Origin of the sequence: Brucella sp. IR068 (assembly GCF_049065885.1) — a bacterium.
Classification (GTDB): domain Bacteria; phylum Pseudomonadota; class Alphaproteobacteria; order Rhizobiales; family Rhizobiaceae; genus Brucella; species Brucella intermedia.
On the sequence record NZ_JBAKHE010000009.1, the window covers coordinates 57,672 to 171,377 of the forward strand.

Below are 113,706 nucleotides of genomic sequence, written 5' to 3' on the forward strand. Positions count from 1 at the left end.
TTGCCGGACGCCCGTCACCGTCCAAGCATGTCAAATCATGCAAAGCCTCCTGGGTCGTCGTCCCCAAGAAAGTTCAGCCTAAAGCTGCCCACATTCCGCAGCGGAAGATCAAGACCCCCGCCAGGCCGATCACCAAATCCGTCGCCACGGTTACATTACCGGTCTATGAAACGCCCGCTCCCGTCAAAGCCGAGGAAGTGAACTACAAGCCCTCCCCGATAACGCAAACGTCAAACGCACCGACCTATGTTGCGCCAGTCACATCCACCCCGCCTGCTGAGCGCGCCTATACCGCAAACACAAAAGTCAGGGTCGTCGGCTCAGAGTTCTTTCCGGACCAATCAGCACTAGCAAGTCAGCCAACTCCGGACCATGCGCCTGCCCCGTGAGTGCCAGGCGTAGCGGCATGAAAAGATTCTTGCCCTTGCGACCCGTTGCTCCCTTCACGGAATCAGCCCAGATTTTCCAGGTTTGATGATCCCAGGGCGCTGGCGGCAGGAGAGTGAAAGCCTCTCTGAGGAAAGCGCAATCGTCTTCCGAGAAATCCGGCGTTTCTGGCAACTCGCCATCAACGATAGACCACCAATGAGCCGCATCCTTGAAGCGGTCGAGATTCCCCCGTACCGCGAGCCAGAAGGGTTCGGCCTTGTCGCCGGAAATACCCAATGCCGCCAAGCGCAACTTGGCTTCTGAAAACGGCATCTCGTGCAGCAGGGCGCGATTGAGTGTATCGAGTTCGGCGGGGTCAAATTTCGCCGACGACTTCGATATCGAAGCCAGATCGAATCGCTCAGCCAGGCTTTCCATATTTGCGGAAGCCGAGACACTTTCCGATGTGCCTATCAGAACAGCAAGCGAAGCTACGGCCATAGGCTCGAATCCAGCTTCGCGCAACGATCCTACCGATAGAGCCCCGGTTCTCTTTGAAAGCCCCTCGCCTGAAATCGTTGTCAGCAGATTGTGATGACCAAAAACGGGCGCTTTGGCACCAAGAGCTTCGAAAATCGCGATCTGCACACCCGTATTGGTCACGTGGTCATCACCACGAATAATGTGGGTGATGCCGAGATCTATGTCATCGACTACAGACGGCAGCGTATAGAGGTAGGTGCCATCCTCGCGCACCAGTACCGGATCGGACATCGAGGCAAGATCCACCGTCTGCGGGCCGCGGACCAGATCGTCCCAATGCACCTCAGTACGCTTGGTGTTAAAAGGATCGGCATCGAAATTTGGCAGCAGGAAACGCCAATGCGGCTTGCGCCCCTCGGCTTGGAAGGCTGCTTTCTCTTCGTCCGTGAGCTTCAAGCCCTCGCGGCCATAAACGGGTGGCAAGCGACGCGCGAGGCGAAGCTTACGACGACGCTCCAGCTCATCCGCCGTTTCGTAGCAGGCATAAAGCAACCCGGCCTGTTTCAGCTTTTCGACCGCCCTGCCATAAACATCGAAACGTTTCGACTGATATTCCACGCGATCCGGTTTGACGCCCAGCCAATCAAGATCGACTGCAATTGCCTGCGCATACTCGTCCCTGGAGCGTTCAACATCAGTGTCGTCATAGCGCAGAATGAACTTGCCGCCATTCTTCTGCGCAAAAAGCCAGTTTGACAGCGCTGTACGCGTATTGCCAATATGAATATAGCCCGTTGGCGACGGAGCAAAACGAACGGTCACAGTCATTCTATTGTCTTTCAGCGGTCGCGGAAGCGGTTCGTTATAGGGTAGCGGCGATCGCGTCCGAAATTCTTCTTGGTAATTTTTACACCAGGTGCCGACTGACGGCGCTTGTATTCAGCCAGATAGAGCAGATGTTCAATCCGTTGGACTGTTTCGAGCGGATGCCCTCGTGCAGCGATCTCGGTGTTGCTCATTTCGTTTTCGACAAGGCATTCAAGGATGTCGTCCAGAACCGGGTAAGGCGGCAGACTATCCTGATCGGTCTGGTTTTCGCGCAGTTCGGCCGATGGCGCCTTGGAAATGATATTTTGCGGGATCACTTCTCCTGATGGTCCAAGCGCACCAGTCGGCACATGGTTGTTACGCCATTCCGACATTGCATAGACCTGCATCTTGTAGACGTCCTTGATCGGGTTGAACCCGCCGTTCATGTCGCCATAAAGCGTAGCATAGCCCACCGACATTTCGGACTTGTTGCCCGTGGTAACAACCATCGAACCGAACTTGTTCGAAACCGCCATTAAAATGGTCCCGCGTGCGCGGCTCTGCAGGTTTTCTTCTGTGACACCGCTTTCGGTTCCCGAGAACAGCGGATGCAACGCTTCAAGAAAGCCTTCGACCGGTGCAGCGATCGGCACAACATCGTAACGAACACCGAGCGCTTTTGCACAGTCAGCTGCGTCTTTCAGCGATTCGTCGGATGTATAGCGGTAAGGCAGCATGATGCAGCGCACGCGATCCTTGCCCAGGGCGTCTACACCCAGTGCCGCACAGATCGCCGAGTCGATACCGCCCGAAAGCCCAAGCACCACATCCTTGAAACCATTCTTGTTCACATAATCCCGCAAACCGAGCATGCAGGCGGAATAATCAGCTTCGAGTCCTTCTGGAAGATTAGCTTTCTCGCCCTCTTCGCAGCGCCAGCCATCATTGTTCCTATGCCATACGGTGAGTACGATTTGCACCGCAAACTGCGGCATTTGCAAACAGAGCGACCGGTCAGCGTTGAAGGCGAACGATCCACCATCGAAGACCAACTCATCCTGCCCGCCGACCTGATTGGCATAGACCATCGGCAATTCGGTTTCGATCACCTGCTTGAGAACCACCTGATGACGCCGATCCATCTTGGCGCGGTGATAGGGCGAACCATTCGGCACAAGCAAGATCTCCGCCCCGCTCTCCGCCAGCGTTTCAGCTACACCGAGTTCACCCCAAATGTCTTCACAGATCGGTATTCCGATGCGAACGCCACGGAAGTTGACCGGGCCCGGCATCGGCCCGGACTGAAATACCCGCTTCTCGTCAAACTCGCCATAATTCGGCAGATCCACCTTGAACCGTTCCGCAATAACCTCGCCGCCATCCAGAACGGCAATGGAGTTATGCAGACCACTTTCACGACTGAGCGGCGTACCAATAATGACGCCCGGCCCTCCGTCAGCGGTGTCGTTCGCCAGATCACGAACAGCCTTTTCGCACGCAGCAAGAAAAGATGGTTTCAGAACCAGATCTTCCGGCGGATATCCTGAGATGAACAATTCCGTAAAAAGAATGAGATCGGCTTGCATTCTGGCGGCTTCAGCGCGCGCGGCACGTGCCTTTGCCAGATTTCCGGCGATATCACCCATGACGGGATTGAGTTGCGCAACGGCAATACGGAGCATGGCGAGATTCTCGTGAGAGGCTAACATGTCCAAGCTTTAGCGCGCTTGGGCAAGCAAATGCAACGGATGCAATCAATCAACGCTTTGTTTGTCAGGCCAGATAGGTATTGGCGAGAATGTAGCCCCAGACGGCAACGACGAACACAATGGAAATCAGGACAGCGAGCGACCCGCAGTCCTTTGCAATCTGGATCTCCTTGTGAAAATCCCGGGAAACGGCATCGCAAGTTGCCTCGATACCGGTGTTCAATACTTCCACGAGGAGAAGAAACAGGATCGAGCCGACCATGAAGAGGAAAGTGAGCCAGGTCGGCGCAAGAAAATACGCCACCGGCAACGATAGGAGAAACAGCACCAATTCCTGTTGGACGGCCTTTTCATGTCCCGCGAGATATTTCAGTGCCCGCATGGAGTTCAGAAAAGCCAGAAAAATGCGCTGCATGAATACCCCCAATATGATCGGTCACGGCAATCAATAGGCGAGTTTTCCTGAAAAGCAACAGGGCGGAGATCGAAATCGCTACGTTAGCTGCCCACAGGCGTGCATCTTCGATGTTGTTCTGATTACATAAGTCATTACATCTAAACAGGGATAATATAATCAACTAATAGCGACCGATCATCAAAATAATTGCCGGAATATTTTTGGATTATATCAAAACTACAAAGTTTCGTATGTATTGAATGTCAACTTCAAGGAAAGATTTATGTTTAAAAGAGCATTATTTCTTACATTCGTTTCCACATTGACGATTCTTTCCGTCGAAAAAAGCTACTCCAATGAAGGGCAGCAATTCGGCGACAGCAAATCACAATCCTGCATGAAATACGCCACCATACAGTGCAAACCTTTCGAGAAAAGTCCCATTCATGCACAATGTATAGATCAAAAATACAATGAATGCATGAGCAAGTAATTTTAATAGTATTTAGAAGATAATAATGGATGTGCGTTTTGATGCTCAAAATCAAAACGCACTATCTTTGCAGGATCAGGCGATTTCCGCCAGTTGGGCAGTTCCAGCATCGCGCTCCTTCTTGAGGAGTTCAGCCAGCAGAAACGCCAGTTCCAGCGCCTGATCGGCGTTCAAACGTGGGTCGCAATGCGTATGGTAGCGATCATGCAGATCCTCGGCCGAGATCGCACGTGCGCCGCCTGTGCATTCCGTTACGTTCTTACCGGTCATTTCGACATGGATGCCGCCCGGATGCGTGCCTTCGGCACGATGGATCGCGAAGAAAGATTCCACTTCCTTGAGGATACGGTCGAACGGACGGGTCTTGTAGCCGCCAGCGGTGATCGTGTTGCCGTGCATGGGGTCGCATGACCATACGACCTTACGGCCTTCCTTCTCGACAGCACGAATAAGCTGCGGCAGGTGATCGCCGACCTTATCGTAGCCAAAGCGCGCAATCAGCGTCAGGCGACCTGCTTCATTTTCGGGATTCAGAAGATCGATCAGGCGGATAAGATCATCCGGCTGCAAAGACGGGCCGCATTTGAGACCGAGCGGATTCTTGATGCCGCGACAGTATTCAATATGCGCGTGATCGGCCTGGCGGGTGCGGTCGCCGATCCAGATCATGTGACCGGACGTGCCATACCAATCGCCAGAGGTCGAGTCGACACGGGTCAGCGCTTCCTCATACCCAAGAAGCAGCGCTTCATGGCTGGTGTAGAAATCGGTTTCGCGCAACGAATGATTGCTGTCAGCCGTAATCCCGATTGCACGCATGAAGTTCATGGTTTCGGAAATACGCTGGGCCAAAGCTGCATAGCGTTCTGCCTGTGGGCTTTTGCCGACAAAGCCGAGCATCCACTGGTGAACGTTCTCCAGATTTGCGTAGCCGCCCTGAGCGAAAGCGCGCAGCAGATTGAGCGTCGCCGCCGACTGACGGTATGCCATGTCCTGCCGCTGAGGATCGGGTGTGCGCGAAGCTGAATCAAATTCGATACCGTTGATGATGTCACCACGGTAAGATGGCAGTTCTACGCCATTCAGCGTTTCCATGTCGGACGAACGCGGCTTGGCGAACTGACCGGCGATACGGCCAACCTTCACAACAGGCTTCGATGCGCCAAATGTAAGCACGACGGCCATCTGAAGGAATACACGGAAAAAGTCGCGGATATTGTCTGCGCCGTGTTCCGCAAAACTTTCGGCGCAATCACCGCCCTGAAGCAGAAATGCCTTGCCTTCCGCAACCTCGGCCAACTGCTGCTTGAGCTTGCGCGCTTCACCTGCAAAAACCAGCGGCGGATAGGTGCGAAGACGGGCCTCAACGTCGTTCAGAGCCTGTGCGTCCGGATAAAACGGCACTTGCTTGATCGGCTTGCTTCTCCAGGAATGCGGGGTCCAGTTCTTCGTCATTTGAGCACCTGTTTGCTTCTATCCGCTCGATTTCTCTCGGATTATATCCTCCTTGCACGAAAGCCGGAATTCCTTAACGGACAGCCCCATCTGACAAAGATGACAGCATATCCCGGAAAACCGGCGTGCGTGATCGCGCTGATATAATGCAGGCTGAAACTTTATGCCAGCAATATTCGTTAACCGAAGAAACCGGCTGCGAAAGATTTATCCGGCGACTTTCTCACCATGTACAACCCGATAGGTCGGCTTGTACATGGTGACCAGTTCTTCGGCCGCAGTCGGATGAACCGCCATCGTGCGATCGAAGTCATCCTTGGTCGCGCCAGCCTTGAGCGAAATGCCCAGAAGCTGGGCCATCTCACCAGCATCCGGCCCCATGATATGGGCTCCGATCACACGGCGGCTTACTGCATCCACGATGAGCTTCATCAGCATTTTCTCGTTTCGACCGGAAAGCGTGTTCTTCATCGGACGGAACAGTGCTCTGTAGACTTCAAGCTCCGGATACTTCTTCGCAGCCTCATCTTCGGGCAGGCCGACAGTACCGATTTCCGGCTGCGAGAAGACGGCCGTCGCGATCAGTTCATGATCCGGCTTCGTCGGATTGTCCTTGAAGGCTGTCTCGAGAAAGCACATTGCTTCATGGATTGCCACGGGCGTCAGCTGGACACGGTTCGTGACGTCGCCCACTGCCCATATATTCGCGATATTGGTGCGTGAATAATCGTCCACAAGAATGGCACCCAGCTCATCCGTCTTTACACCAGCCCTCTCCAGGCCGAGACCAGTCGTGTTGGCTTTGCGCCCGATAGCCATCATTGCCTGACCGACTTCCAACCTGTCGCCGTTATTCAGCGAAATCTTCAGGTTGCCGTCGGACTGCTTCTCGATTTTCTCGAAAACCGCTTCGCAAATGATACGGATGCCCTTTGCTTCCATGGTTTCGTGCAAGAGATGGCGCAAGTCGGGATCGAAACGGGAGAGAATCTCCTTGCCGCGATAGACGAGCGTGGTCTCGACGCCAAGACCATGGAATATGTTCGCGAACTCAACAGCGATATAACCGCCACCTGCGATGGCGATCGCTTTCGGCAGCTCGGCGAGATGGAACGCTTCATTGGAACTGATGCAATATTCATGGCCCGGCATGGTTTCCGGCATCGTGGGGTGGCCGCCCGTCGCAATCAATATCTGGTCGGTCGTTATGCGGCGACCCTCCGCCTTCAGTTCGACGGTATGCTCATCGATCAATTCAGCACGGCTGGCGAAAATCTCGACTTCAGAATTCTGGAGCCCCTTGGTGTAGAGCCCCTCTAGCCGTGCAATCTCCTTGTCCTTGGCATCGATCAGCTTTTTCCAGTCGAATGCCGATGCGCCCACATTCCAGCCATAGCCAGCAGCATCTTCGAAATGTTCGGGGAACTGCGAGGCATAGACAAAAAGCTTCTTCGGGACACACCCACGGATAACGCAAGTTCCGCCCATGCGATACTCTTCAGCAAGGGCGACTTTCTTACCCATCGCTCCGGCAAGGCGGGCAGCCCGGACCCCGCCGGACCCGCCGCCGATAACAAAAAGATCATAATCGAAGCCGGACATGGGATTCTCCAAAAAACATTAGGTTGGCCGATATGTAGGCAAAAGAAAAAGCCCGGCCAAGTGACCGGGCTTTCAAATTCCCTGTTATCGCTAAAATTACTGCTGTGCAGGCTGCGCCGGAGCGGCAGCGGCGCCGGCCTGTGCGGCCAGAACTTCTGCCACGCTGGTTGCCAGATCCCGGGCGATGCCGTTCTGCCAGATATTGGCGGCCTTGACGACTTCACGTGTTACAATCGGGCCTTCCGACAAAAGCTTCTTGCCTGCAGACGACGTATAGAATGCTGCGATAGCCTTCAGTTCGTCTTCCGAAAAAGCCTTTGCGTAAGCGCGAGCGGATTCGGTTTCGAGATCTGCGCGGCGGGAAGCAAGAGCCAAAGCCTTGTCATCGACTGTCTTGGTGATGAGGGCTTCCAGATTCGGGTCCTTCTGAATCAGCTCGCCCTTCAGGGAGCGCGCCGCATTCGGAAGAATTTCGTCGAACTGCTCGGTGGCATTAATTGCAGAAATAGCAGCGCGGGCAGCTTCCAGATGGGCTTCAGAGATTTCCTGTGCCGATGCTGCGTGAATGCCCGACATCAGTACGAGCGCGGAAAACGGTGCAATCAGACGGCGAAAGCCAGTTGCCGGGATCATAAGTCAGTACTCCGTTCAATCAGTTCAAGACCGGTTCATGGTGCGGATGCCGTCGTTGCCGGCAATCACTGCCGCACGCGCGAGTCCGATGAAAAGTCCGTGCTCGACAACGCCTGGAATTGCGAAGAGAGCGTCAGATAGTGTCTTTGGATCGGGAATGCGGCCAAAAGATGCATCCACGATATAATGCCCACCATCTGTTACGAAGGGTGAGCCATCTTTTAAACGCAGTGCCAGCGGGCCTGCAAGGCCACACTTTGCAGCTGCTTCCTCGATAGCGCGGAAGGTCGCGCCAAGACCGAAGCGGTTGACTTCCACTGGCAGAGGAAAACGTCCGAGCGTCTCGACCACCTTGGAGCTGTCGGCAATGACGATCATTGCATCAGAGGCGGCAGCAACGATCTTTTCACGAAGAAGCGCCCCACCGCCACCCTTGATGAGCGAGAGATTGGTATCGACTTCGTCCGCACCGTCAACCGTGAGATCGAGATGGGGCGTTTCGTCAAGCGTTGTAAGCGGAACTCCGAGTTCCTCACAAAGCTTGGCGGTACGTTCGGAAGTGGGCACGCCAATGATCTTGAAGCCACCACTTACCTTTTCAGCAAGCAGTCGCACAAACTCCTCGGCAGTTGAACCGGTACCAATTCCCAGACGCATTCCGTCCTTGACGTGTGTGAGTGCTTCTGCGGCGGCTGCAATTTTTAACTTGCGAGCTTCATCCATACCAAGTTCCCCGAAATCCCAGCGGATTCTCATTGTCATCCGGTTCGCCTCTAGCATGCGGGCGCGGCGCAACAAAGCTTCTATTCGAACTATGACGCAGAATTTCGGATTTTAAGCAAATCTGATCGCGAGGTTGAGCCGAGGACGACAATCAGATAGGAGTTCTCTATTCCCTATTTTCACATACGAGAAGCTAATGTCTGCTGCTAATCCCAAGCCCATCATCGTTTTCGATCTCGACGGAACCATCGTCGATACAGCACCAGACCTTCTCGATAGCCTCAATCACTGCCTGGCGATATCCGGACTGAAAACAGCCGACCGTGAATCGTTGCGCAGATTCGTGGGACAAGGCGGACGCGTCATGATCGAACGCGCATTCGCCGCGCAGCAGAAACAGGCAGACGAAGCGCAACTCGATAACCTCGTAGAAGAGTTCCGGGAGCATTATGCGAATAATATGCCGGGGCATTCCACTTTCTTTCCAGGCGTACTGGAGGCAATGGACCGCTTCTCCGCGAGCGGTTACGAACTGGCGGTCTGCACGAACAAATTCGAGGCCCTGTCGGTAAAACTCCTGACTTCGATGGGCGAAGCCACGCGATTTGCAGCGATCTGCGGGGCAGATACATTCGCTTATCGCAAGCCTGACCCGCGTCACCTTACTGACACCATCGCACGTGCAGGCGGCAATCGCGAACGGGCCATAATGGTTGGCGACAGCCGCACCGACATCGACACTGCGAAAGCGGCTGGCATCCCCGTTGTTGCCGTCGATTTCGGATATACTGATCTGCCCGTGCAGCATTATGGTCCTAGCCGCGTCATCTCGCATTTTGACGAGTTCACTCTCGAAATGGCTGGCGAACTCATCGCTGCCGTAACTGATCCAGTGTAACGGGAAGCAGAAAATGTCTACGCTGCGGATTCTAGTATCGGGCGCGATTTTCTTAGCCGCATTATCAACGGCGTCTGCGAATGATGGATCGCCGGGTTTGCCCGGCGTGCACCCGCAAAAACCAATAGTGTCCGCTCCACCACCCGCTCCCGAACCGGATCAGGCACAAAGCGGCAACTGGAGAAATTTTCGTGTTGGTAACACCGACGTGTCGATTTCGGGCAGCATTAGCGTCGATGTCGGCACCGGAAACAGTCGCTCGTCCCGTCGCTAATTTCGGGAAGCTCGGGCCAGCGCCGACAGGACGGCTGGCAGTTGAGCGGGCAAATCTTCGGCGATAAGCCCATGACCGAAACGGCGGGCTGCGTCGGCATGTATCCACACAGCAGCACAGGCTGCCGCGAATGCGGGCATGCCCTGCGCAAGCAGGCCGCATACAATTCCGGTCAAAACATCGCCTGATCCTGCCGTTGCGAGCAAAGGAGTTCCATTGGCGTTGACCACGGCCACCCCGCCCGGTTCCGCAATCACGCTATCAGGCCCTTTATATACAATGATAGCGTTGGCGCGCCTTGCCGCCTCACGCGCCTTTTCAATCTTCGAGACCGCAGCCTTTGCAATATCGGGAAAAAGCCGTCGAAATTCACCTTCATGTGGTGTCAGCACAAGTGCAGACCGGGCATCCTGCCGGCGATCGAAAAGCTCATTTGGGTCCTGCTCAAAGGCCGTAATTCCGTCAGCATCGAGGACCAGTCCGTGGCACCCCTCTAGTCCGCCAGCGGCGAGAAATAGTGCGTGCTCACGCGCAAATGCTGGATTCCCGTAGCCCGGACCGAGGACCGCCGCTCCAACCTTGCGCTCGGCGAAAAACTGCCGAACATCCTTCAAGCTGCGGGTTTCGCGAACCATGATGCTGGTCAGATTGGCAGCATTAATCGCCATCGCATCGGGCGGAGATAAAAGCGTAACCGCCCCTGCCCCAATGCGTGCTGCGGCGAGAGCCGAGAGACGCGCAGCGCCAGTCGAATGAGGGCCACCCGAAAACACGGCTGCGTGGCCGCGACTATATTTATAAGTTTCAACGCCCAGCACAGGAAGGGCACCTTCCCAAAGCTCGGGCGCATTTTCAAAAGTATGGGGCTCGATGGCTGCAAGTATATGATCGGGAATGCCGATATCCGCGACGTGAAGCACCCCGCAATGCGCCCTTCCCGGCTGCAGCAGATGGCCGGGCTTCTTTCGAAAAAAAGTAACTGTGGCGCGCGCCCGGATCGCTGTTCCCAGAACCTCTCCGGTCTCACCCGATATGCCACTCGGCAAATCAACAGCCACCACCGGTACGTCCGAACTGTTCAGCGCATCAATCGCAACGGCTTCGGACCCATGAATATCGCGGGCGAGCCCGGCACCGAATAAAGCATCGATCACGCCCCCAAAACTGACGGCTGAAAACTCACCCAGATTCGAGACAGGCCCCTTGTAAAAAAGCGATGCGCGCATGGCATCCGAACCTTTTTGCGGAGGAGCCGATGCAAAACACATGACCTCCAGACCGGCTTCCAGCAGAAGTTGGGCCGCGACATAGCCGTCACCACCGTTATTGCCGGGTCCGCACAGAACCGCGACCGGCGAATTGCGGGCGAACATCCCCTGCGCAACCTCCGCGACGGCGCGTCCTGCCACCAACATCAGCGAAAAGCCATCCTTGATACCAGCCTTTATCGTCTGGCGATCCGCTTCTGCCATTTCCTGCGGGGTCAGCAACTCGTACATCGCGTACCTTTTGAACATGGGTGATTGGAGTGATTAAATACGCGGCAGCGGGCTTTATGCAAGCTTGCCTTCTTTTAAGGCGAAATGGCTATTTTTTAGCCAGAAGGCCCAGTTGATAGAACCGCTTTTCTTGCGCGCCGCCAGAGTGGCGCTTGCACTAGCATCATGATTAGTGCCAATCTGCCTCCAGATGAAGGAAGTGGGAGAAAATTTTCACACCCCATTCAAACTGGCACAGTTCATGCTTCTCTATGGGTGAAGCGGGCACAATGCTCATTTCCGAAGAAGAGCGGAGACCATTCTCTGATGAAAAAGATCGAAGCCATCATAAAGCCCTTCAAGCTGGATGAAGTGAAGGAAGCCCTTCAGGAAGTCGGCTTGCAGGGGATCACTGTCATCGAAGCCAAGGGCTTTGGACGACAGAAGGGTCATACCGAGCTTTACCGCGGCGCCGAATATGTCGTCGACTTTCTTCCCAAGGTGAAAGTTGAAGTCATCGTCGCAGACGAAACCGTGGACAGCGCTATTGAAGCCATCCGCAAGGCTGCCCAGACGGGACGCATCGGCGATGGCAAGATTTTCGTCTCCAACATCGAAGAAGTTATCCGTATCCGTACCGGTGAATCCGGCGTGGATGCCATCTGACAATACCTGCGTACAATCCATCGTCGTGCAAACAGGGAATTAATATGACGACTGCCAACGATATTCTGAAACAAATCAAAGACAACGACATCAAGTTTGTCGACCTTCGCTTCACCGATCCGAAGGGTAAGCTGCAGCACGTTACGATGGATATCGGCCTCGTCGACGAAGACATGTTTGTCGACGGCGTGATGTTCGACGGCTCTTCCATCGCTGGCTGGAAGGCAATCAACGAATCCGACATGGTTTTGATGCCGGATCCGACGACCGCTCATATCGATCCGTTCTTCGCTCAGTCTACACTCGTCATCCTTTGCGACATTCTCGACCCCGTTTCGGGCGAGGCCTATGGCCGCGATCCCCGCACGACCGCGAAGAAGGCCGAAGCCTACATGAAGTCGCTCGGTATCGGCGATACGGTCTATGTCGGCCCGGAAGCTGAATTCTTTGTCTTCGACGACGTGAAATACAAGGCCGACCCGTACAATACCGGTTTCAAGCTCGATTCGACCGAACTTCCGTCGAATGACGACACCGATTATGAAACAGGCAACCTCGGCCACCGTCCGCGTGTTAAGGGCGGCTATTTCCCGGTTCCGCCAATCGACAGCGCGCAGGACATGCGCTCGGAAATGCTGACCGTTCTCACCGAAATGGGTGTGACTGTCGAAAAGCATCACCATGAAGTGGCTTCCGCCCAGCACGAACTCGGCGTCAAATTCGACACGCTCGTGCGCAATGCAGACAAGATGCAGATCTACAAGTATGTCGTGCATCAGGTTGCCAATGCTTATGGCAAGACGGCGACCTTCATGCCGAAACCAATCTTCGGTGACAACGGCTCGGGCATGCATGTCCACTTCTCGATCTGGAAAGAAGGCAAGCCGACCTTCGCTGGCAACGAATATGCTGGCCTGTCGGAAAACTGCCTCTATTTCATCGGCGGCGTCATCAAGCACGCAAAGGCCGTGAATGCATTCACCAATCCGTCAACCAACTCCTACAAGCGTCTGGTTCCAGGTTATGAAGCTCCGGTTCTGCTCGCCTATTCGGCTCGCAACCGTTCGGCTTCCTGCCGTATTCCGTTTGGCAACTCGCCGAAGTCCAAGCGTCTGGAAGTTCGCTTCCCTGACCCGGCGGCCAACCCTTATCTGTGCTTTGCTGCCCTGCTGATGGCTGGTCTTGACGGCATCAAGAACAAGATTCATCCGGGACAGGCCATGGACAAGGATCTTTATGATCTGCCCGCCAAGGAACTGAAGAAAATTCCAACCGTCTGCGGTTCCCTGCGCGAAGCCCTGCAGTCGCTCGACAAGGATCGTGAATTCCTCAAGGCCGGCGGTGTGTTCGACGACGATCAGATCGACAGCTTCATCGAACTCAAGATGGCCGAAGTGATGCGTTATGAAACGACGCCGCACCCGGTCGAGTACGACATGTATTACTCGGTTTAAAAAAGTGCGCGGACACCGGTTCAGGTAGTCCGCGCGTTTTTTGCCTTCTACCGAGGCCCCCAAAAAAAGAAACCCCGGCAACGCCGGGGTTTCTTTGTTAGACCAATGCAATAGACATGTTATTTAAAAGGCTGCGAGCACGCGGGCAGCCATCATCATTTCGATTTCACGGCTCCTGCGGCGCTCCACTGCTTCCGCATCGGCTCCCCAATGTTCGATGGTCCAATCCTCATCGATATGGGCCAGCTGCCAGCCTTGTTCCGCGGTCACTTCGCCTTTTGCTATAGCCAGTGCAATAATCGCTGACCCCGTCAGTGTCGTCATCGTATGCAGAGCCGCCAGTGCAATTGGATCCTTGAAGGCAGACAGATGCACACCAAAGGCTGCTATGGCTTCACGCGGCTGCTCAATATGCATTACACCTTCGGCGAGCGAAAACCGTGCGCCAAGCCCTTGCATCCAATCGATCAGCGGGTCCCATTGCTGCGTCTGCCGAGAAACGAGTTCCTGCGGACTGTCGGCGCGATAGCAAAGCATATCCGTACCCGCAAAACGTAGAATATCCTCGAAAACCGCCTGCGGGTCCTGCGCAATTCCGTCGATTGCCGTATTGACCAAACGCGTTGCGGGCATTTTGCCGGGATCGATGACCTTTTCCTGAGCAGCAAATTCGTCCGCCACGATCTCGGCAGCGGCCTTCGTCGGCAACCTCAGCAGGCTGCGCGCTGGCGTCTTGACCGGACGACCGTCCAGATGGACTGCAAAACCGCCTTCAACTTCGGCTACTTCTGCTTTCTCGTAGAAACGTTTGGGCAGTTGCGCCAGCATCTGCTTCTGCGCACGCACGATGGGGTTCTCGTCGGAAAGCTGCTTTCCCGCTTCAAGATCACTCAGAATATCACGCATATATTTATCCAGTTCTGTATCGCTGACTTGGCAGAACGCCCCAACAACTAGAGGACCTGTTCGTCCATAGTCTGCAGCAATGCATGGAGTTCAGATGGCACTTCCAGAATATGATGGGCGCCAGCTTCGATCAGTCCCTGCCGGTGATGATAACCCCAGGAGACGCCTGCGGCCATAGCGCCCGCCGAGCGGGCCATCTGCATATCATAAACAGCATCGCCGATAACAATCGTTCGATTGGGTTCTATTCCCATTTCAGCACAGGATTCAAGCACCATAGCCGGATGCGGCTTCGACGGGCAGTCATCGGCGGTACGTGTGACCACGAAATGGTGCCCTATACCGTGACGTTCAAAAACAGAGCGGACACCGCGCTGCGACTTGCCGGTTACGATACCGAGCAGAAGATCGTCCCTCGCCCCAAGCTCGCTCAGGAGCGGCAGAATTCCATCATAAAGCGGCTCTGCGAAGTCCGGCGCCTGTCGCAACATCACGAAGTTTTGCTTGTAACGTTGTGTCAGCCAGTGGACCTGCTCGTCCGGTTCCCGATTCAACAGCTTCGCAATGGCAAGATGCAACGACAGGCCGATGATCGAATGCGTTTCCTCGATTGCAGGAGGTTCCAGACCAGCATCGGCAAAACTGGTTGCCATGCATCTGTGAATGAAGTCGCCGCTGTCGACGAGCGTTCCGTCGCAATCGAAGAGTACAAGTTTCATCGGGCGTTGGATACCTTTGCCGGCTTGCTGATAATCATCAGTCCGCAACCGATCAACGCGAGAGCCGCAAATATTTTCCAGCTCAGTGGCTCGTTCAGGATGAGGCCGCTCAATAACACGCCGAAAGCCGGCGTGAGAAAGGCAAAGTTTGAAAGTTTTGACACGGGGTATCGGCGTACCATCCAGAACCAGAGCGGATAGGTAAACGCCACCACGAATACCGCCTGAAACAGGAAGGCTAATATTGACAACACATCGGGACTGCGAAGCAGCGGGCCACTCAACGAAATGAACGGCAACGGCACCAGCGTTGCAATCACCAACTGGTAAAGAAGTGTCTTCTCCGGCGCTGTGTAGGCAAGCCGGGTCCGCTTGATGACCAGCGTGGTTAAACCCCACAACACACCGGACACCAGCGCTAGCATATCGCCATATATCGCATGCGGTCCCGGACGGCTGACATGATCGGAAAAGACCAGAAACACGCCCAGAAAGGCGATACACATGCCGATGAACGCACGAACAGACATGCGTTCGCCTAAAAGGAAATGACTGCCGATAGCGACCCAGAACGGCATGACATTCATCATGAGCGTTACACGTCCCACGCTTGTCAGCTCCATCGCCAGAAAAATCAGGACGAACTCGGTGCCGAATAGCAATCCGGCGGCTATTCCCGCCGCAAGCGTGCCATCACGCTTGAAAAGCGGGATACGACGCCAACAACACCAGAGAAAGACACACATGCCGCCGAGCGCAGAACGTCCCGCCGCCATGAGCATAGGGTTGAAACCTTGATTGCCGATCTTGATGGCAACCTGATTAAGCCCCCAACTGAACATGATGAACACGACCAGCATGATGGCCAGCCCATCGAACGAAACTCGTCCTTGGGACGATCCCCCCGCTTCGCCTGACATTTTTAATCTACCGCGCTTTCCTCGTCAAAGCCGAGCAGATTCCACGACTGCACCATGTGTGGCGGCAAAGGAGCCGTCACATCGATGATGCCGCCCGACGGGTTCGGAATGCGAATGCGGCGTGCATGAAGATGCAGCCGTTTCTGAATCCCGCCCGGAAACTCCCAATTCTGGTCAGCTTCAAAATATTTTGGATCACCGATAATTGGATGACCGATATAAGCCGCATGAACGCGCAGCTGATGGGTTCTGCCGGTATAGGGTTCCATCTCGAGCCAGGTCAGGTTGTTCCCTGCCTTCTCGATGATGCGATAATAAGAGACCGCATGATCAGAGTCCGGTTCGCCATGCTGGCAGACACGCATCTTGTCACCGTCGGGCGTCTGATCCTTGACCAGCCACGTGGAAATCTTGTCCTCGCGCTTGCGTGGAACACCTTTTACCAAGGCCCAGTAGGTCTTCTTGGTATCGCGCTCGCGAAAAGCGGCGGTTAACGCCTGTGCCGCGCCGCGGGTGCGCGCCACGACGAGCACGCCCGACGTGTCACGGTCGATGCGGTGCACAAGACGCGGCTTTTCGCCCTTTTTGTTGCGCCATGCCTCCAGCATACCGTCGATATGTCGCGTTACGCCGGACCCGCCCTGCACAGCGAGGCCTGCCGGTTTGTTGAAAACATACACTTTCGGGTCTTCGTACAGAAGCATCTGCGAAAGCACATCACCGTCCTGCTGGCTGCGGATTGTTCGCGCCGTAACCGGTCCGGTGGCTTTTTCATCGACGCCGAGCGGCGGAATGCGAACAGTCTGCCCGGCTTGAACACGTGTATCGGCCTTGGCCCGGGAGCCGTCGATACGGATCTGGCCCGACCGCAGAAGTTTTTGCAGGTGACCGAAACCCAGGCCTGGATAATGGACCTTGAACCAGCGGTCGAGCCGCATGCCCGCCTCGCCTGTATCCACAATCTTCTGTTCAACGACTGCCATGGAGAAACCCGATCAACTCTTCCTAATACGGCGTGTACTAGCCCGCCGGTCATTTAGTCATCTCAATAGACGCGAGTTTCGCGGATTGCTAGGCGGAATTCCCGAAAACCGAAATTTGGCTGCTTTGAAGGAAACCGGTTCTCTTTCTTCAAAGAGTTTGATTTCCACGCATAAACTTCACGCTCGGTTACATACGTTTTTAATTTATGGTCGGTCTTGACACCCAATCGCCACTTCTTGTCGCCATCTGATATTGATAGAACAAGCGGGCTATACCATTTAGCCCGTGAATACACGAGCGGGAGTGCGAAAGTGTCATTGCTCAAAATCTACTGGCGAGCCATGGAATATCTTGCGGTCGAGAAGGCTGCAACGATAACCATGTGCGTGGCCAGCGTCCTGGTTGCCCTGGTCACACTTGCCGAACCAATTCTGTTCGGTCGGGTCATTCAGGCTATCTCCGACAAGGGTGACATTTTCTCGCCCCTGGCGATGTGGGCTGCACTCGGCGGCTTCAACATTGTTGCCGCCGTCTTTGTGGCCCGCGGCGCAGACCGTCTCGCACACCGCCGCCGTCTGGGCGTGATGATCGATTCCTATGAGCGTCTCATCACGATGCCGCTTTCGTGGCACCAGAAGCGCGGCACGTCCAACGCGCTCCATACGCTGATCCGCGCAACGGACTCGCTTTTCACCCTCTGGCTCGAATTCATGCGCCAGCATCTGACGACAATCGTTGCTCTGGCGACGCTTATCCCGGTTGCCATGAACATGGATATGCGCATGTCGCTGGTGCTTATTGTGCTCGGCGTCATCTATGTGATGATCGGGCAGTTGGTCATGCGCAAGACCAAGGACGGTCAGACAGCTGTCGAAAAGCACCACCACAAGCTTTTCGAGCATGTCAGCGATACGATCAGCAACGTCTCGGTCGTGCAGAGCTACAACCGTATCGCGTCGGAAACGCAATCCCTGCGCAATTATGCCAAAAATCTTGAGAAGGCCCAGTTCCCCGTTCTCAACTGGTGGGCACTTGCCAGCGGCCTGAACCGGATGGCCTCGACCTTCTCGATGGTGGTTGTCCTCGTTCTGGGCGCCTACTTCGTCACCAAGGGCCAGATGCGCGTCGGCGACGTGATCGCCTTTATCGGTTTTGCCCAACTGATGATCGGCCGTCTCGATCAGATCAGCGCTTTCATCAATCAGACCGTAACCGCACGCGCCAAGCTTGAAGAATTTTTCCAGATGGAAGATGCAACCGCTGACCGTCAGGAACCGCAGGACGTTTCGGACCTCGCCAACGTCAAGGGCGACATCGTTTTCGACAACGTTACCTTCGAGTTTCCGAACTCCGGTCAGGGCGTCTATGACGTGTCTTTCGAGATCAAGCCAGGGCAGACGGTGGCTATTGTCGGCCCCACCGGCGCGGGCAAGACCACACTCATCAATCTGCTGCAACGGGTCTTCGATCCGGCAGCCGGTCGCATCACCATCGATGGAACCGATACGCGTACCGTCAGCCGTCGCTCCCTGCGTCATGCTATTGCGACCGTCTTTCAGGACGCCGGACTGTTCAATCGCTCTGTTGAAGAGAATATTCGTGTTGGTCGTGAAGACGCCACATCTGAAGAAGTGCACGCTGCCGCTCGCGCTGCTGCCGCCCACGACTTCATTCTGGCCAAGAGCGATGGCTACGATACCGTTGTCGGCGAACGTGGCTCGCAGCTTTCAGGCGGCGAACGCCAGCGTCTCGCGATTGCGCGTGCTATCCTGAAGGATTCGCCCATCCTCGTTCTTGACGAAGCCACCAGTGCGCTTGACGTCGAAACCGAAGAGAAGGTGAAACAGGCGGTGGACGATCTGAGCCATGACCGTACAACCTTTATCATCGCGCACCGTCTTTCGACGGTTCGTTCGGCCGATCTGGTCCTGTTCATGGACAAGGGACATCTGGTTGAAAGCGGCAGCTTCGATGAGCTTGCCGCACGCGGCGGTCGCTTTACCGACCTTCTGCGCGCTGGTGGTCTCAAGCTTGAAGACAAGGCTACCAAAGTCATCGAAGGTAGCAACGTCATGCCTTTCCCGACCAAAGGCGCAGTTGGCTAAAATCAGACATGTTGCAAGCGAAAAGCCCGCGGTGATCTCATCGCGGGCTTTTGCTTTTTACCAACACGCCTGAATTTAAAGCGGCACCTCGAAGCGGAGTCCATCATATCCGGGCTCCACATTGTCCGGTGTCTCACGCAAGACGGTTTCATAATCGAGCGGAACATGCATATGCGTGAGAACGGCGCGCTTGGGCGCCAGCTTCTCAATCCATTCGAGCGCTTCGCCGAGGGAGAAATGGCTTGGGTGCGGGCGGTATTGCAATGCATCGATTATAAGGACATCGGCTCCGCCCAAATAGTTGAGGCTTTGCTCGGGAAACGCGCTCACATCGGTGCAATAGACCACAGAACCAATGCGAAATCCGAGCGACTCGATATCGCCGTGCACCTGGCTGAATGGCTCAAAACGAATTGCACCGCCGGCCCCCGATATTGAAAACGGGGTTTCGGGGGCAATATCGTGCATGCTGAGGATAGGCGGATAACTCGACCCGGCAGGTGTCTCAAAACAATAACCGAAGGCCTCGAAGAGCCGATTACGCGTCAGCCGATTGGCGTAGACATCCATCAGACGACGATTTTCAACGACGTAGGTGCGAAGATCGTCGATTCCATGAATATGATCCGCGTGCGGGTGGGTGTAGACAGCCGCATCGAGGCTATGTGCGCCCGCATCGATCATCTGGGCGCGGAAATCCGGGCCCGTATCGATCACAACCGTTGTGCTCTTGCCGTCCATGTCAAACCGCTCAACCAGAAGCGATGCACGACGACGCCTGTTCTTTGGGTTCTCGGGATCGCAACTGCCCCAATCGCCATTGATGCGCGGGACGCCGGGAGAAGAGCCGCAACCCAGAAGCGTAAAGCGCAGGCAGTTTCGGGGGAAATTCACGCTCAATTTTCCTCTGAAGGCCGAGGCATCTTGGAAAACAGCCTGAACACGTTATCACTCGTAATACGCGCAACCTCGTCATTGCTCACGCCAATCGTTTCGGCCAACATGGCGGCCGTATGTTGAACGAAAGACGGCTCATTGCGCTTGCCGCGATGTGGCAACGGGGCAAGGAACGGAGCATCTGTTTCCACCAGCAGGCGGTTACGCGGAACGATGGATGCTATTTCGCGGATTTCTGGTGAGTTCTTGAATGTCAAAATGCCGGAAAAGGAAATATAGCCGCCCAGTTCAATGCCTTTTTCAGCCAGCGCTCGTCCGGAAGAAAAGCAATGGAGAATGAACGGAAAAACACCCTTTTCCGTCTCCTGCTCAAGAATTTCAGCCATATCGTCGTCCGCACTGCGTGCATGTATAACAAGTGGCAACTGGGTCCGACGTGCGGCTTCGATGTGAACGAGAAAACCTTGACGCTGCGCTGCCGGCGGAGCGTAGTCGTAGTGATAATCGAGACCTGCTTCGCCTATGGCGACAACCTTCGGATGTTCCGCAAGGCGCACGAGATCGTCAGCCGTAATGTCCAGTTCTTCATGCGCATTGTTGGGATGGGTACCGACGGAACAATAGACGGACTCATAGGCTTCCGCTATGGCACGGATCGTATCGAATTTCCTGACCCGCGTGGAAATCGTCACCATGCGCTTGATCCCGGCGTCGAGCGCGCGCTGCACAACGGCATCGCGCTCCGGCTCGAAATCGGCAAAGTCGAGATGACAATGGCTATCGACAAGCATCATCGAACTCAGTTCTACTCTTCTGTTTCCACATAACGCGGGAATACCGGCTGCGGAGCTGGCAGATCGGTACCGCCGACAAGTTGGCTTGCCGTAACGTCAGAGAACTGACGCTTGTCGGCAGGAATTGCCAATATGTCGAGAAGCTTTTCCGCCGACTGCGGGATGAAGGGCTGTACCATGATGCCGACACGCCGGATCACTTCCGCGGTCACATAAAGGACGGTTCCCATACGCGCCGGATCGGTCTTCCGCAACGCCCAGGGCTCCTGCCCCGCAAAATAGCGGTTTGCTTCGGCAACGACAGCGAAGATCGCACCGAGCGCCAGATGCAGCGCCTGATCGTCCATTGCCTTGCGCGCGGTATCCAGCGCCGCCTCGGCCTGATCCAGAATAGCTTTATCAGCTTCCGAGAATTCACCTGGAACCGGGACCTTGCCTTCGCAATTCTTGGCGATCATCGACAGCGAGCGCTGGGCGAGATTGCCGAGATCATTCGCCAGGTCGGCATTTGTGCGGTTGACAATAGCGTCATGGCTGTAGCTGCCGTCCTGACCAAACGGTACTTCGCGCATCAGGAAATAGCGCAACTGATCGAGCCCATAGCGCTCAACGAGACCGAACGGATCGATCACGTTACCGAGCGACTTCGACATCTTCTCGCCGCGATTGAACAGGAAGCCATGCGCGAAAACCCGCTTCGGCAACGGAATGCCAGCCGACATCAGGAATGCGGGCCAATAGACAGCATGGAAGCGAGAGATGTCCTTGCCGATGATGTGCGCATCGGCAGGCCAATAGCCCCATTTGCCGTCCGTAGTGTCCGGATAGCCAAGGGCCGTGATGTAGTTTGTCAGGGCGTCGACCCAGACATACATGACATGCTTTTCGTCACCCGGCACCGGAATGCCCCAATCGAAGGTCGTGCGGGAAATCGACAGGTCCTTCAGCCCGGACTTGACGAAGCTCACGATCTCATTGCGACGTTCCGCAGGCATGATGAAGCCGGGGTTTTGCTCGTAAAGATCGAGCAGCCTGTCCTGATAGGATGAGAGACGGAAGAAATAGCTTTCCTCCTCAACCCACTCGACAGGGGTCCCCTGCGGGCCATAACGAACGCCGTCCTCGCGAACTTCTGTTTCCTCTTCACCGTAATAGGCCTCGTCACGCACGGAATACCAACCGGCATATCCACCCTTGTAGATATCGCCATTATCAGCCATCGCTTTCCAGATAGCCTGGCTGGCCTTGTAGTGGCGCTCTTCAGAAGTGCGAATATAATCGTCATTGGAGCTGTTCAGCACGTCTGCCATCTGCCGGAACGCAGTCGTATTGCGGTCGGCAAGCTCGCGCGGCGTGATGCCTTCCTTGCGCGCGCTCTGCAGCATCTTGATGCCGTGTTCGTCCGTACCGGTCAGAAAGAAAACATCCTTACCGTTCAGTCGCTGAAAACGTGCCATCGCATCGGTCGCGATCAGTTCATACGCGTGACCGATGTGTGGCTTTCCGTTGGGATAAGCAATCGCGGTGGTGATGTAATATTTTTCGCGGCTCATTATGGACCCGGTCTTTCGATGTTTGGAAGCGCGCGCTCTGAACAAAACAAGGCACACGCGGAAGAAAATTCGTCAGCGGTGACATAACGCATGTCAGCGGCCATGTCACGCAAGTGGAGGCAGACCGGAACGAAAAGCGCGATGGGTTTTTTCCAGAAGGATTACCACCGCTTGCCGACGGTCGAGATTGTAGGTTTCAGCATCCACGGTTTCGCGTGACAGATCGCTCCAGAATCGCGACCAGCGATCTGCATCATGCAGTTGCCCAGTCTCGGCGCGACGCCGAGCTTCCATTGCAACCCGCCCCAGCAGGTGGTCGCGAAACAGTTCATACTGAACTTCCGACTCCCGGCCATTCAATATGCCGCCAAGCGCCTGTGCTTTCGGCAGGTCGAAATTCTGTCCTTCAAGAAGGGTGTCGACCGTGTCGGAGATTTCGATACCGCCATTTGCCACCAACAAAAGTGCCTTGCGCACACTGCCTTCCGATCGCTGGAGCAGCGTTTGCGTTACCCTACCAGCCTCCATTCCGACACCAGGACCGACATGAGACAAGGCGTCCGTAAGCGCCTTATCGTCAAGCGGCTTGAAGCCGATGCTCTGGCAGCGCGACCGGATTGTCGGGAGCAAGCGTCCAGACGAGTGGGAAATGAGGATAAAGAGCGCCCGTGCGGGAGGCTCTTCCAGCGTTTTCAACAAAGCGTTGGCGGCATTGCGGTTCATATCGTCGGCTGGATCGACAATGACGATGCGCCAGGCGTGGTCCGATGCCGTTCTGGTCAGAAAATGCGTGACACGGCGAATTTCCTCCACCGGGATGCCGGTTTTGAACTTTCCGGTCTTCTGATCGAACGGACGGTTGATATGCAGGACAGCCGGATGCATGCCGCCCGCAATCTGACGCCAGAGCGGTCTTGCAAAATCCGGAGCGGTAATATGTTCCGGCGCCTGTCCATTGTTGCCATGCGCCAGCATATGGCCTGCGAGGTGAAACGCGAGCGTTGCCTTGCCGATGCCCTGCGCACCTTCAAAGAGCAGCGCGTGATGCATGCGCCCCTCACGATAGGCTTGAGCCAGAAAACCACTGATCTCGCGGTGTCCGGAAACATAATCGCTCGCGGATGGCTCAGGCACACCCTCAATCGAATCGTGAGCTTTAGGGACGTCGAGTTCCTCGATCACAACAGCCCCCTTTCCTTTAGAACACTATCGATCTCTCTTGCTATCTCGCCCGCAATCGCGTCTTGCTGGCGATCGGCGTCGATTACCTTACAGCGCCGAGGCTCTGCTTCCGCGATTGCGAGAAAGGCCTGCCGCCGTGCCTCGTGTACTGCGATATCTTCCTTCTCGAACCGGTCCGCAGTTTCGCTGCCGCGCCGTTTTCCGGCACGTGACAATCCCTTCTCCGCAGAAATATCGAGAATGATCGTCATATCTGGCATGATACCGTCGATAGCAATACGTTCCACTGCCGACATATAGGTGCTGTCGAGATTGCCGGTAACGCCCTGATAAGCGCGGCTGGAATCGATGAAGCGATCGCACAGCACCACACGTCCCTCGTCCAATGCCGGGCGGATAAGCTGGTCCACATGGTCTGCTCTTGCAGCGGCGAACAGCAGCGCCTCCATCGCCGGACCGTAGGTCTCCGCATTGCCGCTCAATATGACGTGACGAATTGCTTCCGCACCAGGAGAACCGCCAGGTTCTCGTGTGATGACCGGATCGAAGCCGCTTGCACGCAGGTGCTTCGCCAGCAACGCAATTTGCGTTGATTTGCCCGCTCCTTCGCCGCCCTCGAATGTGATGAACAATCCCGACAAGCCAACTTCCAAATGTTTGAATCGATGTCCGAATGGACTTCTGTGAAAGTTATTATCGGCCTTTGGTTATCAGGTCGAGCCTGGATTACGCATGACGCAGGCTAAAGGTATTTCCGTAGCCAACCTGTGGAAAGCTCCATCGCCGCCCCCAAGGCGCGCTTTGAAAGGCTTCCCTCATCGACAGATTGAGCCGTAAAAACAGGCACATCGCGGAGAATGCTTCCATTCAGCTCAAGCTGAAGAACGCCGACTTGCTGATCGTCGGCAACGGGGGCATCAAGTGGGCCCTTATAGACGATACGCGCTTTAAGCCTATCGCGACCATTCTTCGGCAGCAACAACTCGACACTGTCCTTGACCTTCAGCGGCACATGCGCGAGCGCACCTCCGAAAACCTGCGCTTCACCTACAATTTCGTTTGCGGGATACAGCAGCACATCGTCAAATGCCGTCATCCCCCATTGCAGAAGCCGCTTTGCCTCCTCCTCACGCTCCTTGATGCTGGAAAGACCGCTCATCGCCAGATAGAGCCTGCGGCCATTCTGCTCAGCGGACCCGACGAGTGCAAAGCCGGATGCCTCCGTAAATCCTGTACCCATACCGTCAGCTCCCACATCAAGCCGCAGCAATGGATTGCGGTTGCGTTGCATGATGTTGTTCCAGGTGAAAGCTGGTTGAGCATAATATTTATAGTATTCAGGATGGGCGGTCCGGATATGCTGGGCCAATCTGACCAGATCCTGGAGAGAAACCGTCTGCCCTTCGGCGGGTAACCCTGTGGAGTTGACGAATCTGGAGGCGGTCAAGCCGAGCTCCCGCGCCCGGTCGTTCATCCGCTCTGCAAAAGCGCGTTCGCTGCCTGCCAGCCCTTCCGCCAGCACGATGGCCCCATCATTCGCCGCCTGAACGATCATTCCCTGCAACAGATCAGCAACCGTCGGCGACGATTTGATGCGCGCAAACATCGTAGACGTTCCTGAAGGAGCGCCGCCCGTTCTCCAGGCATTCTCGCTGACGGGATAAGCAGTATCGAGTGTGGTAAGTCCCTTTTCGAGAGCTTCAAATACTACTTCAGCCGTCATCAGCTTGGCCAGAGAAGCGGGAGGAATCGGGACATTGGCGTTCTTGGAGAGAAGCACCGTTCCGCTCCGGTCATCTACGAGCAACACCTGCGGCGCTTTCGTAACGAATGCTGCGTCAACAGGGGCTGCCCCACAAATAGCTGGCACCACAACCGCCACCGAAATGCCAGCGGCAGCGGCACGGACGAATACCAGTGTTTTTGATAACAGCCCCATGCGAACCCCGTTACGTGAGCAATGTCTTAGAGCTTACGCAACGAATCTGACCAAAATCAATATGGCAGCTCTTATCACCGCATCGTGAGCTCAATCGAGGCGAACGACAAACGCATTCACTGCACCAGCCTTCCAGGCCTCGCGCAACAGGGCATCGTTTCCACCCTTCGTCGCCACCGCCGTCAACTCATAGGTTGCGCCGGTTTCGGTCGGAAGCTTGGTCAGTGTGAATCTGGTCGAGCGAGGCAGCGATGACTGAATCTGTTTTGCCTCTTCCAGCGTTTCGAAAGTACCAAGCTCGACATATTCTCCATGTTCTTCAGCCAGGCGACGCTTCCACGCGCTTGAGATCGCATCCTTGGACAAGATGCTGCCATACGCACGCTCCTCAGCATAAGCAGCCACAGCAAGCCGATCGGTGGCATAACCGGCAAGACCGCTCACACCGGCAGCATTCGCCACGCCGAAGCTGGTTGCCGGACGATGCGATGGCACAGGAACGTTTGCCGGCAGCAACGGAGCTGCCCCACCAGACGGATCGCCATAGGCAGGATCGACCGCAAAAGGTGAATTTTCAGGTACAGGCGCAGAGGCCGGAACCGCTTCCATCACAGGCATCGGAACACGAGACTTCGGCGAGGTAGGCGTCGGTCCGTTCATCGCCATCATGACGCCGGTTGCCGGCTGGCCGATCGCATCACCACCTCCGGGACGGTAAGAGGCCATAAGAAATGCGTCGTCGTTCCCGTCGAGAGGCGCTCTACCAACATACTCAACCTTCACATTCGCGGTACCGTGGTGCTGGTAATCCAGCATTTCGGCAGCTTTCTGGGAAAGATCGATGACGCGGTCGAATTCATACGGACCACGATCATTCACGCGCACGATGACCGAGCTGCCATTGGCAAGATTGGTGACGCGAGCATAACTGGGCAACGGCATGGTTGGATGCGCAGCGGTCAAGTGCGCCATGTCGTAAACTTCACCGTTCGCCGTCAGGCGGCCATGAAAAGCTTCGCCATACCAGGAGGCATGACCAACTTTGACATAGTTCTTGTCTTCCTTGGGATAGTACCAGCGTCCCTTAACTTTGTACGGCTGCCCCGTCTGATCTCGTCCGCCGCCACGCGGCAAGGGCTTTCCTTTTGCAAAAGCCACGCGGGGACTGGCTTTCACACCGTATTTGGACTCGGCGAAATATTCCTTGGATCGCTTGCTCTTCGATTTCGGCTGCGGCGCCGATGCGCAGCCCGCCAAGGCGACAGCAATAGCCATGAATAACAATAAGGCGACTGAACCACGCTTATCTCGCAGCTTAGCCGTCTTTCCGTTGACCGAATGTTTCAGCCCTCGTTTCGAATCCATACGCCACACGCCCGTTACTCAACAAACGCAACCGGAAACGCTGGTTGCGCCTTTTTAGATTTTAGTGATGTCACCGATTCATTGACGGATCATTAAAGTTTTCGGAATTCTGCTCATTTGAGTCGTGTTGCCCCTCTACTCAACTACACCGCACCGCATTCCTCCTGCCCGATGGAACAATCGTTCATCAGAAACGTTGGATTTTCAACAGGAAGGAGAAAACAAATGTTCAGAGCAATGATCCTTTGGCTGATGGGCGTCCCGCTCATTCTCGTGCTGGTTATCTGGTATTTTTTCTTTTGACGGTGGAACGTTCGGCCCATTGAACCGTTATTCATACGGCTCAAATGACCTCCGAGCCAGTCACCTAACGTCATGGATTAGGCCCGTCTAAAAGGCGGGCCCTTTTTTCGCGCAATCGCGTTACGGCCTCGCCGTGGGATCGGGCATATAGACTTTTATTGCCCTGCGCAGCAGACGGAAATGGGCGGGCGTCCACGTCGACAACTCCCCGTCAGTATTGACGGCGCGAGGTTTCTTGGTGCGAACAATCACCTCCGTTGTCGGAAAGGCCCGCACATCATCCCATTTCGAATGCGTACCACGACGGAGGCTTGGCAGAAGACGCAACAGCTTCCACCAGTGATCGACTTCCAGGCTGTAGAAATCGAGTTTACCGTCATCCACAGTGGCATCCTTCTCTACAGCCATGCCCCCGCCGTAGAATTTTCCATTCCCCACTGAGACCTGCAACGTACGGATTTTTTCCGTCATGCCGTCATGTTCCAGATAGACCGTAAAAAGCTCCGAACGCATGAGAATCCGTGCCGCGACAATCGCGTAGCCGAGTTTGCCCCATTTCTTCTTCGCCGCGGAACTCAGCTGCTGTGCCAGTTCGGCGCTGAAACCTATGCTCGCGACATTGAAGTAAAGATGACCGTTCACCTCGCCAAGATCGATGGGGCGCGCCTCATAAGAAGCAATGCGCCGCGCCGCCTCAACCGGATCGGCAGGAATGCCGACGGTCCGAGCAAAATCGTTTGCGGTTCCAAGTGGCAGAATTGCGAGCGGCAGTCCCGTTTCCATCAATCCTCTGGCCGCAGCATTCAACGATCCGTCGCCACCACCAACGATGACGAGATCGCAATCTCTTTCCCTAAGGATCACATCGGAAATCGTCTCGTCATCTTGCGGGCTTCGCTCGACGAGTTGGAGCCCGCCGTGCTCCAACGCGGAACGAATGTCCGCACCGTATCCCCTACCGTTTCGGGCATGTGGATTTACTATAAGCAGTGCCCGCCGCATTGTGGTCTTGCCCATGGATTTCCTGTCATCTGCAACAGCCTGGAATCTGGCTGCACGGTTGGGAGCGTCATCTGCAGATGGCCCCTGGAACTCGGATATCAATGGGACAGGTCATGAAAGATTTGTCACGGCGCTGTAGTGTTTCGTGAGGCGGTGAGATCGATTGGAATGACAAGCGGAGGCTGTCGACAAAACAGTTTGACGAGCCCAGAAAGAGAACATAGGTTGTCAAAACCAACTGTAAATCGTTCTAAAGCGACCTCCTCGGATTTGTCGCTAAATTATTGAAATGTATTACAGTTTGCGGGTATGATGTAATGGTAGCCTGTCAGCTTCCCAAGCTGAACGCGCGGGTTCGATTCCCGCTACCCGCTCCAGCCGACCCCACTGAAAAGCGAAGGTCTACCGGACATTTTCTCCGGTCTTGGGATCGACTTTGACCTCCACCTTGGCGCCGGCCTTGGTCACATACTCGATCTCATAATATCCGCGGTCGTTCCAGTCGACTTCATCGATAAAAGCCGTATCCGCCTTCTGTTCGATTTTTGCGATTATCTCCGAAAGCTTGGAGCCTTCCGGTGGCGGTGCAGCATAAGCGGCAGCGGCGGATAAACCAATAAACAAGGTCGTAGCGGCAAGACGCATGATCTTCTCCTTTATCTACCGTAAAGGATAGGGGTTCAGGCGCCGTCTTCAAGCCCCACAGATAATTACTTGATGATAGGACTGATCGAACCCGTGAAAGTTTGATCGATCATGGCAGAGAGTTTCGGCTCTGCTCCGGATAAAATCACAACGATGGCAAGCATCAATATCAACGGTGCGGCAAGAATGCCGCTCCTTACAGCCGGTTCAAGAATACGCCGGGTTCTGTTGTGTCGTGTTGATTGCTGATTTCTCATACAACCAACAGTAGCTGAACAGACTTAACCGGCCGTTAAATAACGTAGTTAATAGGTTATCAGCACGTGATTGTCGCTAATTTCCCTTGTTTCCGCGATATATATTCACACCGAGTTCGCGAATTTTCTTGCGCAGCGTATTGCGGTTCAGCCCCAGAAGATCGGCCGCCTTGATCTGATTTCCCCGTGTCGCCGTAAGGCACGCCAGGATCAGAGGATATTCCAGTTCTGCCAGAACCCTGTGATAGAGGCCCGGGGGTGGCAAATCCGAACCGAAAGACGCAAAATAGCGTTGCATGTTCTGCTCGACAGCCTGAGAAATGGAGATATTTTCCATATCTCCGGCGCCTGCTGGAACCACATCCGGTTTGGTAAGCTCGGCCCGCAACTCCGTTTCGATAATTTCGGGGGAAATTTCTTCTTGCGGATAAAGCGCCGCGAGCCTTCGCACGAGATTTTCAAGCTCGCGGACATTGCCCGGCCATGGATACCGGCGCATCATTTCCAAACCAGCAGTGCTGATGCGTTTCTCCGGCAGTCCTTCTTCAGCAGCCCGCTTGAAAAAATGGCGCACGAGATCGGCTACGTCCTCGCTTCGCTCGCGAAGTGGCGGCAGGCGCAGAGGTACGACATTCAGACGGTAATAGAGATCCTCGCGAAACAGTCCTTGCGCGATCAGTTGCCGCAAATCCTTGTTGGTTGCAGCAACGATACGCACATCTGTCTTGATCGGCGTGCGTCCGCCGACTGTCATATACTCGCCCTGTTGGAGCACACGCAGAAGACGGGTTTGCGCTTCCATTGGCATATCGCCAATCTCATCGAGAAACAGCGTGCCGCCATTTGCCTGCTCGAAGCGGCCGCTTGAGCGGTTTTGTGCTCCGGTGAAAGCGCCCTTCTCATGACCGAACAGTTCAGACTCGATCAGATCGCGCGGGATTGCCGCCATATTGATCGCAACAAAGGGTCCTTTTCGGCGACGCCCGTATTCGTGAAGGGCGCGCGCAACCAGTTCCTTGCCCGTACCGGATTCACCTGTCACCATGACGGTCAAATCCGTCTGCATCATGCGCGCCAGCAAACGATAGATTTCCTGCATCGCAGGCGAGCGGCCAACCAGTGGCATGTTGTCTGCCTGCTCGTCGGAAAGGGCTGCGGCGGGCTTGTTCTTGGGCTCCGACAGCGCTCGACCGGCTATATTGATGAGCTCCGTGAGATCGAATGGCTTCGGCAGATATTCGTACGCTCCCGCCTCGGAGGCCCGGATTGCTGTCATGAATGTGTTCTGCGCACTCATGACGACGACCGGAAGGTCCGGGCGCATCTTCTTGACGCGCGGGAGAAGGTCGAAGGCGTTTTCGTCGGGCATATTGACGTCGGTAATGACCAGATCGCCGTCACCTGCAGCCACCCACCGCCAGAGCGAGGCAGCATTGGAAGTCACGCGCACATCGTAGCCTGCACGCGACAAGGCCTGGTTCAGCACTGTCCGAATGGCGGCATCATCATCCGCCACCAATATGGTTCCAGACGGACGTCCTGCGATCATGCGTTATCTCCAGTATTTCCAGCCGTATTTTTCCATGCGGGCATCAAAACCCGAAAAGTCGTGCGCGAAGGATGGCTGTCGCATTCGATGATGCCGCCATGATCACCAATGATCTTCGCGACCAGCGCCAGGCCGAGCCCGGAACCGTTGGTCTTCGTCGTCACGAAGGGATCGAACAGATGCGGGAGCATGTCCTGCGGCACTCCCGGCCCATTATCATGCACGCAGAACTCGAGAGGCAGCGCCACCCTGTCCCGCGCACCCGGCACCTGGAGGCGGATGCCCGGACGATAGGCCGTGGACAGAACAATCTCGCCGCCCTCACGCTCACCGATGGCTTCCGAGGCATTCTTCAGCAGATTGAGAAAAACCTGCACGAGTTGGTCACGATTGGCGAAGACCGGCGGGAGCGACGGATCATAATCTTCCACGAAACGAATCTTACGCGCGAATCCGTTCTTCGCAATTGCCTTCACATGATCCAGAACCGCATGAATATTGACCGCAGAGCGCTCGATAGGACGTTCATCCGAGAAAACTTCCATGCGGTCGACAAGGGAGACGATCCGATCCGTTTCGTCAGTAATAAGCCGGGCAAGGGCGCGGTCCTCGTCACTGACAACCTGCTCCAGCAATTGCGCCGCGCCACGGATACCAGAAAGCGGGTTCTTGATCTCATGGGCCAACATCGATGCAAGCCCGGTCACCGACCGTGCAGCGCCGCGATGTGTCATCTGCCGATCGATTTTTTCGGCCATCGTCTTTTCCTTGAAGAGGATGACCACCGCTCCCGGCAGTTCTGCGACGGGCGCCACGTAAATATCAACGATACGTTCGGCTCCAAGACGGGGCGACGAGACATCCACGCGATATTCATTCACCGGCATCTGGCTGGTGCGAACCTGATCGACCAGCGCCAGAAGCGGACTGCCGAAAGGCAGAAAGGATTCCAGTCGGTTGCGCGCCAGAATAGACGAGCCGGAACGAAAGAATTGTTCCGCATCCAGATTGGCATAGGCGATATAATTCTCGGCGCTGACCATGATGACCGGCTGGCTGATGGCATCGAGCACGACGGAAGGAATGCCATTCGCTTCTGTTCTTTCGCGCATCAGGCAACCTCTTTGAGCGCGACTTCCGGAACTTCGCGCGTGAAAATACGGCGCAAAGCATCGATAACGGCTTGCCGGTCGGTTTGAGTCATAACTTCCGCTTTCTCGGCAGGCATACATGCCGCACCCGCATGACGATCAAGATACCAGCCAAGATGTTTACGGGAATGACGGACACCCGTCGTGCTTCCATAATGGTCGAGCATATCTTCGTAATGCTTTATAATATATTCGAGAACTTCACTTCGCGACTTTGGGGCAAAATCACTTCCTGCGATTGCGCCAGCCAACCAAGGCTGGCCATAAGAAGCACGTCCCACCATCACGGCGTCCGCCCCGGAACGGCGCAGAATTTCCTCGGCATCCTCCCGACACGCCACATCTCCGTTGGCGACTAACGGAATCTTGACCGCATCGCGAACGGCGCGAATTGCATCCCAGTCCGCCTTGCCTTCATAAAACTGGCAACGGGTCCGCCCATGCACAGTCACCATGGCGATACCCGCACTTTCCGCCCGCCTTGCGAGTTCAGGCGCATTGATGCTTTTCTCATCCCATCCCAGCCGCATCTTGAGCGTAACCGGAACGTTGACCGCATTAACGGTGGCCTCAACAAGCGTCATTGCGTGATCAAGATCGCGCATTAGTGCGGACCCGGAATAGCCGCCCGTCACCTTCTTGGCTGGACAGCCCATGTTGATATCGATGATATCAGCGCCTTCTCCCTCGGCGATCCTGGCCGCTTCGCCCATCCATTGGGCTTCACGTCCCGCGAGTTGTACAACGTGTGTTCCAAGCCCTTCTCCGGAAAGGCGCAGAAGACTTTCCTTGTGGTGGTTGCACAGTTCGGCGCTGGCGACCATTTCAGACACAACCATGCCCGCGCCAGCCTCTGCGGCACGCCTGCGGAAAGGAAGGTCCGAAACTCCCGACATAGGCGCGAGAAAGACGCGGTTGGCAAGCGCCACACCGCCGATGTTCAAAGGTTGATCGAGAAAACTCACCAATAATGCCTATTTGATGTGCATAGTGCGATTAGCACATACATTAATCAGTCTCACTTTTCAACGCAAGGAAAAGCGCGCGCAAGATTACGATAAATCAATTGTCGTCTGGCATTTATCCGCGCAAGGCATTATTCGGCTTGGGAACACAACCCTTGGCAGAGGCAACAACCATTTCAAAGATTGCAGCAGTCATTGTGGCAGCTGGCCGCGGAGAGCGAGCCGGGCAGAGTGTCGAAGGGCCGAAACAGTACCGGCGCATCGGCGGCGAAGCCGTGCTTGCCCGTACTTTGCGCGTCTTTATCGACTGCCCCCTGATTGATAGCATCGTTGTCGTGATTCATCCTGACGATCATGCGCTTTATGAACGCGCCCTTCCGGAAAACGGAAGCAATATTCTGGTTGTGAACGGCGGCCCCACCCGGCAGGAATCCACGCGTCTTGGTCTCCGTGCGTTGCAAGACTCTGCGCCCCAACATGTCATGATCCATGATGGCGTGAGGCCGTTCGTCGGTCAGGACTTGCTGAAGCGTATCGTTGAAAACCTTGCGCCGGATGAAGGCGTTCTGCCCGCATTAGCTGTCTCCGACACGCTCAAGCAATCGTCCACGGACGGAACCGTAAAAACGACTGTGCCCCGCGCCGGTCTTTTTGCGGCGCAGACACCACAAGCGTTTCCCTACGCGCCGATCCTAAACGCGCATGAAAAGGCCTTCGCAATCAATCGTTCTGATTTCACGGATGATGCCGCCATTGCCGAATGGCAGAGCATTGCTGTTCGCATCATCGAAGGATCGGCAGACAATACAAAGCTTACCTGGGCAAAGGATATTGAAATGGCTGACAAGCGCCTGCGGCAAGACCACGTTTCGTTTCCCGACATTCGCACCGGCAATGGCTACGACGTTCATTCTTTTGAACCCGGCGATCACGTGACGCTGTGCGGTGTGAAAATCCCCCATGAAGCAAAACTCAACGGCCATTCAGATGCCGATGTCGGACTTCATGCGCTGACCGACGCCCTGCTTGCAACACGGGGAGCCGGCGATATCGGCACGCATTTCCCTCCTTCCGATCCGCAATGGAAAGGTGCGGCTTCCCGTATATTTGTTGAGCATGCCGCAAATATCGTGCGGGAAGCAGGCGGTCGTATCGCCAATGTCGATGTTACCTTTATCAGCGAAGCACCGAAGATTGGCCCGCATCGCACAGCAATGACAGAAGCGCTTTGCGACATGCTGGGCATTGCAGCGGACCGCGTTTCCGTCAAAGCCACGACCAATGAAAAGCTGGGCTTCGTGGGACGTCGTGAGGGTATCGCAGCAATCGCAACGGCAACCGTCATCTATCCCGGTGAGGTTCCCGAATGAGCGCACTCATCGCAGAAGAAAAAGCCATTGTCGTGCTGGAGGCATGCCGCAACGCCGGTGTAATGATCGCCACGGCTGAGTCCTGCACAGGGGGACTGATAGCCGGAGCCTTGACCGATATCGCCGGATCATCCGATGTCGTGGATCGCGGTTTTGTCACCTATTCCAATGAAGCAAAAGCCGAAATGATCAACGTTCCGCTGGAATTGATCAATCGCCTTGGCGCGGTTTCGAAGGAAGTAGCACTTTCCATGGCTGAAGGCGCACTTGCGCGGTCCCGCGCCGGTGTAACTGTGGCTGTTACCGGGGTTGCCGGACCTGGTGGGGGCTCCGATGAAAAGCCTGTCGGGCTTGTTCACATCGCCTCGGCGCGAAAAGGCTACACGACGCTCCATCGCGAATGCCGTTTCGGTCAAAAAACCAGAGCTGACATCCGCCACGCAACGGTTCTTGCTGCATTGGACCTCGTTCTGGAAAATCTTCGACAGCCTTGAGGCGTACACTTTTATCTGCCGCGCCCTACCTTTGTCTTTGGTCAAGATAAGGAGAACATGGCGATGCGTTTCGACGGAAAGGTGGCAATCGTTACCGGTGGGGCAAGCGGCATCGGTGAAGCAACTGCTCGAGCTTTCATTCGCGAGGGAGCGAATGTCGTCATCGCCGATTATTCTGAGCACGGCCAGCAGTTGGCCAATGAGCTTGCAGGCGGCAGCGAGCGGGCATTATTCGTCAAGACCGATGTGGCCGACACAAAAGCCGTGCAGGCGCTGATTGCTAAAACCGTCGAAACCTATGGGCGCCTCGACATCATGTTCGCCAATGCAGGCATCGCCGCAGATGGCCCGATTGATGAACTGGACGAAACTGCATGGCAGAAAACCATCGATATCAATCTTACCGGCGTCTATCTTTGCGATAAATACGCCATCGACCAGATGCGTTCGCAAGGCGGCGGTGTGATCGTGAATTGCGGGTCCATCCATAGTCATGTTGGAAAATCTGGTGTCACGGCTTATGCGGCAGCAAAGGGAGGCGTGAAACTCCTGACGCAGACGCTTGCGATTGATTATGGAGCGCAGAACATTCGGGTAAATGCAGTCTGCCCCGGCTATATCGACACACCGCTGCTCAAGGATATACCCGAAGACAAGAAAGAGGCCCTGGTAGCCTTGCATCCAATTGGCCGGCTCGGACGCGCCGAGGAAGTTGCCAGCGTCGTGCTCTTCCTGGCGAGCGACGAAGCTTCCTTCGTCACCGGTGCGTCCATATTGGTCGATGGCGGCTATACGGCGCAATAAACAGAGCCCCCGAAAATCGGGGCTACATTCAGGCCGTTCCGTATATCTGATCGGCCCGTTTCTCGAAAGCTTCGGAAAACTTCTTGAAAGCTAGATCGAACATGGTTCCCATGAGAAGACCCAGCGTCCGGCTCTTGAACTCGTAATCGATGAAGAACTCGACATCACATTCGCTGCCATCATCCACGGGTTTAAAGGTCCAGCGATTGTCGAGATAGCGAAACGGCCCGTCGAGATATTTCACATCAATGACATTATCCTCAGGCTTCAGCAGTACCTGACTGGTGAATGTCTCGCGTATGAGCTTGTAACCAACCGTCATGTCGGCAATGAGAAGGGCCTTCCCGTCACGCTCCTTGCGGGAGCGAACCGACAAAGCCTCGCACATTGGCAGAAATTCCGGATATTTCTCCACATCCGCTACGAGCCCGAACATCTGCTCTGCCCGGTGATGCACCCGCCTGACGGTTGTAAACTGCGGCATGTCTGATCTCAGGCCCTGGCTGCGATCTGCGCCTCGCGGGCTGCCCTCAGCTTGGCAAAGTCATCGCCAGCATGATGCGACGAGCGGGTCAACGGGCTGGATGCGACCAGCAGGAAGCCCTTCGTCCGGCCAATCGTTTCGAACGACTTGAATTCATCAGGGGTCACGAAGCGAATGACAGGATGATGCTTGCGGGTCGGCTGAAGATACTGACCGATGGTCATGAAGTCCACGTCAGCCGAACGAAGATCATCCATCAGCTGAAGGATTTCATTCCGCTCTTCGCCAAGGCCAACCATAATGCCGGACTTGGTGAAAATGGTTGGATCGAGTTCCTTGACGCGCTGCAGGAGGCGGATCGAATGGAAGTACCGGGCGCCGGGACGAACCTTGAGATACTTCGAAGGAACGGTTTCCAGATTGTGGTTGAAAACGTCAGGACGTGCCTTAACGACGATTTCAAGAGCGCCTTCCTTGCGCAGGAAATCCGGCGTCAGGATTTCGATCGTGGTCGCAGGCGTGGCTTCGCGGATAGCCTGAATAACTTCCGCAAAATGCTGCGCACCACCGTCGGCAAGATCGTCGCGATCCACCGAAGTAATGACCACGTGAGTCAGGCCCATCTGCTTGACGGCCTTCGCGACATTTTCCGGTTCATTCGGATCAAGTGCGGTTGGAATGCCGGTGGAGACATTGCAGAATGCGCAGGCGCGTGTGCAAATCTCGCCCATGATCATGAAGGTGGCGTGCTTCTTTTCCCAGCACTCGCCGATATTCGGGCAACCAGCCTCCTCACAAACCGTAACAAGCTTGTTCGAGCGAACGATATCGCGCGTTTCGCTATAGCCACGCGAGACAGGAGCTTTGACGCGGATCCAGTCCGGCTTCTTCAGGACAACATTGTCCGGACGATGCGCCTTTTCTGGATGCCGTTCGCGCTTGCCTTGGTTCACCAGATCGAGAACTGTAACCATGCTTATCCCTGCCTATCCGGGCCATTTTCAAGAATGGACCTGAAATGCTTTCAAAATTGGGTTCGGTCCTAATCCCTGCCCTCTACCCTGTCAACTTGAGCGATTTGCTACTCATCGCCGCGTCGCCAGTCCGAGAGCGCGGAAGACCAACGCCCATATGAGGCCAAATACCAAACCAGCAGTCCCCAGCGCTAAGGTGAGCATCCACACGCCATACCAGCCGGGCAAGGCCATTCCGTTGATCGATATGGTGTTCCCGCCAAGAACACTCAAGGTGCCGGCTGCGAACCCCAGCACCAGTCCTCCGACGGTGCACCATTTGATGGTGGGCCAGGCGGCACGCCGCCAAGGCCCTCCGTTTTCGATCAGCGGAATGAGCGTCCCTCCATCTTATGCATTCAGCACGCGACCATATGCGTCCAGAACGCTTTCCTTCATCATTTCCGAAAGCGTCGGATGCGGGAAGACCGAATGCATCAGTTCTTCCTCAGTTGTTTCAAGGTTCATGGCGATCACGAACCCCTGGATGAGTTCGGTCACTTCCGCTCCGACCATATGGGCGCCGAGCAGCTGTCCCGTCTTCTTGTCAAAGACGGTCTTGACCAGTCCCTGGTCTTCACCAAGCGCAATCGCCTTGCCGTTTGCGGCAAAGGAATAGCGGCCGACGCGAATATCGTAACCCTTTTCCTTGGCCTTTGCTTCGGTCAGACCAACCGACGCAACCTGCGGATTACAATAGGTGCAGCCCGGAATCATATTCTTTTCGAGCGGATGCACGTTCGGAAGACCGGCAATCTTCTCGATACAGATAACTCCTTCATGCTCAGCCTTGTGTGCAAGCATAGGCGGGCCGGCAACGTCGCCGATAGCATAGATGCCCGCCACATTGGTCTTGCCATAACCGTCGATGACAACGCATCCTCGGTCGGTTTTCACGCCGAGAGCTTCGAGGCCGAGGTTTTCAATATTGCCCTGAACACCAACAGCCGAAATCATGCGGTCAACGGTTAGCGACTGGGTCTTGCCGTCCTTGGTCTCGATGTGAGCGGTCACATTATTTGTGCCCTTCTCCACCTTTGTAACCTTGGCATCGGTAATGATCTTCAGGCCGCGCTTTTCAAGCTGCTTGCGAGCGAGTGCGGAAATTTCCGCATCCTCAACAGGCATGATCTGCGGCATCAACTCCACGACCGTCACGTCGACGCCCATGTCGTTGTAGAAAGAGGCAAACTCGATACCGATTGCACCCGAGCCCATCACAAGCATGGATTTCGGCAGTTCGTGCGGAACCATTGCCTCGAAATAAGTCCAGATCAGCTTGCCGTCCGGCTCGATGCCCGGCAGAGAACGCGGACGCGCGCCGGTCGCGACGATGACATGCTTCGCCTTGTAGCTGCCCTCGCCCAGAACACCCTTGGGAACGGGGTTCTGCGGCTGCATCGGCTGCTTTGACGACTTCCCGACCGAAATCTCGACCGGATTGCTGCCCGAAGCAGCCTTTACCAGCTTTGCCTCACCCCAGATCACATCAATCTTGTTCTTCTTCATCAAGAACCCGACGCCGCCGTTAAGCCGGGCCGAAACACCGCGCGAGCGCTGTACGACAGCCTTCACATCAGGCGTAATCGTACCTTCCAACTTGAGGCCGTAATCCTTGGCATGTTCGCCAAAATGCAGGATTTCCGCCGAGCGCAACAGTGCCTTGGTAGGAATACAGCCCCAGTTGAGGCAAATGCCGCCCAGATGTTCGCGCTCGACGATAGCGGTCTTGAGGCCAAGCTGCGCAGCGCGGATTGCGGTTACATAGCCACCCGGGCCCGAGCCGATAACAATAACGTCGTAAATGTCGGCCATATTGTCCTGCCTTTGCTCAGTTCACTTCTCGGGTGAGCAGCACCCAGTCGTGTCTTTTGTCCTGCCCAATGCGTTCTATCGCTTCGAGCCGCTCAATTTCCTTGAAACCATGGGCGCCGTAAAGGGAGAGCGCCACATCGTTGTGGCTTTCGGTTATCAGGCTGATTCCCGGGTTACCGTTCCGGCGGGCCAGGTCGATTTCATTGGCGACAAGGGCGCGGCCAATTCCTTTGCCGCGAAACTCCCGATAAACGCCAACGCTGTCTAGGAAACGGTTGCCTATCACCTTGCGCTGCAGGTCGATCAACTGATCGAGAACCGGATGCTGCGGCGGGATGTCGTTCAAACTGTCATCGAGTGTGAAGCCGATCGAAAGTCCGGCAATGTCGCCTGCCCATTCGGCAATCGTGGTGCTCTGCCAGCCTTCGGTCCCGTCAGCGCGCATATATTGCCGCCCCCGTTCCATGGCCGTTTCAGTCCGTCCATCGAGAACGGCTCCGTACCAGAGCCATGACGCAAAACCGTGCGACGAGATATCGACAAGAATGGCGATCTCAGCGGCTTCACGGCATTGAGCCGGGCGTAGGTTCAGTTGTCCAGCCATTAAAAACCTCAGGCGTCGAGTTCATTGGAACGCGACGCCCTTGAAGTTGATCGATCAGACCAGCATACCCATCGGGTTTTCGATGTGGCGCTTGAAGGCCTGTGCAAGTTCCGCAGCCAGCGCCCCGTCGACAGCACGGTGGTCGGTTGAAAGGGTTACGGACATAACCGTCGCAACCTTGATTTCACCGTTCTTGACCACTGCACGCTGTTCACCAGCACCGATTGCGAAAATGGTCGCATGCGGCGGATTGATAATAGCGGCAAAATCCTTCACACCGAACATGCCGAGGTTGGAAACGGAGGTCGAACCGCCCTGATATTCCTCAGGCTTAAGCTTGCGATCACGCGCGCGCTTGGCAAGATCCTTCATCTCATTCGAGATGGCGGAAAGAGTCTTCGATTCCGACTGACGCACGATTGGCGTAATCAGACCACCCGGGATCGACACGGCAACACCGACATCCGCACGCTTATGCTTCACCATGCCGCCTTCAGTCCAGGAGACATTGGCTTCAGGAATGTCACGCAGCGCAAGAGCAACAGCCTTGATCACCAGATCGTTGACGGAAAGCTTGTAGGCCGGAACCTCGCCCTTCTCGGTCTTGATCATCGGTGCAGCGGCATTGATCTGCGAACGCAGAGCCAGAAGCGCATCCAGTTCACAATCGATCGTCAGATAGAAATGCGGAACAGTCTGCTTCGATTCCACCAGACGGCGGGCAATCGTCTTGCGCATGCCGTCGTGAGGAACGATTTCGTAGGTGCCTTCCTCAAAGAGCTTGAGAACGGCATCGTCAGACATCGGCTTTGGAGCGGTAGCGGAGACGGCTTCGGCCTTCGGCGCAGCGGCCTTTACGCCACCCGACGTCAGAGCAGCTTCCACATCCCGCTGAACGACACGTCCATGCGGACCGGTGCCCTTCACAGCAGTAATATCGACACCGGATTCCTTGGCAATGCGGCGCGCGAGCGGCGACGCAAACACCCGGTCACCCTTGTTCGCAGCAGCAGGCTGCTCTGCCTTGGCTGGTGCAGGGGCTGTCACAGGAGGGGCAGCTGGCTTTGGCTCTTCCTTCGGAGTTTCGGCCTTTGCTTCAGCCTTAGGGGCAGAAGCTGCACCCTTGGCCGCAGCAGCCACGTCCTCGCCTTCCTCGGCGAGGATGGCGATCAACGCATTGACCTTGACGCCTTCGGAACCTGCGGGAACGACGATCTTGGCAATCGTGCCTTCATCCACGGCTTCCACTTCCATCGTGGCCTTGTCGGTCTCGATTTCAGCGATGACATCGCCAGGAGCGATCTTGTCGCCTTCCTTGACCAGCCATTTCGACAAATTGCCTTCTTCCATCGTCGGAGAAAGCGCTGGCATGGTGATATTGATCGGCATGTCCAGACCCTTTCTGTTTAAGCGGTATAGGTAACGGCTTTCACCGCTTCGACCACTTCTGCGACAGTCGGCAGCGCCAGCTTTTCCAGATTTGCCGCGTAAGGCATCGGAACATCCTTACCGGCAATGGTCAGGATCGGCGCATCGAGATAATCGAAAGCCTGCTGCATGACGCGGGTAGCAATTTCCGTACCCACCGACGACTGCGGGAAACCTTCTTCCACTGTCACCAGTCGGCCAGTCTTCTTGACCGATTCGATGACGGTCGGAATGTCCATCGGACGGATCGTGCGCAGATCGATGATTTCGACATCGATGCCCTGCTCGGCCAGCTCTTCTGCCGCCTTGACGGCATAGGTCATGCCGATACCGAACGAAACGATGGTCGCGTCCTTGCCCTGCTTGTGAATGCGGGCCTTGCCGATCGGCAGAACGAAATCATCAAGCTTCGGCACATCGAAATGGTGACCGTAAAGGATTTCATTTTCGAGGAAGATCACCGGATTCGGATCGCGGATAGCAGCCTTCAGCAAGCCCTTGGCGTCAGCAGCCGTGTACGGCATGACGACCTTCAGACCGGGAATATGGCTGTACCAGGCAGCGTAGCACTGCGAGTGCTGGGCAGCAACGCGCGCAGCCGCACCGGATGGACCGCGGAAGACCATCGGAGCGCCCATCTGCCCACCGGACATATAAAGCGTCTTGGCAGCGGAGTTCACGATCTGGTCAATTGCCTGCATGGCAAAATTGAAAGTCATGAATTCAACGATCGGGCGCAGTCCTGCGAAAGCCGCACCAACACCAACGCCGGCAAAACCGTGCTCGGTAATCGGGGTATCGACAACGCGCTTGGGACCGAACTCATCGAGAAGGCCCTGCGTTACCTTGTAAGCGCCCTGATATTCGGCAACTTCTTCACCCATTACGAAAACGTTCGGGTCACGGCGCATTTCTTCAGCCATCGCATCGCGAAGCGCTTCACGAACCGTGGTGGAGACCATTTCGGTTCCAGCCGGAATGTCTGGATCGGACGCCACTTCGAGCGCGGGAGCCTTGGGCGCAGCCGGAACAGCGTCGGCCTTCTTTTCTTCGGCCTTGGGTTCTTCCTTGGCTTCGGCCTTCGGCGCTTCAGCCTTGGCGGCAGGAGCAGCACCGATATCGGAAGCGCTTTCCCCGTCACCGAGAAGCACGGCAATCGGCGTATTAACCTTCACGCCTTCCGTGCCTTCATCGACAAGGATCTTGCCGATCGTGCCTTCATCGACAGCTTCGACTTCCATCGTCGCCTTGTCGGTTTCAATTTCAGCGATCACATCGCCGGACGTAACCTTGTCGCCTTCTTTCTTCAGCCACTTGGAGAGCTTGCCCTCTTCCATGGTTGGGGAAAGTGCGGGCATGAGAATTTCTACAGGCATGACAACACCTTCCTGGAATTAGAGCAGAATATCCGTGTAGAGCTCGGATGCATCCGGCTCCGGATCGTTTTGAGCGAAATCGGCAGAATCGGCGACAATGTCGCGAACTTCCTTGTCGATTTCCTTCAGCTCTTCCTCGGTTGCCCAACCCTTCTCGATCACACGCTGCTTGACCTGCTCGATCGGATCGTGTTCGGAGCGCATCTTCTGCACTTCTTCCTTCGAGCGATACTTGGCGGGGTCCGACATCGAGTGACCGCGATAGCGATAGGTCTGCATGTCGAGAATGATCGGCCCCTTGCCGGAACGCGTCCATTCTACAGCCAGGTCGGCAGCAGCCTTGACCGCACGAACATCCATACCGTCGACCTGGATGCCCGGAATATTGAAAGAGAGACCGCGCTTCGAGAAATCGGTTTCTGCGGACGAGCGCGAAACCGATGTACCCATGGCGTAGCGGTTGTTCTCGATGATGTAGACCACCGGCAGCTTCCACAGCGATGCCATGTTGAAGCTTTCGTAGACCTGCCCCTGATTGGAAGCGCCGTCGCCGAAATAGGTCAGCGTGACATTGTCGTTGTCGCGGTAACGATTCGCGAAAGCCAGACCCGTGCCGAGCGAAACCTGTGCACCGACGATACCGTGACCACCGTAGAAATGCTTCTCTTTGGAGAACATGTGCATGGAGCCACCCTTGCCCTTGGAAAGGCCGCTGCGGCGTCCGGTCAGTTCGGCCATGACGCCGCGCGCGCTCATGCCCGCTGCAAGCATATGACCATGATCGCGATAGGCGGTGATAACCTGATCACCTTCCTTCAGCGCCATCTGCATTCCAACCACCACGGCCTCCTGGCCGATGTAGAGATGGCAGAAACCGCCAATGAAGCCCATGCCGTAAAGCTGGCCGGCCTTTTCTTCGAAACGCCGGATCAACAGCATTTCGCGATAAGCGTCCAACTCCTGCTTCTTGTCGAAGTTCGCAGGTGCAGGTGCCTTGGGTGCAGTTACAGAAGACGCCTGCGCTTTGTTAGCAGGCGCCTTTTTAGCCCTCGGTGCCATTTCTCGCTCCCTAAATTGTCGTTCTATTGTGACGTTATACGGGCGCACCACAAGATACAATATGCGCCCAGAGCATAGCTGCTATGTCGCCAAACCCTTAAAAACATATCACAAAAAGACAATTAACCGGATTTCAGTTAATTCGATCGATCTTCCCGGGAAGTGATAATTGTCACTTCATCGGGATGGGAGAGATTAAGCGCCCTGCGGGCCTGCTCGTCAAGCATATCCTTTTCGATGGAACCGTCACGTAAAAGTGTGACTCGCTTTTCAAGAGCGTTGCGATCGGCAGTTACCTGTTCGAGCTGCTTGGCCAGAAGGCTTTTCTGCTCTTCCAGCTGAATACGGGAATAAAGACCGAACTCGCCATGATAAGCGTGAAAGCCAAAGTAGCTCAGAAACGCAGCCGTCAGGATAGGCAATACAAAACGCCCACGGATCGATTTACGCTTCTGCTTGGTCCACATTTCGGCTTCCTTCCCGGATATTCGGAGCCACGGCGAATCCTGCGAAAGGCAGCATTCCGAATTCCACCATCAAGCATTATTTTGCTTAACAGAGATTTACCAAGGACCCTCGCTACGGCCAGTGGGGCAGCGTTTTTGTTGTATGCTCAAGAAGCGGAAAGACGCGGAGCGGCCAGAATAGGAAAGCGGCTCGCCGTCAGAACAAACCGCTTCCTCGTTTTCATAGAAAGTCTTTAATCTGATCAGACATCAACGATGGTGGAAAAGCCGCCATATATCATGCGCTTGCCATCAAATGGCATCTGGTCGCCCATTGCTTTCATGCGCGGGTCACTCATCATCTTGCTGTTTGCAGCATCGCGCGTTGCCTTGTCGGGATATTCGAACCAGGAGAACACAACCTCCTCGTCGGCTTCAGCCTTAACAGCACGTCGAAAATCGGTGACCTTGCCATCCGGCACATCGTCTCCCCATGCTTCGACCATGCGCGTTACGCCGAATTCCTTGAACAATACAGCCGCTTCGGCGGCATGTTTGCGATAGAGTTCCTTGTTCGCCTTGGGGACCGCGACAACAAATCCTTCAATATAAGCCATCTTCTCTCTCCCGTTGCTAGCTCCGCCCACGGCTCGGTTACCAGAATTGCAAGCCGTTCCCTCATCAGCTTGAGCACCAATGCAATAATATTGATATCAATATAACTGCATTGGGTCAAATACCCGATATCCGGATCAAATAGAGCCAAAACGAAAAAAGGCGGACCGAAGCCCGCCCATTGTATGATTCGTTGCGAAAAATTAGAGGAATTTCAGGGCGTTGCGACCAGCATAACGCGCCTGCTTGCCAAGCTCTTCCTCGATGCGGATAAGCTGGTTGTACTTTGCAGTACGGTCCGAGCGAGCCAGAGAGCCGGTCTTGATCTGTCCGCAGTTGGTGGCAACCGCGAGATCGGCAATGGTTGAGTCCTCGGTTTCACCTGAACGGTGCGACATGACAGCAGTGTAGCCGGCCTTGTGAGCGGTTTCGACAGCATCAAGCGTTTCGGACAGCGAGCCGATCTGGTTGACCTTCACGAGAATCGAGTTGGCGACGCCCATGCGGATACCGTCGCGAAGCCGGGCCGAATTGGTGACGAAGAGATCATCGCCAACGAGCTGGCACTTGTTGCCGATCAGATCGGTCAGATATTTCCAGCCTTCCCAGTCGTCTTCAGCCATACCGTCTTCGATGGTGACGATAGGATAGTCACTGGCGAGCTTGGCGAGATACTTGGCTTGAGCCTTTGGATCGCGCGTCTTCCGTTCGCCTTCATAGACGTAGTTGCCATCCTTGAAGAACTCGGTTGCCGCGCAATCGAGGCCAAGAGCGATATCTTCACCCGGCTTGAAGCCAGCCTTCTCAATCGACTCCATGATGAAATCGAGGGCAGCCTGGGCATTCTTCAGATTCGGAGCAAATCCGCCTTCATCGCCGACATTGGTGTTGTGACCGGCATCCTTGAGGCGCTTCTTGAGCGTGTGGAAAACTTCCGAACCATAACGAACAGCTTCACGAACGGACGAAGCGCCGACCGGAAGAATCATGAATTCCTGGAAATCGATCGGATTGTCGGCATGTGCGCCGCCATTGATGATGTTCATCATGGGAACCGGCAGGACATGGGCGTTTGCGCCGCCGACGTAGCGGTAAAGCGGCAAACCGGCTGCCTGGGCTGCAGCCTTGGCAACGGCAAGCGAAACACCCAGAATTGCATTGGCGCCGAGATTGCCCTTGTTGGCCGAGCCGTCGAGCTCGATCATCGTCTGGTCGATAAGCAGCTGGCTTTCTGCGTCCATGCCGGCAATCGCGTCGAAAATCTTGCCGTTGACCGCTTCAACGGCCTTTTCCACGCCCTTCCCAAGATAGCGGCCGCCACCGTCGCGCAATTCTACGGCTTCATGTGCGCCAGTCGATGCGCCGGACGGAACCGCCGCGCGTCCGAAAGAGCCATCTTCAAGCACAACGTCCACTTCGACGGTCGGGTTGCCGCGGCTGTCGAGAATTTCGCGACCGACGATGTCGATGATTGCAGTCATAGGAACCAGTCCTTCCCTATAGATTGCCCCGCCATATGCGCGAGGCGCTTAACAAATCCGATGCGGCCATTTCTTAGCGCATAATCCCGAAACTTTGCAGACATTTCAGAAAAGATTATCCACCGGGCCGGTTTCTAAGCCTTAGCGAAACAAAAGGCGGAGGAAAATCCCCCGCCTTTCTAAATTCTCCGAGAACTGTTTAAAGCCCCTTCGCGATACGATCGAAAGCCATGAGCTTTTCGAGCAGTGCGGGCATCTTATCCACCGGCACCATGTTGGGACCATCGGAGGGCGCGTTATCGGGGTCCTGATGCGTTTCGATGAACAGCCCCGCGACGCCAACAGCAACGGCCGCGCGCGAAAGTGTTTCAACAAACTCGCGCTGTCCGCCCGACGAACCGCCCTGCCCGCCTGGCTGCTGGACCGAGTGAGTCGCATCGAACACAACCGGCGAACCAAGGGCAGCCATGATCGGCAAGGAACGCATATCGGAAACAAGCGTATTATAGCCGAAAGAAACGCCGCGTTCTGTCGCCAGTACATTCGGATTGCCGCTTTCCGTGATCTTGGAAAGAACATTCTTCATGTCCCACGGCGCCAGAAACTGGCCCTTCTTTACGTTCACGACGCGTCCAGTCTTTGCCGCAGCGATCAGCAGATCGGTCTGGCGGCAGAGGAATGCTGGGATTTGCAGGACATCAACCACGGGAGCAACTTCAGCACATTGCCCTTCCGTATGGATATCGGTCAGTACTGGAAAACCGAATTCTTTCTTGAGGTCGGCAAAGACTTCGAGCGCCTTTTCGAGACCAATACCGCGCTCTGCCTTCAAGGAGGTGCGATTAGCCTTGTCGAAGCTCGACTTGTAGACGAGACCGATGCCGAGTTTGTCGGTCATTTCCTTGAGACGTCCTGCCATCTCGAAAGCGTGTTCACGCGTTTCCATCTGGCATGGACCTGCGATCAGGGCAAATGGCGCACTGTTTGAAAAAGTAACGTTTCCGATTTTTACGGATGAATTGGCAGTGGCCATAACGTGAACCTCAATATTGGATGCTTTCCGGCATCTTATCTGGCGTAAAGGCAGGTTGAAAACAAGACCGCATCCTGAATGCCGAAACGAAAACGCGCCCCGAAAGGCGCGTTAGAGTTTTAGACCAGACGGCTCTGCTCGATTGCCGCTTCGATAAAGGAAGCGAAGAGCGGATGTGGTTCGAACGGCCGGGATTTCAGTTCGGGATGGTACTGAACACCGATAAACCAAGGATGGTCAGGATATTCAACTGTTTCAGGCAGAACACCATCCGGCGACATGCCTGCAAAGTTCAACCCGGCAGTTTCCAGACGTTCCTTGTAGTCAATATTGACTTCATAGCGATGACGATGGCGCTCGGAAATATCGGTCGAGCCATAGATTTCCGCGATCTTTGAGCCCGGCTTCAATGCTGCTTCATATGCGCCAAGGCGCATCGTACCGCCAAGGTCGCCCGCCGCTGCACGCTTTTCAAGCATATTGCCCCTCAGCCACTCGGTCATCAGGCCAACAACCGGCTCCTTGGTCGGACCAAACTCGGTCGAAGAGGCGTTTTCGATGCCAACGAGATTACGCGCAGCCTCAATGCAGGCCATCTGCATACCAAAGCAGATGCCGAAGTAAGGAACCTTGCGTTCGCGAGCAAACTTCGCCGCCAGTATCTTGCCTTCCGCACCACGCTCGCCGAAACCGCCAGGCACCAGAATGCCATGAACCTTTTCCAGATATGGAGCCGGGTCTTCACTTTCGAAGACTTCCGCCTCAATCCAGTCGAGGTTGACCTTCACCTTATTGGCGAGACCACCGTGATAAAGCGCTTCGATCAGCGACTTATACGCATCCTTGAGACCCGTATATTTGCCGACAATGGCAATGGTCACTTCGCCTTCCGGATTGTGAAGGCGGTTGGAAACTTCTTCCCAGCGATCCATGCGTGGCTTTGGAGCCGGATCGATACCGAATGCAGACAGGACTTCCGAATCAAGACCTTCCTTATGATAGGCAATCGGAACGTCATAGATCGTGGCCACGTCGAGCGCCTGAATGACCGCGCTTTCGCGGACATTACAGAACAATGAAAGCTTGCGCCGTTCCGATTCCGGAATCTCGCGATCAGCACGAACCAGAAGGATATCCGGAGCAATGCCGATAGAGCGCAGCTCCTTGACCGAATGCTGGGTCGGCTTGGTCTTCAGTTCGCCCGCAGCTGGAATATAAGGCATCAGGGTCAGGTGGATATAAACCGCTGTTCCGCGTGGCAGTTCATTGCCGAGCTGTCGGATTGCTTCGAGGAACGGCATGGCTTCGATGTCGCCAACCGTGCCGCCGATTTCGCAAAGCACGAAATCGTAATCTTCGTTGCCTTCAAGGACGAAGTTCTTGATCTCGTCGGTCACATGCGGAATGACCTGAACCGTCGCGCCAAGATAATCGCCGCGGCGTTCCTTTTCGATGATGTTGCGGTAGATACGGCCGGTCGTGATATTGTCCTGCTGGTTGGCAGGACGACCGGTGAACCGCTCGTAATGGCCCAGATCAAGGTCGGTTTCGGCACCATCGTCAGTAACGAACACCTCACCATGCTGGTAAGGCGACATAGTGCCGGGATCGACATTCAGATAAGGGTCGAGTTTACGGATACGCACGCGGTAACCACGTGCCTGAAGGAGTGCAGCCAGAGCTGCGGCAGCTATGCCTTTTCCAAGGGAAGAAACCACGCCGCCAGTGATGAATACATATCGCGCCATGGGCTTATCTCGTTAGACTTTCTTGATTGATTCCGCCACAAAAAAATGCACCCCGGTGGTGTTTTTTCACCGGAGCCAGGCGGTAATCGTCGTTGCACAAAGAAAAACCGGAGCCAGAAACCCCGGAGCGAATACGCTTGTACTCTCTAGCGCCCATCTTCACATAAAGCCATGTCGAAGCTCGAAATCCACAGCTTCCGAAATGATGAATGCGCAAAAGAAAAGGCCGAGCCCGAAGCCCGGCCACTTTCACATAGTCAATTGCAGATCAGAGAACAACCACTTCGGTGCCAAGTCCGACGCGCTCATATAGATCCATCACATCCTCGTTGATCATGCGGAAGCAGCCGTTCGAAGCCGAGCTTCCAATGGTCCAGGGCTGCACAGTGCCGTGAATGCGGATATAGGTATCCTTGTTTCCCTGGAACAGGTAGAGGGCGCGGGAACCAAGCGGGTTGCCCGGACCACCATCCATCCCGTTCTTGAAGCGACCATAGTGGGCGGGATCGCGCTCGATCATTTCCTTGGTCGGAATCCAGCGCGGCCACTCACGCTTCGCGTTGATTGTTCCGGTGCCCTTGAACTCCAGCCCCTGCTTGCCGACAGCAATGCCATAGCGGCGAGCCGTCGACGACGTTTCAACGAGATAAAGGAAACGCTGTTTCGGGTCGATCACGATCGTGCCGGGCTTATAGCCGGTGAATGCTACTTCCTGCGCCCGGAACTTGGGATCAATGTTGTACTTGTTGGCTTTAACCGCATTGCCGTTCTTGGAAGCCTTTTTCTTCTTCGGCTTTTCGGGATTGGCCTTGGTGTCGCTTGAAAGCGCTACCTGCTGAACGGATGCGGCAGCTTCGTTGAGCTGCGCTTCAGCGCTTACCGGCGAAGCTGCAAATGCCGGAGCAGTCGCCCCAATGCAGAGACTTGCAATACCTGCCATCAGAATACGGCGTGAAAACATGTTCGGTTCCCGAAAAATCAAGCACAAGGGAGAAACGCCTGCCGCATTAATTGCGACCAGACTTTCGCCCTGCTTACTGCAAAGCGATCCGGTTCTCAATTCGCTGCCACCGTTCTGCAATGCGATTCGGCGCAGCCTATTGCCTAGCTGCAACACTTTGCGGCTTGGTGGTTAACAAAAAGAAAACCGGCCACAAGGGCCGGTTTCCGCATTCAATTCACGCTGCGCGTTTTATTGCGAGCTTGGAACCGGATTGGCCGGGGTTTCCGGAACAGCCGGAGCCTGTGGCTGCGCGGCATCAGGCTGCGTTGCCGGCGCACCGGCGCCTGGAGCCGCAGGTGCGGCCTGATTTGCGTCCGGGCGTGAAGACTCACCGCCCAGCTGGTTAAGAATACCGCCGCCGTTTCCACCAGCCGGGGCCGTCTGGCTACCGGTTGCTGCCGGAATACGGTTGAGGATGTCGGTAGGCTTTTCCCCGTAGCGAGCCATGATGCCGAGGATAAGCGACGTGGCGAAGAAACCAATCGCAAGAATGGCCGTCGTGCGGGTCAGCGCGTTCGCAGCACCGCGAGCCGTCATGAACCCCGAACCACCGCCAATGCCAAGGCCGCCGCCTTCCGAGCGCTGGATGAGCACAACGCCGACAAGCGCCAGCACGATCAACAAGTGAATGACAATGAGTACGGTCTGCATGGGTTACGGTCTTTACATCCCTAAAACTAGAGCGGCTCTTTACACGCTATTGTCCGATAATCCAAGCCCCGAGACCAAGATAGACAGACGTGAGACGCCGGTTACAAATTACGATAGGTTTCGCATATGGCGAGAAAATCGTTAGCCTTCAAGCTCGCACCGCCGACAAGCGCGCCGTCCACATCCGCGACGCCAAGCAATTCCAATGCATTTGAAGGCTTGACCGAACCGCCATACAGCAACCGAAGATGGGCACCTTTCGCGCCGAAACGTTCAATCAGTTGCTCACGCATGAAAGCATGCGCAGCGCGCACGTCCTGCACCGTCGGTGTCAGGCCTGTGCCAATTGCCCAGACTGGCTCATAGGCGATGATGGTATTCTCCGCATTGACACCGTCGGGCAAGGAACCGGCAAGCTGCTCGCCGATTACATCCAGCGTGCGCTCTGCTTTGCGTTCATCGGCAGTCTCGCCCACGCACACGATGGCGATCAGTCCCGCGGCCCAGGCGGCTTCGGTCTTGGCGCGAACGACCTCATTGCTTTCGTAATGGTCAGTTCGGCGCTCGGAATGTCCGATAATGACATGTGTGGCGCCTGCTTCCCTAAGCATCTCGGCCGAGACATCGCCCGTATGCGCGCCAGACACTTTATGGTGGGAATCCTGACCACCGAGACCAACGGTCTCACCTTCGAGCGTTTCCGCCGCGCGGGAAAGAAGCGTCGCAGGCACGCAGATCACTGCATCAAGCTTGCGGCCGAGATCAGAGCTCAGGCCGGCAGCAATCGCACGCAGTTCGGTCAGGGATTCTCCCGTTCCATTCATCTTCCAGTTGCCAGCAACCAGCGGACGGATTCCCGGAGTCATTTCATTCTCCTCGCCTGTTCGAAACAGCAGGCGTGATCACGCGCCTTGAAAGCGGATCAGCGCCAAAATTTGCCACTGACTAAGCGTATTCGTGCCGCAATGCAAATGTTCTTAGGTTCCTACTTGCAATGAGACCTTGCATATAGGGCTGGCTTAAGGTTATCCCCTGACTGGCTCTATCCATAATAGCCGAGCTTCGTTTTGTTCTTGAAGGGTTTCCAATGCTCGACAGCCTGCGTTCCGCCGCTCAATCCTGGGTCGCCAAACTTCTGCTTGGCCTGCTTGTACTGAGCTTTGCGATCTGGGGCATCTCCGATGTCTTTCGCGGCGGCCTGTCAGGCAATGCCGCTTTGACGGCCGGGGGCTCTGAAGTCAGCGCCACTGATTATCGCTTTGCCTATGAGCAGCAGATGATGCGTCTGTCCCAGCAGTTCCGCCAGCGCCTGACGCGCGAACAGGCAAAAACGCTCGGCGTCGAAAACCAGGTGCTTGCCCAACTCGCAGCCGGTGTAGTTCTGGATGAAGGCGCGCGCAACATGCAGCTTGGCCTTTCCAAGGACGGAATTGCGCGACTGACGGGTGAGGATCCGGCTTTCCATGATGCAAGCGGCAACTTCAATCGCGCTCAGTTCGACGCAGTTCTTCGTCAATCGGGCATTCGTGCGCAGGACTATCTCGACAACCGCGCCAAAGTCGCCCGCCGCCAGCAGATCGTGGAAGCTGCCACGGATGGCATCAAGCTACCGAATGCAGCGTTGAAGGCGTTGGCTCTGTATCAGGGTGAAACTCGCAGCGTCGACTATGTTACCATTCAGGCGGAAAAAGCCGATGCCGTCCCCGCGCCATCCGACGATGCGCTCAAGACCTATTTCGAAGCGCGCAAAGACGAGTACAAGGCGCCGGAATACCGTAAGATAACCTATGTGAAGCTGGAGCCGGCTGACATTGCCGATCCGTCCGCCGTCACGCAGGAAGAAATCAGCGAGTATTATGAGAAGAACAAGGATCGCTTCGGTACAATCGAAAAGCGCGCCATCGAGCAGTTGAACTTTGCCGATGACGCAGCGGCTGAAGCTGCCCAACAGAAAATTGCCACTGGAACGAGCTTCGTTGACATCGGTAAGGAACAGGGCAAAACCGAAGACGACCTGAAGCTCGGCACCTTCGAAAAATCCGCTATTCCCGACCAGGCCGTGGCCGATGCAGCATTTGCGCTGGCGGAGAATGGTGTTAGCCCAGTCGTAAAGGGAAGCTTCGGTCCCGTCATCCTGCGCGTAACGCAGATCGAACCGGCTCATGTAAAGCCGCTGACCGAAGTCGAAGGCGAAATTCGCACCACCCTTGCGAACAATATCGCAGCGAGCAGCATCAGCGGAATTCATGACTCCTACGAGCAGGAACGCTCCGATGGCGCATCCATGGCAGATGTGGCTAAGAAACTGAGCCTGAAAACTGTCACCGTCGAAGCCGTTGACGCCGAAGGCAACGATCCTTCCGGCAATCCTGTCCAGCTGCCGAACTCGGAAGCACTCCTTGCAGCAGCCTTTCAGGCCGATCAGGGTTTTGACAACGACGCCCTGACCATGGGCAATGTCGGCTATCTCTGGTATCAGGTCGATGGGATCACCCCGGCCCGTGACCGTATGCTTGATGAAGTCAAGGATAAGGTTGTGGCTGCCTGGAAGGGAGAAGAGGCCGTTAAGCGCCTCAACCAGCGTGTGGAAGAATTGAAGAAGCGTCTCGATGGCGGCGCGACACTCGACACGATCGCTTCCGAACTGGGTGTCGAAAAGCAAACCAAGCGCGGTGTTGTCCGCACCACCAATGATGCCGATATCGGAACCGCTGCCGCAGCGCAGATTTTCCGCGGAGCAAATGGCTTCACCGGCAGCGCTGCCGCACCTTCGGATGATGCCCAGATCCTGTTCAAGGTTACGGAAGTAACCGAACCTGCCGCAGCTGGCCCGGAAGCCATTCCGGAACAGCAGCAGAAATATCTGGCGACCTCACTCTCGGATGACATCCTTGAACAGCTCGTCGGTGAATTGCAGAAGCAGTACCCCGTTAAGATAAATCAGACCGTCATCAACAACGCTTTGGCGTTTTAGGGACGGTGGGCATCCAAAATGGCTGATCTAAAACCCTATATTGCGAAAGCTGCTGCTGGAGAGCCGCTTTCGCTGGAAGATTCCAGGGCCGCCTTCGACATCATGATGTCTGGCCAAGCAACGCCATCGCAGATAGGTGGATTGCTGATGGCGTTGCGTGTACGCGGTGAAACAGTACCGGAGATCGCTGGGGCCGTCGCCTCCATGCGCTCCCGCATGCTTGGAGTCTCCGCTCCCGACAATGCAATCGATATCGTCGGAACCGGCGGTGACCAGTCCGGCTCCTACAATGTTTCAAGCTGCTCGGCGTTTGTCGTGGCTGGCGCCGGCGTCCCTGTGGCCAAGCATGGCAACCGGGCCCTCTCCTCTCGCTCAGGTGCCGCCGATGCGCTCGCCGCGCTCGGCATCAATATCGAAGCCGATGCAAACACGATCGGCCGCAGCATCACCGAAGCTGGCCTTGGCTTCATGTTTGCGCCGATGCACCATTCCGCCATGCGCCATGTCGGCCCTTCACGGGTCGAACTCGGCACGCGTACCATCTTCAATCTGCTTGGACCTCTTTCCAATCCGGCCAGCGTCAAGCGTCAGCTCGTCGGAGTGTTCGCGCCTCAATGGCTCGTACCTTTGGCCGAAGTGCTCAAGGAACTGGGTTCCGAAGCGGCATGGGTTGTCTACGGCGATGGTCTCGACGAAATGACCACCACAGGCACGACGCAGATTGCGGCTCTTGAGAAGGATCAAATCCGTACTTTTGAAATCACGCCGGAAGAAGTCGGGCTTCGCCGTTGCGATCCTGCGGAACTGAAAGGCGGCGAGGCTGCCGTGAACGCGAAGGCTCTGCTAGGTGTACTTGAAGGCGATAAAAACGCCTATCGAGACATCGTGTTGCTCAATTCGGGCGCGGCGCTCGTCATTGCTGGCAAGGCGAAAGATTTGAAAGAAGGCATCGAACTGGCGGCGCAATCCATCGATAGCGGTGCCGCACTTGGTGTTTTGCAGAAGGTGATTGCCGTTTCAAACGACAACACCGCCTGACGGAAAGGATCAAGCTATGTCTACCGATATTCTGCGCAAGATTGAGGCTTACAAACGCGACGAAATCGCCGCCGCCAAGGCCGAGCGTAGCGTGGCAGATCTGAAAGCACGCGCTCAGGATCAGGAAACACCGCGCGGTTTTCTCAAGGCATTGGAAGCGAAACGCGCGGCTGGGGAATTCGCCCTGATAGCCGAAATCAAGAAGGCGAGCCCTTCGAAAGGCCTTATTCGTCCTGATTTCGACCCGCCCATCCTTGCACAGGCCTACGAGGCTGGTGGCGCGGCGTGTCTTTCCGTGCTGACCGACGCGCCATCCTTTCAAGGAGCGCCAGAATTTCTGACGGCGTCCCGCAACGCATGTAGCCTGCCGGCACTTCGCAAAGACTTTTTGTTCGATACCTATCAGGTGCATGAAGCCCGCAGCTGGGGCGCTGACTGCATTCTGATTATCCTGGCCAGCGTCGATGACGATCTGGCGAAAGCGCTCGAAGAAACCGCTTTCGAGCTCGGAATGGATGCTCTCATCGAAGTGCACGACGAGGCCGAGATGGAACGCGCACTCAAACTGTCGTCGCGTCTGCTCGGGGTCAACAACCGCAATTTGCGTACATTCGAGGTCGATCTCGCCGTTTCCGAACGCCTGTCGAAAATGGCTCCCTCCGACCGTTTGCTGGTTGGGGAAAGCGGCATCTTCACACACGAAGATTGTCTGCGGCTGGAAAAGTCGGGGATCGGGACGTTCCTCATCGGGGAAAGCCTGATGCGCAAGGCAGATGTTGCAGCGGCGACCCGCGAACTTCTGACCGGCAAGGCCTGACCGATGGTCTCCAAACTCACCCATATCGACCAGAGTGGCGCTGCCAACATGGTAGATGTTGGGAGCAAGGACGAGACAGACCGTCAAGCTGTGGCCGAAGGATCGGTCATAATGAAGCCGGAAACGCTGGCGCTCATTCTGGAAGGCAATGCGGCCAAGGGGGATGTCATCGGCACTGCGCGTCTGGCAGGCATCATGGCAGCGAAAAAGACCTCGGACCTTATTCCCCTCTGCCATCCATTGATGCTGACCAAAGTCGCGGTCGAAATCGAACCGGATCGCACTTTGCCCGGCCTGCGCGTTCGTGCGCTCGCCAGGCTGAAGGGACGCACCGGCGTGGAAATGGAAGCGCTCACCGCCGTTTCAGTTACTTGCCTCACGATCTATGATATGGCCAAAGCGGTCGACAAGCATATGGAGATCGGCGGCATTCGCGTTATCGAAAAGAGCGGCGGCAAATCAGGCGACTGGACGGCATAAACCGCTTTTTCCAGATATGCTGCTGACTTTGCTTTGGATCAATTCTGCCAATCGTTTTTTATGGTTTAGACGGGGCAGAAATTCAGTTCGAGAGGAAACGCCATGTCCCTTCTCCCGGTCGATGAAGCACTGGCCCGCATTCTGAAGTCGGCGGAACCGCGCGGCACTGAGCAGATCGCTTTGTCAGATGCTGGTGGGCGTGTCGTTGCAACACCCGTGCTGGCACATTTTCTGCAGCCGCCTTTTGACGGTTCGGCGATGGACGGCTATGCCCTGATCGCGCCGGACAACATCTCCTATCCTGCCGAGTTCGATATCATCGGCCAGTCGGCAGCGGGCAATCGCTTCGAAGGCGAATTGAGAAGCGGACAGGCAGTCCGCATTTTCACCGGCGCGCCGCTTCCCAACGGTACGGACACAATCGTCATTCAGGAGCACACCGAGCGCTCAGGCAACCGGCTGATCGTCCATAAAGGCATGGAACCGGGACGGCATATACGCCGCGCAGGCCTGGACTTTTCGCCGGGCAACATAGTCATTTCATCAGGCCGTGAACTGGATGCTGCTGCACTGTCGCTGGCAGCTGCCAGCGGCAATGCGAAAATCGACGTATTCAAAAAGCCCACGGTAGCCATTATCGCCACCGGCGACGAGCTTGTTGCTCCGGGCGAGATACCCGGAAAAGACCAGATCGTTGCATCGAACAGTGTTGGAATTGCCGAGATCGTAAGACGAGCCGGCGGGACTTCTCAAGATAAGGGGATCATTCCCGATGATCCCGCTAAAATAGAGCAGGCAATAGAAGATAGCCTGCAAAGCGGCGTCGACGTTCTGGTCACAATCGGCGGAGCTTCGGTCGGTGACAGGGACTTTGTCCATGGCGCGCTGCAGAAACTGGGCGTCGACCTCGATTTCTGGAAGATCGCCATGCGGCCCGGCAAACCGCTGATGCATGGACGGATCGAGGTGAATGGCAAGATCGTCCATATTATCGGCTTGCCGGGCAATCCTGTTTCCAGCCTGGTGTGCAGCCTTGTTTTTCTCCGGCCGCTTGTCGCGAAGCTTGCCGGCACCAGCCTTGACGCCGACATCCGTCCGGCAAAGCTGGGTGTTGCCCTGCCAGCTAACGATCATCGCCGCGACTATATCCGGGCGACCCTCGAATCAGGACCGGATGGAACGCTGGTCGCGTCGCCTTTCCCGGTGCAGGATTCGTCCATGCTGTCGGCCCTCGTCCGCTCAAAAGCGCTTATCATCAGGGGTGAGAACGCTCCCGCTGCCGCTAGTGGCGATGATTGCCGAGTTCTGATGCTATAGCGGCAACGCCTCATCCGAACATGAGGAATTCGCCCTAAGCCCCGGTGGGATATATATTATTCAGAATGTCGTCCCACCCACTCCGGTGGCAGAAATGCAGCGCCGGAACATCCCATCTTTCCTTGTTTTGAGCATTAACGATTTTAAAACCATTGCAGAACAAGACTGGAACATATAGTGTTCGTTCTGGTTTTGTTTTTCTCGATTCCTGGCCGGGAGGGTGTCGCGCATGTTGACCCGTAAGCAGCACGAGCTTCTGCTGTTCATTCACGAACGTCTGAAGGAAACGGGCATTCCTCCCTCTTTCGACGAGATGAAGGAAGCGCTCGATCTGGCTTCAAAATCGGGTATCCATCGTCTGATCACTGCTCTGGAGGAGCGTGGCTTTATCCGCCGCCTGCCCAACAGGGCGCGTGCGCTTGAGGTGTTGCGGTTGCCGGATTCAATCGCTCCTGGGCTCAATGCCCAAAAGAAGTTCGCTCCCAGCGTGATCGAAGGTAGTCTTGGCAAAGCGCCGCCCCCCCCTCCACCGGCTCGCCCTGCCCCGGTAGCTACCAATGACGACACGTCGGCTACGGTATCCGTACCGGTCATGGGACGAATAGCTGCGGGTGTGCCGATCTCCGCCATTCAAAATCAGACCCACTCCCTCAGTCTCCCGCCAGAAATGATCGGCGCGGGCGAGCATTACGCGCTTGAGGTCAAAGGGGACTCAATGATCGATGCCGGAATTTTCGACGGAGACACGGTAATCATCAAACGCGGAGATTCCGCAAATCCCGGTGAGATCGTGGTAGCTCTGGTCGATGATGAAGAAGCAACCTTGAAGCGCTTTCGCCGTAAGGGTGCCTCCATCGCTCTGGAAGCGGCAAATCCCGCTTATGAAACGAGGATATTCGGCCCTGACCGTGTTCGCGTACAGGGGAAGCTCGTCGGTCTCATCCGCCGTTACTAGAGCACGTCTTCCGAAAGCGGGAACCGGTTTCGGGTGATGCGCGTGACAAAACTAGAACGAGCGGTTTGGATTGAATAGAGCGAGAGACCGCTCGAGATCAATTGCAGCGCGTTGTAGCGTCGGCCGCTTCTGATGAACAGTTTGCTACGTTTCGAGTGGAACCGGATTTGGGCTTGTATTCTCGTTCGGGCAAGCCGCGTGCCGCGCGCGAATGAATGCGATGCAAATGCCAGGGACGGCTTGGAGCATCCACAGCGTATGTAATTCGGTCGTCCGGACGCAAATCAGGTGTCGGCTGCTTCTTGTCGAGCCTCGCAGTTTCATGCGATTTTCCCGTTGCCGCTTTGGGAGAGCGGCTTTCATCGCGTTGTTGTCCAAGTCTGATTTCTACGGCTCCTTTCAGCGCCAGATCGCGTTTACTGATGCTGGTAGTCGTTGAGCGACGACATGTTGCATCCTTGCCCGGAACAGCCAGGATGACCACATCCCCGATATTGCAGGCAATTTCCTGCATTGCCGGTTCTGCAGTATAGGCAAGCGTGCGACCATCAGGCAGGGTAATCGTGCACACTCCCTCAACACACTCGAAACCATCGGACGCGGCCAGCTTTCCTTTTTTAACCGAAAGCGGGGGAATCATTTCCTTGACCAGATAGGCAGTTTTCCAATTGTCGATCGTAAACTGGGAAGGTCGATTTCGATTAACCGCAAACCTTCCGTCCTCCAATCGGACGCCTACCAGCTTGGCATCTTCGGATACGACGATATCGGGAAAAGGCTCCCTTATAAAAACCATCAGGCCGAGGACGACAAATGGGAGCGCCAGTACCTTCAGTCTGGTGGAAAGCACAACCGCCAGAACCAGCGCAATGGTCCAGAAAACAAGAGTAAGCGCGGGCATGGTTCCTGGATTACCATCCGGCGACCAGGCCGCGACGAAGGCAGCAATGTGCCTTACCGCGAAAATGCCCCAGCCCATTATTTGCAAAGGCACCCAGTCAAGCTGCAAAGGCATCAGCACCAGGCCGAAAACAGCAAACGGCATCACAAGCAAGGCTATTGCGGGTTCAGCAAGCACATTTCCCACCAATCCCAATGGCGCTGTGTTGTTGAAATGATAGGCGGCGAAAATGCCGCTCGCCAACCCGGCAATGAGCGAGGTGCCTGCCGCTGCCGCGACTAGCTTTAATATCCGCCCAACAAAGCCGTCTCTGGACCTCCTAAGCTTCTCTGCGCCGACACGCCTGTTCGCATTGCTTTCGCTCCACCAGGCATAACCGGCGATCAACGCAGCGGTTGCAGAGAACGACATCTGAAAACTCGGCCCCAAAATCTCATGCGGCGAAAGAGCAATCATCGCGAGCGCCGCTATGGCCAGATTGCGCATGCTGATGGCAGCGCGATCGACCAGTAATGCTCCAAGCATAATCGCAATCATTACATAGCTTCGTTGCGCAGCAACGTCCGCACCGGACATGGCAAGGTAGAAGGTACAGCTTAGCAGGGAGAGAAAAGCCGCGTATTTCTTCACCGGGTGCCGGACGCTGAAAGCGGGAAACAGCGCGAAGGCGGACCGTAGCGTCAACATGACGACGCCAGCGGCGAGCGCCATATGCAAACCCGAGATTGAAAGAATATGTGCGAGCCCTGCCTTGCGCAGATCGTCGTTGGTTTGCTCGCTGATCCCGGCGCGGGTGCCTGCCACCAGCGCCGAAGCGACGCTACCATCCTCCCCTCCAACCACTTCCTCAATCCGTTCAGAAACCCGGACCCGTAGCATGGCGATCCACTGGGACATTTCCGCTGTCAGTTCATCCGGCGGGGGAACAATCGCTAATTTGGGCGTCCCGAGAAAGAACCCGTTGGCGCCAATGCCATTGAAATATGCGTGAAAAGAGAAATCGTAGTTTCCGGGGCGGACGGGGCCAGACGGGATGCGCAATCGCGCAAAACCGGACAATCCGCTGCCAATCGCTGTTGTCGCCGGTATATCTCTGGCATTGATGCGAACGCGCTTCGGCGGAAAGCGAAGTTTGGGGCGCTCGGTTTGAAGCACCTCAAGTGTTATCCGCCAGCTGCCATTATCCTGATATTCAAGCGCAACGACTCGGCCCGTCACACGCGTCGCTACGTCTGAGCCCAACATCGCCGTGGCACGACGTTCCGTCTCCCATTTGCCGACCATAAGCCCCCCGATCAGAGCGATGGCCAAGGTCGTGCCCTGGGCAACCGCGAACTGCTTGCGCGTCGCAATTCGCAAGCTGAAGGCAATCGCGAGCATGGACAGAAGCGGAGTCCACGCAGGTTCGAATGAAAGCGTGAAATAGATTATCGCGCCAATACCGGCAAAAACCGGAAGCAGGAGGAAGAATGCGCCGCGTCCGGCTTCCGTTTCCACCGCAGCCTTGATCTGGCTGCCTGCGACCGAAGTTATAGACAAAAGCCGTTCACGCAGGCTCAATACCGAAGGCTTGACGGGTGGTAAGTCTACTTCGAATTCACCTGGAGGCGAAGTCTCCGGAAATAAGGCGCGCAGCGAACCATCAGGCATGCTTCTGACAAGCGCCCGTTCGTTTACATCGCTCGCTTCCCTGATGCCCGTCATGCCCCCGCCTGACCGCAAAAGTTGGCCTAAGCCGCCAAAGTACCCCGAAAGAACAACGGCTCATCGGTGCGAAAGGGTTGCGAAGCCCTTGCGCACGTTGCTGCCTATGCTACATGAACCGCAGCCGAAATCGAGTGAGTTCGTACAAAGAACCGCGATTACCTGCCGAGTTGCTCGTGCAGGCATTGGAATTCAAGTTCGCGCCTGTGTCTCCGGCATTCGCCGCTGCTCTGGAATGGCGCACGACATAGTGGAGCTATCATGCCGAAACCGGTCGTCACCCGTTTTGCCCCTTCGCCCACGGGGTATCTGCACATTGGCGGTGCACGCACTGCCCTGTTCAACTGGCTTTACGCCAAGCATAACGGCGGCAAGATGCTGCTACGTATCGAAGACACCGACCGGGAACGTTCCACCGATGCCGCGACGGCTGCCATTCTCGATGGACTGACCTGGCTGGGGCTGGATTGGGACGGCGAAGCCATCTCGCAATTCGAGCGTGCGCCTCGCCATCGCGAAGTAGCGGAGGAGCTGGTTACTCTTGGCAAGGCATACTACTGCTATGCAACGCCGGAAGAACTGGAAGAAATGCGCGAGAAAGCCCGCGCCGAAGGTCGTCCACCGCGCTATGACGGTCGCTGGCGTGATCGCGATCCATCTGAGGCACCCGCAGGCGTTAAGCCGGTCATTCGCATCAAGGCGCCACAGGAAGGGGAAACTCTCGTGCAGGATGCCGTGCAGGGCGATGTGCGCTTTCCGAACAAGGATCTCGATGATTTCATCATCCTCCGTTCCGATGGCACGCCCACCTACATGCATGCAGTCGTTGTCGATGACCACGACATGGGGGTGACCCATATCATTCGCGGCGACGATCATCTGACCAATGCCGCGCGGCAGACAGTCATCTACAACGCAATGAACTGGGACGTGCCGCAGATGTCGCACATCCCGCTGATCCATGGCGCTGACGGCGCAAAACTCTCCAAGCGTCACGGCGCTCTGGGTGTCGATGCCTACCGTGCGATGGGCTATTTGCCCGCGGCCCTGCGCAACTATCTCGTGCGCCTTGGCTGGAGTCACGGCGATGACGAGATTATGTCGACCGAACAGATGATCGAATGGTTCGACGTCAAGGACATCAACAAGGGTGCGGCCCGCTTCGATTTTCAGAAGCTGGAGGCGATCAACGGCGTCTATATGCGCGCCAGCGACGACCGGGCGCTCTATGATGCGCTTATAGCCGTTCTTCCGGAGATTGAAGGCGGCAAGGAAATTTCCGATGCGCTGGACGATAAGCGCCGCGCACAATTGCTCGCCGCCATGCCCGGCCTGAAGGATCGTGCCAAAACTCTTGTGGAACTGGCTGACGGATCGAAATTCATCTTCGCTGCTCGTCCCCTTGACCTTGATGAGAAGGCAGCCTCCCTCCTGAATGAAGAAGGCCGCGCTGTACTCAAGTCTGTTCTGCCGGATCTGGAAGCTGCAACCGAATGGACTGTCGAATCTCTCGACGCCGTCGTGAGGACTCACGCGGAAAAAACCGGGCTGAAACTCGGCAAGATCGCACAGCCCCTACGCGCAGCATTGACCGGTCGCGCCACTTCTCCGGGCGTGTTCGACGTGCTGTTCGTCCTTGGCCGTGAGGAGTCACTCGAGCGTATTCGCGATCAAATCGGTTAAGGTGGGAACATTCACGCTGACGTGACAAAACCGGCGTAAATAGTTCAAATTACGCATTGCATCGCGAACCGTTTGGGATAGTTTGACGGGCAAAATCGTTAGGATAATGCGTGAACGCTAATGGTCCCACAGGGGCGGGACCATTCCACGAGATAAAAGACAAATTATAACGACGATTACAATTCTGCCGTCGTGCGGGCGGCAAAGTGGACATGAAAGGAAACACGATGTCAGATAGGACAGCCAGCTTTACACTAGAAGGCAAAACATTCGACCTGCCTGTACGACAAGGCACTGTCGGACCAGACGTCGTTGATATTGGTCCACTCTACAAGAATTCCCAGATGTTCACCTACGATCCGGGCTTCACCTCCACGGCATCGTGCGAATCCAAAATCACCTACATCGACGGTGACGAAGGCACCCTGCTCTATCGCGGTTACCCGATCGATCAGCTTGCCGAACACGGCGATTTTCTGGAAACCTGCTACCTGCTTCTGTACGGCGAACTGCCAACGGCAACCCAGAAGGCTGACTTCGACTATCGTGTGACGCGCCACACGATGATTCACGAACAGATGACGAAGTTCTTTACGGGCTTCCGCCGTGATGCCCATCCTATGGCCGTAATGGTCGGCTGTGTCGGCGCGATGTCGGCTTTCTATCATGACTCGACCGACATCACCGACCCGCATCAGCGTATGGTCGCCTCGATCCGTCTGATCGCCAAGGTCCCGACGCTCGCTGCCATGGCCTATAAGTACCATATCGGCCAGCCGTTCATGTACCCGAAGAACGATCTCGATTTCGCGTCGAACTTCCTGCACATGTGCTTTGGCGTTCCGTGCGAGGATTACAAGGTCAATCCGGTTCTGGCGCGCGCGATGGACCGCATCTTCATTCTCCACGCGGATCACGAGCAGAACGCCTCGACCTCGACCGTGCGCCTTGCCGGCTCGTCGGGCGCCAATCCATTTGCATGTATCGCAGCCGGCGTTGCCTGCCTCTGGGGCCCTGCCCACGGCGGCGCTAACGAAGCCGCGCTCAACATGCTGGCTGAAATCGGTTCCGTCGACCGCATTCCTGAATTCATCGGCCGTGCAAAGGACAAGAACGATCCGTTCCGTCTGATGGGCTTCGGTCACCGCGTCTACAAGAATTACGATCCGCGCGCCAAGATCATGCAGAAGACCTGCCATGAAGTTCTGGGCGAACTCGGCATCAAGGACGATCCGTTGCTCGACGTTGCGATGGAACTGGAAAAGATTGCCCTGACGGATGAATACTTCATCGAAAAGAAGCTTTATCCGAACATCGACTTCTATTCCGGCATCACGTTGAAGGCCCTCGGCTTCCCGACCGAAATGTTCACGGTTCTCTTTGCACTTGCTCGTACCGTTGGCTGGGTCGCACAGTGGAAGGAAATGATCGAAGATCCGCAGCAGAAGATCGGTCGCCCGCGCCAGCTCTACACCGGCGCCGCCGAACGCGATTACGTGCCGCTCGCAAAGCGCAAATAAATATCAGATCCGCACAAGAAAACCCGGTTGCAAAACAACCGGGTTTTTTCACGCCTGCTCGCAGCAGGTAGTCACGTCCTGGACACAATCATTTCCAGCAAAAGCGCGATTGTTGTGTTGCGATAGAGTACTTCCGACGATTCAGTTTAAACTGGAAATGCTCTTCCCTGCCAGCTCCAGAACGACCCGCGCACCGATCTCGCCAGACGGCTGCTCGGTCGCCATGATCGAAGCAACCTTATCGAATCCGTCGAGTTGTGCCTGCCGTGCCGATCCGGGCTTCATCAGCCGCTCGAGATTGCGAGCAAGCATTCCGGGGCGAACGAATTCATTGAAATACTCAGGCACTACCGGCTCATCGGCTATGATGTTCGGCAGAGCCGCGCTCCAGATGGTTATCTTGGGCATCAGAAACTTGCGTGCAAACCAGTCCGCCTTATAGGAAAGCACACTTGGGATACGTGAGAGAGCCAGTTCCAGCGAGACCGTCCCGGAAGCGGCAAGCGCCGCATCAGCCCTGGAAAAAGCTTTCCACTTTTCCTCATCGCCCAAGACAATAAGGGGTTTGACCGCCCAATTCTTCGAAAGATCCCGCACCATTTCCTCGATGCGCGGCAGTGTCGGCAAAACCACATCAAGTCTTTCGGTTCTGGCAGCAAGTTCACCAACAGCCTGCCCGAACGGTTCCATCAGCATCTGGATTTCAGTACGGCGAGACCCCGGTAGAACAAGCAGCGTTTTGCGGGATTCATTAGACCGTTGCACTTCCAGTACTTTTTGTTCTGCCCTTGCCTGCAATATCGGTTCATAGCTGGAAAGGCGGTGCCCGACATAGGTGGCACTCGGTCCACTCAATTTTTGCATGACCTCCACCTCAAATGGAAGAATGGTCAGCACGTGGTCGAAATAGGCTTTCATCGCCCGGGCACGCTGCGGTCGCCAAGCCCACACACTCGGCGCTATATATTTTACAATGGGAATGGACGCATTCGCTGCCCTGATCTTTTGGGCAACACGATGCGTAAACTCGGGACTATCGATCAGAAGAACGCAATCTGGCTTCTCCGCAATGATGCGTTGCGCGGTCTGCCTAATGCGCCGCATCAGCCCCGGTAAATTCTTGAGAATTGCGCCCAGCCCCATAAGGGCAATTTCGTGCGGATCAAAGAAAGACTTCATGCCCCGGGCCGCAAGATGATCGCCACCGACGCCGACGATATCAACAAGCCGGTCTGTCTGGTTTCGTAGTGCATCAATCAGATCAGCACCGAGAAGATCACCGGATTCTTCACCGGCCACGATTGCTATTTTCAGAGGCCGGCTGTTAGTGCTCACGTCCTGGCATCCTTTCTCTCGCGACTGACTGTCTCTATGAAGAGACCCTTGTCGTTTGCTGCAGCGATGGTTTCACCGAAGCCTAGAATGAATGTCCTGCCTGCCTCAACCGCTATTCCCGATAATCCCGCTTTGGCGGCATTCTCGACTGTTGAAATCCCGATGGTTGGAAGGTCGGCTCTTTCATCCTGCTGCGGCTTTGCCATCTTCACGAGAACACCGCCTCGGCGAGGTATGCGGCGAGCCGCACGCAACTCCCGCACACGTTCGATCATTTGATCTGTGCCTTCCGCTCCTTCGAGGGCCACCACACGTCCGCCGACCGCAATTGCGCCCTGCCCGACATCGAGATCACCGAGGCGAAGCGCAGATTCCATCGCAAGTTCAAGATTATGGCGTTCTCGGGCGTCTGGCACGGCTCGAGTCAGAATTTGAGCCGGTGATGGGGAAAGCAGATCCGGGACAACTTCATGAGCCCCGACAACTTTGAAACCAAAAGATTCCAGCAGCCCTATGAACGCCCGCAAGAGCGCATCGTCCCCTTGTCCCAAAGCCCGCAGAACATAAGGCACCGCCCGCAGCGTAGGCCAGTCAAGCTTCAAATCGCTGACATGAGGGCGGCTCGTCACGCCACCGGCGAGGACAACCCGATCCACTCCCGCAGCTTTCATAGAGCGCAGCAGCTTTGCAAACTCTACGATCGAGATTTCCTGATGTTCATACTTGTAAAGTATCGGGTCGGCTTCTCCGCGCAGCGGCACAAGGAAGGGAGAGTTTCCCGCTGTCGCCAGAGCCTCTGCCACATTGATCGGCAACAGGCCGTTCCCGGCGATAATGGCAACGCGCCCCGCATGGTCTGCGAGACGCTGGATTTTCTCAATCTTCGCCGCTGTCATGTCCGGCCCCGCCATGCACCGCATCAAGCGGAGGTGTACAGTAGGCACGCTTCGTATCGACGTTGATGAAGTCGATCATATCGATGACAGCCGGAGAGCCCGGTATTGCAATTAGAACGTCTTTGGCGCGGTCCCGAATCGGCTTTGTACGGTCGAACAGCATCCTGACAGCATGACGAAGATTATGAATTTCCTTGCGCTCCATACCAGAGCGCTTCATGCCGACGATATTCAATCCGCCAAGATGAGCATGCACGCCTATTGCCATGCCGTATGGGATAAGATCGCTCACAACAGCAGCCATGCCACCTACGAAAGCGTGGTGTCCGATACGCACGAATTGATGGATAGCCGCGCCACCGCCCAGAATGGCGTGGTGTCCGATCGTCGTGTGGCCGCCAATCATCACATTATTGGAAAATGTGACGTAATCGCCAATATCGCAATCATGCGCTACATGAGCGTAAGCCAAAAACGAACAGTTGTCGCCAACCGAAGTATATCCCCGTGCGCTGTCCGACCCTTTGTGCATGGTCACGCCTTCACGGATCAGGCAGTTCGTGCCGATGTTCAGCTTGGTGGGGCCTCCCTTATGCTTGTTGTTCTGCGGATCGCACCCCAGAACTGCGTGCGGATAGACCCTCGCTCCCTCGCCAAGCGTCGTCGCGCCCGTTACAACCACATGGCTCATCAATTCCGAATTGTCGCCAATGACGGCGCCAGACTGAATATGACAGAAAGGGCCGACAGACACACCCTGCCCCAGTTCCACGCCCTGCTCTACGAGAGCGGTGGGGTGAATGAATGTTTCTTTCATTGATATGCTCACTGGTTTTCTTCAGCTGTGCTGATCATGGCAGCGACTTCAGCTTCCGCAACCTTCACACCATCAACTTCCGCAATGCATTCATATTTGGAGATATTTGCGCGTTGCTTGATCTTCTTGACATGAAGCAAAAGCCTGTCACCCGGTATGACGGGACGACGGAATTTCGCATTGTCGATAGTCATGAAATAGACCACACCCGGACGCCCGGTCTTGCGCTGAAGCAGGGAAATAGCGCCTGCCGTTTGTGCCATGGCTTCGACAATCAATACGCCCGGCATGATCGGCTTTTCAGGAAAATGGCCTGTAAAATGCGGCTCGTTGATTGTCACATTCTTGATGCCGGTCGCAGAGACGTCACCGTCAATGTCGACGATACGATCAATCAGCAAAAACGGATAGCGATGCGGCAGCACTGCCAGAAGGTCCTGGATATCTGCTGCTTCCAGCTTGGTCTGATTTGCATCACTCATCAGAGGATTGCTCCTTTCTCGATTGCCCGATGCTGCGGATATTCGCAATATCGCGGAACCACTGCTTGATAGGCCGCGCGGGGATACCGCCCCAGCGCTCACCATCGGGTATGTCATTCATAACGCCACTCGCCGCGGCAACCTGCACGCGCGAACCGATGATCAAATGGTCAGCAAGGCCCACACGTCCACCCAGCATCGTCTGGTCACCGATAACGCAGCTGCCGGAGATGCCGCAATGTGCGGCAATGATACAAAAGCGGCCGATCCGCACATTGTGCGCGATCTGGACAAGATTATCGACCTTGGTGCCTTCACCGATAACGGTGTCATTCAACGAACCACGATCCACCGTCGTATTGGCGCCGATCTCGACATTGTCCTGAATAATGACCCTGCCGAGCTGGGGAACTTTTTCCAGACCAGCCGGGCCTGGGACGTAGCCGAAACCATCTTGACCAATCCGAACGCCCGGATGAAGCGCAACTTGGTTGCCGATAAAAGCACATTGGACGGTAACGCCCGGCGCAATATAGGTGTTGCGACCGATCTGGCTACCTTCCCCAATGACCGCAGTCGATGCGACCAGGGTACCGCTACCAACGGTAACGCCCTTACCAATCACTGCTCCGGCTTCGATGGTCGCGCCATCCTCGATATGCGCGGTCGGGTGAATGATCGCCGACGACGAAATACCTGTTTCACCAAACCAGCTTACTGGTCTGACCGACGCAGGAAACAGCATTCGCCCTACGGAGGCAAAGTCTCGCTGAGGATTACGGGTCACCAATGCAGCTATATGCGACGGTACTATGTCGGCTACGGCTTCCGTACACAAAACACCGGCCGCACTGATCGACGAAAGTCCATCGGCGTTCTTTTTGCCCTCGACGAAGACAAGAGAACCTTCAGTTGCATCTTTAAGAGAAGAGAGACGCGCAACAGAACGCGGCGCAAGCTTCGCATCGCGAAGTCTTGCACCGGTAAAATCTGCTATATCGCCAATCGTGAGTTCACGCGAAGGCGCGAAAAAAACAGGATCTGCCATCAAAACACTTTCTTTCCCGGGGTTGTTATACCCCGGGAAAAGGCAAATCTATTAGAACTTGGTCGAAACACCGAAGTTGAAGTTCTGAACCTTGTCGGTATCAGCCTTCGCGATCGGGAACGCATAGTCAAAGCGCAGCGGACCGAACGGAGAAGCCCACATCAAGCTGACACCTGCCGAAGCACGAAGCTTCTTGTCGTCGCCGTAGATCGGAGAACCGCCCTGCGAGGAGTCGTTGCCGTAAAGCGTTGCAGCGTCTGCGAACACGGCGCCACGGATACCCAGACTCTCAGGAACCAATGGCATGGGGAACTGAACTTCAGCCGTACCATTGATGTAGGTCGTGCCACCCATCCAGTAACGCTTGCCGTTCGCAGCATCCTGATACGGACCGATACCATTGAACTTGAAGCCACGAATGATGTCCGAATTGTTCTTGAACAAGTCGAAGATACGGACGCCATCATCACCAAATTCATGGATATAACCACCGCCGATGCCCAGCATGCCGACGATATCGGCTTCCTGAGAAAGCGTCTTGTAGTAGTTACCCTTGAACGTGGTCTTGATGTACTTGGCGTCACCACCCAGACCAGCAAACTCCTGCGTGAACTTTCCATAAAGACCGTCATGCGGGTTCTTCATGTCATCGATGGAGTTGTAGGTCAGCGAATAGCTAATCGAAGAACGCAACCACGGGCTATGTTCGGCAGCCTCAAGCAAAGCAGGTGCATAGAAATTTTCCCGGTCCGGACGGAACAGATCGTACTTTTCCTGAACCAGGTTATACGCGATACCTGCCGAGAAGTCATCCGTGATCGGCAGGCCGAAACGGATGGTACCACCGGTCTGCTCGACGTCGTAGTCGTCGTTTACGCGGTATGTACGACGGAAGACGTCAAAGCCGGCCGAGAGGCGGTAACCGAGGAAATATGGCTCTGTAAAGGAAAGGCCGTAATTGCGCATATCGTCCTGGCCGGCACCCGCGCTGATACGGATATACTGGCCACGTCCGAGGAAGTTACGCTCGGTGATAGCAGCTTCAACCTGCGCACCTGGCGATTCACCACCGGTGGTATAGCCACCACCAATCGAGAATTCACCGGTCGACTTTTCAACCACATCGACAACCAGAATGACCTGATCCGGCTCAGAGCCAGGCGCGGTCGAAATGTTGACGGTCTGGAAGAAATCAAGCGCTTCCAGACGACGCTTTGCACGCTGCACCATGACCTGATTGAAGGCATCACCTTCATTCACGTCGAATTCGCGGCGAATCACGAAATCGCGGGTTTTATCGTTGCCGCGGATTTCAATGCGCTGAATGTAAGCGCGCGGACCTTCATCGACGCTGTAAACGACCGAGATCGTGCGGTTTTCGAAATCACGATCACCACGCGGCTCGACTTTCGCAAAAGCGTAACCGCTTCCAGCGACATTTTCGGTAACCGCGAGAACAGAATCCTCGATTTCCTTCGCGCTGTAAGGCTTACCCGAGCGCGTCTTGACCAGATGATCCAGAGCCTGCCCGTCGACACCAGCCACATTGCTCTCGACGCTGACGTTGCCGAACGTATAGCGCTGACCTTCATCGACCGTGATGGTGATCGTGTATTCGTTCGTCGAAGGATCGAGAACAGCATTGGACGAAATGACGCGGAAATCCGCATAGCCGCGATTGTAATAGAAACGGCGGAGCGTTTCTTCGTCAGCCTGAAGACGACCTTCGTCGTAGACGTCGTTACGCGTCAGCCACGAAAGCGGATTCGAACGCTTGGTCGAAATCACATCACGCAGACGACGGGAACTGAAAGCCTGATTGCCGACAAAATCGACGTTCGCAATCTTGGTACGCGAGCCTTCGTTGATTTCATAAACAACGTTTACACGGCCCTGACCGAGATCAACGGTACGCGCATTCACAGTCGCATCGCTGCGCCCGATATGTGCATATGCTCCCTTGATTGCCTCGACGTCCGCTTCCATCGTTGCAGCATCGTAAGGCGAGCGAGCCTTGAGCTGAACAGCGCGGGCAAGATCGGGATCCTTGATCTTCTTATTGCCCTGGAAGAGGACGTTGTTGACAACCGAGCGCTCCGTAACGTTGACGACGAGCGTGCTGCCGGACTGGTTGATGCGGACATCCGAGAACAGCCCCATCGCAAACAGACGCTTCACCGCAGCATCAATATCGGCGCTGGTGAAGGCCTTGCCCGGACGAATATCGATATTGTCACGGATGGACTGCGCGTCGACGCGTGTATTACCGCGTACCTCGATACGGCTAACGACAGCAGCCTCGGCAACGTTGACCGAAGCCAGCGAGAGTGCAGCAGTACCCGAAGCCACAAGAGCCACTGACATGGCGAGCGCAGAAGCGGCGCCAAAGAATTTAGAACTTGCCGTCATAGGCTTTCCGAACCTTCGTTTCTTTCTGTCCCCGGGGCGATTAACCCAGAAAAGCACGTACAGATACAACCGTCATACCCGGTTTTTCCATACAAGCAAGCGTCACGGTTAAATTCTGTTTACTTAAGCAACCAGCGTGGCATCCGCGCCACGCGATTTAGGTGTTATGGTAAACAAATCGCTTAGCTTTTCCAGCCGTCACTCCCAACTTTCATTTCTGTTTAACACCTTCCCCGGTCCTCGCCGGAGAAGAAACGCATCATAGCGGTTTGCTCGCTGGAACTTCCAGCCTGCACCGATCCCCAAGATCACCAACTGAGCCAGCCGGAGAGTCATCTAGCAGGCAAACAGGTCGTTGAAAAGTACGAACCCCATGAATCCCATAACAAGTAAGAACCCGGCACGATAGAAAATATCCTGCGCTGCGGCAGACACCGGACTGCCCTTGATGGCCTCCACCGCATAGAAAACCAGATGACCGCCATCCAGCGGAGGCAGCGGAAACAGGTTCAAAAGCCCGATGCCGACAGATAACATCGCCATCAACTGGATGAGCCAATCAAATCCCTGGCTTGCTGCCTTGCCAGCCATATTGGCAATCTTGACCGGCCCACCAAGCTGGCATTTATCCTCACGACCGACCGCAAAGCGCTGAAAAAACTCTCCGGTGCGACCAATAATATAGCCCGTTTCCATGACAGCTTGTGCCACTGATTCGAGCGGGCCATATTCAATCCGGCGGAAATTGCCTACAGCTTCAGTGGTTTCCACACCGATAGCGCCAAGCTTGATCCTGTTTCCAAGCGGATCGGTGCGCTCGACAATTGCCGGAACAGCTTGAAGATCAACCATCTTGCCGTCACGCTCGACAGTGAAATTCAGCGTGTCCCCGGCTCGCCCGGATACGATGCGCTGCACATCGGAAAAAGTGGTAATCTTTTCGCCGTCGACGCTGATGAAGCGATCTCCAGCCTCAAACCCGGCCTCAGCCGCTGGACTGCCCGGCTGGACACCCGCGATAAGCGGATCAGAAATCTGACGGCCGTAAAGCGCGAAGAACACACTGAAAATGACGACAGTCAGAATAATATTGAAAGCAGGTCCGGCAAAGACCGTCGCCGCACGCTTCCAAACAGGTTGGGTGTGAAACGCCCTTCGCTGCTCATCCACACTCAGACACGCATTATTGACGTCCACCGGAGAACTCGTGGCGCTCTCATCGCCAATGAACTTGACGTAGCCGCCAAGCGGAATGGCGGAAATCTTCCATCGCGTTCCGTGTTTATCCGTGAAACCGATCAACTCGGGCCCAAAACCGATGGAAAAAGCCTGGGAGCCGATGCCGCACCAGCGCGCAACCAAATAGTGGCCCATTTCATGGACAAAGACCACAACGGTCAACACAAACAGAAAAGGAATGATGGTCCCGACAAGCAGGCTTTCGCCACCCAGAAAAAAGGCCAACGCGTCCTGCAAATCACTGCTCCTTACAAAACACTACCGGATCGCCAAAAAACCGAATGAATTTAAACAATTCCTTGCGCCCTTAGAAACTGAAGAAAATCGCGGACGGCACGTCTGGCTCGGCGAAAATTGCACCAAACAGGTACAAAAGTGCGGCAGCAGCTACAAGTCCGTCAACACGGTCCAATACACCGCCATGTCCTGGTAGCAAGCGCCCTGAATCCTTTGCGCCGAACTGACGCTTCACCCAGGATTCCGCGAGGTCGCCGATCTGCGATACGATAGACAGCAGGAGCGCGAGCAGCGGTACAAGCCAGCTGCCTGGAGCCGCCACCAGAGAGGCAACCAGGATGCCGCCGGCCACCGCGGCAGCGGCGCCACCGATGGCGCCAGACCACGTCTTGTTCGGCGAGAAGCGCGGCGCCAACTTCGGCCCACCCAATGCCCGGCCGTTGAAGTAGGCTGCGATATCTGTGGACCAGACCACAGCGAAAAGAAAAACAATGGCTGTAAAGCCGAAAGGTTCGTCGCCGCGCAGGAGCGAAAGCGAAACGGCGGAGAAACCCGCATAGAATAGTCCTGCCGCCGGCCAGCCGCGCCCTGCCTGCCATTGGGTGAGCAAAAGTATGAGCGTGCCCGCTAACAGAACGCCGATGGTCAGCAACGCAGAGCGGTCCAAAACGAGCAGAATACTCGTAAGACCCAGCCATCCCCAACCGAATGCTCGCGAGAAAAGTGTCTGCTTGGGTGCGGTCAAGCTGGTCCACTCATGGAACATGGCCAATCCGATCGCAATCGAAAACAGCGTGAAACCCAAACCGCCAATCCATGTCAGCCACAAGGCAGCTGCACCGAGAACAATAGCAGTAATGATACGGGTTTGCAGATTGGACATTGAGACCTTTCGACGGACCGGCTTGCGCCTTTCTAGAGCATTGCAGTGGTTCCGATTCTCAGGAACCACTTTAGACTGCCGCCCCCTTGGTCGAAGGGCATGCGATTTCTTCTTCGAGTTCTTCAATTCCTGTGCGCACCTCAACACCACCGAATCGACGCTCCCGCTGGCGAAAAGCATCATAGGCAGCGTCGAGGTCCGATGAACGAAAATCGGGCCAGTGAATGGGCAGGAATAGGAATTCCGAATATGCCGCTTGCCAGAGCAGGAAATTCGACAGCCGCATTTCTCCGCTCGTGCGGATGATTAGATCCGGATCGGGTATCCCCGCCGTATCAAGATTTGCGGAAATCAGTTCAGCGGAAATGGACGCCGGATCAAGCAGACCGGCGGCAACGTCGCGCGCCAGGCTTCGCACGGCACGAACGATCTCGTCGCGGGAACCGTAGTTGAAAGCTATGATCAGGTTGAGGCCGGTATTGCGATGCGTAAGCGTTTCTGCTTCTACCAATAGCGTCCTGATATCGGGGGCAAGCTCCTCGCGTTCGCCGATGATGCTGACGCGCACATTGTTGCGGTGCAGCTCCGCGAGATCGCGACGGATGAAAATCTTCAGCAAGCCGAGGAGGTCATTCACCTCTCCACTCGGGCGCGACCAGTTTTCAGAAGAGAATGCGAACAAAGTCAGGTAGCCGAGGCCACGATCCCCGGCTGCCCGCACCGTCTCGCGAAGAGCTTCCACACCCGCCCGATGTCCGGCACTGCGGGGCAAGTTGCGTGCCTTCGCCCAACGGCCATTGCCATCCATGATAATGGCGATGTGGCGCGGTTCGGACATGGCGAAGCTCTCCTTCAATGAAAATCATGCAAGTCCTAGACCTGCATGATCTCCCCTTCTTTCACGGCAACGATCTTATCCATCTCTGCAATGGTTTCGTCGGTCAGCTTCTGCACCTTTTCCGACAGAACACGGCTATCATCCTGACTGATGAGGCTGTCTTTCTCCAGCTTTTTCAGCGTATCCATGCCGTCGCGACGCACATGGCGGGCAGCGATGCGGCCCTGCTCGGCGTATTGATGTGCAATCTTGACCAGTTCCTTGCGGCGCTGTTCATTCAACTCCGGCAGCGGAATGCGCAGCGTCGTACCGTCGGTGATTGGATTGAGGCCGAGGCCTGAATCGCGAATTGCGCGTTCCACGGCGCCCACCATGCTCTTGTCCCAGACGGAGACCGAAAGCATGCGCGATTCGGGAACGGTAATATTTGCAACCTGGTTGATCGGCATCGTCGAGCCATAGGCTTCAATCACGATCGGCTCCAGCAGGCTTGCGGAAGCACGGCCCGTGCGCAGGCCACCAAGATCGTGCTTCAAAGAGTTGATAGCGCCTTCCATGCGGCGTTTCAGGTCGTTGATGTCGAAAGCATCACTCATGCATTTTCTCCTTCGATACGCAGCAAGGGCCGATCAATTATCGGAAACGATCGTGCAGCGCCCCTTGCCTTGCAGAATTTCGGCCAAGCCGCCGTTTTCATGGATGGAATAGACTATTATCGGAATGTTGTTCTCACGCGCAAGGGCAACAGCGGCTGTATCCATGACCGCAAGCCCGCGATCGAGAACTTCCTTGTGCGTCAGACGATCGAAACGCGTGGCGTTCGGATCTTTCTTTGGGTCGGCGGAATAAATTCCGTCAACCTGCGTGCCCTTCAAAAGCGCATCCGCCTCGATTTCGGCAGCGCGAAGAGCCGCCGCCGAATCCGTCGTGAAGAATGGATTTCCGGTACCGCCAGCAAAGATCACGACCTTGCCCTCATCCATGTAGGCCGTAGCCTGTCTCTGCGAGAAGCTCTCACAGATTTCAGGCATGGCGATGGCCGAGAGCACGACGGAGTCGACACCGATCTTGTGCAGTGAGGTACGCAGCGCAAGAGAATTGATGACCGTGGCCAGCATTCCCATGTGGTCGCCCGTCACGCGGTCGCCACCTTTCGAGGCCACTGCCACGCCACGGAAAATATTACCGCCGCCAATGACGACGCCGACTTCGACCCCAAGCGACCGTGCCTGCTTGATATCGCTTGCAATACGGTCTGCTACGGAAACATCGATGCCAAAGCCCTGGCTGCCCATCAATGCCTCACCTGAGGCTTTCAAAAGGACGCGTTTGTAGGCGGGTTGACCTGGCATTGGATGCTCTCCGCAGATGGTGATCAAGTGGATGTGTTCGGGTTCCGATACACGAAGGGCACCGCGTTGTCACGCGATGCCCTTCGTAATCAAAAGCCTTTTCAGGCAATCAACGCATTCCGAAAAGGGAAAACCTAATTTCGGGCGAGATGCGCTGAAAAACAGACCTGCTTAGCCCTTGGCAGCAGCAGCTACTTCAGCAGCAAAGTCGGTTTCTTCCTTTTCGATGCCTTCACCGAGAGCGATACGGGCAAAGCCCGTGATCTTGGCCGGCGCACCGATGGTCTTTTCAGCTTCCTTGAGGGCAGCTGCAACCGTCAGGTCAGGATTGATAACGAAAGCCTGCGAAAGAAGAACGACTTCTTCGTAGAACTTGCGCATGCGGCCTTCGATCATCTTTTCGATGATATTGTCCGGCTTGCCGGATTCGCGAGCCTGCTCAATGAAGATCGCCTTTTCGCGCTCGGCAGCAGCCGGATCGACATCTTCGGCGGTCAGAGCCAGCGGGTTGATTGCAGCAACGTGCATGGCAACCTGGCGACCGAATGCCTTTGCAGCTTCTGCATCGCCAGCGGTTTCGATTGCAACGAGAACGCCCAGCTTGCCAAGGCCATCAGCAACACCGTTGTGAATGTAGGTCGCGACAACGCCCTGCGGAACGGTCAGCGCAGCCGAACGGCGGAAGCCAATGTTTTCACCGATGGTGGCAACAGCGTCCTTTGCCGTTTCGGTAACGGTCTTACCATCGATCTTGGCGTCGGCCACAGCTTCGGTCGAGCCATCGGTCGACAGAGCAGCCTGGGCGATCTTGCGGACCAGATCCTGGAAAGCATCGTTGCGGGCAACGAAGTCGGTTTCGGAGTTTACTTCAACGACAACAGCCTTGTTGCCGGAAGCTGCAACGCCAACCAGACCTTCAGCAGCCGTACGGCCAGCCTTCTTGTCAGCCTTTGCAATACCCTTGGCGCGCAGCCAGTCAACGGCAGCGTCGATGTCGCCATTGGTTTCGGCAAGTGCTGCCTTGCAGTCCATCATGCCGGCGCCGGTGAGGTCGCGGAGTTCTTTGACGAGAGATGCGGAAATGCTCATGATGTCGCCTTTCATGAAAGCGAAGGCACACCGAAAAGGTGTGCCAACTTTTAACCGGCGCTTGGTTTCTGGATCGCGACCTGACCTGAGCGTTGCACTACAGGAATCACGATCTCGCACCGGGATGAAACGAGATTATCCACCCGCCCTATCACAGATATGACGGATGGATGAAATCATACGCTGATTAAGCGCCTTCAGCCGGAGCTTCGAGGGCTGGCTCTACCGGAGCTTCAGCCTGTGCACCGATGTCGATGCCCATCGCGCCCTGCTGACGCGCAATGCCGTCGAGAGCAGCGCGGGCAATCAGATCGCAATACAGGGCGATAGCGCGCGCGGCGTCATCGTTGCCCGGGATCGGGTAATCGATCTGGTCCGGATCGCAGTTCGAATCGATCACGGCAACGACCGGAATACCAAGACGCTTGGCTTCCTGAATGGCAATCGCTTCCTTGTTGGTGTCGATGATGAACATCAGGTCCGGGACCGAGCCCATGTCCTTGATACCGCCGAGGGCGCGGTCAAGCTTTTCACGCTCGCGCTCAAGGTTGAGGCGTTCCTTCTTGGTGAAGCCCTGAGCTTCGCCAGCCAGCAGTTCGTCGAGCTTGCGCAGACGCTGGATCGAATTGGAGATCGTCTTCCAGTTCGTCATCATGCCGCCGAGCCAGCGTGCATTGACGTAATACTGTGCCGAACGATTGGCAGCATCGGCAATGATGTCCGAAGCCTGACGCTTCGTGCCGACGAACAGAACGCGACCGCCGCGGGCAACCGTGTCCGAAACGATCTTCAGCGCGTTGTGCAGCAGAGGAACGGTCTGGGACAGATCGAGAATGTGGATATTGTTGCGGTCACCATAGATGTATGGTGCCATTTTCGGGTTCCAGCGATGGGTCTGGTGGCCGAAGTGAACACCAGCTTCCAGAAGCTGGCGCATGCTGAAATCAGGTAATGCCATCTTTATTTTCCTTTTCCGGTTTAACCTCCACGGGCTGAGGCGATTTCTCGCCACCGGAGGTTTTTGCCGGATTTCTCCCGACAAAAGCCCAATCCCGTGTGTGGAATAGGCGCGCTGTTAACTGATCACGCCGCAAAATGCAAGTCGTCTGCACAATATAGCACTGAACGGGCTAACAAACATGCCCACCAGGGCGTCTACTTGCAGGTTCCAGCCTGTTTTGCCGTATCATAGACATCAAGCTTCACGAGTTTTCCCCTCATGGAGAAATCTCCATAATCCATGGTAAGGTCGCGGGTAATTCCATTGCGATAAAGCTTGAAATTGATGCGATAGATGGGCAGGCCGTCCTGCTTTTCCTTGTCATCGAAATAGGCAATCGTTACCGGCCAGACCTGATCCTTGGAAAACTTGCCCATGATCTTGGTCTCGTCGTCCGTCAAGGACTGTTCCTTGCCGACGACAACGGTGGTTGCAACCACCCGGTCGGCATCTTCGGAAGCATCAAACAGCGATGTCTGGTAGAACTTCTGCCCGGCTTCCGCCTTGCCGATCAGTTCTTCCATATGACCGGTGGGAAATTGCGTTCCCTTGAGGTCGAGCTTGTTTTCCTTCGGCTTGCTCAACTCGACGACGGTCTTGCCGCCCTCGAGCTTCGCGTCGCCACGCACTTCCTTGACCAGTTCCTTGTCCACGAAGGTCTTGTTGACGAAGCGGAAGTTCTTTCCGTCCGCTCCTTCGAACGTCGTCGTCTGCTGGTCGGTCACGCGCTGCGGCTGCTCTTCCATATCGATCCGGGTCACGAAACGGAAATTGGTGGTGTAGCCTTCACATGCCGATCCGTTAAACTCATACACCATGCGGCCGGTCAAACCACTGATCCCTGATTTTTCATCGGCTCGATCCAGAGTCAGATCATAGACTGCGCGATGTGGAACCAACGTTACCGTCGAGGCCGCATGAGCGGCGACCGCAAATCCGGCCCAAATACAAGCAGCCGTTCCACTCGCCGCAACCGCACTCTTGAAAAAACGCATACATGAATCTCCCGATGAGTTGACGAGCATGATAAAAAAACTCGTGGCGGAAGCGAGGCAAAAAAAGCACCCTTCCCCAAAGCTTCACCGATTCTGCTTATAGGTAGATCGCGAAGTACCTTTGCAAGCAAGGATTAATATAATGACCGACACGATCGACAGCCGCCTTAAAAATCTGGGTATATCCATCCCGGAAGCCGCCGCACCCGCCGCAAACTATGTTCCTTTTGCCCAAAGCGGCTCTTTGCTGCTCACTTCTGGCCAGCTTCCACTCGAAGGCGGCAAGCTGGTGCACACTGGCCAGATCGGAGACGAGCTGACAGTTGCGCACGGACAAGCGGCGGCACGCGCCTGTGCTGTCAACATTCTTGCCCAGGCAAAGGCGGCACTTGGTGACCTCGGCCGCATCAAGCGAATTGTAAAAATTACGGCCTTCGTAGCTTCAACGCCCGACTTTGTGGAGCAGCATTTGGTTGCCAATGGCGCATCCGATCTCCTCGTCGCAGTCCTCGGCGACGCTGGCAAACATGCCCGCTCCGCAGTCGGCGTTGCCAGCCTGCCGCTCAATGCACCTGTCGAAATAGAAGCAATCATCGAGGTTGCGTGACATGACGTCCATTGACTGGATCAAGAAGCGCCCTGTCGCTCATCGTGGATTGCACGATCTTAACAAGGAACGCTGGGAAAACACCCTTTCAGCGTTTGAGGCGGCAGCCAAAGCGGGATTCGCCATTGAATGCGATGTTCATCTCACCCGTGATGGCGGCGTGGTCGTCTTTCATGATGACGAGCTGAAGCGTCTCGCCGGTCGCGAAGGCTACATCAGCGATTTGACGCTTGCCGAAGCGACCGCGCTCAAGGTCGGCGGCACCGCCGATCACGTGCCGACGCTTCGTCAGATGCTTGATCTGGTCGATGGCCGTGTTCCTCTTGTCATCGAATTGAAGGGCATAGAAGGTAAGGACGACGGTCTAGTGGCCGCCGTTGCCAAAGAACTGGCGTCTTATAAGGGCGAAGCGGCGATCATGTCTTTCGATCACCACCTGATCCGCCGCTTTGAAGCAGATGCGCCGGGAATCCCGGGAGGGCTTACCGCCGAAGGTACCAGTACGAAAGATTTTGAAAGACATTTCTCCATGCTGGCGCATGGCATTTCCTTCGTATCCTATAACCTGCATCATCTGCCCAACCCGTTCGTCACTTTCGTTCAGGAGAAGTTGCACATGCCGGTGATCAGTTGGACCGTTCGAGATCGCGAAATGCAGAAGCATAGCGATCTCAATGTCGACCAGATCACGTTCGAAGGTTTTGATCCACGCGCCCTGTTAGCTTGACGACAACACGCCGAGCGCCGCAACATGCGCGATAACGGCAAAGGAATAGCGGTGAACGACGAAGACCCGCGGAATGAGCAAAGCTTCGTTCTCCGTGTCGTTGAGAATATCAGCGAATTCACGAAGGACGAATGGAGCAGTCTTGTCGGGGCTTCCCGACAGGACGCGAACTACAATCCCTTCATAACCCGCAACTTCCTGTTGGCTCTGGAAGAGTCGGGCTCAGTTTCCCGAAAGGCGGGCTGGCTTCCGAAGCATTTGCGCCTTGAAGACGATCGGGGCAGTCTCATCGGAGTGGTGCCAAATTATCTCAAAGGCCACAGTCAGGGAGAATATGTCTTCGACCATGGCTGGGCGGATGCTTTTGAGCGCGCCGGAGGCCGATATTATCCCAAATTTCAGGCAGCAGTGCCCTTCACTCCAGCTACCGGCCCGCGCCTTATCAATCACGTCGCTTATGAAAGCGAAACGGTTCGACTGGCGCTGGCTGGCGGATTGCGGGAACTGGCGGACCAGACCGGTGTTTCATCTGCGCATGTTACATTTGCACTGCCCGATGAGGTTACCGCACTGGAGCGCGCAGGCTTTCTCCATCGCACTGATCAGCAGTTTCACTTTAAAAACAAGAACTTTAAAAGCTATGATGACTTTCTGAGTGAACTTGTATCCCGGAAACGCAAAGCGTTAAAAAAAGAACGCCGCCAGGCTTTGTCGGACGGCATAGAAATCGACTGGCTGACCGGCAACGACCTCACGGAAGCCGTCTGGGATGATTTCTTTGCGTTTTATATCGATACGGGCAGCCGCAAATGGGGACGGCCCTATCTGAACAGGCAGTTCTTTTCGCTGATCGGCGAAAGCATGGCCGAGGACATCCTGCTCATCATGGCAAAACGCAACGGGCATTATATCGCCGGTGCAATCAATTTCATCGGGGGTGACACGCTCTTCGGCCGGCACTGGGGCTGCATTGAAGATCATCCCTACCTGCATTTTGAGGTTTGCTATCATCAGGCAATCGATTTTGCCATCGATCGAAAACTGAGTGTCGTGGAGGCTGGCGCACAAGGCGAGCATAAAATCGCGCGCGGTTATGTGCCGGTCACGACCCATTCGGCGCATTACATTGTCCATGAAGGTTTTCGGAATGCAGTGCGTGATTATCTTGAGCATGAGCGCCGCGAAGTCGAGCAAATCCAGAGCGCTTTGCATGAACACTCCCCATTCAGGGACGCATGAACCGATCCACCTTGCCTACCAGGAATAGATGCGGTCTGATCCGTTCAAACATTCCGCATTGGAGAGAATCGCATGCCCGCTACCTATGACGACAATAATATCTTCGCCAAGATTCTGCGCAGTGAAATTCCGTCCACCCGTGTTTATGAAACCGACGATGTCGTTGCGTTCATGGATGTGATGCCGCAAGGCACGGGCCATACGCTGGTTGTGCCAAAGGCACCTTCCCGCAACCTGCTCGATGCCAAGCCGGAAACCCTCGCGAACGTTATTCAGGTTGTGCAAAAAATCGCCCAGGCCGTAAAAACGGCTTTCAACGCCGATGGCGTAACGGTTATGCAGTTCAACGAACCTGCATCCGGCCAGACCGTCTATCACCTGCACTTCCATGTGATCCCGCGTTTTGAAGGCGTCGCGCTCAAGCCCCATACGGGACAGATGGAAGACGCCGCAGTTCTTTCAGCAAACGCTGAAAAAATCCGCGCAGCAATTTGATATGACTCAAACTTTCAAAGTGTAAGCAGACCGATCACCAGCAGGATTTCCGCGATCAGAACACCGACCAGCAATCGCTTGCCGGTCATGATGAAAGCGGCAAATCCTGCCACGGCGGAACCAGCGCGCAGCCACAGCGGCGAGTTGGCCAATTCGCCATTGGGATAGAGAACAAGCTGCGCAATAACGCCTGCTACCAGCGCGGTTGCGATGCATCGTACGAGAACAAGCGCCTCGGAATCCTCTCGTACCCGCCCGCCAACCAGCACTCCCATCACGCGAAACAGATAGGTCGGCAACGCTCCCGCCAGCAGGATAAACACGAACGGCCACCACCAAGTTGAAAAACTGTCCCAGTTCATTCACCCGCTCCTGCTGGTATTTGACGCATTCTATGAAAGCCGAACGCTATCAGCCCGCCGAGAATACCCGTGAACAGCAGATCGTATCCCGGAGCCAGATGATGGAATATGGGAAACAGAGCGATCCCGGAAATCATCGCAACCTGCCCTGCCCGCTCCCTGGCTGAACGCCAGAGCGATGTCAGAAAATACATCGGCGTCAGCATGAAAAGTGCCGCAAAAACGATTGGCGGAAAAGACGTCGATAACGAATAAACGATTGCGACGATGATCGCATTGGTTCCCACTAGCACCATTCCGATTCCCGCAAAATAACTGGTTCTCATATCACGCGGTATCTTGCGCAACTCTTCCATGGCCATGACCCACGCGGTGACAGCCACGAAATGACACAAGGCCGCGAGCGTCAGTTTCCGGGTCTTCGGACCCTGCAGTTCGGGAAGCAATGCAACCACCATCGGCATCAAACGCACCGACGACAGCCCAACGGCGAGAGCTGCGGCAGGCAAAGCCACGCCGGCGCTGATCGCGCCAATCAGAACGACCTTGGCCGGAAGAGCCCAGATGGTAAGGGTCATGAAAACCGCCTGGACAACTGTAATTCCGCTTTCGATGGCCAGCCCGGCAAAACCGATGAATGAACTCATCAGCAATAGAGCCGGAATGCTGCAAATGCGCATACAACCGCGCAGAAACCATCGCATGTGGCGTTGATCTTCTAAATTACGTTCAGGAGGACTGAGATGAATCGGTGGCATGGAGCCACGTTAGAGCAAGGTCCAAGCAAGTTGCACCCGGTTTCTTCCGCCAGAATAGGAAAACCTCAGTTTTCGTCCATGCTCGTCACGGATTCAAGAAAAACGGCCCCCGGAGGGGCCGTTTCTATCCCAACTATTTCTTGCGCGGCACCTTCGGCACCGAGGACTTGGTCACCGAAGACTTCGAGGACGTTTTTGGCGCCGGTTCGTCCTTGCCCGCCAGCACTTTTTCCTTTTCAGCCTTCTTCGGAGCAGCCTTCTTGCGTTGCAACTGCTTCTTTTCAGCCGGAATGTCCTTTTTCGGACTGACCGGCTTGTCGGCGACACTTTCCAACGACAGATCGGTTTTTCCGTCAGGCTTGGTTACCACGTCCACGCGAACCGTGCCGCCGTGCTTGAGTTTTCCGAACAGCACTTCATCGGCCAATGGCTTCTTGATGTGCTCCTGGATAACCCGGCCCAGCGGACGTGCACCCATGCGCTCGTCGTATCCCTTGTCAGCCAGCCAGGAGATTGCACCTTCGGTCAGTTCGAAAGTCACACCGCGTTCAGCAAGCTGTGCTTCAAGCTGAAGCACAAACTTCTGCACTACCTGATGGATAACCGGAACCGGCAGCGGGCCGAACGGAATGATCGCATCCAGTCGGTTACGGAATTCCGGCGTAAACAGACGGTTGATCGCTTCCATGTCATCGCCTTCGCGACGTGTGGAACCAAAACCGATTGCTGCCCTGGCCATATCCGACGCACCGGCGTTGGTGGTCATGATCAGGATCACGTTGCGGAAGTCGATCTTCTTGCCGTTATGATCGGTCAGCGAGCCATGATCCATTACCTGCAACAGGATGTTGAACAGGTCCGGATGCGCCTTCTCGATTTCATCGAGCAGCAGCACGCAATGCGGATGCTGATCGACCCCATCTGTCAGAAGACCGCCCTGATCGAATCCGACATAGCCGGGAGGGGCACCAATAAGCCGCGAGACGGTATGGCGCTCCATATATTCCGACATATCGAAACGCAACAGTTCGACACCGAGCGAACTTGCCAGTTGCTTGGCGACTTCCGTCTTGCCGACGCCAGTAGGGCCGGAGAACAGATAAGAGCCGATTGGCTTGTCCGGTTCACGCAGTCCTGCACGGGCGAGCTTGATTGAGGCCGACAGAGCTTCGATTGCCAGATCCTGACCATAGACGACGCGCTTCAGCTCTGCATCCAGATGTGACAGAACCTGTTCGTCATCCTTCGACACCGATTTCGGTGGGATACGGGCCATCGTTGCGATTGTCGCTTCGATTTCCTTTACGCCGATGGTCTTCTTGCGCTTGTTCTCGGGCAAGAGCATCTGGCTGGCGCCCGTTTCGTCAATCACGTCGATTGCCTTGTCAGGCAGCTTGCGATCCGAAATATAACGCGCAGACAATTCCACCGCCGTCTTAATGGCATCGACGGTGTACTTGACCTTGTGGAAATCCTCGAAGTAAGGCTTCAGCCCCTTCATGATTTCAATCGCATCCGGGATCGAAGGCTCGTTGACGTCGATCTTTTGGAAACGACGCACCAAGGCGCGATCTTTCTCGAAGAACTGACGATATTCCTTATAGGTGGTGGATCCGATGCAGCGGATAGCGCCCGACGAAAGCGCAGGCTTCAACAGGTTCGACGCGTCCATTGCGCCTCCTGAGGTAGCGCCAGCGCCGATGACCGTGTGAATTTCGTCGATGAACAGGACCGCACCCGGATACTCCTCGAGTTCCTTGACGACCTGCTTCAGGCGTTCTTCAAAGTCACCACGATAACGGGTGCCAGCCAGAAGCGTACCCATGTCGAGCGAAAAGATCGTCGCGTCGGCCAACGCCTCGGGCACCTGCCCTTCAACGATCCGCTTGGCGAGACCCTCGGCGATGGCGGTTTTGCCAACACCCGGATCGCCCACATAAAGCGGATTGTTCTTCGAACGGCGGCAAAGCACCTGAATGGTACGGCTGATTTCGCTGTCACGTCCGATCAGTGGATCGATGCGACCAGCCTTGGCTTTCTCATTGAGATTGACGCAGTAAGCTGACAGCGCGTCCTGCTTTTTCTTCGCGCTCTCCTCCTGCTCAGTGCTTGTCCGTTCTTCGCTCGGGCTCTCCGCGCCGCGCGGCGGACGGGTTTCGCTGCTCTGCGGACGTTTGGAAATGCCGTGCGAAATATAATTCACGGCGTCGTAACGGGTCATCTGCTGTTCCTGGAGGAAATAGGCAGCATGGCTTTCCCGTTCCGCAAAGATGGCAACCAGCACGTTCGCGCCAGTCACTTCCTCACGGTTCGAGGACTGCACATGGATGACCGCACGCTGGATGACCCGCTGAAACGCAGCAGTGGGTTTGGAATCTTCGTCATAACCCGTGACCAGGTTATCAAGTTCGCGATCAATATAATCGGTAACGATACGCTTGAGATGCTCAAGGTCGACGCTGCAGGCACGCATCACTGCGCCCGCATCCTGATCGTCGATCAAGGCAAGCAAAAGGTGTTCGAGCGTCGCATATTCGTGATGCCGCTCGTTTGCTATTGTGAGGGCTTGATGCAGAGCCCTTTCAAGGCTTGGGGAGAACGATGGCATATGACCTCACTTTTTCTCCATCACGCATTGCAGCGGATGCTGGTTTTGGCGGGCGAAATCCATGACCTGGCTGACTTTGGTTTCGGCGACTTCGTATGTAAATACGCCGCACTCGCCGACCCCGTGATTGTGAACATGCAGCATGATGCGCGTGGCATCATCCCGGTTCTTCTGGAAAAACCGCTGCAGGACATGAACGACGAACTCCATGGGTGTGTAGTCGTCGTTGAGGAGCAGGACACGATAGAGGCTGGGTTTCTTGGTCTTCGGCTGCGTGCGCGTGACCACAACGGTGCCGTTTTCCGGACCCTTCCCGCCGTCGGTCTTGCTTTGCATGACTATATCGAGATGCCTCATGAAACCTATTACCCGGATGCCCATCTGCCTGGCCCAACTTGCCCTATTATGTAGGTCGTCATGTGGTGATTTTAAGCCCTTCACTGGCACTTGCAACCGGGACTTATTGCAATAACGCGGCTTGACACAGTTATATGGTATCTCGAATTGAAGGGCGTTCTTTATAAAATAGCGGTCTAAATGCCTGAGTTCTCAAATACAGACCGGGCTAACTGTCCCCCAAAAAACTCCACCCTATAGAAAGCGGAATACAAATTGCCATTTCGACCTATGGAAAAAAATACTATTTTGCACATATAATCAGAACGATAATAGGTGCATTTTATATAATATTAGAAAGCAACTTTTTAACACACACTTATTTCAAGTCGCTGCCCCTCCCCTCCTATACGATAAGGCAGCAGTAAAAATTAGACTCGCGAAAGCGGGTTTTTTTGTTGTTATCGCTCCCTCCGCCACGAAAGGGGGATTCCCGTTCAATGACACATCTGCGTGAACGCCGAAAGGGGCCCTATCGATACCCGCTACCGGTCCCGTTGCCCTCTCCCTAATTTTTCCGAAATTTATGAACAATGCGGTTACCATAAACGGATTGGTAACGCTGATGGCATTAGGATCACCGAATTAGACGCTGTGTGCCTTTTGTGCCGCAGTTTAAAAAATCCGGGATACAGGTAGGTCATCATCGTGCGTACCGCATTTAGTAAAGTCGCATATGCCTTGAAAAGAGCGGCACAAGCCACCCTTCTTCTTGCAGTTGTAACGGGGTGTTCGACAGCTTCGACAACAATACCGGCGATAGCGGCGGGTGACCGATACGCAGCCATCGTAATTGATGCGAACACCGGCAAGACGCTGTTCGCCTCGAATGCGGATGCACAGCGCTATCCTGCCTCTCTCACCAAGATGATGACCCTCTACATGCTGTTCGAGGCTATGCAGGCAGGTCGCATGAGCAAGGACACGCGTATCCCCGTTTCCGCTTATGCGGCTGCGCGTCCGCCCACCAAAATCGGTTTCCGCCCCGGACAAAGTATCCGCGCTGAAGATGCCGCACTGGCCATGATCACGAAATCTGCCAACGACGTAGCGACAGCGGTTGGAGAATATCTTGGGGGCTCGGAAGAACGCTTTGCCCAGATGATGACCGCAAAGGCGCGCCGTCTCGGCATGCGCAACACGACTTTCCGTAACGCGTCGGGCTTGCCGAACATGGCGCAGCATACAACTGCACGTGACATGGCAATCCTCAGCATTGCGCTTCGCCAGCATTTCCCGAATGAATTCTCCTATTTCTCGCGCCGCAGCTTCGTTTTCCGCGGCCAGACCATCAATGGTCACAACCGTTTGCTCGGTCGCGTTGAAGGCGTGGACGGCATCAAGACCGGCTATACCAATGCCTCCGGCTATAATCTGGCCTCATCGGTCAGTCTCGACGGCCGTCGGCTCGTGGCAGTCGTGATGGGCGGCAATACCGGCGCAAGCCGTGACGCCCATATGGCGCAGCTCATTCGCAAATATCTTCCTATGGCGACACGTAGCCGTAACGCTGCTCCGCTCGTAGCTATGCGCAACGATGCTCCGCAGGTAGTCGCCTCGGTCGATCTTCCAAAAGCGAAGAACGCGCCTGTTCCGGTGACACGCGAGGCCGCGGCTGTGGAAGATTTCATCAACAATGAAAGCGGCGAAGGCGACAGCGAACAGCCGCAGGTTCTGGCGCTCGCAGCTCCAACGGCACGCCCTGCGGCGCTCGCCGCACAGGCTGCGATCCGTCCAACGCCAAAGGCAGCTGTTCCATCAGCGCAGGCTCAGGACGTCGATCCGGTTACAACCGCATCTGCGCCCGCCGCTGGCGGCTGGGCCATCCAGATCGGCTCCCTGCCAAGCGAAGGCCAGGCACGTGACATGCTGGCCAAGGCGTCTGCCACGGCAGGCGGCACCCTGCGCGCAGCGTCTCCCTATACCGAGACGTTCAGCAAGGGCAGCGCAACTTTCTACCGCGCCCGCTTTGTCGGCTTCTCTTCCAAGCAGGCTGCATGGGACGCATGCGCCTCGCTCAAGAAGAAAAATTTCGGCTGCTATGCGGTCGCGAACTAATCGATAACGAGGAGGCTCGCCTCCTCGTTGCCAGCTTCAAACCCGAATTTGTAGTGCGTAGAGGGTTTCGAGATGTCAAATATGAGAGAAACTTTCGGTCAGTCTCCGTTCAAAACTGTCGACTGGACACCGGATGAAGGTAAGGCATCAGCGCTCGGCGCGCTGTTCTCGGTGCAAGGCCTCAAGCAGGCCGCATTGCGAATCGCGGATGTAAGGCGCGGTACCGGCTTTCAGACCCGCGATCTGGTCGGACTGCTCGTCTGCCATGCGGCGCGCAACAAGCGCCTGGTTCAACCGCGTGCGTCCATGCGCATGACCTTGCCAGTGAATTTCGATAGGGTTTCAGTCCGTCTGACGATAGAAAACTGAAACTTCACAGATAGAACGAAAAGGCCCTGCCGTTTAAAAGCAGGGCCTTTTTCATGGATAGGTCATCTCTACAGCAATCCGAGCGCCGCCAGTTCCTGCCGCAATTCTGCCGGTAAGGCAGCCCTGGCTGCCTTACCGGCGGACTCGTCACGCGGGACTTCATTGTCATTCAGATAGCGCCAACCCTGGAACGCACGGCGCGGCTGCCACTCGGTCGGAATGACCTTGGGCTCCAAAACCAGATGACAACGATTGATACCCTGCTCATCCGTGAACGGGCGCACATCCAGCAAACGCTGACGGCATTGGACATTGCCCTTGATAACCCAGTAGAGCGAGCCGCCCTCCAGCAGTTCGTCGATCCGCTTGGGTACCATCCTCGTTGTATGGAACTGTTCCGGCACGAGGCCGGCAGCGCGCTGTTCCGCCAGGCGAAAATCGATCCAAGCCGCAAGATCTTCGATACTGTCGCAGCCGACGCAAAGTTTAACGAGATTGAGAGCCATACAGGTGATTTAGCCAAGACGAATGCGAGCTTCAAGCCGGGGCACCGCATTCTGCCAAGAATTGCTGATCAACAGGCGACCACGTTCACCGCGAGACCGCCTTGACTGGTCTCCTTGTAACGCTCGCTCATATCGTGGCCGGTCTGACGCATCGTCTCAATACAGGCATCCAGCGGAACAAAATGCTTGCCGTCGCCCTTTACGGCGAGCGAAGCGGCAGTGACGGCCTTTACCGCGCCGAGCGCGTTACGCTCGATGCACGGCACCTGAACAAGCCCGGCAACCGGATCGCAGGTCATGCCCAAGTGGTGTTCAAGCGCTATTTCGGCGGCGTTTTCAATCTGTTCGGGCGACCCACCGAACACGGCTGCGAGACCGGCTGCGGCCATGGCCGATGCGGAACCCACCTCGCCCTGACAACCGACTTCCGCGCCTGAAATCGACGCGTTGTGCTTGATGACCCCGCCTATCGCGGCAGAAGTCAGGAGAAAATCCCTTATGCCCTTCTGATCGGCATCATCATGAAAATGCAGGTAATAGCGCAGAACTGCCGGCACGACACCAGCGGCACCGTTGGTGGGAGCAGTGACTACCCTGCCGCCCGACGCATTTTCCTCGTTGACGGCCATCGCATAAACGGAAAGCCAGTCATTGGCCAGCAGCGGGTTGCTGCGGTTATTGCGCCAGTCGTCCTGTAGCTTGTCGTGAAGCTGACGCGCACGACGGCGAACATTCAAGCCACCGGGCATCACACCGTCGCGGCTCAATCCCCGCTCGATGCAGCCGCGCATGGCACCCCAGATGCGATCAAGCCCGTCATCCAGATCGCCGCGGGCCATATGCTTTTCTTCATTGGCTCGCTTCATTTCAGCAATCGACAGCCCACTATCATGGGCCATCTCAAGCATTTCGGCAGCATTTCGGAATGGGAACGGCACGTCGGCCTTATCGTCCTGCTTCGCTCCACTGCGCTGAACGCGGCTCAGTTCTTCTTCCGTCACGACAAAGCCGCCGCCGATGGAAAAATATGCGCGACGCAGCAAGAGATTGTCGTCGGCGTCAAATGCGGAAAAGGCCATGCCATTGGCATGTCCCGGCAAAGGTGTCTTCCGATCCAGCACAAGATCGACTTTCGGATCGAAGTGGTAGACTGGATGCCCTTGCGGGTTCACCTTCTTCTCAGCAAAGACCTTTTCGACTTCAACATCCATGATGTCGGGGTCAATCGTATCCGGCAGATGGCCACATAGCCCCAGGATAACGGCGCGGTCCGTTGCATGCCCTACACCTGTATAAGCAAGAGAGCCATGCAGGCTCGCTTTCAGACGGTGAATTTTAGAATGTGCCGGCCTTGGCCAGTTCCCGCCGATCACCTCGTTGAGAAACATGCGAGCAGCCGTCATCGGGCCCATCGTATGAGAACTGGAAGGCCCAATGCCAATCTTGTAAAGATCGAAAACCGACAGAAACATTCCACACCTTCTGCAGCCGTCATAAGGCTGATTGATTCCTGGTCGCAGCGCCGCTCGCGATTTGCCCGATCATCCATATTAGACAAAAATGGGCAAAAAGTCGCTAACGCGGAATCCGCGCATTCCTATCAGATAGTTGTAGGAAAGGATCAACGCAAACGGAATGCCGAAATGCGGCATCAAATTTCCGGAATACGCAATGCCGCCTGACTTCTAGACGGAGAACAGATAGGCCATGAGAATGACAGCAGCGAGACCAATGACTGCCCAGAGCGTAACGCCCCAGCAGGATTTTTGAACGGTTTCGTCCATGGAAATTTTGGCAACCTTGTTGTGCAACTCTTCTACACAGCGCCCTTCACAACGCTGTTACCGATCATATAGCTTCGTGATCACCGGAACGCAACGATGAAAAACGGCTGAAATGCGGCGTCGAATTCCACGCGCCGGGCACACAATCCGACTATACATTTATTATCAAACGGTTACCGGACGATAACGTTAATGAAAGCTTTAAAGTGACGGCGAAAATGCGGCATCAGGGTTGAGGCAAAAGCATATCTGTCTTGCCAGCCAGCCCATAAGCGGCCAGTCCTACCCACTCCCGCATGGCCACGCTGAACCGCGAAAGCGCTTCATTCGGGGATTCGAGATAAAGGGCAAAGTGCTCGCTGGCGCGCGTCTTGAAGTCCACCGGCCAGGCCACAACGTCGAACCCTGCCTTGCGAAAACATCCGATGGACCGCGGCATATGATATGCCGAAGTGACCAGAAGCCACGTTTCACCCGGCTTCGGTTGAGCCAATTCCTTGGAGAAAACCGCGTTCTCGACGGTATTTCGAGATTTGTTTTCAAAAATATAGCGCTCGCCGGAAAAGCCAAGATCGGCAAGCATCTGCCGGGTACTATCCGCTTCTTTGGCGGATTTTTCAAAGAATGCGCCCTCGCCGCCAGATATAATGACCTTGGCGTCGGGGTGTAGTCGTGCCAGCCGCATTGCTTCAAAAATGCGATCAGCCGCGCTATTCAATTCAAAGCCTTTGCGACCCGCATTGATTTCGCCATTCATATAGCCGCCCAGCACGACGATCCCGTCCACACGTTGCGGCATCGCATCAAGCTTTGCGAAACGGTCTTCCAAAGGAGCCAGCAGAACGGCACCCAACGTCGTAAAGGCGGCAAGAAACAGCGTGGCCAGTGACAGCGCCAGCAGCGCCATGCTGAAACCGCGCATACCTCGCCAGATGGCGAGAAAAGCAATCAACACGAGAACAGATATTATCGTAACGGGTTGAAAAAACAGCCAAAAAATTTTCGACAGACTATAAAACAACCAAGCTCTCCAATATCTGCCATCTACCTGCGCCAGCGCCAGCACGAATCCGTGTGCTTCCGCATACTATAGAGTTGCAAATGGCTGTGTTAGAGATTTGCCGGGAATCGAAAAACGCCGGACATCGCTATCCAGCCGGAAGGAACCATGTCTAACATCACCCACCAGGATACCGCACCCTCGTCCCGGGTTCGCCTTGGGCGCATCGACATTGCACGCGGAATTGCGCTGATCGCGATGGCGATCTACCACTTTGGCTGGGATCTCGAGTTCTTCGGCTATATGGCGCCAGCAACGACTGCTCACGGCGGATGGAAACTTTTCGCGCGCTGCATCGCGTCGAGCTTCCTGTTTCTGGTGGGCTTTAGCCTTGTCCTGGCGCATGGCAACATAATCCGCTGGAAGCCTATGGCGAAACGGCTGGCTCAGATCGTTGTAGCGGCGGCGGCGATTTCAGCCCTCACATGGTATATATCTCCGGACAGTTTCATTTTCTTTGGCATCTTGCACCAGATCGCTCTGGCAAGTGTCCTCGGCCTTCTGTTTCTGCGCCTGCCCGCCATTGCAACCTTGATCGTTGCGGTATTCGTCATCAGCGCTCCGCTTTTTGCGCGGGCTGATATTTTCAATCATCCAGCGTTGAGTTGGGTGGGGCTTTCGACCGTAACGCTGCGCTCCAACGATTACGTACCGCTGTTTCCATGGTTCGGCGCAGTCCTTGTCGGAATAGCTGCCGCACGGGTTTTCCAGCGCTTCGGCTGGCTGCAGCTTTTGGCTGACGGGATCAAACCACACTTTCTTGAAAAGCCGCTGACCTTCATAGGCAGGCACAGCCTGGCCTTCTATCTCATTCATCAGCCTGTGCTGATCGCAATGGTTTACTTGTTCTCGCAGCTCCTGCCCCCGGCACAGCCGACGCCGCGAGAAGCCTTCACGCAGTCCTGCGTCGCTGCATGCCTGCAAAACGGCAGCGAACGGCTATGTCAGCAGTTCTGCGGCTGTGTGGTGACGGAACTCGACAAGGCGAAACTGTTCGACGATGTCTTCAGCGGCAAAATCGATCAGGACAACAACAGCACGGTTCAAGCCATCGCACAAATGTGCTCTCCAGTGCCCGACGCTCAGTAGGTCAACTCAGGTATTGACGCCCAGTTCGGCGAGGCGCTCGATGCAGGACTCTTCGATCTGATCGAGTTCGCCCAGTGTCTCTTCAATGTCACGCCGCTTCTGCCGAAGATCAGCGCGTTTTTCCTCGACGCGCTTCATGAGCAGTTTCAGCTGCCCCGTTTCCCCAGGCGGCTCGCGATACATCTGGATGATCTCGTGAATTTCCGCGATGGAAAACCCAAGCCGCTTGCCGCGCAGAATCTGCTTCACCAGATGGCGATCGGCCGGGCGGAACAATCGCGTACGGCCACGTCTCACAGGAGCGATCAAGCCCTCATCTTCATAAAAGCGCAAAGTACGGGTTGAAATACCGAACTCGCGCGTCAGCTCCGTGATCGTATAATATTCGCGCACCAAAACATTTCTGCCTTATATCAAGCGGACCATGCTCCAAACCAAATTGGATTCAGAGCTTAAGTTGTGCTCCCGCATTTACGTAAAAGTCAATATGCAAGCGATGTAAACTACAATTCGGTTAGCTAGAATTTGGACGAAGGCGGGATGGTCAACGCGATTTGTCAATCTCGGCGACAAGTGCGGTTGATAACAGCATTGTTCTAAAAAATCCCGCAATTGCGTTGGTTTCACCGCTTTCCGGCTTGCCATCATATTGCCGCTCATGCGTTATGAACTTGCGGAAACCAGCTACGAACGGCGATTCATGCGGCGCTCTATAAAATTTACTTTGATCGGACTTGTCGTCATCGCCGTGATAGGAGCGAGCCCCTTTGCCGTGGAAGCAATCGTGGTCAAGATTGGAGAAGGCTCGATTCGCCAGCTCGCAAGGGATGGCAATTTCTGCAAAACTGACCAATGCGACGAAGGCATGAACTACGCGCTAGGTTTTCTCGAAACCAATTATGGGCTGTCGCCTCATGACGTCAAATGGTGTATGGGCGTCGATGTCATTTCACATTATGAGTTGCCATTCGGTAACGCACTGAAAACTTCAATAACGGACCGAATGTACCAACGGTGTGGCGACCCGAAACAGGACGAGCCACCTGGAGATTACTCGGATGAATAGAGACGCTCTTCATGAAGCGAATTGTGCGCATCGGCGCCTGGGTGATACTTCTCGCCATTCTGGCGGTTACGATCAGCCCGATCAATTTCCGCCCCGTTACCGGCGAACCAGCCGATCTCGAAAGGTTTGGGGCTTTCTTTCTGGTCGGCGCTTTGTTTGCGCTAGCCTACCCACGCCGTTGGATGGGCGTTCTTTTGCTGACGGTCGGCTGTGCGGCGCTTTTTGAACTGATGCAGCGTCTTGCTCCCGGACGGCATGGGGAGTTCATAGATTTCGTTTTCAAGGCTGCCGGAGCAGTGTTCGGCATCGCCGTCGGCTATGGCCTCAGCCTCATCCGCCCTTTTCGGCAAAACACCTGATCAGGCGGGAATAGCCTGTAGCCTGTCCAGCGCGGATTCACGCATGAATTCCAGATGAATAGAGCGCAGAAGTGCAGCCAGATCGTCATTGGCCGCAGCGTATCGGCTGGCACGTGTGGCCTCGCACATAAGGGCTGATATTTCTGCCGCTCCCCACCGCTTCCGCCCGGCGGCCACGGCTCGCCATGCCTCAATGGCAACAATCAAGGGTGCATGCGTAGCATCGCTCAATCCGGCAGAGCGCAACAGCGCAGCAAGAGCCGCAGGACGACCTCCGGAAATAATCGCACAAATCCGCGCGTCATCGAGGTCGGAAAGCGCAGCCAGCAGGCTGGCAAAAAAATCTATACGTCCGCCTGCAACGGCGCGAATGACAAAGCTGGTTGTAATCTCCCCGCGCAGACGCAGATGCTCGACCAGCGCCGGGAGTTCTTCCTGCGAACAGGTTTCCGCCAGATGCATCGATGCGCGAACTGTAGCATCTCCGACGATTTTATCGGCGCGACGTTCGCCCAATAGCATCTTCACCAGCGGGAGGGCCTGCAGGACCTCCCCCACTTTCACAGCCAGCAGATGACGGCATTCCGCCGGAAGATGCGGATGAGATAGCAGAGCCTCGCGCACCACAGCATCATGTCCACAGCGTTCGCTCATGCGCCGGAACGAAACGGAAGCGATCCGGGCGCAACTGTTAAAGAGAATTTCGGCAACCGCGTCGTTACTTCCGACTTCTGCAATTGCTGCTGAAACTGCGGATGAAACATGAGGTCGCGCGGCGATCAAAACCTGCATTGTTGGCGCCCCATAGGCCACACGATCGATCAGATCGGCGTCGCTGAGAAGCGTTGAGCGCGCGAGGATATAGCCCGCAACCCCCGGCTGGTCAGCGGCAAGCGCCGTTACAATATGCAGCGGAGAATGCACACTGGTGGAGAGCACATCTGCCATCGCCATACGAACTTTCGGAGAAGGATCATCAAGTAAAAGCGTCAACGCCGCTTCTGCCTGCGCGCGCACCTGATCTGGCTGGTGCTGGTCGATACATTGTCTGGCCAGATGTGCGGCCCGGACAACACGCGCAGATACCGGCTCGCAACGACCAACAAGCGCATCTTTTTCGATATACATTCTGGCCCCGCTCCAGATCGTTCTTGTATTCGAAAAGCTTAAATTAAAATGGTTTACGAGCGGTTTACCATGTTTGTTAACCGCATTGTCGCAGCATGGAACCGAACGCACCCTTCCTCGTTGTACCGTTATAAAACGTAACGGAGACTCCAAATGGCTGATGAAAAGATCACCAACGACATCCAGCAGGCGCTCGAAAAGCAGATCGCTGACATGCGCAGTGAACTGAAACGTCTTTCCAAATCGCTGGCGTCCCAATCCGGTGACCTGAGGGAACGTGCGGAAGATGCGCTGGACGATGCATCCGGTCGTTTCCGTAACGCGGCGCAAGCGGTGCGTGAACGTGGCCAGGTGGTAGCCGAAACAGTGCGCGAGAATCCCGGTACGGCTACAACGCTCTTCGGAACCGCCGGTATTATCGGCATCCTCATCGGCGTCGCGATTGGTTGCGCCATTTCCGACCGACGTTAACCGCAAAATTCACAATACTGTGCCCGCGCTTTTATCCAAGGCGCGGGCTTTTACACGCGCTCTTTACGGGATGGACACGGTCTGCTAGCTCCACCCTACTGGCAATTCGCCACCGGTCGCAGCCTACCCGGTCAAAACAAGGACAAGCGCAATCATGCGCTGTAGGACTGCGACGTGGCTTGAAACAAAGGCACGTAAATGTCTGAAAAGACCATATATTCCGACCTCAAGCAGCTCGGCTCCCAAGCTTCTGTGCCGCAGAATCCGGAAGATGCCGTCCTTGAACGGGTTGCAAATCCGCAAGCGGGAACACCTTATTGCGTCCGTTTCACCGCGCCCGAATTCACCTCGCTTTGCCCGATGACGGGTCAGCCTGATTTCGCGCATCTCGTGATCGACTACGTCCCCGGGCATTGGCTCGTGGAGAGCAAATCCCTGAAACTCTTCCTGTTCTCATTTCGTAATCACGGCGCATTCCACGAAGATTGCACCGTGACCATCGGCAAGCGGCTCGTCGACCTGCTGGAACCTGAATGGCTCAGGATCGGCGGTTACTGGTATCCGCGCGGCGGCATTCCAATCGACGTCTTCTTCCAGACCGGAGCGGCGCCCCAGAATGTCTGGATACCGGAACAGGGCGTCCCGAACTATCGCGGCAGAGGGTGATCGGCCTATATCGGTTGTCGCCGAATGTTGCGATCCCTATTATAAAGGCTAGCGACATGGCCGCGTGAAAGTCTCTTGAAAGGACCTCCATGAAAAACTTAGCTATTCTGATTTCTCTGGTGGTTCTTGCCGGATGTGGGGGAGCCGGCAAGGCCGCGATGGACACGGGTAAGAGCTTCGATCGATTCGCCTGCATGTCGCGAAATTTCAAGGGAGAGCCACCCTGTCCGCCGCAGGAAGGCACAAGCCAGCCAGCCCAATAAAACCAGAGAGGAGGCCTGTCATGGCTATCGAACCCAAGGATGTTCTGGACTTCTGGTTTTCGCCCCGGATGCGGGAAAACTGGTTCAGCAAAAGTGACGAGATCGACGCTGAAATTCGCGAGAAATTTCTGGCTGCTTACGAAGATGCGCGTGCCGACAAACTGGAGCAGTGGAAACAGCAACCGGAAAGCGCTCTGGCGCTCACCATTCTTTTTGATCAGTTTCCGCGCAATATGTTTCGCGGCTCTCCACGCTCATTCGAAAGCGACGGGCTGGCCCGCGATGTGGCGGCGCAGGCGCTCGACCATGATTTCGATCGGCAGCTATCGCCTGACCAGCGCCAGTTCTTCTATTTGCCCTTCATGCATAGCGAACATCTGAACGACCAGAAGCGCTGCGTCGATCTCTATGAAAAGCTTGGCGACGAGTTCTCGCTCGGCTTCGCCCGTCAGCATCACGACATCATTGAGCGCTTTGGCCGCTTCCCGCATCGCAACAAGGTGCTGGGGCGCGATACGACCCATGAGGAAGCTGAATTCCTCAAGGAACATGCTGGCTTCTGACCTTCAGAGCAGCCGATACGGTAAAATCCCGCGGCGGTCGTGATCGACCGCCAATCGGCTTTTCAGCGGGGGAACCGCCCGCTGCACACATTCAGCACGCTCACAGATGCGGCATGAAACACCGATCGGATCGAAGGCAGAACGCACTGCTATGTCGAGCCCATCGGCATAGACAAAATCCTGCGCATAGGCCACCTCGCAGCCCAGGGCGATGGCATAGCGGCGCTGGGGAGCGTTGAAGCCCCCTTCGCTCTTTGTCAGTTCTGTCGCAATGCAAAGGTAACGCGCGCCATCCGGCGTTTCAGCCAGTTGGCGAATGATCCGGCCCGGCATCTCGAATGCCTGATGCACGTTCCACAAGGGACACGCAGCACCGTAACGGGCAAATTGTAGCTTGGCTGCGCTATGCCGCTTTGTGATGTTTCCTGCCCTGTCTATGCGGGCAAAAAACACCGGCACACCCCGCTGACCGGAGCGCTGCAAGGTACTCAGACGATGCGCGACCTGCTCAAGGCTGGCCCCGAAGCGTGACGCCAGAAGTTCCAGATCGTGGCGCAGTTCTTTTGCTGCTGAAAGAAAGGTTTGATAGGGCAGCATGAGGGCCCCGGCAAAATAGTTGCGCAAGCCGATCTTGCAAATCTCGATTGCCTCGGCAGAGCGAAAATCCGCCCGCCTGGCAATCGCACTCACAAGCTCTTCCATCTCCAGTTCGGCAATCTGAAACGCGATCTGGAAATTACGGGTTGAAGCGGGCGAATAGGGATTGAGATAAAGCACCCGCGCCTGCGCGTCGAACCGGCGCAGAACCGCTTCTTCCGGCGCAGCCCGGGCAATATGCACACGGTGACGCTCCCCCATATACTGCGGCAGGGCCACGCCGATGTCGCGTCCCGGAATGCTCAACTCGCTCGCCAGCTTTTCTGCGGCAATATCGATCTCATGTACGTAATTGTCGATAAAATGAAAAAAGTCGCGCACCTCCTCATAAGGCGCAGGTTCGGCAGCCGACGGAGCGCGACCCAACTGGTTATCCAGACTTGCAAGCTGTTCACTGTTGCGGCGATAGGCTTGGTGGCAGGCGATCAGCGCATGCGCCAGCCCCGGCGCATTTTGCGTGATAAGCTTCAGCTCCTGCAGGTTCGGCTTGTAATTGTCGAAGACCGGATCGGCCAGCGCTTCGGAAACAGCGGATAGCAAACGATCGTCGTCCCCCAGGGAAATGGCACCGATGTCGATCTGGTAGTTTTCAGCCAGTGCCAGCAAGACCGCCGCCGAAACAGGCCGCTGATTATTCTCGATCTGATTGAGATAACTCGTTGAAATCCCAAGCCGTTCGGCGAAGCCCGACTGGGTTGCTCGATGCTGCTCCCGGATTTCACGTATCTTTCTGCCGATATAAAGTTTTCTTGGCGCCATTTTGCAAATTCGCATTTCGCTATTTGCAAATTTATAACTTACACAATCGCACCTTTTCAAGCTTTTCCAGAGCGCCTTCGGATTTTAAGCAGGAAGGAGAAAAAGACTATCTTTTCAGTTTCATAACACGCCTTCCGAAGGCCGCCCAAAAGTGGGGACTTTATGCAGGAACTTCTCGAACAGCTTGAATCCCGACGGGCGGAAGCCCGCCTCGGCGGCGGTCAGCGCCGCATCGACGCGCAACACGCCAAAGGCAAGCTCACTGCTCGCGAAAGGATCGAAGTGCTTCTCGACGATGGATCGTTCGAGGAGTTCGACATGTATGTCACCCATCGCTGCGTCGATTTCGGCATGGAAAAGCAGAAAGTCGCTGGCGACGGCGTGGTGACCGGCTGGGGCACGATCAATGGCCGTCAGGTCTATGTGTTCAGCCAGGATTTCACAGTTCTGGGCGGTTCCTTGTCTGAAACGCACGCGCAGAAGATTTGCAAGATCATGGATATGGCCATGAAGAATGGTGCGCCGGTCATTGGGCTCAACGATTCCGGTGGCGCGCGCATTCAAGAAGGTGTCGCATCGCTCGCAGGCTATGCCGACGTGTTCAAGCGCAACGTGGATGCTTCCGGCGTAGTTCCGCAAATTTCGGTCATCATGGGGCCATGCGCGGGCGGCGCGGTCTACTCGCCCGCCATGACCGACTTCATCTTCATGGTGCGGGATAGCTCCTATATGTTCGTGACTGGCCCCGACGTGGTCAAGACCGTCACAAATGAAATTGTCACCGCGGAAGAACTAGGCGGCGCCTCCACCCATACCCGAAAATCATCGGTGGCGGACGGCGCTTATGAAAACGATATCGAAGCGCTGGAACAGGTTCGCATTCTTTTCGATTTCCTGCCGCTCAACAATCGAGAAAAGCCGCCCGTGCGTCCGGTCTTCGATGACCCTGCGCGGCTCGAAATGCGGCTCGACACGCTGATCCCGGATAGCGCGACCAAGCCTTACGACATGAAAGAGCTTATCCACGCGCTGGCCGACGAAAGCGACTTCTTTGAAATTCAGGAAGCTTTTGCGAAGAACATCATCACCGGCTTCATCCGCATGGATGGGCAGACCATCGGTGTGGTTGCGAACCAGCCCATGGTTCTTGCCGGCTGCCTCGACATTGATTCATCGCGAAAGGCTGCTCGCTTCGTTCGCTTTTGCGATGCCTTCAATATCCCGATCCTGACCCTTGTCGATGTACCAGGCTTCTTGCCGGGCACAGCCCAGGAATATGGCGGGGTCATCAAGCACGGCGCAAAGCTGCTTTTTGCCTACGCCCAGGCGACCGTTCCCATGGTTACGCTTATTACCCGCAAGGCCTATGGTGGGGCTTATGATGTGATGGCCTCGAAACATATCGGCGCCGACATCAATTATGCCTGGCCCACGGCAGAAATCGCTGTAATGGGCGCCAAAGGCGCGACGGAAATCCTCTATCGTTCAGAACTGGGCGACATTGAGAAAATCGCCGCGCGCACGAAGGAATATGAAGAGCGTTTCGCCAATCCGTTCAAAGCTGCCGAACGCGGCTTCATCGACGAAGTCATCATGCCGCATTCATCGCGTCGCCGCATTGCACGGGCTTTTGCAAGCCTGCGCAACAAGAGCCAAAGCACGCCGTGGAAAAAGCACGACACCATTCCTCTTTGAGTAGATGCCCATGATCAAGAAAATTCTCATTGCCAATCGCGGCGAAATCGCTTGCCGGGTCATCAAGACGGCAAAGAAGATGGGCATCGCGACGGTTGCCGTTTATTCCGACGCCGACCGCAATGCGCTCCATGTCAAAATGGCCGATGAAGCAGTCCATATCGGACCAGCGCCGTCCAATCAGTCCTATATCGTCATTGATAAAATTCTGGCCGCCATCAAGGAAACCGGGGCCGATGCCGTGCATCCGGGCTACGGCTTCCTTTCGGAAAACCCGCGTTTTGCCGAAGCCCTGAAAGCCGCCAACGTCACTTTTATCGGCCCGCCGGTAAAAGCAATTGATGCCATGGGCGACAAGATCACCTCCAAGAAGCTTGCGGCCGAAGCCGGTGTTTCCACCGTGCCCGGGCATATGGGCTTGATCGAGGACGCAGACGAAGCCGTCAAAATCGCTGGCAGCATCGGCTATCCGGTGATGATCAAGGCTTCTGCTGGCGGTGGCGGCAAGGGCATGCGCATCGCATGGAACGACGATGAGGCTCGCGAAGGCTTCCAGCTTTCACGCAATGAGGCGAAATCCTCCTTCGGCGACGACCGCATGTTCATTGAAAAATTCGTCACCCAGCCACGCCATATCGAAATTCAGGTTCTGGGCGACCAGCACGGCAACGTCGTCTATCTGGGCGAACGTGAATGTTCGATTCAGCGCCGCAACCAGAAGGTCATCGAAGAAGCCCCCTCGCCGTTCCTGGATGAAGCCACCCGCAAAGCCATGGGTGAGCAGGCTGTGGCTTTGGCAAAAGCCGTTGGATATTTTTCGGCAGGCACGGTGGAATTCATTATCGATGGTAACCGGAACTTCTATTTCCTTGAAATGAATACGCGTTTGCAGGTCGAGCACCCGGTGACGGAACTCATCACCGGCATTGATCTCGTGGAAGAAATGATCCGCGTAGCATCCGGTGAAAAGCTCCGCTTCAGCCAGAGCGACGTGAAGCTGAACGGCTGGGCGATGGAAAGCCGCCTCTATGCCGAAGATCCCTATCGCAACTTCCTGCCTTCAATCGGCAGGCTGACCCGTTATCGACCGCCGGTCGAAGGCCGCAACTCGGATGGCACAATCGTTCGTAACGATACCGGCGTATTCGAGGGCGGGGAAATCTCGATGTATTATGACCCGATGATCGCAAAGCTCTGCACGTGGGGGCCGGACCGCGCCAGCGCTGTCGACGCGATGGGAGATGCGCTAGACGCATTCGAGGTTGAAGGCATCGGCCATAATCTGCCCTTCCTGTCGGCTGTGATGGATCATCCACGCTTCCGCGAAGGCGCGCTCACCACCGCATTCATTGCCGAGGAATACCCGGACGGCTTTACTGGTGTGCCCGTTTCGGAAGACGACGCACGCATACTTGCTGCGGTAGCCGCACAGATCAATCTGGCGATAGAACAACGCAACGCGCAAATCTCCGGGCGGCTTTCCAGCGACCAGCAATCGGTGGCCACCGACTGGGTAGCGACGCTCGGCGGCTTTGCCTTGCCGGTGCGTATCGCAGAAGGCGAAGGCGGGACAACAATCAATTTCGTGGATGGCGGCAGCCTGCCTGTTGCCAGTGACTGGCATCCCGGCAGTCATCTGGGCTCATTCACCGTTGGCAGCAAGCCGATTGCCATCAAGGTTTCACGCTCCGGAACTGGCTGGCGGCTTCGCTGGCGCGGCATGGACGTTGTTGCCCACGTTCGCAAGCCGCGCATAGCCGAACTTGCAAAGCTCATGCCCGTGAAACTCCCCCCGGACACCTCAAAGATGCTGCTCTGTCCGATGCCGGGCGTCATCACGTCCATCCTCGTCGGGCAAGGCGATACGGTCGAAGCCGGGCAGCCGCTCGCCACGGTAGAGGCCATGAAGATGGAAAACGTGCTGCGTGCCGAACGCCGTGCTACCGTAAAGCGCATCACAGCGGAAGCAGGTGCAAGCCTCGCTGTCGATGAGCTGATCATGGAATTCGAGTGAGGTTCGATATGAGCGAGCGCCCCACCACCCGCGCAGACTGGGAAACCTTGGCTGAAAAGGAATTGAAGCGGCCAGCAGACAGCTTGATCTGGCACACGCCCGAAGGGATTGACGTCAAACCGCTCTATACCGAAGACGACCTGAAAGGGATCGGTCATCTGGGCACCTTGCCTGGTTTCGAGCCTTTTGTTCGCGGCCCGCGTGCCACCATGTATGCGGGTCGTCCCTGGACAATCCGGCAATATGCGGGATTCTCGACGGCGGAAGAATCCAATGCATTCTATCGCAAGGCTCTCGCCGCCGGTCAGCAGGGCGTTTCGGTCGCCTTCGATCTCGCCACCCATCGCGGCTACGACAGTGATCACCCACGCGTGGAAGGCGATGTCGGCAAGGCTGGCGTGGCGATCGATTCCGTCGAGGACATGAAGATCCTTTTCGACGGCATTCCGCTTGAAAAAATCTCTGTTTCGATGACGATGAATGGCGCGGTGATCCCGATCCTCGCCAATTTCATCGTCGCGGGTGAGGAACAGGGCGTGCCGCGTGCGCAACTCTCCGGTACGATCCAGAACGACATTCTCAAGGAGTTCATGGTTCGCAATACCTATATCTATCCGCCGGAACCATCCATGCGGATTATTGCGGATATTATCGCCTATACGGCAACCGAAATGCCGAAATTCAACTCGATTTCCATTTCCGGGTACCACATGCAAGAGGCAGGCGCGACGCTGGTTCAGGAACTGGCCTTCACGCTTGCCGATGGGCGCGAATATGTACGCGCTGCGCTCAATAAGGGCTTGAATGTCGATGAATTTGCGGGGCGTTTATCCTTCTTTTTCGCCATTGGCATGAATTTCTTCATGGAAATTGCCAAGCTGCGCGCCGCGCGCCTGCTCTGGTCACGCATCATGAAGGAATTCGATCCGAAGAAGCCCGGCTCGCTGATGCTGCGCACACATTGCCAGACTTCCGGCGTTTCGCTTCAGGAACAGGACCCCTACAACAACATCGTCCGCACGGCCTTCGAAGCCATGTCGGCCGCATTGGGCGGAACGCAGTCTCTGCACACCAATTCCTTCGATGAAGCCATTGCTTTGCCAACGGAATTCTCCGCCCGCATTGCTCGCAACACGCAGCTCATCCTCCAGAATGAAACCGGCGTGACCAAAGTGGTCGATCCGTTGGCGGGGTCTTATTACATCGAAAACCTCACCAATGAGCTTGCCGAAAAGGCTTGGGCCTTGATTGAGGAGGTCGAGAAACTCGGTGGCATGACCAAGGCCGTCGAAAGCGGACTGCCTAAACGTCTCATCGAGGAAGCGGCCACCAAACGGCAAGCGGCAGTCGATAAGGGCGAGGAAGTCATTGTCGGCGTCAACAAATTTCGGCTGGAGCAGGAAGACGAAATCGACATTCTGGAGATCGACAATTCGGCCGTTCGCCAGTCGCAGATTGCGCGTCTCAACCGTATCAAGGAAACGCGCAACAAGGCAAAGGTCGAAGCCGCACTTGCAGAACTGCAAAGGGTCGCCGAGACCGGCGAAGGCAACCTCCTCGCTGCCGCAGTCGAAGCCTCTCGTGCGCGCGCCAGCGTCGGAGAAATTTCCGACGCCATGCGCCGCGCATTCGGCGATCACGCCGCCGTTCCGAAGGTCGTCAACAGAGTTTACGGCTCAGCCTATGAGAACGAACCGGAATATCAAACGCTGGTTGACCGGCTGGGCGATTTTTCAAAACAGATCGGTGAAAAGCCAAAGGTGATGGTAGCCAAGCTCGGCCAGGATGGCCATGATCGTGGCGCCAAAATTATTGCCTCGGCATTCGGTGATATAGGCTTCGAGGTGCTGGCTGGTCCGCTGTTCCAAACGCCCGACGAAGCCGCTGCCATGGCAATCAAGGCGAAGGTGCACGTTCTGGGAGTTTCATCGCTCGCAGCCGGTCACAAGACACTTCTGCCCCAGCTTGTGGACGCACTGCGCAAAAAAGGGGCGGAGAATATCATCGTGGTCTGCGGCGGTGTCGTTCCGCGTCAGGATTATCAGTATCTGTTCGATCATGGAGTGGCAGCGGTGTTTGGACCGGGCTCCAATGTGCTCGACTGCGCCCGTGCAGTGCTCGACCTGATGGAAGGTAAGCGCCGCAATCTTTGAGTATTATCAGTTAGATATATTGATTGCAGGACTCATTTTCTGAACTACTTCAGAAGCCGGGCGAACAGCCCGGCTTCTTGCTTGCAGCCATCTTTCAATCTTTCGGCCCGGTAAAACCTGCAATCGTTGAACCAGTTACGGAGACCGGATCGCTAGCGGGAAACGTGTCCTCCAAACCTTCATCTAGCTGGCGTTCGAGCTCAGCCCGATCGCCGGCACGGCGGGCGCTTGGACGCGTCACAAAACTGCCCGGCTCGATACCGCATTCCGTACATGCAACCCCAAGAGCCTCACCCAGCTTCATGGCAGCGCGCCGCAGTACTTCATCGCGTGCCAATTCTGCGTCTGTCTCATTCTCCACCTTGACAGTGATCTTCTCTTCGCCCTCGGTGACGAATTCCACCATATAGAGCTTGAAGCCCCCCACCGAGCTGATGCGGGTTTCAACAATTTCCATCGGCTAACCTCCGCGTTTTCTATGCAGGGGAAACGTTGAGCGGCGCGTGAAGGTTCCCTGCCTCATGCGATTGCGGAACCGCGCCCCTCCATTGAGCGTTTCATGTCAGCCATTTTGGAGGTTTAGATGTCACAGTTCTTCACAAAGCTCAGCGAAAAAGCTGCCGAACTTGCAGGTCATTACCTGGCGTTCGTCTTGGCGAGTTTGTTCATTATCATATGGGGCGTCACCGGCCCCCTGTTTAACTTCTCGGACACGTGGCAACTTGTGGTGAATACGTCGACCACCATAATCACATTTCTGATGGTCTTTCTTATCCAGAATGCGCAGAATCGCGAAGCGAGTGCGACCCAGGCCAAACTTGATGAAATCCTGACTATCGTCTCTACGACCAAGATCGAGACAATCGGTGCGGAACATCTGCCCCTCAATGAGTTGAAGCTGCTTTTACAACGGTTTGAAGAGCAAAGCGAAGCCGTCCACGCCGAGGAGCAGAAATGAGGAGCCTATCTTTCCATTCTGGCGGCCGCGCCTATATTCCACCGAGAAAATCCCATCGTTAGCAGAAAGGATGTCCCATGGCCGTCACCAGAAAGCAGGAAGCGCGTGCCCTCAATGCCGACGAAAAAGAACTGGTCGAAAAATCGCACCATCCTTTTTTGCAAAACGTTCCCGATGAAGAACTTGGCCATCTGGCGAAACTAGTCCGCGAACGCCGCAAGAAGGCCCGCGATCAGGCCCATCAGCGCAGGCGCGAAATGCGCGGAAAGGCAGCGGCTCGCGGAGCCACTCCTTCCAAGGCCGACGAAGGCTCGCATCTCAAAGTTTCCGTTTTGGCCATGGCAGTGCGTCGTATCAACACGGAAGTTGAACGTCGGCGCCGCATGGCGGCCAGTGCCCAATTGATTGCCAATGCCCGTAAAGCGCTCGCGGCCAAGGAAGCAAACGAAAAGAAGGGCAAGGACTTCAACACGCGCCACGCACTGCAAGGCATGCGTAACATTCCGAACGAAAAATACGACAGCCTCGTCCGTCCGGCGGAACGTGGGCGGTTACGGAAGGCTGCAAGCGTAGCGCAGGCCAAGAAGGATGCCCGCCAGAAGGAAGCGGATTAAGCACGTTTCTCGTTACAGCATTTCCAGCGCCGTCTTTCGGGACGGCGGCGAGATAGTCTGGTCCAGACGTTTCAAATGATCGTCGGAAAGCCGCAACTCAGCGGCTTTTCTGTTATCCCGGACATGATGCGGGTTGGACGACTTTGGAATTGCAATGACATTGCCGCTGCGCATCGTCCAGGCAAGCGCGACCGAAGCCGGGGTTCCGCCTGTCTCGCCTGCAATTTCGGCCAAGACTGGATCATCCAGCAATCGTCCCTGTTCAATTGGCGAATAAGCCATCAGCGGAATTTTTCGCTCTACACACCACGGCATCAGGTCGAATTCGGGTCCGCGCCGCGTCAAATTATAGAGTATCTGGTTCGTGGCGACCTCCATGCCGCTCGCGATACTGGCGAGTTCTTTCATGTCGTCCATGTCGAAATTGCTCACGCCCCAGCTCGCGATCTTGCCTGCATGTTTCAGGTGTTCGAAAGCCGCGACAGTCTCTTCCAGTGGATAGCGCCCACGCCAGTGCAGAAGGTAGAGATCGATACGCCCGGTACGGAGCCGCTTCAGGCTTCTTTCACAGGCCTTGATGGTACCCTTCCGTGACGCGTTGAACGGCAGCACCTTGCTGACGAGGAATACATCGTCCCGCCGACCTGAGACCGCTTCCCCGACCACGTCCTCCGCCTCGCCGTCTGCATACATTTCCGCCGTATCGATCAGCGTCATTCCCAGATCGATACCACTCCTCAGCGCTTCGATTTCATGGCGGCGTTGTGCGCTGTCCTCGCCCATATACCAGGTGCCCTGCCCGAGCGCCGGAACCGCCTGTCCCGATGGAAGAGTAATCCGTGGTATGGTTCCGGTCATGGCATTTCCCCTGTGAGACGATCATGGCCATGATCGTCACCTGGCCGCAAAATTCAAGACCTTGGGAGAGATCAGGCGAAATGCAGACCGAAGCCCTGCATGAGCCTGCGAATGGCGTAATCCGGATTCTCCGAGGTCACCACCGCCAGATCGTTGTGATGATGCAGTTCCTCGTCGACTCGACGCGGTTTCAGCAAAGAAACGGTACGCCGGGCAATCGCTTCGGCCGGATCGAGCCAATCAACCGGCCATGGCGCCAGGCGCCGAAACACATTGGCAAGAAACGGATAATGCGTACAAGCCAGAACAACAATGTCGGTCCGGTTGCCATCCTGTTCAATGAAACAGGGGGCAATCTGTTCCACGACCAGCGCTTCGTCGATCGTCTCACCACGAATATGCGCTTCCGCTACTGCCGCAAGCTGGTCAGCACCGACGAGACGAACATGGCACTGGGAAGCAAAGGATTGAATGAGATCGCGCGTATAGGCCCGCCTGACGGTGCCGGGGGTGGCCAGCACGGAAACAAGGCCTGACGAGGTTCTTTCGGCGGCTGGCTTGATCGCCGGTACGGTTCCCACGAATGGCACCGCAGGATAGGCGTTCCGTAAGTCGTCCAACACCAGCGTGGAGGCGGTATTGCAGGCGATGACCGCAATTTCAGGATCATAGTCGGCAATGAGCTTGCCAAACAGTTGGACTATTCTCGCCCTCAACGCATCCTCTTCCCATCCGCCATAGGGAAATCCGGCATCGTCCGCGACATAGACGAAACGGCGATCCGGCATCAGCACCCGCGCTTCCCGCAAGACCGTCAGCCCTCCAATGCCGCTGTCGAAAACCAGAATCGGTCTTTCGGCGTCGGCGGAAGGCGCGGCAGAGAAGCTCACAGCGGGTGCGTTTTTCATTCGTCCTTGACCTTTGTTGCCGGAGCCTCGGTCGCGGGCTTGCGCGCACGCCCATCCGGAGCACCCGAACCACGCGGCTTTTTCGGCGAGAACACATCGAGCGACGTGATGACGCCGCGCAGAAGTTTCAGCTCTGCTGATGCGAAACCGGCGCGGGTCAGCACTGCCCGCAGATTATTGACCATGATTTCCTTGCGGGCTTCCGGACGGAAATAGCCACGCACATCAAGGGCTTCTTCGAGATGGTTGAAGAGTCCCTGCAATTCCTGCTTCGGCGCCAGCTCAAGTTCCGGCCCACGGAATACCGTCTCCGTTTCGTTCTCAAGACCCGATTTCATCCACTCATAGGACATGAGCAGGACAGCTTGCGCGATATTCAGCGATGCAAAGGCTGGATTGACCGGGAATGTCACCAGTTCGTCCGCAAGTCCCACTTCCTCGTTGCTGAGGCCGAAGCGCTCACGGCCGAACAGGATACCTGTTTTTTCGCCAGTTCTAAAACGACGGCGCAACTCACCACCGGCTTCCACGGCGCTGCGAACCTGCTTGAAACCGTCGCGTTCGCGAGCCGTCGTTGCATAGACGAAATTGAGATCAGCGATAGCGGAAGGCAGGTCGTCATAAACCACAGCATTGTCGATCACATGATCGGCCTTGCTCGCTGCGGCCCTCGCCTTCTCGCTCGGGAATTCCTCGCGGGGATTGACCAGACGCAGTTCTGCCAGTCCGAAATTGGCCATGGCGCGCGCCACCATGCCGATATTCTCCGGCAATTGCGGTTCTACCAGAACGATTGCTGGTCCTTCCGCGAGTATGGGGCGCTGTTTATCTGTTCCTGCCATGATGTTTTCCGCTGTGCTATAAAATCGTGGCGCTTCCCTGACATAATTGACGCTGAATCGCAAAGATTCCCCTTACATGTCCGGGTGAAAAGCCTGTGTAGTAGCCCGATAACACCTATCTTCCGCCCATTTGTGCCAGACTGTCGCCACCAGATACAGGATCAAGGGAGGAAACTATGTCGGGTAAGAAAATGCTGATGCTTTGCGGCGACTTCGGTGAGGACTATGAAACTATGGTCCCGTTCCAGACGTTGCTGACTGTTGGCCATACGGTTCATGCGGTCTGCCCTGGCAAGAAAGCCGGGGACCATATCGCGACAGCCATTCATGATTTTGAGGGCCACCAGACCTATACGGAAAAGCCGGGCCATAACTTCACCCTCAATGCAACCTTCTCCGAAGTGAAACCGGATAGCTATGACGCGCTTGTCATTCCCGGTGGCCGGGCGCCGGAATATCTGCGTCTCGACGACAAGGTTATCGCCGTGGTGAGACATTTCTTCGAGGCGAACAAGCCCGTTGCAGCGGTCTGCCACGGCGCACAACTGCTCGCCGCAGCGCGCGTTCTGGAAGGCCGCACCTGTTCGGCCTATCCGGCTTGCCGGCCGGAAGTCGAACTCGCCGGCGGCACCTATGCCGATATTCCGGTCGATCAGGCCGTTACGGATGGCAATCTCGTCACCTCGCCTGCGTGGCCTGCCCATCCGGCCTGGCTGGCACAGTTCCTCACAGTCCTCGGCACCAGGATCACCCACAGCTGATCGCGCTGCCCCGCCCGTACCCGACACGGTTGCAGGCGGGGTAAAACTGCGCGACAGTAAGTCTGGGAGAATGATCCGGAGGAAACCATGTGCAGGCTGTTCATCGGCGCCAATCCTGAACTCTGGCTGAGCGTGACGCGATCGCTGCGCATAGACGGCGTTGTAACAAGCGTTCGCCTTGAAAATTTCTTTTGGTGGGCCTTGGAAGATATTGCGGCGCGCGATGATCTCACTGTCAGTCGCCTCATTGGCAAACTTTATGATGAATCCCGGAATGAAGGCCACGACCTCGATAATTTCGCCTCATTCCTGCGGGTCTGTAGCGGTCGATATCTTTCGCTGCAGCTGAATGGTCTCGTACCCACAGACAGGGCAACTGCCATCTCCACGCTGGATGCGGACGCCATTCTGGCAAGTGAAGAGAAAAACTATCGCCAGCAGCAATCATCTTGGGAGAAGTCTCGCGATAACGACAGGTCGGCTCACCGCGCTGCATGATCGGGTTTGCCTGAAAGACGTTTCGCGCATTTCGCAAAATCTCTCCCGAATTTTTGACCATTCAGATGGTCTATAGGCCAAAGAATAAGCCTCTTACGCTTTGCCTTATTCGCCGTGAGTGCTATACGGGCGCGACGCATTGAAAAAGAGGCTTCATCCATGGCAAAAATCAAGGTTGCGAACCCGGTCGTCGAACTCGACGGCGACGAGATGACCCGCATTATCTGGCAGTTCATCAAGGACAAGCTTATCCATCCTTACCTCGACATCGATCTGAAATATTACGATCTGTCGGTTGAGAACCGCGATGCGACCAACGATCAGGTCACCATCGATGCAGCCAATGCCATCAAGGAACATGGCGTCGGCGTGAAGTGCGCAACCATCACGCCTGACGAAGCGCGCGTTGAAGAATTCAAGCTCAAGAAAATGTGGAAGTCGCCAAACGGCACCATCCGCAACATTCTGGGCGGCGTGATCTTCCGCGAGCCGATCATCTGCAAGAACGTACCGCGTCTGGTGCCGGGTTGGACCCAGCCGATCATCGTTGGCCGCCACGCATTCGGCGACCAGTACCGCGCGACGGATTTCAAGTTCCCCGGCAAAGGCACGCTGACGATCAAGTTCGTTGGTGAAGATGGTGAAACCATCGAACACGAAGTCTATCAGGCTCCTTCGGCTGGCGTGGCTCTTGCCATGTACAACCTCGACGAATCGATCCGCGAGTTCGCCCGCGCTTCGTTCAACTATGGCCTGCAGCGCGGCTATCCGGTCTATCTCTCCACGAAGAACACCATCCTGAAAGCCTATGACGGCCGCTTCAAGGATATCTTCCAGGAAGTCTTCGACGCAGAATTCAAGTCGAAGTTCGAAGAAAAGAAGATCTGGTACGAACACCGCCTCATCGACGACATGGTCGCTTCGGCACTCAAGTGGTCGGGCGGCTACGTCTGGGCATGTAAGAACTATGATGGCGACGTTCAGTCGGACATCGTGGCACAGGGCTTCGGCTCGCTCGGCCTGATGACCTCCGTTCTGATGACGCCGGATGGCAAGACCGTTGAAGCTGAAGCTGCCCACGGCACCGTCACCCGTCACTACCGCCAGCATCAGAAGGGCGAGGAAACCTCGACCAACTCGATCGCTTCGATCTTCGCATGGACCCGCGGTCTTGCCCACCGTGCCAAGCTTGACGACAATGCCGAGCTGAAGCGTTTTGCCGACACGTTGGAAAAGGTCTGCGTGGACACCGTTGAAAGCGGCTTCATGACCAAGGATCTGGCGCTGCTCATCGGTCCGGATCAGCCTTGGCTTTCCACCACGGGTTTCCTCGACAAGATCGATGAAAACCTCAAGAAGGCAATGGCCGCCTGATCGGGTATTCGACCAATTCTCGATATGCAGAACCTGGCAGCGTCGCTGCCGGGTTTTTTCATTTCCTTTTCAAGGGAAAAAGCGCATCCTGCCACCTTTTACAGGGAGGATGAAATGGCTGAGTTGAAGCTCTATACCAACCCGATGTCGCGCGGACGTATCGCGCGCTGGATGCTGGAAGAGATCGGCAAACCCTACGATGTGGAAATACTGGATTTCGGCCCGCCGATGAAAGGCCCTGACTACTGCACGATCAACCCCATGGGAAAAGTGCCGGCCCTGCGTCACGGCGATGCGGTGGTAACGGAAGTGGCGGCGATCTGCGCTTATCTCGCAACGACATTTCCCGAAGCCGGTCTGGCGCCGCATCCGAATGAGCGTGCAAATTTCTTCCGCTGGCTGTTCTTTACGTCCGGCCCCGTCGAAGCTGCACTTTCCAACCATGCGCTCGGCGTTGAAATCCCCGTCGACAAGCAGGGAATGGTCGGCTACGGCAATTACGACACAGTGGTCAACACTTTGGAGAAAGCCGTCTCACAGCATCCATATATCACCGGCGACCGTTTCACCGCAGCTGACGTTTACGTCGGTTCACACGTAGGATGGGGCTTGCGCTTCGGCACGCTGCCCGCCCGGGGAGCATTTGTGGCCTATTGGGACCGGTTGAAGGATCGCCCAGCGATGAAACGAGCCACTGAACTGGACGAAGCTGCCGCTGCCGCCACACAACATTAATACTGAATCGCTGGCTGTTCAGGTCACGTGATCTGGCCAGCCAGTTCAAATGTCCGCGAAAATGCCTGCGATCCTTTGGGCGAGAAAGCAATGACCCGCCCCGCTTCGCGACGTGCCCACCCTTGCGAAATAAAATGGTTCAGGAGCGCCGCGCCCAGTGCTCCGCCAAGATGGTTGCGGCGTTCGCTCCAGTCGAGGCAATGGCGGCAGACCGGACGCTTGCCCTGCTCCAGGGTGGTGACATTCACACCAAGACAGTTGAAAAACGATTTGCCCTTCTCGGTCAGCATCGGCTCGCCATCGTCGGCAATGAGACCAAGTCTATGCGACGCATCGAGCATCTCGACGCCACGTTCACCCGCCAGATGATCGTAGCAGATGCGCGCCTTGCGTAACGCCTGATCTTTCGGGCCGGTCCGCACCCGCACGGCGCCGGTGCGTTGCGCGAGTCCCATTAGTCCTTCCAGAACCTGCGCAACATCCGTTCCTGAAAGGCGGAAATAGCGATGCCGTCCCTGCTTCTCCGCAACCAGCAGATTAGCAGCATCAAGTTTTGCAAGGTGCCCGCTGGCCGTTTGCAATGTCACACCTGCCGCAGACGCAAGCTCACTGACTGTCAGTGCGCGGCCGTCCATCAGCGCCGTGAGCATGTTTGCACGCGCAGGGTCACCAAGCAGTGCGGCAACGGAAGCTATGATCGGACCATCCTTCATACTTCGATGCTAGCCGAACTATAGAGATAATTCAATTGCTACATTGTCAGCATCGAAGACAGGCATTTGAAGGAGACACGCATGATTACCTGTTTCATCCGCTATCAGATCGACCCGTTCAAGGCGGATGCCTTTGCTGAATATGCACGCAACTGGGGACAGGCGATTCCGCGATGCGGCGCCAATCTCATTGGGTATTTCGGACCACATGAGGGTTCGTCAACGACAGCATATGGCGTCTATTCAATCGAAAATCTTGCCGCTTACGAAGCCTACCGAGCTCGGCTTGCTTCCGATCCACTGGGACGCGAGAATTATGAATTTGCGCGCCGGGAGCAATTCATCCGGTCAGAGGATCGCATCTTCCTGAAACTTCAATCCGCACCGCATGGGGAGTTTATCAAGCCATGATTGCAGTCATATTCGAAGTCTGGCCGGCTGATGAGGCCAGGCGCGGCCAATATCTCGATATTGCAGCAAGCCTGCGCGACGATCTTTCCAGAATCGACGGCTTCCTGTCGATAGAGCGTTTTCAAAGCCTTGCCGATCCGGACAAGTTGCTCTCGCTTTCGTTCTGGCGCGACGAAGAAGCCGTGCGCGAATGGCGCAACTTGCCGTCCCACCGACTGGCACAGGGACAGGGCCGCAAGGTCGTTTTCGAGAACTATCGCTTACGTGTGGCCAACGTCATGCGCGATTATGGCCTCGATGATCGTATCGAGGTCCCCGAAGACAGCCGTTCAGCGCATGCTGCATAAGGAAAAGCCGGGCACTGCCCGGCTTCTCTATTTCTGTTTTCGGCCCTAACCGATCAGCGCCTTGACCGCAGCGATTGCATCAGCCGCTTTTGCACCATCCGGGCCACCGGCCTGGGCCATATCCGGGCGACCGCCGCCGCCTGCACCGCCAAGGGCTGCGGAAGCGGCCCGAACCAGATCGACCGCGCTGAACCGACCAAGCAGATCTTCCGTGACCGCCGCTACTGCGCTGGCTTTGTCGTCTTCGCCGACACCAATAAACAGCACGACGCCGGAACCGACCTGCTTCTTGCCTTCATCAGCAAGCGGCTTCAGATCACGCGGAGAAACGCCGGTAACAATCTTGCCGAGGAAATTGACGCCATTCACGGCTTCAACTGCACTGCCCCCGTCCGCCGAGCCGCCGCCAAGTGCAAGCTTCTTGCGGGCATCAGCAAGTTCACGCTCCAGCTTCTTGCGTTCATCGAGCAGTGCGTTGACCCGTTCCAGCACTTCAGACGGTGTCGTCTTCAATGCACCGGCGATGGCCTTTACGCGTTCGTCCTGCTCTTCGAGATAGAGGCGTGCAGCCTCACCCGTCAGCGCTTCCATGCGGCGAACGCCAGCGGCGACCGCGCCTTCGGAAACGATACGCACGAGGCCTATATCGCCGGTCTGGCGCACATGCGTGCCGCCACAAAGCTCAACCGAATAGGCTTTGCCTTCCTTCGAGCCGTGTTTGG

110 protein-coding genes and 1 tRNA gene (1 of these 111 cut by a window edge) are annotated in these 113,706 nt (G+C 55.8%); 40 read left to right on the top strand and 71 right to left on the bottom strand.

The window, feature by feature from the left end:
• Window positions 1–306: 306 nt before the first annotated feature.
• The 7 genes from gltX (ACOWVS_RS15765) to rpiA form a co-directional block, all read right to left on the bottom strand.
• Window positions 307–1,680, bottom strand: a complete 1,374-nt coding sequence (gltX, locus tag ACOWVS_RS15765; RefSeq protein ID WP_075041952.1) for a glutamate--tRNA ligase — start codon at window positions 1,678–1,680, stop codon at window positions 307–309.
• A gap of 11 nt (window positions 1,681–1,691) precedes the next feature.
• Entirely contained in the window at window positions 1,692–3,371 is a 1,680-nt protein-coding gene (locus tag ACOWVS_RS15770; protein ID WP_075041953.1) for an NAD+ synthase, read from the bottom strand.
• A 64-nt stretch (window positions 3,372–3,435) separates the two neighbouring features.
• The gene (locus ACOWVS_RS15775) at window positions 3,436–3,786 is read right to left on the bottom strand and encodes a diacylglycerol kinase (protein WP_025089515.1); all 351 of its coding nucleotides are present in this window, start codon (window positions 3,784–3,786) and stop codon (window positions 3,436–3,438) included.
• Between the two features lie 550 nt (window positions 3,787–4,336).
• The gene (locus ACOWVS_RS15780; RefSeq protein WP_021585187.1) at window positions 4,337–5,716 is read right to left on the bottom strand and encodes a class II 3-deoxy-7-phosphoheptulonate synthase; all 1,380 of its coding nucleotides are present in this window, start codon (window positions 5,714–5,716) and stop codon (window positions 4,337–4,339) included.
• Window positions 5,717–5,923: 207 nt separating this feature from the next.
• On the bottom strand, window positions 5,924–7,318 hold the full coding sequence (gor, locus tag ACOWVS_RS15785) for a glutathione-disulfide reductase (protein ID WP_021585188.1): 1,395 nt from the start codon (window positions 7,316–7,318) through the stop codon (window positions 5,924–5,926).
• A 96-nt stretch (window positions 7,319–7,414) separates the two neighbouring features.
• Window positions 7,415–7,951, bottom strand: coding sequence for a DUF2059 domain-containing protein (locus ACOWVS_RS15790; protein ID WP_006466887.1), 537 nt, complete (start codon window positions 7,949–7,951; stop codon window positions 7,415–7,417).
• Between the two features lie 24 nt (window positions 7,952–7,975).
• The gene (gene rpiA, locus ACOWVS_RS15795; RefSeq protein WP_006470515.1) at window positions 7,976–8,674 is read right to left on the bottom strand and encodes a ribose-5-phosphate isomerase RpiA; all 699 of its coding nucleotides are present in this window, start codon (window positions 8,672–8,674) and stop codon (window positions 7,976–7,978) included.
• A gap of 196 nt (window positions 8,675–8,870) precedes the next feature.
• Here rpiA and ACOWVS_RS15800 point away from each other — a divergent pair, with 196 nt between their 5' ends.
• Both ACOWVS_RS15800 and ACOWVS_RS15805 read left to right on the top strand, forming a co-directional pair.
• A complete protein-coding gene (locus tag ACOWVS_RS15800; RefSeq protein ID WP_021585190.1) occupies window positions 8,871–9,572 on the top strand; it encodes an HAD family hydrolase in 702 nt (233 codons plus the stop codon).
• Window positions 9,573–9,585: 13 nt separating this feature from the next.
• Window positions 9,586–9,846: a hypothetical protein gene (locus ACOWVS_RS15805; protein WP_112669750.1), complete on the top strand. Its 261-nt coding sequence runs from the start codon at window positions 9,586–9,588 to the stop codon at window positions 9,844–9,846.
• Here ACOWVS_RS15805 and ACOWVS_RS15810 read toward each other — a convergent pair.
• Window positions 9,843–11,345: a bifunctional ADP-dependent NAD(P)H-hydrate dehydratase/NAD(P)H-hydrate epimerase gene (locus ACOWVS_RS15810; protein ID WP_021585191.1), complete on the bottom strand. Its 1,503-nt coding sequence runs from the start codon at window positions 11,343–11,345 to the stop codon at window positions 9,843–9,845. The genes ACOWVS_RS15805 and ACOWVS_RS15810 overlap by 4 nt on opposite strands.
• 306 nt (window positions 11,346–11,651) lie before the next feature.
• Between ACOWVS_RS15810 and ACOWVS_RS15815 the strand changes: the two genes are divergently transcribed.
• Together ACOWVS_RS15815 and glnA are read left to right on the top strand one after the other, a co-directional pair.
• A complete protein-coding gene (locus tag ACOWVS_RS15815; protein ID WP_002964122.1) occupies window positions 11,652–11,990 on the top strand; it encodes a P-II family nitrogen regulator in 339 nt (112 codons plus the stop codon).
• 44 nt (window positions 11,991–12,034) lie between these two features.
• Window positions 12,035–13,444: a type I glutamate--ammonia ligase gene (glnA, locus tag ACOWVS_RS15820; protein WP_006466891.1), complete on the top strand. Its 1,410-nt coding sequence runs from the start codon at window positions 12,035–12,037 to the stop codon at window positions 13,442–13,444.
• A 123-nt stretch (window positions 13,445–13,567) separates the two neighbouring features.
• On the opposite strand, the gene ACOWVS_RS15825 is transcribed toward glnA, so the two are convergent.
• From ACOWVS_RS15825 to ACOWVS_RS15840, 4 genes are read right to left on the bottom strand one after another with little or no spacing between them, the layout of a single operon-like run.
• Entirely contained in the window at window positions 13,568–14,350 is a 783-nt protein-coding gene (locus tag ACOWVS_RS15825) for an ATP12 family chaperone protein (RefSeq protein ID WP_075041954.1), read from the bottom strand.
• Window positions 14,351–14,397: 47 nt separating this feature from the next.
• Window positions 14,398–15,069 (bottom strand): HAD-IA family hydrolase, encoded by a 672-nt coding sequence (locus ACOWVS_RS15830; RefSeq protein ID WP_021585193.1) that lies wholly within the window; start codon window positions 15,067–15,069, stop codon window positions 14,398–14,400.
• A complete protein-coding gene (locus ACOWVS_RS15835; protein ID WP_021585194.1) occupies window positions 15,066–15,989 on the bottom strand; it encodes a DMT family transporter in 924 nt (307 codons plus the stop codon). The genes ACOWVS_RS15830 and ACOWVS_RS15835 overlap by 4 nt, the downstream gene beginning before the upstream one ends.
• Window positions 15,990–15,991: 2 nt before the next feature.
• Window positions 15,992–16,972: an RluA family pseudouridine synthase gene (locus tag ACOWVS_RS15840; RefSeq protein WP_021585195.1), complete on the bottom strand. Its 981-nt coding sequence runs from the start codon at window positions 16,970–16,972 to the stop codon at window positions 15,992–15,994.
• Between the two features lie 312 nt (window positions 16,973–17,284).
• Between ACOWVS_RS15840 and ACOWVS_RS15845 the strand changes: the two genes are divergently transcribed.
• Window positions 17,285–19,078: a glucan ABC transporter ATP-binding protein/ permease gene (locus ACOWVS_RS15845; protein WP_025089512.1), complete on the top strand. Its 1,794-nt coding sequence runs from the start codon at window positions 17,285–17,287 to the stop codon at window positions 19,076–19,078.
• A gap of 75 nt (window positions 19,079–19,153) precedes the next feature.
• On the opposite strand, the gene ACOWVS_RS15850 is transcribed toward ACOWVS_RS15845, so the two are convergent.
• The 8 genes from ACOWVS_RS15850 to ACOWVS_RS15885 all read right to left on the bottom strand — a co-directional run bounded on the left by ACOWVS_RS15850 (window position 19,154) and on the right by ACOWVS_RS15885 (window position 28,128).
• On the bottom strand, window positions 19,154–19,972 hold the full coding sequence (locus ACOWVS_RS15850; RefSeq protein ID WP_021585197.1) for an MBL fold metallo-hydrolase: 819 nt from the start codon (window positions 19,970–19,972) through the stop codon (window positions 19,154–19,156).
• A gap of 2 nt (window positions 19,973–19,974) precedes the next feature.
• Window positions 19,975–20,766 carry a TatD family hydrolase gene (locus tag ACOWVS_RS15855; protein WP_025089510.1) on the bottom strand — a complete coding sequence of 264 codons (792 nt, stop codon included), beginning with the start codon at window positions 20,764–20,766 and terminating at the stop codon, window positions 19,975–19,977.
• A gap of 14 nt (window positions 20,767–20,780) precedes the next feature.
• Complete coding sequence (gene metG, locus ACOWVS_RS15860; protein WP_021585199.1) at window positions 20,781–22,322, bottom strand: methionine--tRNA ligase; 1,542 nt, start codon at window positions 22,320–22,322, stop codon at window positions 20,781–20,783.
• Window positions 22,323–22,427: 105 nt separating this feature from the next.
• Complete coding sequence (locus ACOWVS_RS15865) at window positions 22,428–23,504, bottom strand: DNA polymerase III subunit delta' (RefSeq protein ID WP_025089509.1); 1,077 nt, start codon at window positions 23,502–23,504, stop codon at window positions 22,428–22,430.
• Window positions 23,501–24,145: a dTMP kinase gene (gene tmk / locus ACOWVS_RS15870; RefSeq protein WP_021585201.1), complete on the bottom strand. Its 645-nt coding sequence runs from the start codon at window positions 24,143–24,145 to the stop codon at window positions 23,501–23,503. Before tmk ends, ACOWVS_RS15865 begins: the two co-directional genes overlap by 4 nt.
• Before the next feature lie 101 nt (window positions 24,146–24,246).
• A complete protein-coding gene (locus ACOWVS_RS15875; protein WP_021585202.1) occupies window positions 24,247–25,443 on the bottom strand; it encodes a D-alanyl-D-alanine carboxypeptidase family protein in 1,197 nt (398 codons plus the stop codon).
• Between the two features lie 90 nt (window positions 25,444–25,533).
• Window positions 25,534–26,808: a septal ring lytic transglycosylase RlpA family protein gene (locus tag ACOWVS_RS15880; RefSeq protein WP_025089508.1), complete on the bottom strand. Its 1,275-nt coding sequence runs from the start codon at window positions 26,806–26,808 to the stop codon at window positions 25,534–25,536.
• Window positions 26,809–27,231: 423 nt separating this feature from the next.
• Entirely contained in the window at window positions 27,232–28,128 is an 897-nt protein-coding gene (locus tag ACOWVS_RS15885) for a lipid kinase (RefSeq protein ID WP_031346043.1), read from the bottom strand.
• Between the two features lie 288 nt (window positions 28,129–28,416).
• Between ACOWVS_RS15885 and ACOWVS_RS15890 the strand changes: the two genes are divergently transcribed.
• Window positions 28,417–28,490: transfer RNA gene (locus tag ACOWVS_RS15890), tRNA-Gly, on the top strand.
• A 25-nt stretch (window positions 28,491–28,515) separates the two neighbouring features.
• Here ACOWVS_RS15890 and ACOWVS_RS15895 read toward each other — a convergent pair.
• The 4 genes from ACOWVS_RS15895 to dusB all read right to left on the bottom strand — a co-directional run bounded on the left by ACOWVS_RS15895 (window position 28,516) and on the right by dusB (window position 32,680).
• Entirely contained in the window at window positions 28,516–28,758 is a 243-nt protein-coding gene (locus ACOWVS_RS15895; RefSeq protein ID WP_006466907.1) for a PepSY domain-containing protein, read from the bottom strand.
• 333 nt (window positions 28,759–29,091) lie between these two features.
• Window positions 29,092–30,564 (bottom strand): nitrogen regulation protein NR(I), encoded by a 1,473-nt coding sequence (gene ntrC, locus ACOWVS_RS15900; RefSeq protein WP_021585207.1) that lies wholly within the window; start codon window positions 30,562–30,564, stop codon window positions 29,092–29,094.
• Window positions 30,561–31,676 (bottom strand): two-component system sensor histidine kinase NtrB, encoded by a 1,116-nt coding sequence (locus ACOWVS_RS15905; protein WP_021585208.1) that lies wholly within the window; start codon window positions 31,674–31,676, stop codon window positions 30,561–30,563. Before ACOWVS_RS15905 ends, ntrC begins: the two co-directional genes overlap by 4 nt.
• Window positions 31,676–32,680 (bottom strand): tRNA dihydrouridine synthase DusB, encoded by a 1,005-nt coding sequence (gene dusB / locus ACOWVS_RS15910; protein WP_021585209.1) that lies wholly within the window; start codon window positions 32,678–32,680, stop codon window positions 31,676–31,678. Before dusB ends, ACOWVS_RS15905 begins: the two co-directional genes overlap by 1 nt.
• Window positions 32,681–32,820: 140 nt before the next feature.
• Between dusB and ACOWVS_RS15915 the strand changes: the two genes are divergently transcribed.
• From ACOWVS_RS15915 to ACOWVS_RS15925, 3 genes are all read left to right on the top strand, one after another.
• Entirely contained in the window at window positions 32,821–34,050 is a 1,230-nt protein-coding gene (locus ACOWVS_RS15915; RefSeq protein ID WP_075041976.1) for a bifunctional 2-C-methyl-D-erythritol 4-phosphate cytidylyltransferase/2-C-methyl-D-erythritol 2,4-cyclodiphosphate synthase, read from the top strand.
• Window positions 34,047–34,544: a CinA family protein gene (locus ACOWVS_RS15920; protein WP_021585211.1), complete on the top strand. Its 498-nt coding sequence runs from the start codon at window positions 34,047–34,049 to the stop codon at window positions 34,542–34,544. Before ACOWVS_RS15915 ends, ACOWVS_RS15920 begins: the two co-directional genes overlap by 4 nt.
• A 63-nt stretch (window positions 34,545–34,607) precedes the next feature.
• Window positions 34,608–35,348, top strand: a complete 741-nt coding sequence (locus ACOWVS_RS15925; RefSeq protein WP_021585212.1) for an SDR family NAD(P)-dependent oxidoreductase — start codon at window positions 34,608–34,610, stop codon at window positions 35,346–35,348.
• A 28-nt stretch (window positions 35,349–35,376) separates the two neighbouring features.
• On the opposite strand, the gene ACOWVS_RS15930 is transcribed toward ACOWVS_RS15925, so the two are convergent.
• The 16 genes from ACOWVS_RS15930 to tpiA all read right to left on the bottom strand — a co-directional run bounded on the left by ACOWVS_RS15930 (window position 35,377) and on the right by tpiA (window position 50,970).
• Window positions 35,377–35,832: a type II toxin-antitoxin system RatA family toxin gene (locus tag ACOWVS_RS15930; RefSeq protein ID WP_025089505.1), complete on the bottom strand. Its 456-nt coding sequence runs from the start codon at window positions 35,830–35,832 to the stop codon at window positions 35,377–35,379.
• 8 nt (window positions 35,833–35,840) lie between these two features.
• Window positions 35,841–36,806: a lipoyl synthase gene (lipA, locus tag ACOWVS_RS15935; protein ID WP_006470529.1), complete on the bottom strand. Its 966-nt coding sequence runs from the start codon at window positions 36,804–36,806 to the stop codon at window positions 35,841–35,843.
• A gap of 111 nt (window positions 36,807–36,917) precedes the next feature.
• On the bottom strand, window positions 36,918–37,103 hold the full coding sequence (locus ACOWVS_RS15940; protein WP_043714325.1) for a hypothetical protein: 186 nt from the start codon (window positions 37,101–37,103) through the stop codon (window positions 36,918–36,920).
• A 93-nt stretch (window positions 37,104–37,196) separates the two neighbouring features.
• Entirely contained in the window at window positions 37,197–38,660 is a 1,464-nt protein-coding gene (lpdA, locus tag ACOWVS_RS15945; protein ID WP_021585215.1) for a dihydrolipoyl dehydrogenase, read from the bottom strand.
• Between the two features lie 16 nt (window positions 38,661–38,676).
• Window positions 38,677–39,264 carry a GNAT family N-acetyltransferase gene (locus tag ACOWVS_RS15950; protein WP_021585216.1) on the bottom strand — a complete coding sequence of 196 codons (588 nt, stop codon included), beginning with the start codon at window positions 39,262–39,264 and terminating at the stop codon, window positions 38,677–38,679.
• A 54-nt stretch (window positions 39,265–39,318) separates the two neighbouring features.
• Window positions 39,319–40,653: a pyruvate dehydrogenase complex dihydrolipoamide acetyltransferase gene (locus tag ACOWVS_RS15955; RefSeq protein ID WP_075041955.1), complete on the bottom strand. Its 1,335-nt coding sequence runs from the start codon at window positions 40,651–40,653 to the stop codon at window positions 39,319–39,321.
• Window positions 40,654–40,670: 17 nt separating this feature from the next.
• A complete protein-coding gene (locus ACOWVS_RS15960) occupies window positions 40,671–42,068 on the bottom strand; it encodes a pyruvate dehydrogenase complex E1 component subunit beta (protein WP_021585218.1) in 1,398 nt (465 codons plus the stop codon).
• Between the two features lie 18 nt (window positions 42,069–42,086).
• Window positions 42,087–43,127 carry a pyruvate dehydrogenase (acetyl-transferring) E1 component subunit alpha gene (gene pdhA / locus ACOWVS_RS15965; RefSeq protein ID WP_006470533.1) on the bottom strand — a complete coding sequence of 347 codons (1,041 nt, stop codon included), beginning with the start codon at window positions 43,125–43,127 and terminating at the stop codon, window positions 42,087–42,089.
• Between the two features lie 137 nt (window positions 43,128–43,264).
• Window positions 43,265–43,594 (bottom strand): FtsB family cell division protein, encoded by a 330-nt coding sequence (locus tag ACOWVS_RS15970; protein ID WP_021585219.1) that lies wholly within the window; start codon window positions 43,592–43,594, stop codon window positions 43,265–43,267.
• A 242-nt stretch (window positions 43,595–43,836) separates the two neighbouring features.
• Window positions 43,837–44,190, bottom strand: coding sequence for a DUF1428 domain-containing protein (locus ACOWVS_RS15975; RefSeq protein ID WP_021585220.1), 354 nt, complete (start codon window positions 44,188–44,190; stop codon window positions 43,837–43,839).
• 201 nt (window positions 44,191–44,391) lie between these two features.
• Entirely contained in the window at window positions 44,392–45,669 is a 1,278-nt protein-coding gene (gene eno / locus ACOWVS_RS15980; RefSeq protein WP_021585221.1) for a phosphopyruvate hydratase, read from the bottom strand.
• Between the two features lie 199 nt (window positions 45,670–45,868).
• A complete protein-coding gene (gene kdsA, locus ACOWVS_RS15985) occupies window positions 45,869–46,702 on the bottom strand; it encodes a 3-deoxy-8-phosphooctulonate synthase (RefSeq protein ID WP_021585222.1) in 834 nt (277 codons plus the stop codon).
• 119 nt (window positions 46,703–46,821) lie between these two features.
• Window positions 46,822–48,450, bottom strand: coding sequence for a CTP synthase (locus ACOWVS_RS15990; RefSeq protein WP_006466926.1), 1,629 nt, complete (start codon window positions 48,448–48,450; stop codon window positions 46,822–46,824).
• A gap of 268 nt (window positions 48,451–48,718) precedes the next feature.
• A complete protein-coding gene (locus ACOWVS_RS15995; protein ID WP_006470535.1) occupies window positions 48,719–49,411 on the bottom strand; it encodes a L,D-transpeptidase in 693 nt (230 codons plus the stop codon).
• Window positions 49,412–49,642: 231 nt separating this feature from the next.
• The gene (gene secG / locus ACOWVS_RS16000) at window positions 49,643–50,104 is read right to left on the bottom strand and encodes a preprotein translocase subunit SecG (protein WP_021585223.1); all 462 of its coding nucleotides are present in this window, start codon (window positions 50,102–50,104) and stop codon (window positions 49,643–49,645) included.
• Window positions 50,105–50,205: 101 nt separating this feature from the next.
• Window positions 50,206–50,970 (bottom strand): triose-phosphate isomerase, encoded by a 765-nt coding sequence (tpiA, locus tag ACOWVS_RS16005; RefSeq protein ID WP_021585224.1) that lies wholly within the window; start codon window positions 50,968–50,970, stop codon window positions 50,206–50,208.
• Between the two features lie 221 nt (window positions 50,971–51,191).
• Here tpiA and ACOWVS_RS16010 point away from each other — a divergent pair, with 221 nt between their 5' ends.
• The 6 genes from ACOWVS_RS16010 to lexA all read left to right on the top strand — a co-directional run bounded on the left by ACOWVS_RS16010 (window position 51,192) and on the right by lexA (window position 57,685).
• Window positions 51,192–53,078: a peptidyl-prolyl cis-trans isomerase gene (locus tag ACOWVS_RS16010; RefSeq protein WP_021585225.1), complete on the top strand. Its 1,887-nt coding sequence runs from the start codon at window positions 51,192–51,194 to the stop codon at window positions 53,076–53,078.
• 18 nt (window positions 53,079–53,096) lie between these two features.
• Entirely contained in the window at window positions 53,097–54,116 is a 1,020-nt protein-coding gene (gene trpD, locus ACOWVS_RS16015) for an anthranilate phosphoribosyltransferase (RefSeq protein WP_021585226.1), read from the top strand.
• Window positions 54,117–54,132: 16 nt separating this feature from the next.
• Window positions 54,133–54,933, top strand: coding sequence for an indole-3-glycerol phosphate synthase TrpC (gene trpC / locus ACOWVS_RS16020; protein WP_021585227.1), 801 nt, complete (start codon window positions 54,133–54,135; stop codon window positions 54,931–54,933).
• A gap of 3 nt (window positions 54,934–54,936) precedes the next feature.
• Window positions 54,937–55,413, top strand: coding sequence for a cyclic pyranopterin monophosphate synthase MoaC (gene moaC / locus ACOWVS_RS16025; RefSeq protein ID WP_021585228.1), 477 nt, complete (start codon window positions 54,937–54,939; stop codon window positions 55,411–55,413).
• A 102-nt stretch (window positions 55,414–55,515) separates the two neighbouring features.
• On the top strand, window positions 55,516–56,730 hold the full coding sequence (gene glp, locus ACOWVS_RS16030; protein WP_021585229.1) for a gephyrin-like molybdotransferase Glp: 1,215 nt from the start codon (window positions 55,516–55,518) through the stop codon (window positions 56,728–56,730).
• A 229-nt stretch (window positions 56,731–56,959) separates the two neighbouring features.
• Window positions 56,960–57,685 carry a transcriptional repressor LexA gene (gene lexA, locus ACOWVS_RS16035; protein WP_006470537.1) on the top strand — a complete coding sequence of 242 codons (726 nt, stop codon included), beginning with the start codon at window positions 56,960–56,962 and terminating at the stop codon, window positions 57,683–57,685.
• A gap of 97 nt (window positions 57,686–57,782) precedes the next feature.
• On the opposite strand, the gene ACOWVS_RS16040 is transcribed toward lexA, so the two are convergent.
• Window positions 57,783–60,290 carry a ComEC/Rec2 family competence protein gene (locus ACOWVS_RS16040; RefSeq protein WP_021585230.1) on the bottom strand — a complete coding sequence of 836 codons (2,508 nt, stop codon included), beginning with the start codon at window positions 60,288–60,290 and terminating at the stop codon, window positions 57,783–57,785.
• Between the two features lie 261 nt (window positions 60,291–60,551).
• Here ACOWVS_RS16040 and gltX (ACOWVS_RS16045) point away from each other — a divergent pair, with 261 nt between their 5' ends.
• Window positions 60,552–61,973 (top strand): glutamate--tRNA ligase, encoded by a 1,422-nt coding sequence (gene gltX, locus ACOWVS_RS16045; protein ID WP_021585231.1) that lies wholly within the window; start codon window positions 60,552–60,554, stop codon window positions 61,971–61,973.
• A 227-nt stretch (window positions 61,974–62,200) separates the two neighbouring features.
• Window positions 62,201–63,493, top strand: a complete 1,293-nt coding sequence (gene gltA, locus ACOWVS_RS16050; RefSeq protein ID WP_025089503.1) for a citrate synthase — start codon at window positions 62,201–62,203, stop codon at window positions 63,491–63,493.
• A gap of 141 nt (window positions 63,494–63,634) precedes the next feature.
• Here gltA and lpxB read toward each other — a convergent pair whose 3' ends face one another.
• The 14 genes from lpxB to eipB all read right to left on the bottom strand — a co-directional run bounded on the left by lpxB (window position 63,635) and on the right by eipB (window position 78,113).
• Window positions 63,635–64,828 carry a lipid-A-disaccharide synthase gene (lpxB, locus tag ACOWVS_RS16055; RefSeq protein WP_025089502.1) on the bottom strand — a complete coding sequence of 398 codons (1,194 nt, stop codon included), beginning with the start codon at window positions 64,826–64,828 and terminating at the stop codon, window positions 63,635–63,637.
• Entirely contained in the window at window positions 64,825–65,724 is a 900-nt protein-coding gene (locus tag ACOWVS_RS16060) for an LpxI family protein (RefSeq protein ID WP_025089501.1), read from the bottom strand. The genes lpxB and ACOWVS_RS16060 overlap by 4 nt, the downstream gene beginning before the upstream one ends.
• Entirely contained in the window at window positions 65,705–66,541 is an 837-nt protein-coding gene (lpxA, locus tag ACOWVS_RS16065) for an acyl-ACP--UDP-N-acetylglucosamine O-acyltransferase (protein ID WP_021585235.1), read from the bottom strand. The genes ACOWVS_RS16060 and lpxA overlap by 20 nt, the downstream gene beginning before the upstream one ends.
• Before the next feature lie 8 nt (window positions 66,542–66,549).
• Window positions 66,550–67,023 carry a 3-hydroxyacyl-ACP dehydratase FabZ gene (fabZ, locus tag ACOWVS_RS16070; RefSeq protein ID WP_006466942.1) on the bottom strand — a complete coding sequence of 158 codons (474 nt, stop codon included), beginning with the start codon at window positions 67,021–67,023 and terminating at the stop codon, window positions 66,550–66,552.
• A complete protein-coding gene (lpxD, locus tag ACOWVS_RS16075) occupies window positions 67,016–68,071 on the bottom strand; it encodes a UDP-3-O-(3-hydroxymyristoyl)glucosamine N-acyltransferase (protein WP_021585236.1) in 1,056 nt (351 codons plus the stop codon). The genes fabZ and lpxD overlap by 8 nt, the downstream gene beginning before the upstream one ends.
• A gap of 51 nt (window positions 68,072–68,122) precedes the next feature.
• Complete coding sequence (bamA, locus tag ACOWVS_RS16080) at window positions 68,123–70,480, bottom strand: outer membrane protein assembly factor BamA (protein WP_021585237.1); 2,358 nt, start codon at window positions 70,478–70,480, stop codon at window positions 68,123–68,125.
• A gap of 336 nt (window positions 70,481–70,816) precedes the next feature.
• Window positions 70,817–71,956, bottom strand: a complete 1,140-nt coding sequence (rseP, locus tag ACOWVS_RS16085; RefSeq protein ID WP_021585238.1) for an RIP metalloprotease RseP — start codon at window positions 71,954–71,956, stop codon at window positions 70,817–70,819.
• 70 nt (window positions 71,957–72,026) lie between these two features.
• Complete coding sequence (locus ACOWVS_RS16090) at window positions 72,027–72,839, bottom strand: phosphatidate cytidylyltransferase (RefSeq protein WP_021585239.1); 813 nt, start codon at window positions 72,837–72,839, stop codon at window positions 72,027–72,029.
• A 70-nt stretch (window positions 72,840–72,909) separates the two neighbouring features.
• On the bottom strand, window positions 72,910–73,677 hold the full coding sequence (locus ACOWVS_RS16095) for an isoprenyl transferase (protein ID WP_021585240.1): 768 nt from the start codon (window positions 73,675–73,677) through the stop codon (window positions 72,910–72,912).
• A gap of 35 nt (window positions 73,678–73,712) precedes the next feature.
• Window positions 73,713–74,273, bottom strand: a complete 561-nt coding sequence (gene frr, locus ACOWVS_RS16100) for a ribosome recycling factor (RefSeq protein WP_006466949.1) — start codon at window positions 74,271–74,273, stop codon at window positions 73,713–73,715.
• 33 nt (window positions 74,274–74,306) lie between these two features.
• Complete coding sequence (gene pyrH, locus ACOWVS_RS16105) at window positions 74,307–75,029, bottom strand: UMP kinase (RefSeq protein WP_006471613.1); 723 nt, start codon at window positions 75,027–75,029, stop codon at window positions 74,307–74,309.
• A 171-nt stretch (window positions 75,030–75,200) separates the two neighbouring features.
• A complete protein-coding gene (gene tsf, locus ACOWVS_RS16110) occupies window positions 75,201–76,118 on the bottom strand; it encodes a translation elongation factor Ts (RefSeq protein WP_031346049.1) in 918 nt (305 codons plus the stop codon).
• 187 nt (window positions 76,119–76,305) lie between these two features.
• Entirely contained in the window at window positions 76,306–77,076 is a 771-nt protein-coding gene (gene rpsB / locus ACOWVS_RS16115; protein WP_006466952.1) for a 30S ribosomal protein S2, read from the bottom strand.
• 197 nt (window positions 77,077–77,273) lie between these two features.
• Window positions 77,274–78,113 (bottom strand): cell envelope integrity protein EipB, encoded by an 840-nt coding sequence (gene eipB / locus ACOWVS_RS16120; RefSeq protein ID WP_021585242.1) that lies wholly within the window; start codon window positions 78,111–78,113, stop codon window positions 77,274–77,276.
• A gap of 142 nt (window positions 78,114–78,255) precedes the next feature.
• Here eipB and ACOWVS_RS16125 point away from each other — a divergent pair, with 142 nt between their 5' ends.
• From ACOWVS_RS16125 to ACOWVS_RS16140, 4 genes are all read left to right on the top strand, one after another.
• The gene (locus ACOWVS_RS16125) at window positions 78,256–78,720 is read left to right on the top strand and encodes a RidA family protein (protein WP_006471616.1); all 465 of its coding nucleotides are present in this window, start codon (window positions 78,256–78,258) and stop codon (window positions 78,718–78,720) included.
• A 1-nt stretch (window position 78,721) separates the two neighbouring features.
• The gene (locus ACOWVS_RS16130; protein ID WP_021585243.1) at window positions 78,722–79,447 is read left to right on the top strand and encodes a glycerophosphodiester phosphodiesterase; all 726 of its coding nucleotides are present in this window, start codon (window positions 78,722–78,724) and stop codon (window positions 79,445–79,447) included.
• A gap of 51 nt (window positions 79,448–79,498) precedes the next feature.
• A complete protein-coding gene (locus tag ACOWVS_RS16135; RefSeq protein ID WP_025089497.1) occupies window positions 79,499–80,686 on the top strand; it encodes a GNAT family N-acetyltransferase in 1,188 nt (395 codons plus the stop codon).
• 72 nt (window positions 80,687–80,758) lie between these two features.
• A complete protein-coding gene (locus tag ACOWVS_RS16140; RefSeq protein ID WP_021585245.1) occupies window positions 80,759–81,181 on the top strand; it encodes an HIT family protein in 423 nt (140 codons plus the stop codon).
• Between the two features lie 14 nt (window positions 81,182–81,195).
• On the opposite strand, the gene ACOWVS_RS16145 is transcribed toward ACOWVS_RS16140, so the two are convergent.
• The 4 genes from ACOWVS_RS16145 to clpS form a co-directional block, all read right to left on the bottom strand.
• Window positions 81,196–81,543 carry an AzlD domain-containing protein gene (locus ACOWVS_RS16145; RefSeq protein ID WP_021585246.1) on the bottom strand — a complete coding sequence of 116 codons (348 nt, stop codon included), beginning with the start codon at window positions 81,541–81,543 and terminating at the stop codon, window positions 81,196–81,198.
• The gene (locus ACOWVS_RS16150) at window positions 81,540–82,190 is read right to left on the bottom strand and encodes an AzlC family ABC transporter permease (protein WP_318258017.1); all 651 of its coding nucleotides are present in this window, start codon (window positions 82,188–82,190) and stop codon (window positions 81,540–81,542) included. The genes ACOWVS_RS16145 and ACOWVS_RS16150 overlap by 4 nt, the downstream gene beginning before the upstream one ends.
• Window positions 82,191–82,434: 244 nt before the next feature.
• The gene (gene clpA / locus ACOWVS_RS16155) at window positions 82,435–84,909 is read right to left on the bottom strand and encodes an ATP-dependent Clp protease ATP-binding subunit ClpA (RefSeq protein WP_021585248.1); all 2,475 of its coding nucleotides are present in this window, start codon (window positions 84,907–84,909) and stop codon (window positions 82,435–82,437) included.
• 6 nt (window positions 84,910–84,915) lie between these two features.
• On the bottom strand, window positions 84,916–85,245 hold the full coding sequence (gene clpS, locus ACOWVS_RS16160) for an ATP-dependent Clp protease adapter ClpS (RefSeq protein WP_075041977.1): 330 nt from the start codon (window positions 85,243–85,245) through the stop codon (window positions 84,916–84,918).
• A 708-nt stretch (window positions 85,246–85,953) separates the two neighbouring features.
• On the opposite strand from clpS, the gene ACOWVS_RS16165 reads away from it, so the two are divergent.
• Together ACOWVS_RS16165 and ACOWVS_RS16170 are read left to right on the top strand one after the other, a co-directional pair.
• A complete protein-coding gene (locus ACOWVS_RS16165) occupies window positions 85,954–87,363 on the top strand; it encodes a D-alanyl-D-alanine carboxypeptidase family protein (RefSeq protein WP_025089495.1) in 1,410 nt (469 codons plus the stop codon).
• A gap of 72 nt (window positions 87,364–87,435) precedes the next feature.
• Window positions 87,436–87,732, top strand: a complete 297-nt coding sequence (locus ACOWVS_RS16170) for a hypothetical protein (RefSeq protein WP_006466964.1) — start codon at window positions 87,436–87,438, stop codon at window positions 87,730–87,732.
• A 68-nt stretch (window positions 87,733–87,800) separates the two neighbouring features.
• On the opposite strand, the gene ACOWVS_RS16175 is transcribed toward ACOWVS_RS16170, so the two are convergent.
• The 3 genes from ACOWVS_RS16175 to ACOWVS_RS16185 all read right to left on the bottom strand — a co-directional run bounded on the left by ACOWVS_RS16175 (window position 87,801) and on the right by ACOWVS_RS16185 (window position 91,043).
• Window positions 87,801–88,238, bottom strand: coding sequence for a DUF1489 family protein (locus ACOWVS_RS16175; protein ID WP_021585252.1), 438 nt, complete (start codon window positions 88,236–88,238; stop codon window positions 87,801–87,803).
• Window positions 88,239–88,306: 68 nt separating this feature from the next.
• Window positions 88,307–89,710 carry an L-serine ammonia-lyase gene (locus ACOWVS_RS16180; protein ID WP_021585253.1) on the bottom strand — a complete coding sequence of 468 codons (1,404 nt, stop codon included), beginning with the start codon at window positions 89,708–89,710 and terminating at the stop codon, window positions 88,307–88,309.
• A 538-nt stretch (window positions 89,711–90,248) separates the two neighbouring features.
• Window positions 90,249–91,043, bottom strand: coding sequence for a YdcF family protein (locus tag ACOWVS_RS16185; protein WP_021585255.1), 795 nt, complete (start codon window positions 91,041–91,043; stop codon window positions 90,249–90,251).
• A gap of 147 nt (window positions 91,044–91,190) precedes the next feature.
• On the opposite strand from ACOWVS_RS16185, the gene ACOWVS_RS16190 reads away from it, so the two are divergent.
• Window positions 91,191–92,171, top strand: a complete 981-nt coding sequence (locus tag ACOWVS_RS16190) for a heparan-alpha-glucosaminide N-acetyltransferase (protein WP_021585256.1) — start codon at window positions 91,191–91,193, stop codon at window positions 92,169–92,171.
• A 6-nt stretch (window positions 92,172–92,177) separates the two neighbouring features.
• On the opposite strand, the gene ACOWVS_RS16195 is transcribed toward ACOWVS_RS16190, so the two are convergent.
• Window positions 92,178–92,564 (bottom strand): MerR family transcriptional regulator, encoded by a 387-nt coding sequence (locus ACOWVS_RS16195; RefSeq protein WP_006471625.1) that lies wholly within the window; start codon window positions 92,562–92,564, stop codon window positions 92,178–92,180.
• Between the two features lie 307 nt (window positions 92,565–92,871).
• Here ACOWVS_RS16195 and ACOWVS_RS16200 point away from each other — a divergent pair, with 307 nt between their 5' ends.
• On the top strand, window positions 92,872–93,237 hold the full coding sequence (locus ACOWVS_RS16200; protein ID WP_021585257.1) for a hypothetical protein: 366 nt from the start codon (window positions 92,872–92,874) through the stop codon (window positions 93,235–93,237).
• A gap of 11 nt (window positions 93,238–93,248) precedes the next feature.
• Window positions 93,249–93,596, top strand: a complete 348-nt coding sequence (locus tag ACOWVS_RS16205) for a VanZ family protein (RefSeq protein WP_006466973.1) — start codon at window positions 93,249–93,251, stop codon at window positions 93,594–93,596.
• Here ACOWVS_RS16205 and ACOWVS_RS16210 read toward each other — a convergent pair whose 3' ends face one another.
• On the bottom strand, window positions 93,597–94,724 hold the full coding sequence (locus ACOWVS_RS16210) for a DUF2336 domain-containing protein (RefSeq protein ID WP_021585258.1): 1,128 nt from the start codon (window positions 94,722–94,724) through the stop codon (window positions 93,597–93,599). It lies immediately after the preceding gene.
• Between the two features lie 153 nt (window positions 94,725–94,877).
• On the opposite strand from ACOWVS_RS16210, the gene ACOWVS_RS16215 reads away from it, so the two are divergent.
• The 3 genes from ACOWVS_RS16215 (at window position 94,878) to ACOWVS_RS16225 (ending at window position 96,687) form a co-directional block, all read left to right on the top strand.
• Window positions 94,878–95,195 carry a DUF883 family protein gene (locus ACOWVS_RS16215; protein ID WP_006466974.1) on the top strand — a complete coding sequence of 106 codons (318 nt, stop codon included), beginning with the start codon at window positions 94,878–94,880 and terminating at the stop codon, window positions 95,193–95,195.
• A gap of 198 nt (window positions 95,196–95,393) precedes the next feature.
• Entirely contained in the window at window positions 95,394–95,861 is a 468-nt protein-coding gene (queF, locus tag ACOWVS_RS16220; RefSeq protein ID WP_021585259.1) for a preQ(1) synthase, read from the top strand.
• Window positions 95,862–96,144: 283 nt separating this feature from the next.
• Window positions 96,145–96,687, top strand: coding sequence for a DUF924 family protein (locus ACOWVS_RS16225; RefSeq protein ID WP_021585260.1), 543 nt, complete (start codon window positions 96,145–96,147; stop codon window positions 96,685–96,687).
• A 3-nt stretch (window positions 96,688–96,690) separates the two neighbouring features.
• Here the strand turns inward: ACOWVS_RS16225 and ACOWVS_RS16230 are convergent, their stop codons facing one another.
• A complete protein-coding gene (locus ACOWVS_RS16230; protein WP_021585261.1) occupies window positions 96,691–98,103 on the bottom strand; it encodes a helix-turn-helix domain-containing protein in 1,413 nt (470 codons plus the stop codon).
• A 162-nt stretch (window positions 98,104–98,265) separates the two neighbouring features.
• Between ACOWVS_RS16230 and ACOWVS_RS16235 the strand changes: the two genes are divergently transcribed.
• The 3 genes from ACOWVS_RS16235 to scpA are packed head-to-tail and all read left to right on the top strand — an operon-like array spanning window position 98,266 to window position 103,965.
• Window positions 98,266–99,798: an acyl-CoA carboxylase subunit beta gene (locus tag ACOWVS_RS16235; protein ID WP_021585262.1), complete on the top strand. Its 1,533-nt coding sequence runs from the start codon at window positions 98,266–98,268 to the stop codon at window positions 99,796–99,798.
• A gap of 10 nt (window positions 99,799–99,808) precedes the next feature.
• Window positions 99,809–101,812 (top strand): acetyl-CoA carboxylase biotin carboxylase subunit, encoded by a 2,004-nt coding sequence (locus tag ACOWVS_RS16240; RefSeq protein WP_075041956.1) that lies wholly within the window; start codon window positions 99,809–99,811, stop codon window positions 101,810–101,812.
• An 8-nt stretch (window positions 101,813–101,820) separates the two neighbouring features.
• Complete coding sequence (gene scpA / locus ACOWVS_RS16245) at window positions 101,821–103,965, top strand: methylmalonyl-CoA mutase (protein WP_021585264.1); 2,145 nt, start codon at window positions 101,821–101,823, stop codon at window positions 103,963–103,965.
• A gap of 94 nt (window positions 103,966–104,059) precedes the next feature.
• Here the strand turns inward: scpA and ACOWVS_RS16250 are convergent, their stop codons facing one another.
• Window positions 104,060–104,422 (bottom strand): hypothetical protein, encoded by a 363-nt coding sequence (locus ACOWVS_RS16250; protein ID WP_021585265.1) that lies wholly within the window; start codon window positions 104,420–104,422, stop codon window positions 104,060–104,062.
• 126 nt (window positions 104,423–104,548) lie between these two features.
• Here ACOWVS_RS16250 and ACOWVS_RS16255 point away from each other — a divergent pair, with 126 nt between their 5' ends.
• Window positions 104,549–104,923, top strand: a complete 375-nt coding sequence (locus tag ACOWVS_RS16255; RefSeq protein WP_021585266.1) for a low affinity iron permease family protein — start codon at window positions 104,549–104,551, stop codon at window positions 104,921–104,923.
• Window positions 104,924–105,000: 77 nt separating this feature from the next.
• On the top strand, window positions 105,001–105,537 hold the full coding sequence (locus ACOWVS_RS16260; RefSeq protein ID WP_021585267.1) for a hypothetical protein: 537 nt from the start codon (window positions 105,001–105,003) through the stop codon (window positions 105,535–105,537).
• A gap of 12 nt (window positions 105,538–105,549) precedes the next feature.
• On the opposite strand, the gene ACOWVS_RS16265 is transcribed toward ACOWVS_RS16260, so the two are convergent.
• The 3 genes from ACOWVS_RS16265 to ACOWVS_RS16275 all read right to left on the bottom strand — a co-directional run bounded on the left by ACOWVS_RS16265 (window position 105,550) and on the right by ACOWVS_RS16275 (window position 108,145).
• Window positions 105,550–106,395, bottom strand: coding sequence for an aldo/keto reductase (locus ACOWVS_RS16265; protein WP_075041957.1), 846 nt, complete (start codon window positions 106,393–106,395; stop codon window positions 105,550–105,552).
• A gap of 71 nt (window positions 106,396–106,466) precedes the next feature.
• The gene (gene murI, locus ACOWVS_RS16270; protein ID WP_021585269.1) at window positions 106,467–107,303 is read right to left on the bottom strand and encodes a glutamate racemase; all 837 of its coding nucleotides are present in this window, start codon (window positions 107,301–107,303) and stop codon (window positions 106,467–106,469) included.
• The gene (locus tag ACOWVS_RS16275; RefSeq protein WP_021585270.1) at window positions 107,300–108,145 is read right to left on the bottom strand and encodes an RNA methyltransferase; all 846 of its coding nucleotides are present in this window, start codon (window positions 108,143–108,145) and stop codon (window positions 107,300–107,302) included. The genes murI and ACOWVS_RS16275 overlap by 4 nt, the downstream gene beginning before the upstream one ends.
• A gap of 176 nt (window positions 108,146–108,321) precedes the next feature.
• Between ACOWVS_RS16275 and ACOWVS_RS16280 the strand changes: the two genes are divergently transcribed.
• The 4 genes from ACOWVS_RS16280 (at window position 108,322) to ACOWVS_RS16295 (ending at window position 111,513) form a co-directional block, all read left to right on the top strand.
• Window positions 108,322–108,906: a DJ-1/PfpI family protein gene (locus tag ACOWVS_RS16280; protein ID WP_075041958.1), complete on the top strand. Its 585-nt coding sequence runs from the start codon at window positions 108,322–108,324 to the stop codon at window positions 108,904–108,906.
• Window positions 108,907–108,993: 87 nt separating this feature from the next.
• Window positions 108,994–109,404, top strand: a complete 411-nt coding sequence (locus tag ACOWVS_RS16285) for a ribbon-helix-helix domain-containing protein (RefSeq protein WP_021585272.1) — start codon at window positions 108,994–108,996, stop codon at window positions 109,402–109,404.
• Between the two features lie 159 nt (window positions 109,405–109,563).
• Window positions 109,564–110,778 (top strand): NADP-dependent isocitrate dehydrogenase, encoded by a 1,215-nt coding sequence (locus ACOWVS_RS16290; RefSeq protein ID WP_006471635.1) that lies wholly within the window; start codon window positions 109,564–109,566, stop codon window positions 110,776–110,778.
• 114 nt (window positions 110,779–110,892) lie between these two features.
• On the top strand, window positions 110,893–111,513 hold the full coding sequence (locus tag ACOWVS_RS16295; protein WP_025089489.1) for a glutathione S-transferase family protein: 621 nt from the start codon (window positions 110,893–110,895) through the stop codon (window positions 111,511–111,513).
• 23 nt (window positions 111,514–111,536) lie between these two features.
• On the opposite strand, the gene ACOWVS_RS16300 is transcribed toward ACOWVS_RS16295, so the two are convergent.
• Window positions 111,537–112,226 (bottom strand): ArsR/SmtB family transcription factor, encoded by a 690-nt coding sequence (locus tag ACOWVS_RS16300; protein ID WP_021585274.1) that lies wholly within the window; start codon window positions 112,224–112,226, stop codon window positions 111,537–111,539.
• Window positions 112,227–112,307: 81 nt separating this feature from the next.
• Here ACOWVS_RS16300 and ACOWVS_RS16305 point away from each other — a divergent pair, with 81 nt between their 5' ends.
• Window positions 112,308–112,637, top strand: coding sequence for an NIPSNAP family protein (locus tag ACOWVS_RS16305; protein WP_021585275.1), 330 nt, complete (start codon window positions 112,308–112,310; stop codon window positions 112,635–112,637).
• Window positions 112,634–112,984, top strand: coding sequence for an antibiotic biosynthesis monooxygenase family protein (locus tag ACOWVS_RS16310; protein ID WP_021585276.1), 351 nt, complete (start codon window positions 112,634–112,636; stop codon window positions 112,982–112,984). The genes ACOWVS_RS16305 and ACOWVS_RS16310 overlap by 4 nt, the downstream gene beginning before the upstream one ends.
• A 45-nt stretch (window positions 112,985–113,029) precedes the next feature.
• Here ACOWVS_RS16310 and alaS read toward each other — a convergent pair whose 3' ends face one another.
• Window positions 113,030–113,706: the end of an alanine--tRNA ligase gene (gene alaS, locus ACOWVS_RS16315; RefSeq protein ID WP_021585277.1), read on the bottom strand. 1,981 nt of this gene lie beyond the right edge of the window; 677 of the gene's 2,658 nt are visible here — the last part of the coding sequence; the start codon falls outside the window, past its right edge; the stop codon is at window positions 113,030–113,032.

What these genes read in the sequence shown, in the direction of transcription:
- pdhA (WP_006470533.1), bottom strand. Translation starts at nt 43,127, where the DNA reads ATGGCACCGAGGGCTAAAAAGGCGCCTGCTAACAAAGCGCAGGCGTCT.
- ACOWVS_RS16170 (WP_006466964.1), top strand. Translation starts at nt 87,436, where the DNA reads ATGTCAAATATGAGAGAAACTTTCGGTCAGTCTCCGTTCAAAACTGTC.
- ACOWVS_RS16125 (WP_006471616.1), top strand. Translation starts at nt 78,256, where the DNA reads ATGACCGACACGATCGACAGCCGCCTTAAAAATCTGGGTATATCCATC.
- ACOWVS_RS15780 (WP_021585187.1), bottom strand. Translation starts at nt 5,716, where the DNA reads ATGACGAAGAACTGGACCCCGCATTCCTGGAGAAGCAAGCCGATCAAG.
- moaC (WP_021585228.1), top strand. Translation starts at nt 54,937, where the DNA reads ATGGTCTCCAAACTCACCCATATCGACCAGAGTGGCGCTGCCAACATG.
- ACOWVS_RS16140 (WP_021585245.1), top strand. Translation starts at nt 80,759, where the DNA reads ATGCCCGCTACCTATGACGACAATAATATCTTCGCCAAGATTCTGCGC.
- ACOWVS_RS16250 (WP_021585265.1), bottom strand. Translation starts at nt 104,422, where the DNA reads ATGGAAATTGTTGAAACCCGCATCAGCTCGGTGGGGGGCTTCAAGCTC.
- lpxA (WP_021585235.1), bottom strand. Translation starts at nt 66,541, where the DNA reads ATGAAAGAAACATTCATTCACCCCACCGCTCTCGTAGAGCAGGGCGTG.
- glnA (WP_006466891.1), top strand. Translation starts at nt 12,035, where the DNA reads ATGACGACTGCCAACGATATTCTGAAACAAATCAAAGACAACGACATC.
- tpiA (WP_021585224.1), bottom strand. Translation starts at nt 50,970, where the DNA reads ATGACTCCGGGAATCCGTCCGCTGGTTGCTGGCAACTGGAAGATGAAT.
- ACOWVS_RS16150 (WP_318258017.1), bottom strand. Translation starts at nt 82,190, where the DNA reads ATGAGTTCATTCATCGGTTTTGCCGGGCTGGCCATCGAAAGCGGAATT.
- ACOWVS_RS15920 (WP_021585211.1), top strand. Translation starts at nt 34,047, where the DNA reads ATGAGCGCACTCATCGCAGAAGAAAAAGCCATTGTCGTGCTGGAGGCA.
- scpA (WP_021585264.1), top strand. Translation starts at nt 101,821, where the DNA reads ATGAGCGAGCGCCCCACCACCCGCGCAGACTGGGAAACCTTGGCTGAA.
- murI (WP_021585269.1), bottom strand. Translation starts at nt 107,303, where the DNA reads ATGAAAAACGCACCCGCTGTGAGCTTCTCTGCCGCGCCTTCCGCCGAC.
- gltA (WP_025089503.1), top strand. Translation starts at nt 62,201, where the DNA reads ATGTCAGATAGGACAGCCAGCTTTACACTAGAAGGCAAAACATTCGAC.
- ACOWVS_RS15805 (WP_112669750.1), top strand. Translation starts at nt 9,586, where the DNA reads ATGTCTACGCTGCGGATTCTAGTATCGGGCGCGATTTTCTTAGCCGCA.
- ACOWVS_RS16190 (WP_021585256.1), top strand. Translation starts at nt 91,191, where the DNA reads ATGTCTAACATCACCCACCAGGATACCGCACCCTCGTCCCGGGTTCGC.
- ACOWVS_RS15975 (WP_021585220.1), bottom strand. Translation starts at nt 44,190, where the DNA reads ATGGCTTATATTGAAGGATTTGTTGTCGCGGTCCCCAAGGCGAACAAG.
- ACOWVS_RS16300 (WP_021585274.1), bottom strand. Translation starts at nt 112,226, where the DNA reads ATGAAGGATGGTCCGATCATAGCTTCCGTTGCCGCACTGCTTGGTGAC.
- trpC (WP_021585227.1), top strand. Translation starts at nt 54,133, where the DNA reads ATGTCTACCGATATTCTGCGCAAGATTGAGGCTTACAAACGCGACGAA.
- rpiA (WP_006470515.1), bottom strand. Translation starts at nt 8,674, where the DNA reads ATGGATGAAGCTCGCAAGTTAAAAATTGCAGCCGCCGCAGAAGCACTC.
- ACOWVS_RS16275 (WP_021585270.1), bottom strand. Translation starts at nt 108,145, where the DNA reads ATGGCAGGAACAGATAAACAGCGCCCCATACTCGCGGAAGGACCAGCA.
- kdsA (WP_021585222.1), bottom strand. Translation starts at nt 46,702, where the DNA reads ATGGCCACTGCCAATTCATCCGTAAAAATCGGAAACGTTACTTTTTCA.
- ACOWVS_RS16180 (WP_021585253.1), bottom strand. Translation starts at nt 89,710, where the DNA reads ATGTTTCTGTCGGTTTTCGATCTTTACAAGATTGGCATTGGGCCTTCC.
- ACOWVS_RS16090 (WP_021585239.1), bottom strand. Translation starts at nt 72,839, where the DNA reads ATGTCCAATCTGCAAACCCGTATCATTACTGCTATTGTTCTCGGTGCA.
- ACOWVS_RS15905 (WP_021585208.1), bottom strand. Translation starts at nt 31,676, where the DNA reads ATGCGCGAAAGAACAGAAGCGAATGGCATTCCTTCCGTCGTGCTCGAT.
- ACOWVS_RS15835 (WP_021585194.1), bottom strand. Translation starts at nt 15,989, where the DNA reads ATGTCAGGCGAAGCGGGGGGATCGTCCCAAGGACGAGTTTCGTTCGAT.
- lpxD (WP_021585236.1), bottom strand. Translation starts at nt 68,071, where the DNA reads ATGGCAGATCCTGTTTTTTTCGCGCCTTCGCGTGAACTCACGATTGGC.
- ACOWVS_RS16060 (WP_025089501.1), bottom strand. Translation starts at nt 65,724, where the DNA reads ATGACAGCGGCGAAGATTGAGAAAATCCAGCGTCTCGCAGACCATGCG.
- ACOWVS_RS15950 (WP_021585216.1), bottom strand. Translation starts at nt 39,264, where the DNA reads ATGGCTGGACAACTGAACCTACGCCCGGCTCAATGCCGTGAAGCCGCT.
- ACOWVS_RS15825 (WP_075041954.1), bottom strand. Translation starts at nt 14,350, where the DNA reads ATGCGTGATATTCTGAGTGATCTTGAAGCGGGAAAGCAGCTTTCCGAC.
- ntrC (WP_021585207.1), bottom strand. Translation starts at nt 30,564, where the DNA reads ATGATCGCAGGACGTCCGTCTGGAACCATATTGGTGGCGGATGATGAT.
- eipB (WP_021585242.1), bottom strand. Translation starts at nt 78,113, where the DNA reads ATGCGTTTTTTCAAGAGTGCGGTTGCGGCGAGTGGAACGGCTGCTTGT.
- ACOWVS_RS15800 (WP_021585190.1), top strand. Translation starts at nt 8,871, where the DNA reads ATGTCTGCTGCTAATCCCAAGCCCATCATCGTTTTCGATCTCGACGGA.
- ACOWVS_RS16175 (WP_021585252.1), bottom strand. Translation starts at nt 88,238, where the DNA reads ATGGCTCTCAATCTCGTTAAACTTTGCGTCGGCTGCGACAGTATCGAA.
- ACOWVS_RS15925 (WP_021585212.1), top strand. Translation starts at nt 34,608, where the DNA reads ATGCGTTTCGACGGAAAGGTGGCAATCGTTACCGGTGGGGCAAGCGGC.
- fabZ (WP_006466942.1), bottom strand. Translation starts at nt 67,023, where the DNA reads ATGAGTGATGCAAATCAGACCAAGCTGGAAGCAGCAGATATCCAGGAC.
- pyrH (WP_006471613.1), bottom strand. Translation starts at nt 75,029, where the DNA reads ATGCCAGGTCAACCCGCCTACAAACGCGTCCTTTTGAAAGCCTCAGGT.
- ACOWVS_RS15775 (WP_025089515.1), bottom strand. Translation starts at nt 3,786, where the DNA reads ATGCAGCGCATTTTTCTGGCTTTTCTGAACTCCATGCGGGCACTGAAA.
- ACOWVS_RS16205 (WP_006466973.1), top strand. Translation starts at nt 93,249, where the DNA reads ATGAAGCGAATTGTGCGCATCGGCGCCTGGGTGATACTTCTCGCCATT.
- clpS (WP_075041977.1), bottom strand. Translation starts at nt 85,245, where the DNA reads ATGCAAAGCAAGACCGACGGCGGGAAGGGTCCGGAAAACGGCACCGTT.
- metG (WP_021585199.1), bottom strand. Translation starts at nt 22,322, where the DNA reads ATGAGCCGCGAAAAATATTACATCACCACCGCGATTGCTTATCCCAAC.
- ACOWVS_RS16290 (WP_006471635.1), top strand. Translation starts at nt 109,564, where the DNA reads ATGGCAAAAATCAAGGTTGCGAACCCGGTCGTCGAACTCGACGGCGAC.
- ACOWVS_RS16230 (WP_021585261.1), bottom strand. Translation starts at nt 98,103, where the DNA reads ATGGCGCCAAGAAAACTTTATATCGGCAGAAAGATACGTGAAATCCGG.
- ACOWVS_RS15970 (WP_021585219.1), bottom strand. Translation starts at nt 43,594, where the DNA reads ATGTGGACCAAGCAGAAGCGTAAATCGATCCGTGGGCGTTTTGTATTG.
- ACOWVS_RS16145 (WP_021585246.1), bottom strand. Translation starts at nt 81,543, where the DNA reads ATGAACTGGGACAGTTTTTCAACTTGGTGGTGGCCGTTCGTGTTTATC.
- ACOWVS_RS15855 (WP_025089510.1), bottom strand. Translation starts at nt 20,766, where the DNA reads ATGCTTGTCGATAGCCATTGTCATCTCGACTTTGCCGATTTCGAGCCG.
- ACOWVS_RS16255 (WP_021585266.1), top strand. Translation starts at nt 104,549, where the DNA reads ATGTCACAGTTCTTCACAAAGCTCAGCGAAAAAGCTGCCGAACTTGCA.
- lexA (WP_006470537.1), top strand. Translation starts at nt 56,960, where the DNA reads ATGTTGACCCGTAAGCAGCACGAGCTTCTGCTGTTCATTCACGAACGT.
- gltX (WP_021585231.1), top strand. Translation starts at nt 60,552, where the DNA reads ATGCCGAAACCGGTCGTCACCCGTTTTGCCCCTTCGCCCACGGGGTAT.
- bamA (WP_021585237.1), bottom strand. Translation starts at nt 70,480, where the DNA reads ATGACGGCAAGTTCTAAATTCTTTGGCGCCGCTTCTGCGCTCGCCATG.
- ACOWVS_RS16265 (WP_075041957.1), bottom strand. Translation starts at nt 106,395, where the DNA reads ATGACCGGAACCATACCACGGATTACTCTTCCATCGGGACAGGCGGTT.
- ACOWVS_RS16295 (WP_025089489.1), top strand. Translation starts at nt 110,893, where the DNA reads ATGGCTGAGTTGAAGCTCTATACCAACCCGATGTCGCGCGGACGTATC.
- ACOWVS_RS15960 (WP_021585218.1), bottom strand. Translation starts at nt 42,068, where the DNA reads ATGCCTGTAGAAATTCTCATGCCCGCACTTTCCCCAACCATGGAAGAG.
- gor (WP_021585188.1), bottom strand. Translation starts at nt 7,318, where the DNA reads ATGTCCGGCTTCGATTATGATCTTTTTGTTATCGGCGGCGGGTCCGGC.
- clpA (WP_021585248.1), bottom strand. Translation starts at nt 84,909, where the DNA reads ATGCCATCGTTCTCCCCAAGCCTTGAAAGGGCTCTGCATCAAGCCCTC.
- lipA (WP_006470529.1), bottom strand. Translation starts at nt 36,806, where the DNA reads ATGGTTACAGTTCTCGATCTGGTGAACCAAGGCAAGCGCGAACGGCAT.
- ACOWVS_RS15880 (WP_025089508.1), bottom strand. Translation starts at nt 26,808, where the DNA reads ATGGATTCGAAACGAGGGCTGAAACATTCGGTCAACGGAAAGACGGCT.
- ACOWVS_RS16240 (WP_075041956.1), top strand. Translation starts at nt 99,809, where the DNA reads ATGATCAAGAAAATTCTCATTGCCAATCGCGGCGAAATCGCTTGCCGG.
- rpsB (WP_006466952.1), bottom strand. Translation starts at nt 77,076, where the DNA reads ATGGCATTACCTGATTTCAGCATGCGCCAGCTTCTGGAAGCTGGTGTT.
- ACOWVS_RS15990 (WP_006466926.1), bottom strand. Translation starts at nt 48,450, where the DNA reads ATGGCGCGATATGTATTCATCACTGGCGGCGTGGTTTCTTCCCTTGGA.
- trpD (WP_021585226.1), top strand. Translation starts at nt 53,097, where the DNA reads ATGGCTGATCTAAAACCCTATATTGCGAAAGCTGCTGCTGGAGAGCCG.
- ACOWVS_RS16305 (WP_021585275.1), top strand. Translation starts at nt 112,308, where the DNA reads ATGATTACCTGTTTCATCCGCTATCAGATCGACCCGTTCAAGGCGGAT.
- ACOWVS_RS16215 (WP_006466974.1), top strand. Translation starts at nt 94,878, where the DNA reads ATGGCTGATGAAAAGATCACCAACGACATCCAGCAGGCGCTCGAAAAG.
- ACOWVS_RS16310 (WP_021585276.1), top strand. Translation starts at nt 112,634, where the DNA reads ATGATTGCAGTCATATTCGAAGTCTGGCCGGCTGATGAGGCCAGGCGC.
- ACOWVS_RS16210 (WP_021585258.1), bottom strand. Translation starts at nt 94,724, where the DNA reads ATGTATATCGAAAAAGATGCGCTTGTTGGTCGTTGCGAGCCGGTATCT.
- lpdA (WP_021585215.1), bottom strand. Translation starts at nt 38,660, where the DNA reads ATGGCCGACATTTACGACGTTATTGTTATCGGCTCGGGCCCGGGTGGC.
- ACOWVS_RS15770 (WP_075041953.1), bottom strand. Translation starts at nt 3,371, where the DNA reads ATGTTAGCCTCTCACGAGAATCTCGCCATGCTCCGTATTGCCGTTGCG.
- queF (WP_021585259.1), top strand. Translation starts at nt 95,394, where the DNA reads ATGTCTGAAAAGACCATATATTCCGACCTCAAGCAGCTCGGCTCCCAA.
- ACOWVS_RS15790 (WP_006466887.1), bottom strand. Translation starts at nt 7,951, where the DNA reads ATGATCCCGGCAACTGGCTTTCGCCGTCTGATTGCACCGTTTTCCGCG.
- ACOWVS_RS15895 (WP_006466907.1), bottom strand. Translation starts at nt 28,758, where the DNA reads ATGCGTCTTGCCGCTACGACCTTGTTTATTGGTTTATCCGCCGCTGCC.
- ACOWVS_RS15840 (WP_021585195.1), bottom strand. Translation starts at nt 16,972, where the DNA reads ATGGCAGTCGTTGAACAGAAGATTGTGGATACAGGCGAGGCGGGCATG.
- ACOWVS_RS16235 (WP_021585262.1), top strand. Translation starts at nt 98,266, where the DNA reads ATGCAGGAACTTCTCGAACAGCTTGAATCCCGACGGGCGGAAGCCCGC.
- ACOWVS_RS16130 (WP_021585243.1), top strand. Translation starts at nt 78,722, where the DNA reads ATGACGTCCATTGACTGGATCAAGAAGCGCCCTGTCGCTCATCGTGGA.
- tsf (WP_031346049.1), bottom strand. Translation starts at nt 76,118, where the DNA reads ATGAGCATTTCCGCATCTCTCGTCAAAGAACTCCGCGACCTCACCGGC.
- ACOWVS_RS16200 (WP_021585257.1), top strand. Translation starts at nt 92,872, where the DNA reads ATGCGGCGCTCTATAAAATTTACTTTGATCGGACTTGTCGTCATCGCC.
- ACOWVS_RS16285 (WP_021585272.1), top strand. Translation starts at nt 108,994, where the DNA reads ATGTGCAGGCTGTTCATCGGCGCCAATCCTGAACTCTGGCTGAGCGTG.
- ACOWVS_RS15885 (WP_031346043.1), bottom strand. Translation starts at nt 28,128, where the DNA reads ATGGGCAAGACCACAATGCGGCGGGCACTGCTTATAGTAAATCCACAT.
- ACOWVS_RS15995 (WP_006470535.1), bottom strand. Translation starts at nt 49,411, where the DNA reads ATGTTTTCACGCCGTATTCTGATGGCAGGTATTGCAAGTCTCTGCATT.
- glp (WP_021585229.1), top strand. Translation starts at nt 55,516, where the DNA reads ATGTCCCTTCTCCCGGTCGATGAAGCACTGGCCCGCATTCTGAAGTCG.
- frr (WP_006466949.1), bottom strand. Translation starts at nt 74,273, where the DNA reads ATGAGTGATGCTTTCGACATCAACGACCTGAAACGCCGCATGGAAGGC.
- eno (WP_021585221.1), bottom strand. Translation starts at nt 45,669, where the DNA reads ATGACTGCAATCATCGACATCGTCGGTCGCGAAATTCTCGACAGCCGC.
- ACOWVS_RS16040 (WP_021585230.1), bottom strand. Translation starts at nt 60,290, where the DNA reads ATGACGGGCATCAGGGAAGCGAGCGATGTAAACGAACGGGCGCTTGTC.
- ACOWVS_RS16095 (WP_021585240.1), bottom strand. Translation starts at nt 73,677, where the DNA reads ATGTCCGAACCGCGCCACATCGCCATTATCATGGATGGCAATGGCCGT.
- ACOWVS_RS16280 (WP_075041958.1), top strand. Translation starts at nt 108,322, where the DNA reads ATGTCGGGTAAGAAAATGCTGATGCTTTGCGGCGACTTCGGTGAGGAC.
- ACOWVS_RS15875 (WP_021585202.1), bottom strand. Translation starts at nt 25,443, where the DNA reads ATGGGGCTGTTATCAAAAACACTGGTATTCGTCCGTGCCGCTGCCGCT.
- secG (WP_021585223.1), bottom strand. Translation starts at nt 50,104, where the DNA reads ATGCAGACCGTACTCATTGTCATTCACTTGTTGATCGTGCTGGCGCTT.
- ACOWVS_RS15830 (WP_021585193.1), bottom strand. Translation starts at nt 15,069, where the DNA reads ATGAAACTTGTACTCTTCGATTGCGACGGAACGCTCGTCGACAGCGGC.
- ACOWVS_RS15930 (WP_025089505.1), bottom strand. Translation starts at nt 35,832, where the DNA reads ATGCCGCAGTTTACAACCGTCAGGCGGGTGCATCACCGGGCAGAGCAG.
- ACOWVS_RS15815 (WP_002964122.1), top strand. Translation starts at nt 11,652, where the DNA reads ATGAAAAAGATCGAAGCCATCATAAAGCCCTTCAAGCTGGATGAAGTG.
- ACOWVS_RS16260 (WP_021585267.1), top strand. Translation starts at nt 105,001, where the DNA reads ATGGCCGTCACCAGAAAGCAGGAAGCGCGTGCCCTCAATGCCGACGAA.
- ACOWVS_RS16010 (WP_021585225.1), top strand. Translation starts at nt 51,192, where the DNA reads ATGCTCGACAGCCTGCGTTCCGCCGCTCAATCCTGGGTCGCCAAACTT.
- ACOWVS_RS15810 (WP_021585191.1), bottom strand. Translation starts at nt 11,345, where the DNA reads ATGTACGAGTTGCTGACCCCGCAGGAAATGGCAGAAGCGGATCGCCAG.
- ACOWVS_RS15955 (WP_075041955.1), bottom strand. Translation starts at nt 40,653, where the DNA reads ATGCCGATCAATATCACCATGCCAGCGCTTTCTCCGACGATGGAAGAA.
- gltX (WP_075041952.1), bottom strand. Translation starts at nt 1,680, where the DNA reads ATGACTGTGACCGTTCGTTTTGCTCCGTCGCCAACGGGCTATATTCAT.
- ACOWVS_RS16225 (WP_021585260.1), top strand. Translation starts at nt 96,145, where the DNA reads ATGGCTATCGAACCCAAGGATGTTCTGGACTTCTGGTTTTCGCCCCGG.